This window comes from Klebsiella grimontii (genome assembly GCF_900200035.1).
Lineage (GTDB): Bacteria > Pseudomonadota > Gammaproteobacteria > Enterobacterales > Enterobacteriaceae > Klebsiella > Klebsiella grimontii.
Genome location: NZ_FZTC01000019.1, coordinates 397,849 through 510,526, shown reverse-complemented (window position 1 = coordinate 510,526; position 112,678 = coordinate 397,849). Strand labels below are relative to the sequence as shown.

Here is a 112,678-nt window from a genome sequence, read left to right as displayed (position 1 = left end):
CGTACTTTATAACGAGCAGTTGCAACGACTTTCAATGCTCTTCTCTCTTGTTCCGGAAGAAATGCGGCATAAACTTGAGTGGGATGGGCCAGTAATAAGATAGGATTCATATATACCGTAATGATAACAATTAAGTTAGTACCCAACGCTGATGGAAAGATCGTCTTGAGTCAGGGTCTACAGGAAAAGGACGGATATGAGTTTCGTAGAGAAATAACGACGCAAGCCAAAAAAGGAACGCCCCCAGGTGCATCAGCAGCAGGGGGCGTTTACGGGTGGGGATTATCGTCGTTCATCAGTCATCCCATTTGTGGCTTAGATACGCGGCAAGAAATCCAAAGAACAGAATGATTCCCAGAACTGCCATAAATACATGCATATTTCCCAGCATGATTAACCTCCATAAGCTTTGCTATGCGCTATATTGTCCTCATTGAACAGGTTTACGGTTGTTGGATACATCTTAGCCCGACTAGTCTAAACAAATGCTTAACAAATTGCCCGGCGTGACTATTCTGGCGATAAATCACATTACGTTTTTGTCCACCATTATCTTCTTTCTGTACTGCAACGGGCTAAGATCAAACTGCTGGCGAAAGTGGTGGCGCAGGGTGCTGGTGTTAGAAAAACCGCAAAGCTCGGCAATCTGTTCAACGCTCAGCCGGCTGTGGGTTAAATGCTGCGTGGCGCGCTGCAGGCGCTCGTCAAGCAGCCAGCGGGCAGGGGTTTTGCCGGTGGCGTCTTCGAAACGGCGCAAAAACGTCCTGGGGCCCATGCCGGCTCTTGCCGCCAGAGATGCCACGGTGTGGCTAGCGGCGAGATTCTGATGTAGAAAATCAAATAATTGCCCCAGCCGCAGACTCTCCCGCGCTTTAGCCACCGGGCGAACAATCTGCTGCGCCTGCCCGCCGTCGCGATGGGGGGAAACCACCAGGCGTCGGGCGACAAGATTCGCCGCGTCGAGGCCAAAGTCCTCGCGCACCAGGTGCAAACATAAATCGATACCCGCGGCGCTGCCTGCCGAGGTCATTACGCCTTCTGCGCCGACGTACAGCACGTCATCGACCACTTCAATCTGCGGAAACCGCGCCCGCAGCTGGTCGGTATAGCGCCAGTGGGTGGTCGCCTGGCGGCCGTTCAGCAACCCGGCGGCGGCCAGAACGAAAACCCCGGAACAGATAGAAATGATCCGGCAGCCTCGCGCATGGGCGGCGACCAGCGCTTCGCACAGCCGCGGCGGCACGGGGGAGTCGATACCGCGCCAGCCCGGCACCACGATGGTGTCCGCTTCGCCTAACAGCGCCATACCGCCGTCGGTCATCAGCCGAATCCCGCCGGTCGCCCGCAGCTCGCCTTCGTCGACGGCGGCCACAGCAAAACGATACCAGCGCTCACCCATCTCAGGGCGCGGCAGGCCAAAGATCTCGACGGCGACGCCAAATTCAAAGGTACACAGGCCATCGTAGGCCAGAGCAACAACCCGATGATGTGACAACGTCATGGATGTAATTGTCATGATTTCAGCGTTTTCAGTCATGGTTCTCGGCAGATGTCGCGCAGGCGGTTAATTAAAGTAGTGGTATCACAGACAAGGAGAAGATGCCATGAGTGTTGTAACCGCGATTGCCCCCGCCAGTTCTACCGACGCTGCCGCCTGGTTTCGTCATAAGCTAAGCCTCGAGACCGACTGCGCCGATGTCTACAGCGCGATGCGCGAAGGAGACGTAGATTTTGTTCTGCTACATGTCGTCGGCAGTGAGGAAACCTTTGCCCGTCGGCACCTCCCGGGCGCCCTGCATTTACCGCACCGCCAGATAGATGAAGCCAGAATGGCGCAATGGCCTCAGGAGACGCTGTTTGTGGTCTACTGCGCCGGGCCGCACTGCAACGGGGCGGACGTCGCCGCCATGAAGCTGGCGCTACTGGGGCGTCCGGTCAAAATGATGCTCGGCGGCCTGACCGGCTGGGAAGATGAAGGCTTGCCCTTCGCAAAATGAATTTATTTCATGTGCCATGAAATATTGTCGTTTGCCGATGAATCCTCAGCATGCCAGTATCTGGACATATAGCCATCCAGAAGTCTAAAAATTCAAATAATGAACTATCACGGTGGGCAACTAACCTTGCCCGCCGCTAAGGAGACACCATGCAACGTCATCAGGCCCCGTTCCGCGCAGATATCGTCGGCAGCTTTTTACGTCCGGACGCCATCAAACAGGCCCGCCAGCAGCTGGCCGCAGGCGCTATTGACGCGCAGCAGCTGCGGCAGATAGAAAATGAGGCGATTCGCCATCTGGTGCAGCAGCAGTGCGAGTGCGGGCTGCACGTGGTGACCGACGGTGAGTTTCGCCGCGCGTGGTGGCACTTTGATTTCTTTGACGGTTTACAGGGCGTTGAGCGCTACGATTCAGAAAAAGGTATCCAGTTCAACGGGGTACAGACCAAAGCGCACGGGGTTCGCGTCACCGGTAAACTGGCCTTCGGCGATCACCCGATGCTGGAAGATTTTCGCTATCTGAAGAGCGTCAGCGGCAGCGCGCAGCCGAAAATGACCATTCCCAGCCCGAGCGTGCTTCACTTCCGCGGCGGGCGCAAAGATATCGACGCGACGGTATATCCGGACCTCGCCGACTATTTCGATGACCTGGCGACCACCTGGCGCGACGCCATTCGCGCCTTCTACGATGCGGGCTGCCGGTATTTACAGCTCGATGACACCGTCTGGGCCTACCTGTGCTCTGATGAACAGCGTCAGCAGGTTCGCGATCGCGGCGAAGATCCGGATGAACTGGCGCGCATTTATGCCCGCGTCCTGAATAAGGCACTGGAAGGGAAGCCGGAGGATCTGACCGTTGGCCTGCACGTGTGTCGCGGTAACTTCCGCTCGACCTGGATCTCCGAGGGCGGCTACGAGCCGGTAGCCGAAGTGCTGTTCGGCGGCGTTAACATCGACGCGTTTTTCCTCGAATATGATAACGACCGCTCCGGCGACTTCGCGCCGCTGCGCTATATTCGTCCCGGCCATCAGCAGGTGGTGCTGGGGCTGATCACCACTAAAAACGGCGAGCTGGAAAACCCGGAAGGCGTGAAGGCTCGCCTGCGGGAAGCGGCGCAGTACGTCCCGCTGGCGCAGATCTGCCTCAGCCCGCAGTGCGGCTTTGCCTCCACCGAAGAGGGGAATTCCCTGACGGAAGCCCAGCAGTGGGACAAAGTCCGCCTGGTTACCGGCATCGCCGCACAGGTCTGGTAATCTCTTCATAGCGCAGCGTTGCACTATTTTAAGGCAACGCGGCGCACTCCCTTTTATTTCCCCCATATTCCGCCGCGCTTTCAGGCTATTTCGCAACCTGGCATTGTTTTTGCCTTATCACTTCCGGTTAGTCGTTAATTCATTTTTTGTCTTTGCGCTATTCAGGAGTGACACACATGCAGCGTCGTACATTATTAAAAGCTTTTGCTCTCTCCGCCTCTGTTATCAGCATGGGCTTCTCCCTGCAGGTTTATGCCGCCGACACCATTAAAGTCGGCATTATGCACTCGCTTTCCGGGACGATGGCGATTTCTGAAACCCCGCTGAAAGATGTTGCCCTGATGGCTATCGACGACATCAACGCCAAAGGCGGCGTGCTGGGTAAAAAACTGGAACCTGTCGTGGTGGACCCGGCGTCAAACTGGCCGCTGTTCGCCGAAAAAGCGCGGCAGCTGCTGACCCAGGATAAGGTGGCGGCGGTGTTCGGCTGCTGGACCTCCGTATCGCGTAAATCGGTTCTGCCGGTGTTTGAAGAGCTGAACGGTCTGCTCTTCTACCCGGTACAGTACGAAGGCGAAGAGATGTCGCCGAACGTGTTCTACACCGGCGCGGCGCCAAACCAGCAGGCAATTCCGGCGGTGGAATACCTGCTGAGCGAAGACGGCGGCGGGGCGAAACGCTTCTTCCTGCTGGGTACCGACTACGTCTATCCGCGCACCACCAACAAAATTCTCCGCGCTTTCCTGCATGCCAAAGGGATTCAGGATAAAGATATCGAAGAAGTCTATACCCCGTTCGGCTACAGCGACTATCAGACTATCGTCGCCAACATCAAGAAATTTTCCGCCGGCGGCAAAACGGCGGTGGTTTCTACCATCAACGGCGATTCCAACGTCCCGTTCTATAAAGAGCTGGCCAACCAGGGCCTGAAAGCGACAGACGTGCCGGTGGTGGCTTTTTCCGTGGGGGAGGAGGAGCTACGCGGCATTGATACCAAACCGCTGGTGGGCAACCTCGCGGCGTGGAACTACTTTGAATCCGTTGATAACCCAACCAACAAACAGTTTGTCGCCGATTATCGCGCGTACGCCAAAGCCCACAAGCTGCCGAACGCCGATACCGTCGTAACCAATGATCCGATGGAAGCGACGTGGGTTGGCCTGCACATGTGGGCGCAGGCGGTGACCAAAGCGGGCACCACCGATGTGGACAAAGTGCGCGAAGCGATGGCCGGGCAAACCTTTAAGGCGCCGTCAGGCTTTACCCTGACCATGGATGCCACCAACCACCATCTGCATAAACCGGTGATGATCGGCGAAATCGAAAGCAACGGCCAGTTTAACGTGGTCTGGCAGACCGAAGAACCGGTACGCGCCCAGCCGTGGAGCCCGTGGATTGCCGGTAATGACAAAAAGCCGGATCACCCGGTGAAAACCGCCAGCAACTAAGCGCCAGACCCCGGCGCTGCGCCGGGATGATTGACTCAGTCCTCCGGGCCCAAAGCCCGGATTTCCCCGAAAAGGAGAACGACCATGAACGCATTGCGCCTCATGTGTTACTTCGCGCTGCTCATGGTATTGCTACCGTGGCGGGCGCAGGCAGCGGACGCCGACGATTTTGTGGCGGCCAATCGCAGCCAGCAGGCTCAGCTGCTTGAACGGTGGGCCGCCGCGCCCGAAGCCTCGCGTTTACCGCTGCTGCGGGCGCTGAAGAGCGAAACATTACAATCGGACAGCGGCGGTCATGCGTTCAGCAAGCAGGGGGAAACGCTGCTGGCGCTGGGCGCGGTTGCGGCGCCCGAGGGGGCGACAAAACCGGTACGCCTGACCAACCGCCTGCGTAACCTGGCGGCAGGCGCGCTGGCGACGCATTTACTGGTAAGTGACAACGTCACTGAAAGGGCGGCGGCGGTGAAAACCCTTCAGCGCGAAGCGACGCCCGAGATGGCGGGTCTTCTTCAGCAGCGTCTGACGGCGGAAAGCGACGGCGCGGTGAAATCGCAGCTGGAAATTGCGCTGGCCCGTTTACAGCTTGCCAGCCCGCAGCCCGCGCAGAGGCTGGCGGCCATCGCGCTGCTCGGCCACTCCGGCGACCCGGAAACCCAGGCGCTGTTGACGCCGTATACCGATGCGCAACATGAGCCAGACCCGGCGATTCGCGCGGCGGCCCAGGAGAGCCTGAGCAAAATCCAGCATCGCCTGCTGTTGGGCGATCTTCTCGGCCAGGCTTTTATGGGCCTGTCCCTCGGCTCGGTCCTGCTGCTCGCTGCGCTCGGCCTGGCCATCACCTACGGTCTGCTGGGGGTGATCAATATGGCCCACGGTGAGATGCTGATGATTGGCGCCTACAGCTGCTGGCTGGTGCAGCAGGCGCTGGCGCAGCTGGCTCCGCAGTGGCTGGCCTTCTATCCGCTGATTGCGCTGCCGGTGGCATTCCTGATCACCGGCGGTATTGGTATGGCGCTGGAACGCACCGTGATCCGCCATCTCTACGGGCGCCCGCTGGAGACGCTACTCGCCACGTGGGGCATCAGCCTGATGCTCATCCAACTGGTGCGAATGCTGTTCGGCGCGCAGAACGTTGAAGTCGCCAATCCGGCGTGGCTCTCCGGCGGCGTGCAGGTTCTGCCGAATCTCATCCTGCCGTGGAACCGTCTGGCGGTGCTGGCCTTTGTGCTACTGGTGCTGCTCTTCACCTGGCTGACGCTGAACAAGACCCGGCTGGGGATGAACGTGCGGGCGGTGACGCAAAACCGCGCGATGGCGGCCTGCTGCGGCGTGCCGACCGGGCGCGTCGATATGCTGGCGTTTGGCCTCGGCTCGGGGATTGCCGGGCTGGGCGGCGTCGCGCTGTCGCAGCTCGGCAACGTCGGGCCGGAGCTGGGCCAGGGCTATATTATCGACTCCTTCCTCGTGGTGGTGCTCGGCGGCGTTGGGCAGCTAGCCGGCAGCGTGGCGGCGGCGTTCGGTCTTGGCATCTTTAACAAAATCCTTGAACCGCAGATGGGGGCAGTGCTGGGCAAAATCCTGATCCTGGTCTTGATTATCCTGTTTATCCAGAAACGTCCCCAGGGACTGTTCGCCCTCAAAGGGAGGGTTATTGACTGATGAGCCAACCTATTACCTTAACGCTGGCGCGTAAAGCGCCGCGCCCGCTACGCTGGCTCGGCGTCGTGCTGCTGCTGGGGCTGTTGAGTATGCCGTTTCTGGCGCTGCTGCCGGCCACGCATCCGCTGGCGGTCTCCACCTGGCTGCTGACGCTGACCGGCAAGATCCTCTGCTACGCCATTGTCGCCGTGGCGCTGGATTTGGTCTGGGGCTATGCCGGGATGCTCTCGCTCGGCCACGGGATCTTTTTTGCCCTCGGCGGCTACGCCATGGGCATGTACCTGATGCGCCAGGCGGCGGGCGACGGATTACCGGCCTTTATGTCGTTTTTATCGTGGAGCGAACTGCCGTGGTTCTGGTGGGGCACCCAGCATTTCGCCTGGGCCATGCTGCTGGTGGTGCTGGTGCCCGGTCTGCTGGCCCTGGTGTTCGGCTGGTTTGCCTTTCGCTCAAAAATCAAAGGCGTCTATTTTTCGATCATGACCCAGGCGCTGACCTACGCCGGGATGCTGCTGTTTTTCCGTAACGAAACCGGCTTTGGCGGGAACAACGGTTTTACCGGCTTTACCACGCTGCTCGGTTTCTCCGTCACCGCCATCAGCACCCGGGCGACGCTGTTTATGGCGACGGTGTTGCTGCTGCTGCTCACCCTGTGGATTGGCTATCTGCTGGCGCAGAGTAAATTTGGCCGCGTGCTGACGGCGGTGCGGGATGCGGAAAACCGCCTGATGTTCTGCGGTTACGATCCGCGCGGCTTTAAGCTGCTGGTATGGACGCTTTCAGCCGTACTGTGCGGCCTGGCGGGGGCGCTGTACGTGCCGCAGGTCGGGATCATCAACCCCAGCGAAATGTCGCCAACTAACTCTATTGAAGCGGCAATCTGGGTGGCGCTCGGCGGGCGCGGAACCTTAATCGGTCCGGTGCTCGGCGCAGGTCTGGTCAACGGCGCGAAAAGCTACTTTACCGTGGCGATGCCGGAGTACTGGCAGCTCTTTCTCGGGCTGATTTTTATTATCGTGACGCTATTTTTACCGCGTGGGGTCATTGGCCTGCTGCGTAGAGGAGATCGCTGATGCAACCGGATGAGGAGCTCTTCACCCGCCAGCTTCCGACGGACCGTTTTCGCGAGCAGACCGATCCGGTGCTGCAGCTGGAAGAGATTAACGTCAACTTTGACGGTTTTCAGGCGCTGACCAACCTGTCGCTGCAGATTGGCGTCGGCGAGCTACGCTGCGTGATCGGGCCGAACGGCGCCGGGAAAACTACTCTGATGGACGTAATCACCGGTAAAACCCGGCCGCAGAGCGGCAGGGCGCTTTACGATCAGTCGGTGGACTTAACGACCCTCGATCCCATCGCGATCGCTCGCCAGGGCATCGGGCGCAAGTTTCAGAAACCGACGGTTTTTGAGGCGCTGACGGTGGCAGAGAATCTCGAACTGGCAATGAAAGGCGATAAGTCGGTGTGGGCCAGCCTGCGGGCGCGTCTGAACAGCGAGCAGGCTGACCGAATCAGCGAAACCCTGCGCCTGCTGCGGCTGGAGGGCGAACGCTATCGACCGGCGGGCTTGTTGTCGCACGGGCAAAAGCAGTTCCTTGAAATCGGCATGCTGCTGGTGCAGGAGCCGCATCTGCTGCTGCTGGACGAACCCGCCGCCGGGATGACCGATGCGGAGACAGAATATACCGCCGAGCTGTTCCGCACCCTGGCCGGGCAGCATTCGCTGATGGTGGTTGAGCATGATATGGGCTTTGTCGAGACTATCGCCGACCGGGTGACGGTGCTGCATCAGGGGCAGGTGCTGGCGGAAGGATCGCTGCGGGAAGTGAAGGCCAACGAACAGGTGATTGAAGTTTATCTCGGACGCTAAGGAGCGCGGATGCTACAGGTTAATCAACTACACCAATACTATGGCGGCAGCCACATTCTGCGCGGGGTGGATTTTGCCGCCCGCCAGGGCGAGATCACCTGTCTGCTCGGGCGCAACGGGGTGGGGAAAACCACTTTGCTGAAGTGTCTGATGGGGCTGATCCCGGCGCGCAGCGGGGAGGTGCTGTGGCAGGAGAAGAATATCACCCACCGTAAACCGCACCAGCGGGTACAGTCAGGAATCGCCTACGTGCCCCAGGGGCGGGAGATTTTTCCGCGCCTGACGGTCGAGGAGAATCTGCTGATGGGGCTGTCCCGCTTTCCCGCCCGCGACGCGCGCGCGGTGCCGGAAGAGATTTATCAGCTGTTTCCGGTGCTCAAAACCATGAAGCAGCGGCGCGGGGGCGACCTCTCCGGCGGCCAACAGCAGCAGCTGGCGATTGGCCGGGCGCTGGCCAGCCGTCCGCAGCTGTTGATTCTTGATGAACCGACGGAGGGTATTCAGCCGTCGGTGATTAAGGAGATTGGCGAGGTTATTCGCCAGCTGGCGAACCGCGGGGATATGGCGATTCTGCTGGTGGAGCAGTTCTATGATTTCGCCGCTGGTTTAGCGGATCGCTATCTGGTGATGTCGCGCGGCGCGATTATTCAACAGGGCAACGGCGGCGATATGGAAGCCGAAGGGGTCCGCGGGATGGTCACCATTTAACCCTTCCCGGATGGCGGCTGGCGCCTTATCCGGGCTACGGGTCCCCAGCAGTCTGCGGTCCTGTAGCCCGGGCGACGCGCCCTCAGCGGTCTGCAGTCCTGTAGCCCGGGCAAGGCGCGTTAAGCGCCGCCCCCGGGAAAAACGCTCAGAGGGCTATTTGCGCAGCAGCCGCTGCAGACGCGCCTGACGCCAGCTGTTGATCCATTCGCCAAAAACAAACAGGCGCAACCCTTTAACCGCCAGCAGCGTCCCCCAGATGATGGCCACCCATGCGGACCAGTAGCTGTCTGCGTCGGTCAGCCAGTTCAGCAGCGCCAGCAGAACGCACACGACTACGGCTACCGTCAGAGAACGGAAAAAACGGCTCTCACGTTCGACGCGGGCTTTAGCTTCCTCAATGCGCAAATCCAGCGACTCCTCATGACCCTCCGGCGACTCGCCGCTAATCTCGGCGACGTTGACTTCAAACACCGCCGCAAGCGCGCTGAGCGTCTCAAGGCCGGGGCGGTCGCCGTTCTCGATGCGCTGAATGGTGCGCACGCTCAGGCCGGCCAGTTCGGCAAGCTGCTCCTGAGACCAGGCGCGCTGCAAACGTAATTGTTTAACCTGATTGCTGTTGTTCATTGTTTCTATCTCCGGGTGAAAACCTGAGATGGAGTATTATCGAGTGGGCTGTCGGGCACCACGATCGGAACCCGACAGGAACCCGACAGCAACCTGACAGCCGCACGGCGCCTGACCTCAGGCGCTGGCGACCGCGTTGCCGTTCCACGGACGAACGTTCATCCCACGGAAAATCATCAGCCATGCGGCGATAATAGCCAGCATCAATATCGCAAACAGCGACCAGTGCGGTAAATGAGTCAAAATCGTCCCGGTTAACATCGGGTTAAAGGCCGCTCCCAGCCAGCCCAGCGACTGGGCGGAAAAGTAGCTGGCTTTCATGCCCGGCGGCGCAATGTTATCGATCAGCATATATTCACCCGGCGCGTAGATAACCTCCCCGAGGGTAAAAATGGCGGCGGAGACGCCCCACAGCAGCAGGCTATTATCGGAAATGACAAAACCGCCCAGTCCGATCACAAAACAGACCGTCCCAAAGGTCATCAGCGGGCGAATATTGCGAGCGGTCAGGCGACGGCCGACGGCATACTGCAGCGCCACCACCACGGCGGCGTTGACCGGCAGCACCACGGCAACCACTTTTTCGGCAAAGTCGCTATCGGCAACCACCAGCACATACTGGGAAATACAGGAGGCGAACGAACCGCCGACAAAAGAGGCCAGCAGGCCGGAGAGGGTAAACCATAGCAGAGCGCGATCGCGCAGCAGCACCGACGGCGACCACTGGACCGCGTTATCCTGAGCAACCGCGGCGCTGGTGCGCTGAACAAACAGCTGAATAAATACCAGCGGTAGGGCGGCGCAGCCGGCGGCCAGCCAGAACGGCAGGTTAATGCTGTGCATCACCAGCAGGGTGCCGATCGGCGGCCCGACGGTCCAGCCAATATTGAGGAAGGTGTAGTTGAGGGAAAATATTTGTGCTTTCTTCTCCGGCGAGAGTACGTCGGCGAACCACGCTTTCAGCACGGTTGAGAATACGGAGTAGGCGCAGTTAATCAGCGCGAAGAAAAAGACCACCAGCGCGACGCTGTTAACCAGCGGAATCGCGATAAAACCGCCAATAAACGCCAGCACGGCCAGGGTCATATAGCGCTTTTTATCGAACTTATCGGCGAGAATGCCAAAACCCATGCTGAACAGCACCCCAACGATCAGCGCACTCGACAGCGCATAGCCGATTTTATCCACCTCCAGCTGATATTGACGGGTGAGGTAGATCGTCATAAAAGGCAACGTTGCGCCACGGCCAATGGTTAACAGCAACGACGAAGCCAGCAGCGCTGCGGTTGAGCGCCTGAGTGTCGGTATCATTTTTTCCTTGCCTGATGTGATGTTATTTTTGTTGTCACGATCACAAATAGCATGCTAACCGAGGCTTGTATAGTTCCCATCGGTAATGAAAAGCATGCCAGCGCCCTACCGAAAATAATGATCTATGCGGCGGGCGAATTATTCGTTACTTTGATTTTGTTCACAAAAATTCCAATAACAACCGAGGCGGGTATGACGCGTAAAGACGGGCTGCTGGCATTGCTGGTGGTGGTGGTATGGGGGCTGAATTTCGTGGTGATCAAGATGGGGCTGCATAATATGCCGCCGCTGATGCTTGCCGGACTGCGCTTTTTACTGGTGGCTTTCCCGGCGCTGTTCTTCGTCGCGCGGCCAAAAATTCCGCTAACCCTGCTGCTGGGCTACGGCCTGACGATTAGCTTCGGTCAGTTTGCGTTTCTGTTCTGCGCAATTAGTCTCGGCATGCCAGCCGGGCTGGCATCGCTGGTGCTGCAGGCCCAGGCCTTTTTCACCATCATTCTCGGGGCGTTTATTTTCGGCGAACGTTTGCAGGGGAAACAGCTGGCGGGGATCGCGCTGGCGATTTTCGGCGTGCTGGTGCTGGTCGAAGCCAGCCTCGGCGGCCAGCACGTGCCGCTGGTGGGCTTTATGCTAACGCTGGCCGCGGCGCTGAGCTGGGCCTGCGGCAATATCTTCAACAAGAAAATTATGTCGCATGCGAGCCGGCCGCCAATTATGTCTTTGGTGGTATGGAGCGCGCTGATCCCGGTGCTGCCGTTTATGCTGGCGTCGTGGATCCTCGACGGTCCGCAGGTCATGGCGGCAAGTCTGCTGGATATCGACCTGCTGACGATCCTATCGCTGCTGTATCTGGCGTTTATCGCCACGATTGTCGGCTACGGGATCTGGGGAGCGCTGCTCGGCCGCTATGAAACCTGGCGCGTGGCGCCGCTGTCGCTGCTGGTGCCGGTGGTCGGGATGGCCAGCGCCGCCTTATTGCTCGGCGAGACGCTGAATAGCCTGCAGCTGCTGGGGGCGGTACTGATTCTGGCCGGGCTATATATCAACGTGTTTGGCCTGCGGATCGCGCGTCCGGGCGCGGCGCGGGGGTAAAAAAAAGCCCCGGTAACGGGGCTAAAGGGATTTTACAGGCCTTGCTGGTTGTAATACGGTACGCCCAGTTCATCTGATTTATCACTGCCCGAAGCCATGTGATTAAAATCAAAAGGCGAATCATTATGTTCGGAAGGAATAATCATCGCATCCCGGTTGTTGTGACGAACAGGAGTGCTGGTTTGCTCCGCGTAACTTTGGCCTGAGGCCAGCGCCAATAGCACGATGGCGGCGGAAGCGAATAGTTTCATGATTTCCTCAATACGTCTTTTTGCAGGCGGTTAACAACAGTTGTTTAGTGGGAGCAGGTAGCGCGACTCGCCCGGTACGTTGGTAATACGGTACTGGTGCGGCGGAACATCGAAATAGTTTTTGAAAGTTCGCGTCAGCGTTTGCTGCGATTCAAAACCGTAGCGCTCGGCCAGGTATAAGATAGGCTCGTTGCTCTGCTTCAGCTTCTGCGCGATCTCGGTCAGCTTACGGCTGCGGATGTACTGTCCCAGCGAGTGACCGGTCTCTTTCTTAAACATTCTTTGCAGGTGCCACTTGGAGTAACCTGAGCGCTCTGAAACCTTCTCCAGCGACAGGGGCGATTCCAGGTTATCCTCGATCCACGACAAAATACTATGGATAGTGATGGCGTCGTTATTGCGTCTGGACATCATCTTACCTCTTCTTATTACGACAGAACTTTTTTGAGTAAACACTCAAGAGTGGCCACTTCATCCGTCGACAGATTTTTTGTTAGTTCCTGGTGCAATTTCTGACCCACAACCTGATGACATTGCTCACAAAGGGCTGCGCCGTCTGGTGTCAACTGCACCAGCACCCCGCGCTTGTCAGTCGGGTTGGGTAACCGTTCAATCCAGCCTTTACAGACCAGGCGGTCGAGCATGCGCGTCATCGCGCCTGGATCGACCGAAAGCACGGTTTTCAGCTCAACGGGGGTAATACACACTTCGCAACGAATGGAACAGAGCACCCGGAACTGGGTGGAAGTAATATCCATCGGCGAGAGATAGTCGTTGAGCAGGCGATCTTTTTTCTGGTTAACCATCTGGATCAAGCGACCAAGGGGGATCATTTCGTTAAACAGGTCGCTTGTACTTTTCACAATGGTTGCCCAGGCAATGACTTAGTTGCGGGAGATATTATTGCCTAGGCAAATATAAGTCAACCTGATGAATTGCCCGATGCCACGATTTGCTAAAACGAAATGATGTGATGCAGGTCACTCTATTTCGCGTTGTTGTCTTATGATTTGACTGAATGATGAATGCGTACTGCGGAGAACGGGTACAATCTGGCCGCAAACGATATACTCAGCGCGCGTTATTTTTTGCTAATCCAAATATTTACAGGACCTTAATTCTCTATGATGGATCTTTTTAAAGCGATAGGCCTGGGGCTGGTAGTGATTCTACCGCTGGCGAACCCGCTGACTACCGTGGCGCTGTTCCTGGGCCTGGCCGGGAATATGAACAACGCCGAGCGTAACCGTCAGTCGCTGATGGCCTCGGTTTATGTGTTCGCCATCCTGATGGTCGCCTGGTATGCCGGCCAGGTGGTGATGAACACCTTCGGCATATCGATTCCCGGTCTGCGTATTGCCGGCGGCCTGATTGTCGCCTTTATCGGCTTCCGCATGCTGTTTCCGCAGCAAAAAGCCCACGATACGATGGAAGCCAAGCTGAAATCGGAAGAGCTTGAGGATGAACCGACCGCCAATATCGCGTTCGTTCCGCTGGCGATGCCGAGCACCGCCGGGCCAGGGACTATCGCGATGATCATCAGCTCGGCGTCGACGGTAAAGCACGGCGCCAGCTTCCCGGAGTGGGTGGTGCTGGTGGCGCCGCCGATTACTTTTGCTCTGGTCGGGATTATCCTCTGGGGCTGCCTGCGCAGTTCCGGCGCGATTATGCGTCTGGTCGGGAAGGGCGGCATTGAGGCGATTTCGCGCCTGATGGGCTTCCTGCTGGTCTGTATGGGCGTGCAGTTTATTATCAACGGCGTGCTGGAGATTATTTCGACTTATCACGCCTGATGACTTTGCGTCGCCAGAAAAATAAAAAAGCCTGCCGATTTTGCAACCGGCAGGCTTTTTTTACGCCGAACTATCAGGAGTGATGCGGCTGGTGGTCTTCCAGCGACACCGGCCAGCGGCGGAAAATCATCACCGCCCAGATTAACGCGACGACGGCAGGGATCGCGCCGACGTAGCCAATAGAGGCCATCGACAGATGGCTGCTGACCTGGCTGCCGACCAGCGCGCCCGCGCCGATGCCGATATTAAATATCCCCGAGAACAACGACATCGCCACGTCGGTGGCGTCCGGCGCCAGCGCCAGCACTTTCACCTGCATACCGAGCCCGATAATCATGATCGCCACGCCCCAGAAGACGCTCAGCAGCATCAGGTGATTGGCGTTGTGCGAAGCGGGCAGCAGCAGCAGCAAACACGCCAGCAGCAGGCCGATCGCGGCGTTAATCAACCCTGAAGCGTGCAGGTTGCCGAGTTTACCAAACAGGATGCTGCCGACGATCCCCGCGCCGCCCAGGGTCAGCAGCAGCAGAGTGGCGAAGTTGCCGCTCAGCCCGGCCACCGTCTGAACGAACGGTTCAATATAGCTGTAGGCGGTATAGTGTGCGGTCACCACGATGACCGTCAGCAAATAGATGCTCAGCAGCGCAGGGCGGCGGAACAGCACCGGCAGGCTTTTCAGCGATCCTGAGTGTTCGCTCGGTAGCTTAGGCAGCAGCTTGATCAGGCAAACCATGGTGACCAGCGCACCCAGGCCGATGACCAGGAAGGTGGTGCGCCAGCCAAAATACTGCCCGACGATACGGCCGATTGGGATGCCGAAGACCATCGCCAGCGCGGTACCGGTGGCAATCAGGCTCAGCGCCTGCGCCCGTTTACCGGCAGGCGCCATACGAATCGCCAGCGCTGAAGTAATCGACCAGAACACCGCGTGGGCAAAAGCGATACCGATACGGCTGATCACCAGCACGTTAAAGTTCCAGGCCAGGAACGACAGCACGTGGCTGGCGATAAACAGGATAAACAGGCCAACCAGCAGGCGACGGCGCTCCATCTTACTGGTCAGCAGCATAAAGGGCAGCGACATCAGGGCGACAACCCAGGCGTAGATCGTCAGCATGATCCCTACCTGCGCCGTTTCCATGCCAAAGCTGTCGGCGATGTCCGACAGCAGGCCCACGGGCGCAAATTCGGTGGTATTAAAGATAAATGCCGCAATCGCAAGCGTGACTACGCGAAGCCACGCGACCTTGCGTGAAACCGTATTTGTCATCATAAGTTCAGGGCTGGTTACAAAGAGGAAAGAAGTGGGACGATCTTAAAACGATTGCTGCTGAAAATACAATCATTTTGTGATCTGTGTCTCATTTTTGTTGAGGGGAGGTTTTTGCGAGTAACGGATTAATTTTTCTATTAAACGTGTGGATTTCTCGCGTTTATGTCATGTTATCGATAAGTAAAAAAACAGAGGGACAGAACAATGCAGGAAATTAGCTTTTATCTGGTTGATGCCTTCAGCGATCGCAACTTTGGCGGTAACGCGGCGGCGGTTTGCCCGCTCACCGAATGGCTGCCGGACGAAACGCTGCTGAAAATGGCCCAGCAGCATAATCAGTCGGAGACCGCGTTTTTCGTCCGTACGGATGAGGGGTATGAGCTACGTTGGTTTACGACGCTGGACGAAATCAACCTTTGCGGCCACGCGACCCTGGCGGCCTCGCACGTCATTTTTGAATATTTCGACCACCCCTCGTCGACAATCGTGTTTAGCACCCGCTTTGTCGGCGAGCTTCGCGTAACGCGCAGCGGCGACTGGCTGACGCTGGATTTCCCGGCCTGGGCGACGACGGTCGTTGAACAGCCGCCAGCTGAACTTTTGGCGGGGCTCGGGCTGAGCGACGCGGTGGACGTTCGCGTGGCGCGCGATTATCTGGTGATTTTAGCCGACCGCCAGCAGGTGGAGGCTGTGCGTCCGGACATGCCTATGCTCCAGCGCCTCGGCAAAATGATCTGTGTCAGCGCCGCGGATGAAGAGTATGACTTTGTTAGCCGTTTCTTCTGCCCGGACGAGTCGGTGGCGGAAGACCCGGTCACCGGGTCCGCGCACAGCATGCTGATTCCATACTGGGGTGAGAAGCTCGGCAAAACGGAGATGCAGGCGCGGCAGGGGGCGGCCCGCGGCGGCGACCTGCGCTGTCAATGGCGGGGCGATCGGGTCCTGATCGGAGGTCAGGCAACGACCTACCTCATCGGCACCATAACATTACGCTAAGGAGACCCGGTGACTGACGTTCCTGTCTATCTGGTGGCGGCTTTCAGCGAGCAGCCTTTTGCCGGTAATCCGGCGGCGGTATGTCTGCTCAGGGAGTGGCTGCCGGATGAGCTGCTGCTCAAAATGGCCCAACAGCACAACCAGTCGGAAACCGCGTTTGTGGTCCCTGAGAGCGATGGTTTTGCGCTGCGCTGGTTTACCACCCGTAACGAGGTCAATCTCTGCGGCCACGCCACGCTTGCCAGCGCGCACGTGATTTTTCATCACCTGGATTTTCCGGATGCGGTGATTCACTTCGCGACCGCTTCCGGTCGGCTGACCGTAAGCCGTGAAGGCGACTGGCTGACCCTGGATTTTCCTGCGGGTGAAAGCGAAGAGCGAGAACCGCCTGCGGTGATGCTCTCCGCGCTGGGGATCGACAGCTACCTCCACGCCCGCAAGGGGCGCGCGTGGATTATCGAACTCGCCTCTCGTGACCAGGTCGAAGCCCTGCGGCCCAATATTGCGGCGATGACGCCTGGCGAACATAAAGTGACCGTGACTGCGGCAGGCAGCGGCGAATATGACTTCGTCAGTCGCTTTTTCTCCCCCGGCGAAGCGGTGTGGGAAGATCCGGTAACCGGTTCGGCGCATACCATGCTGATCCCTTACTGGAGCGCGAAGCTGGGCAAAACCCAGCTGCTGTCGCGTCAGGTTTCCGCGCGCGGCGGCGATATTCGCTGCCAGCTGAAGGGAGAAAGAGTCTTGATGAGCGGCCAGGCGGTGACCTATTTAAACGGCGTCATCACGCTGCGCTAACCAGGCCGTAATAATAAGACGGGATCGGCGACAGGCCAGCCGATCCCGAGCCTGAGTGGGTGACCAGGCGGAAGTATCCTGCGTACGCGACGAAAAGCCAGCGCCGCGAGCGGGTAAAACGACGATGGGGCTTATCCGTTAATTACATTGGGAATATAACGATCGCGCCGACGCACAATGCCAGAATACGAATTAAGTACATCGGTACCGAGAATAGCCAGAATTCCGGCAGTTTATATTTACCCATTCCCAGAATCATTGCCGGCATGCCGTCAATTGGCATATAGCCGCCGTTCCAGCCTGAAATCACTACGGCAATAGCGGCCGCGGTTGGGTTAAGGCCGAGGCTGGTGCAGGCGGCGATCGCAATCGGCGCGAAGATATAGACCGAACCCATGTTCGAGCCGGTAAAGGTGGCGCAGGTACTGGTCAGCAGCGCAAAGATAAAAATAAACACGAACGGCGAGACGCTGGAGCCGAGCACGCCCGCAACCGCATCGCCCACCATTGCCGTAAACCCGGTGCCCGCCAGCGCGTCGGCGACGCCGATAACCCCGGCCATCATCAGGATAACCGGCGCGCCCATATGATCGCGCACCTCTTTGAAGTCGACGACATTAATCATCATGACGAACGCGGCGGCAAGACCCGGTACCACATAGGCGATATTGCCTAACTGATTCATCAGCATCATGCCGACCACGCTTACGGCAAACGCCCCGACGGTGCAGTACTCTTTCCACGCGGGCAGAGTGACGGTTTCCTCTTCGCGTACCGCCATTGCTTCCTCGGAGGCGTCGGCGATCGGGTGATCGGGTAAAAAGCGATACGAAATCAGGCACCAGGCCAAAAACGCCAGCGACATCACCAGATTGACCAGCGCAAATTTCACCATCGAAATTTCTTCGTTGAAACCGGCGGTTTGCAGCACCGTTGCGGTGACGCCGAACAGCAGCGCAACGTTAACCGGCAACAGCGGATGGTTGGTGGCGAATCCCAGCGGCATCATCAGCTTTGAGGTCGGCAGCTTCTTGCTGTAGGGAATGGTCGAAACCAGCGACAGAATCAGCACGTAGTAGCCGGTTGAACCGGTACCCGCCAGGCTGGCGCCGAGCATCACAATCAACAGCAGCAAAGCATAGCTTTTGTAGCTGCCTCTGTTCACCAGACTCACCATCGCGGACTTGACGTTGCCTATCAGCCGCGTTTTCTGCAGCGCCGCCATCACCACCATAAACCCGGCGATCATGATGACGCTGGAGTTGACAAACCCGGCGAAAGCCTGTTGAACGTTGGCGAGCCCTGTCACAACCAATAGCAGACAGGCGAGCAGCGGCGGTGCGCCAAAGGCCATTTTGTCTGACATAATAAGAACTATCATTAGCACCAGAATGCCCAGCGCCAGAATCATTTCCATTGTCATTGTTATTGCTCCTTCTTATTTACCCTTCCAGCATGTCGCCCGGCACTTTAAATACGGCTTTGCGTACCGTTGCCGGCGCGTCTACCGCGCAAAGCGCCTGGTGGGGTTCGCCGGGCAGAAATATCGCAAAATCACCGGCATGCAGGGTGATGGCCACCGGCAGTCGGCAATCGCGGGCGATAAACAGATCCGGTTTGCGCTCTTCATCGTCATCCTGCGCGACGCAGAGCATACCGGCGTTAATCACCTCGCAGCCCGCCAGCATCACCTGAATATCGGCCCACTGCTGGTGATATTCGGCGTGGCGCTGGGCGGTCGGCTGGGTATGCGCTTCGCCAATATTGCAAAACCAGCGGCAGCCCTCCGGCTGCCAGCGCCCGTCCTGCCTGGCGCTCAGCGCCTGCAGCGTGGCCTGCGGAAGGGCGAGAATTTGCCGCAGCGCTGGGGGAAGCCCTGCCAGCGGCAGAGCGTTAAGGTTGCCGACGATCATCGCGCGGACTCCTTCACCCATTCGGGCGTGATATGCACGTATTTAATCGCCTGACGGAACCAGGTGTAGGCAATGTGCAGCGTGCCGTCCGCCCCTTGTTTGATGCTCGGATAGGAGAATTCGCGGTTGCGCTTATCCAGCGAGTTGTTGGTCATGCAGTAGCCATCGCCTTCGTCGAGATTGCGCTGCCACGGCCAGGTTTTGCCGCCATCCGCAGAGATGGCTACGGTCATCGGCGCGCGCGGCGCGCCCCAGAACGCCGAGCGGCCGCTGGTGACTTCCGGCTCTTTACGGCTGTTATCGCCATCGTCGATTTCATCATAAAGCGACGCGCGGCGTTCCAGCGCGCCGGCGGCGCTCATGTGGTTAAATACCAGCGCCAGTTCGCCGCTGACGAGGGTGGTGACCTGAATGGATGAGTTGTTATTGGGCAGCTCGGTCGGTTCCGGCACTGACCAGCTTTCGCCGTTATCTACGGACTGGCTGTAGTAGATGTTGTCGGCCCAGCGGCTGCGGAACAGCGCGACCAGCGTGCCGCCTGGCAGGGCGGTGATATTCATATGCACGCAGCCGAGGCTTTGCGGTACTTCAACGTCGCGCCAGGTTTTGCCCTTATCGGCGGAGATTTTGACGGCGCTGATATCGTCGTTGCCGACCCACTTTTCGCCCGGCTGCGTGCGGCAGTAGAAGACCGGCAGCAGCCAGTTGCCGTTGTCCAGAACGGTCACCGGTTGGCGAATAAAGGTACCCGGTTTATCGAGCAGGGTAGCAATGTCGCCCCAGCTCTGGCCCAGATCCGTTGACTGGCGATAGCGCACGATGGCGGTATCCTGGTTGCCGGAGATCTGCGCGGTCCACAGCAGCCACAGCACATTATCCGGCGCCAGAAACAGCACCGGGTTTTGCTCGGAGCGGCTGGCGTCGTTGGACAATTTGACCGCCTCGCTCCACTGGCGACTCCCGGGCAGCAGGCGCGATCCCCAAACGGAGATATCGGCCACGCCTTCCTGGGTACCGCCGAACCACACGCACATCAGCGAGCCGTCCGGCAGCGGCAGCAGGTTCGCCGCGTGATTTTGCGGACAAGATGAGGGGAGCATGGCGGTTTCCACGCGCTCATCCCGCGGGTGCTGAGATATAATTCCGTCACGAACTGCGGTTACAGACATATTCACTCTCCGTTATTTCAGTAGGGTTCTATTTATTGATCGGTAATGAGGCGTAAGCGTCTTGCTGTTGTGAAACTTTAATGATTTTTCTGCTGCGAATAATATTGAGCGTTTCTACCGCCAGCGAAAAGAAAATGGCAAAATAGAGATAACCTTTCGCAATATGTATTTCCAGGCTGTCGGCCACCAGTAATAACCCGACTAATAGCAGGAAAGTTAAAGCGAGCATTTTCATCGTTGGCGTGTTATTGACAAAATCGCCGATGGTTTTTGCCGCGAACATCATAATGCCAACAGCGATAATGACTGCCGTAATCATAATGAAAATATGTTGCGACAAACCGACTGCGGTAATAACAGAATCAAGGCTGAAGACGATATCCAGCAACATAATCTGGATGATGGCTCCGGCCAGCGAAAGCTGACGCTGGCCGCCGCCGTGCGACTCTTCTGCCAGCTGGAGTTCACCGCGTATCTCCTGCAGTGACTTGTAAATAAGGAAACAACCACCGACAAATAAAATGATGGTGCGCACCGATACGACAAAATGCGCAATAGTAAACAGCGGCAACGTTATATGCGCCAGCCAGGCAATAGATACCAGCAATAGCACGCGCATAACCATGGCGCCGCTTAATCCCAACTTACGTGCAACATTTTGCTGATGCGGCGGGAGCTTGGCCACCACCAGCGAGAGAAAGATAATATTATCGACCCCGAGAATAATCTCCAGAAAGGTGAGCGTTACCAGCGTCAACCATATTTCAGGATCAAGCATCCATATAAACATTGAAACATCCCTTACGCTACGTAAGACGTTATATACAAAACATTAAATATTGCCGGCACTGATTTTTGTTTAAACCAGCGCCGGGAATTTAATTAAATATTTCCGCTATCTTCAGGAAATATATTTGGCAATAATATGATTAATTTCCTCGCACTGCGCCGAGGTGAAGCTCACCGCATAGCGGCTGTCGCCAACATCGTGGCCCATTAGCTGCATCGCCTTTTTTACCGCCGCCGGCGAGAACGCAACTTTATAAAGATCGGTGCGCAGGCCGGTGACGCTCTCCTGAGCCTGGCGGGAGCCCTCAACATTGCCCGCTTTAAAATTTGCCCAGATGGCGTTGATCTCTTTTGGCGCGACGTTGGCCAGCCCGGAAATACAGGCGGAGCAGCCATCAACAAAACCCTGGTGTATCAGCGAATCAGGGCCGTTCAGCACGTCAAAATCGGCGATATCCCGGACCGCATCGAGGAAACCCTTCAGGCTTTCGTAGCTGCCGGCGCTGTCTTTGACGCCGATAATGTTCGGATGCTGCGCCAGCGCACGCGCGGTTTGCGGTTCAATGGTGTTGCCGGTACGCGCCGGGATGTTGTAGAGAAATACTGGTACGCTCAGGGCGTCAGCAATGGCGGTATAGTGGGCGATCAGCTCATCCTGTTTTAGCGGCACAAACCAGGGGGTGATGACCGAGACCGCGTCAACGCCCAGTTGTTCGATCTGTTTACCCAGGCGGATCGTTTCGCGAGTCGACACTTCACCGATATGCGCCACCACCGGCGCGCGACCGGCGACTTCTTCCACGCAGGCTTTAGCGACAGCGACTTTTTCCGCTTCATTGAGCACAAAAAACTCGCCGTTGGTCCCGCCGCAGAAAATACCGTTGCCCGCGGCGAGCTGGCGCTGCACCTGCTGCTTCAGCGCCGGAATATTTACGGCTCCCTCGGCGGTAAAAGGCGTGACGATGGCGGTCAGAACGCCGGTAATTGAATTGCTCATTTCATCTCTTCCCTGGTGTTATTGTGCTGGGAACAGGGTGCGGTAAACCGCCTCAACCTGCTCCTGGTTAACGCTGCATGGCGCATTATTCAGTAAACGTTTGACGTTCAGCGCCGCTTCGCTCAGTTCGCCGATACTCTCCTGCGGCACGCCCAGCGCGGCGAGGTTGTCGGGCAGCTGCAGGCGTTTCACCAGCGCGGCCAGCCAGGCGACCAGCGCATGAGATTTTTGTTCTTCGCTAAGCGTCAGATCGGCGTCAGGGATCAAATCCCATACTTGCGCGAATTTCGCCACCGCGTGCGGGCGCACCACCTTCATACAAGGCGCCAGCAGGATGGCGTTAGCCACGCCGTGCGGCAGGTGATATTTGCCGCCTAACGGATAGGAAAGGGCATGAACCAGATGAGTGCCCGCATGGTTAATGGCCACTCCGCCATAATAAGAGGCCCACAGCATCTCCAGCTTCGCCGCCAGATTGTGCGGCTCGCTCACCGACAGCTCGATGTTGCGCACCAGCTTGCGCAGGCCAATCAGCGCCGCGTTATCGCTAACCGGATTGGCAACGGTCGAAGTAAAGCACTCAATCAGGTGGCACAGCGCGTCGATGCCGGTAGAGGAGGCGATGTGCGCGGGCATGCTGGTGGTCAATTCCGGCAGCAGGGCAACGTAGTCCGGCAGCAGAACCGGGGAGATAATCCCCACCTTCGTATTCTGTTCCGGGATCGCCAGGATCGCGTTCGGCGTGGCTTCGGAACCGGTGCCGGCGGTGGCGGGAATTAATAACGAGGTCACCTTTTGCTGCGGCTTTTCGCCGGCCAGCAGCGCATCCAGCCCCGGCGAGCGGGGATGCAGCAGAACGGAGAGCAGCTTGGTCACATCCAGAACGCTACCGCCGCCGATCCCGACAATAAGCTCCGCTTGGTTAGCGCTGACGAGGCGCAGAATTTGCGCCATATCATGCTGGCTCGGCTCAGCCGGTACGGAATCCATCACCTGCAGCTGACGCCCCTCATCTTCCAGAAGCGCGCGGATCTGCTGCGCGGCATCGAGTTTGCCCACGTTGGCGTCGGTGACCAGCAAAATGCGCCTTTTGCCCGCTAGCAGCGGCAGCAGGGCGGTAAAGGCGCCCGCGCCGCTAATCAGAGTGCTGTTAATGGTTGCCACTTTTTTCTCCTCTGTAATGAATGATTAAATTTAATCATCTTTTCTGCGTGCCACTCACATTGTGGGATGAAGTTATAATTTATAGCGAGATTTAATAACTTGAGCTTGCTCACATTTAATCAATTGTGATTGAATATAATCATTATCAATGTCGAACAGCTTGAAAAGGGAAAACGATGGGCAGCGGCGATAACAAGGTGCTGGTTCTGGCTGATGACTTTACCGGCGCAAATGACGCGGGAGTCAGCCTGGCGGAGACGGGGATGCGGGCGGAAGTGGCGTTTACCGCCAGCTATCAGGGGGAGGCGCAGGCGCTGATCCTCAATAGCGACAGCCGCGCGCAGCCCGCCGCAGAGGCGGCACGGCGCATCACGCATCTTTTACAGGCGGTGTTGCCGCGTTTTCAGCCGCGCTGGACGGTGAAAAAAATCGACTCCACGCTGCGTGGCAATCTCGGCGCCGAGCTGGAAGCAACGATGCGCGCGCTGAACTGCGCCGTAGCGGTTCTGGCGCCCGCCTTTCCGGCAGCAGGCCGGGTGACGCGCCGGGGCCTGTGCTATGTGCACGGCGTGCCGGTGAATGAAACCGAGTTCGCGACCGACCCGAAAACGCCGGTCAGCAGCGCGGATATCGCCGTCGTGGTCGCTCAACAAAGCGATGTGCTGTGCCACGGGACAACGGTCGCCGGGCTGGCGGCAGAGCTGGAACAAACGGTTGAGACGCCGCGGGTGCTGATCGTGGATGCCGAAGAAAACCAGCAGCTGGACGCCATTATCGCCACGGTCGCTGTGTGCGAGCAGCGGGTGCTGCTGGTGGGGGCTGCGGGGCTATGTGACGCCCTGGCGCGTCGGCTGGCCGCCGTACCGCGCGGACCGCTGCTGGCGATTGTCGGTTCAATGAGCGAGATTGCGCAACAGCAGGTCGCCCGGCTTGAGGCGCATTCGCGCGTTGTTCGCGTAGAAATTGATGTCGCGAGGGCGTTTGGCGGCGATGCCAACGCTGACGCCCGATGCATCGCCGCGGTATTGAGTGAAAATAATCATTGCGTCGTCACCACGCGTCCCGATAGCGAGGCGCGAAAGGGTATTGAAGCCCTGTGCCGGCAGCACGGGGTCGATCGAACCGCGCTTGGCGAGCGGATCTGCGCGTATCTGGCGCGCGTGAGCGAGCTGGCCATCGCGCAAAGCCAGCCGGGGGCGCTCTATTTATCCGGCGGCGACGTGGCTATCGCCGTGGCGCAGGCGCTGGGCGCCAGCGGATTTCATATTACAGGCCGGGTGGCGCAATGCGTGCCGTACGGCAATTTTCTGGGTAGTAGCTGGCAGCGGCCGGTAATGACCAAGGCAGGCGGATTCGGAACGGAAACCACCCTGCTGGAGGTCGTGAACTTTATTGAGGAGAAAATGAGTGACTAACATCATAGCGGTAACGATGGGAGATCCGGCAGGCATTGGCCCGGAAATTATTATTAAATCGCTGGTTGAGGGGAAACTCAACGGCGCGCCGGTAGTCGTGGTGGGCTGCGCGCAGACGCTGCGGCGGATCCTGGCGCTGGGGATCACCCCGCGCGCCGAACTGCGAATCATTGAGAACCCGGGGCAGGCGCAGTTCAGCGCGGGCACGATTAACGTGATCGACGAACCGCTGGCCGATCCGCAGGGGCTGCGCCCGGGCGAAGTACAGGCACAGGCGGGGGATTTAGCATACCGCTGCATCAAGCGGGCGACCGACCTGGCGATGGCCGGAGAGGTGTTCGCGCTCGCCACCGCGCCGTTAAATAAAGAAGCGCTGCATCTGGCCGGGCACAACTTCCCGGGGCATACCGAAATGCTCGCCCATCTGACGCAGACCAAAGATTTCGCGATGGTGCTGTATACCGATAAGCTCAAGGTTATCCATATCTCCACCCACGTGGCGCTGCGTAACTTCCTCGATAACCTGAACCAGCCGCGGGTGGAGACGGTGATTGGTATTGCCGATAGCTTCCTGCGCCGTGTGGGTTATAGCCAGCCGCGTATTGCCGTCGCCGGGGTTAATCCTCACGCCGGTGAAAACGGCCTGTTTGGCGATGAAGAGATCCGTATCGTCGGGCCGGCGGTAGAAGCGATGAAAGCCAAAGGTCTTAACGTCACCGGACCGTGCCCGCCGGATACGGTGTTTATGCAGTGCCACGAAGGCCTGTTTGATATGGTCGTGGCGATGTATCACGATCAGGGACATATTCCGCTAAAATTGCTTGGGTTTTATGATGGGGTGAATATTACCGCCGGACTGCCGTTTATTCGCACTTCCGCCGACCACGGCACGGCGTTTGATATTGCCTGGACAGGTAAAGCTAAGTCTGACAGCATGACTACCTCTATTGAGCTCGCCATGCAAATCGCACAGGAATAACATGAAGGGATATAACCGGTTAGAGCAGATTATGGATTATCTCAAGAGCCATAATCTGGTGACAGTGGACCAGTTGGTGGCGGTGACCGACGCCTCGCCCGCGACCATTCGCCGCGACCTGATTAAGCTCGATCAGGAAGGGGTGATCAGCCGAACGCACGGCGGCGTGACCCTCAACCGGTTTATTCCAGCACAACCGACCACGCAGGAGAAATCCCAGCGTAGCCAGCAGGAAAAATACGCCATCGCCAGCGCGGCGGCGGCGTTGGTCAAGGCCGGGGACGCCATTGTCCTCGATGCCGGGACCACCATGATTGAACTGGCCCGGCAAATTACCCATCTGCCGCTGCGGGTGATCACCAGCGACCTGCATATCGCCCTGTTCCTGTCGGAGTTTAAGCAAATTGAAGTGACGATCATCGGCGGGCGCATCGACGACAGCAGCCAGTCCTGCATCGGCGATCACGGGCGCCGCCTGCTGCAGAATATCTGGCCCGATCTGGCATTTGTCAGCTGCAACGGCTGGGACCTGGAGAAGGGCGTCACCTCGCCAACGGAAGAAAAAGCGGCGCTGAAGCGCGACTTAATCGCCAACGCCCGGCGGCGCATACTGCTGGCGGACAGCTCTAAATACGGCGCCTGGTCGCTGTTTAATATCACGCATCTCGACTCACTCACCGATATCATTACCGACAGTCATCTGCCGGAAGCGACGCGCGAAGCGTTAACGCATATTCATCCCCGGCTGATCGTGGCCGGCTAACCGGGAAGCGGCTTACGGCAGACGGGCGATACTGGCTTTAATCACCTCGATAGCGTGGCGAAACTTCTCCGCTTCATCATCGGCCAGCTGCAGCTCAATAATTTGCTGCACGCCGCTTTGCGTGAGCACCGCCGGAACGCCGGCCGCCGCGCCGGTTACCCCGTACTCGCCATCAAGAATGCACGATACCGCCAGCGCACGATGGCTGCCGGTGAAAATATTGCGACAGATTTCGGCGATGGTCCCAGCGACGCCGTACTCCGTGCAGCCTTTGCCGGCGTAAATCTCAAACCCCAGCTTACGCACCTTGTCGGCAATCAGATCCCGGTCGAGGGCTTTACCGGTATGTTTCTGGTAAACATCGGCGATGGCGGAGCCGTAAACCGCCGAGTGCGACCATACCGGAAACTGGGCATCGCCATGCTCGCCCAGAATAAAGGCGTCGATGCTTTGCGCGCCGATATCCAGCGCCTGGGCCAGCACCCTGCGTAAGCGGGTGGTATCTAACCAGACGCCGGTTCCCAGCACCTGGCCGCGCGGCAGGCCAGAAAGCTGCCACACCTGCCAGGTGATGATGTCGCAGGGATTGGTGGCAACCAAAAAGATGCCGTTGAAGCCGCCGTTCATCATCTGCGGGACAAGGCTTTTGACGATTTTCGCCGTGTTGGTCAATTCATCCAATCGGGTCTGGCCCGGCTTGAGCGCGCCGCCGGAAACGGTGATCACCGCGATATCGACATCGGCGCAGTCGCTGGCTTCGCGGGTGGAAATGGTCATCATTCCCGGCATATAGGCGGCCGCGTCGCTCAGGTCCTGAGCGTGCGCTTCGGCGCGTGGTTTATTGAGATCGACAAGGATCAACTCCTCGCAAACCGACTGGTTTAACAGGGCGTAGGCCGCAGAGGCGCCGACGTTTCCGGCCCCGATAATCATCACCTTGCGCGCTTTGGTATTCATCGTTTTATCCTGATAAAAGACATCATGCCGCAAAATTACTGCCTCCCAAGGGGTTAGCGCAAGCGGGGCCGGAAGCTATAAGTTAATGCTATGGCGGCGCTGCGGACGCTGCGCGCTACAGTACGCTCAAAAAAGGAGCTTATTTATGTACACCATCGCCGCGACCCCGCTAAACCACCCGGACCTCACCGCTTTAATTGCCGAACTGGACGCCTACCAGCAGACGCTCTATCCGGCGGAAAGCAACCATCTGATCGACCTGAGCGCGCTTCCGGCGGAGTCGGTTATCGCGCTAATTATCCGCGATACCCGGCAGCAGGCCGTTGGCTGCGGGGCGATCGTGCTCGGCGAAGAGGGGTTTGGCGAGATGAAACGGGTGTTCATTAACCCGGCCCATCGCGGCCAGCAGCTGGGAGAAAAACTGCTGGCGGCGCTGGAGAAAGAGGCGATAAATCGTGAATGCCATACCCTGCGCCTGGAAACCGGCATCCATCAGCACGCCGCCGTTGCGCTATATACGCGCAATGGGTATCAGACCCGCAGCGCCTTCGCGCCGTATCAGCCGGATCCGTTAAGCATCTTTATGGAGAAACTGCTGCTTGTCGATCTTCGTTCAGCAGCGCTATAAACGCTTCGAGCTGGCGAGTTTTCGCCCCGCGCCGCCAGACCAGCCAGGTCGTTAACCAGCGCCACTCTTCGGCCAGCGGCCAGGCGGAAACCTGCTGGTGGCCCGGCATGCTCTCGAGCATGCTGCGCGGGATCAGCGCCAGCCCGGCGCCGGCAATGACGCAGGCCAGCATTCCGTGGTAGGACTCCATCTCATGGATCCGCCCCGGGGTGGCGCGATCGGCGTGGAACCAGCTCTCAAAATGACGGCGGTAGGAGCAGTTGGCGCGAAACGCGTAGACGCTGGCACCGTTCACTTCGCTGGCCCGGGTGATGGGCGGATGGCCAAATGGCGCGACGATCATCATCTCTTCCGGGAACACCGGTAACCCTTCAAGCCCCGGATGCACCAGCGGGCCGTCGACGAACGCCGCGCTCAGGTTGCCCTCGAGTACGCCGTCGATCATGGTGCCGGACGGGCCGGTGGAGAGGGCCAGATGGATCTTCGGATAGCGCTGATTAAAGTGCGCCAGGGTCGGGGAAATACGCACGGCGGCGGTACTCTCCAGCGAGCCGAGCGAAAACAGTCCCTGAGGCTCGTCCCCCGCGACCACCATCCGCGCCTCATCAACCAGCGCCAGGATCTGCTGGCTATAGCGTAAAAAGCTGTGTCCGGCGGGCGACAGGCGCAGGCGCTGGTTTTCGCGAATAAACAGTTCGACGCCGAGATCTGCCTCCAGCTGGCGAATGCGCGTGGTCAGGTTCGACGGCACGCGATGCACCTTCTGCGCGGCCTGGGTAATGCTGCCTGTGCTGGCGACGGCGTTAAACATCTCAAGCTGGGTCAGATCCATAGCGTTCTTCTTTTGTGAAAGGGTTGCTCAATATTATTCATTTTTAATGAAGGGAAGGGTAAGCCAGAATAAGGTCACTTCGCAATCAACACAGAGAGAAAAACGATGAATTTATCTGCCACTCATGCGGTTTCCGTGAACCCAACGACAGGTGAAACGCTGTCGTCTCTGCCATGGGCCAGCGAACAACAGGTTGATTCAGCCATTGCCCTTGCGGAACGGGGTTATCGCCAATGGCGCAAGGTCAGCGTGGCGCAGCGCGCGACGACGCTGCGTAACGTCGGCGCCGCGATGCGCGCCCGGAGCGAAGCGCTGGCGCAAATGATTAGCCTTGAGATGGGCAAACCGATTGCCCAGGCGCGCGGCGAAGTCGCTAAATCCGCCAATCTTTGTGACTGGTATGCCGAACACGGCCCGGCGATGCTGAATACCGAAGCGACGCTGGTTGAAGACAATAAAGCGGTAATTGAGTACCGTCCGATGGGCGCTATCCTCGCGATCATGCCGTGGAACTTCCCGGTGTGGCAGGTGCTGCGCGGCGCGGTGCCGATTCTGCTGGCGGGCAACAGCTATCTGCTTAAGCATGCGCCAAACGTGCTGGGCAGCGCGGCGATGATTGGCGAAATTTTTGCCGCAGCGGGCGTGCCGGAAGGCGTGTTTGGCTGGGTGAACGCCACCAACGACGGCGTTTCGCAAATGATTAACGACCCGCGCATCGCCGCGGTGACCGTCACCGGCAGCGTGCGCGCCGGGAAGGCGATTGGTGCTCAGGCCGGCGCGGCGTTGAAAAAATGCGTGCTGGAGCTGGGCGGTTCCGATCCTTTTATCGTCCTTAACGACGCCGACCTTGATGAGGCGGTGAAGGCGGCGGTGATTGGCCGCTACCAGAATACCGGGCAGGTCTGCGCAGCCGCGAAGCGTTTCATCGTTGAGGCGGGTATTGCTGAAGCCTTTACGCAGAAATTTGTCGCCGCCGTCGCCGCGCTGAAAATGGGCGATCCGCGCGATGAGCAGAATTATATTGGACCGATGGCGCGTTTCGACCTGCGCGATGAGCTGCACGAGCAGGTGCGGGCAACCCTAAAAGAGGGGGCGACCCTGTTACTGGGCGCGGAAAAAATCGAAGGCGCAGGCAACTACTATGCGCCAACGGTGCTGGGGAACGTCACCGCTGAGATGACCGGCTTTCGCGAGGAACTGTTTGGGCCGGTGGCGACGATTACCGAAGCCCGCGATGCCGATCATGCGCTGGCGCTGGCTAACGAGAGCGAATTTGGCCTTTCAGCAACGGTTTATACCACCAGTGAAACGCAGGCCCGGCGCTTTGCCGATGAGCTGGAGTGCGGCGGGGTGTTTATCAACGGCTACTGCGCCAGCGATGCCCGCGTGGCGTTCGGCGGCGTGAAGAAAAGCGGTTTTGGCCGCGAGCTCTCCCATTTTGGCCTGCATGAATTCTGCAACGTGCAGACCGTCTGGAGAGATCGCCACTAACCCTACAAACTGCCCCCGGAGGCGGCGCGATGCCCCTGCCCGGGCTACGGGTCACAGCCATCTGCGATCGCGTAGCCCGGGAAAAAAGCCCCGATATGATTAAGCTATTCACTTAGCGGCACCGAAGCGAGAAAGAGGCTGTTTCTTCGCGCCGCGTGCGCCTATAATTACCGCCCTAATTTTGTTGTTGGCAAGGAGCCGCGCGTGGCGACGGTAATAAATAACGCAATGCTCGATGCCATTTTGGCTGAAGTCAGGCCGCTGATTGGACGCGGTAAAGTGGCGGACTATATTCCGGCGCTGGCCAGCGTCAGCGGCGATAAGCTCGGCGTGGCCATCTGTACGGTCGACGGTCAGCACTACAGCGCCGGCGACGCGCACGAGCGTTTCTCCATTCAATCGATCTCGAAAGTCCTGAGCCTGGTGGTGGCGATGAATCACTATCAGGAAGAGGAGATCTGGCAGCGGGTGGGGAAAGATCCCTCCGGCCAGCCTTTTAACTCGCTGTTGCAGCTGGAAATTGAGCAAGGCAAACCGCGCAACCCGTTTATTAACGCCGGGGCGCTGGTGGTCTGCGATATGCTGCAAAGCCGTCTTAGCGCGCCCCGCCAGCGAATGCTGGAAATCGTTCGTCGTCTGAGCGGGGTGGGCGATATCGCCTATGATCCGGTGGTTGCCCGCTCGGAGTTCGATCATTCGGCGCGCAATGCCGCTATCGCCTGGCTAATGAAATCCTTCGGCAATTTCCATAACGATGTCGCCACGGTACTGCAAAACTATTTCCACTACTGTTCGCTGGAGATGAGCTGCGTGGAGCTGGCGCGCACCTTTCTGTTTCTTGCTGACCGAGGTATCGCCCCGCACCTTGAGACGCCGGTGATTGCGCCGATTCAGTCGCGGCAGGTCAACGCCCTGATGATGACCAGCGGCATGTATCAGAACGCCGGTGAATTTGCGTGGCGCGTCGGTTTGCCGGCGAAATCCGGCGTCGGCGGCGGGATTGTGGCTATTGTCCCGCAGGAGATGGCGATCGCGGTGTGGAGCCCGGAGCTCGATGAGGCGGGGAACTCGCTGGCCGGGATTGCTTTACTGGAAAAACTCACCCAAAAGCTGGGGAGGTCGGTGTTCTGATGGTGCCAATCGAAAGCCTGTTTGCCCGCCTGCAGCGTTCCACTTTTCGCTCCCGTTTTCGCCTCGGCGTGAAAGAACGGCAGTACTGTTATGATAAGGGCGCGGAAGTTATCGACCAGCACGCGGCGGACTTTATCGCCCGGCGGCTGGCGCCCGCGCACATTCCTAACGACGGCAAGCAGACCCCGATGCGCGGACATCCGGTGTTTATCGCCCAGCATGCCACCGCGACCTGCTGTCGCGGCTGTCTGGAGAAGTGGCACGCCATCCCGCGCGGGCGCGGGCTCAGCGATGAAGAGCAGCGCTATGTGGTGCAGGTTATTCACCACTGGCTGGTGATCCAGATGAATTCGCCGGATCGCGGCAGACCGTAATTCATCGGGTGGCGGTATATGCCTGATAATTATTCTCATGATATGATGAACCGCTTACTCATTATTAACATAATAATTGCCTGAAACATTTAGACGGATAATCATGAATGTCTCCACTGTCGATTCGGTCATTCACGCTGTTTCGTGAGGAACAGCCCGTGCGTGATGCGCTGGTGTTGTTCACTTTAACGCTACTGCTGCATTTCTTCGGCGCGATGCTGCGTCTGGTACAAGAATTGTCGTTCTTCTGGCCGCTTAACGCGGTGATGGCGGGGATTTTCGCGCGTTATATCTGGCTAAATCGCAGCTATTTTTACGCCATCTGTTTTGCCGCCATGCTGGTATATGACGGTTTAACTTCGCGTTGGGGGATGGGGCTCGCCTCCTTTCTGATCAATTTCTCCAATATCGTATTTATCGTTACCCTGGCGCAGCTCATTTTGTGGGATAAGCGGCGGGCGGATTCGATGCCGGGACCGATCAACGCGCTAAGCCTGTTTTGCTATTGCCTGCTGGCGGCGCTGCTGTGCGCGGCCGTTGGGGCGCTGGGTTCGGTAGATGTGGAACGCGCCACGTTTATTCCCCAACTGGCGGACTGGTTTAGCGAACAGTTTTCCACTGCCGTACTGATCCTGCCGTTCATTTTAACCCTCACGCTCCCTTCGGCGTTCGGGCGTTTTCGCCTGCGTCAGCTGTTACCGGCGATTGCGCTGGTGCTGTCAATTGTGCTCGGCGTGGCGGTGGGCGGGGCCGGGAGCATCACCTTCCCGCTACCGGCGCTGATCTGGTGCGCGATTCGCTACCCGCTGCCGCTGACCTGCCTGCTGACCTTTATTACCGGGATTAGCGAAATTCTGCTGGTGGCGAACTCGCTGATTCACCTCACGCCCGACACCCGAATGCAGCCGTGGCAGCTGTTTTCGACGCGTCTGGGTATCGCGGCGATGCTGATCAGCCCGATTATCGTCGCTTCCAGCGTCGAGGCGATAAATAATCTTGTCAAACAGCTGGCCCTGCGCGCTGACTTTGACTTTCAGACCCGGGTCTATTCTCGCTCGGGGTTAAGCGAAGCGCTGAAACGCCAGCCGCTGTCGGAAGATAAGCGGTTAACGGTCATGGTGCTGGATATCGACGGCTTCAAGCAGGTCAACGATCGCTGGGGCCATGAGTGCGGCGACTGCGTGCTGGCCCAGTTTGCGCAGCAGGTAAGGCTACTGGTGGGCGAAGAGGGCATGGTGGCGCGCATTGGCGGGGAAGAGTTTGCCGTCGCGGCGCTGACCTCATCAGAACGGGACGGACAGGTGCTGGCGGAAAAAATTCGTCAGGGAATCGAATCGCAGACCTTCACCTGGGGGCAATACAAAATCCAGCTGACCGTCAGCATGGGGCTGGAGAGCCAACCGCTCGCTACCGCCAGGGTTACGGATCTGTTCAACCAGCTGCTGATGGAAGCCGATGATTCGATGATTCGGGCGAAACGTGCCGGGCGCAACCGGATTTTTACGCACGAAATGGCCTGAATAACCCCATAAGAAAACGCGATGATAATTTTGCTTGTGTTAAATATAAGTTAAAAACATAGTGATGTGGTCAATTTCAAGGAGTTACCTATGACCACATCTTTCACTCTGCGTACGCTGTCGCGTGACGATATTCTCGAACACCTTTCTGAATTAACCGATATCCTCGCCAGCTGCGTCAACGGCGGGGCCTCGGTGAGCTTTATGCTACCTTTCGCCCCGGAAACCGCGACGGCGTTCTGGCTGCGAATGGCGCAAAGCGTTGCCGCCGGGGAACGCGTTGTCCTCGCCGCGGCGGATGCAGAGCAGCGGCTCGTTGGTACGGTACAGCTGATTACCGACCAGCCGGAAAACCAACCGCACCGCGCCGATGTTGCCAAGCTCCTGGTTCACCAAAATGCGCGTCGTCAGGGGCTGGCGAATGCGCTGATGACCCGGCTGGAAGCGATCGCGCGCGAGCAGGGCAAAAGCGTTCTGGTGCTGGATACCGCAACCGGCAGTGGGGCAGAAAACTTTTACGTGCAGTGCGGCTGGGAAAAAGCAGGGGAAATCCCCCGCTATGCGCTGATGCCGGACGGCGAGCTGACGGCAACGTCGCTGTTCTATAAATTTCTGTCTTAAATTTGATATTGCATACAGCTTTGATCAAAACGGGGTTTCACTTAGCTAAAAACCTGATAACTTATTGGACCAATTACTCAGGTTGTATGACTACTCTATGAGGGAACCCTTGTGAAAACACTAAACCGTCGCGATTTCCCGGGCGCGCAGTACCCTGAACGTATCATTCAGTTTGGCGAAGGCAACTTCCTGCGCGCGTTTATCGACTGGCAGATCGATCTACTAAACGAGCATACCGACCTGAATGCCGGGGTGGTGATTGTGCGTCCGATTGAGAGTACGTTCCCGCCGTCGCTCAGCGTCCAGAACGGTCTCTACACCACGATAATTCGCGGCCTGAATGAGAAGGGTGAAGCGGTCAGCGATGCGCGCCTGATTCGCTCGGTCAACCGCGAAATTAGCGCCTATGCGGATTACGATGAACTGCTGCGTCTGGCGCATAACCCGGATATGCGCTTTGTGTTTTCCAATACCACCGAAGCGGGAATTAGCTACCATGCGGGCGACCGTTTTGACGATGCGCCCGCGGTAAGCTATCCGGCTAAACTGACCCGTCTGCTGTTTGAACGCTACAGCCATTTCTCCGGCGCGGCGGATAAAGGCTGGGTCATCGTTCCCTGCGAGCTGATTGACTATAATGGCGAAGCGCTGCGTGAACTGGTGCTGCGCTATGCGCAGGAGTGGGCGCTGCCGGAAGCCTTTGTGGCATGGCTGGATGAAGCCAACGCTTTTTGTTCTACGCTGGTAGACCGCATTGTGACCGGCTATCCGCGTGATGAAGCCGCGCAGATTGAAGAGCAGCTGGGATATAAAGACGCTTTCCTCGATACCGCCGAACACTTCTACCTGTTTGTCATTCAGGGGCCGAAATCTCTGGCCGCCGAGCTGCGACTCGATAAACTGCCGCTTAACGTCCTGATCGTGGACGATATTAAGCCGTACAAAGAGCGTAAAGTGGCCATTCTTAACGGCGCGCACACCGCGCTGGTGCCGGTCGCCTTCCAGGCAGGGCTGGATACCGTGGGCGATGCGATGAACGATGCGGAAATTTGCGCTTTCGTCGAGAAGGCGATTTACCAGGAGATCATTCCGGTTCTCGATCTGCCGCGCGATGAGCTGGAGTCTTTTGCCAGCGCGGTAACCGGTCGCTTCCGTAACCCCTATATCAAGCATCAGCTGCTGTCTATCGCGCTTAACGGGATGACTAAATACCGTACCCGTATTCTGCCGCAGCTGCTGGCGGGACAGAAGAAAGCGGGGAAACTCCCGGCGCGTCTGACCTTTGCGCTGGCGGCGCTGATCGCATTTTATCGCGCCGAGCGTCACGGCGAGAACTATCCGGTACAGGACGACGCCGAATGGATAGAGAGCTATCAGGCGCTGTGGGCCCAGCATCGGGATCGTCAAATCAGCACCCGCGAGCTGGTAAACGCGGTGCTTTGCGTTGAGTCCCACTGGGAGCAGGACCTGACGAAAGTTTCCGGCCTGGCCGAGCAGGTGGCGCAGGATCTGGATGCTATTTTGCGCGACGGTATGCGCGCCGCCGTTAAGCCGCTGTGCTGATATCCTGAAACGACCGGATTGCGGCCGGGTAAGGCGCCAGCCGCTACCCGGCAAGAATCCCGGCACCGTGCCGAACGCGATTGGTTATCGAACGCAACCCGGCCGCTGCCGGGTTATTTTTTTCCCTTCATTAGTTACAACATCCTTTTGCTTTTTTGACTGGCGCAGATCTGTAAGAACGCGCCAATTTCGTCCAGCAGCGATCATCAGGGCAAATAAGAGAAAAAGATGAATTGTGTCCCTGACGCTTGATCAAATTATCCGGCAGGAAAATAATGCCTTATCCAAACGAGAGGTTAGACCAATGGTCATCGAAATTCGTGAAGTGGGCCAGCAGGATAAAGCGCAGTGGCTACGGCTATGGGAAGGCTATACCCGTTTCTACGGTAGCCCGCAGCCGCCGGACGTCACGGAATACACCTGGCAGCGCATGCTGGATCCCGCTTCTCCCATGTTGGGGCGCGTGGCCCTGGCGGATGGCAACGTCGCTGGATTTGCGATTTGTGTCCTTCACGAAGGCACCTGGGTAAAGATGCCTGTTTGCTATCTGGAAGATCTGTTCGTTGCCCCGCCGATGCGCGGAAAAGGCATCGCCAGGGCATTGATGCAGGCGCTGCAAGCGGAAGGGAAAGAGAAAGGGTGGTCGCGTCTGTACTGGCACACTCGTACTGATAATCCGGCCCGGCGTCTGTATGATGAATTTACGCCAGCCGATGACTATGTTCGTTACCGCGTGACGCTCTGAAAATCTGAGATTAAGAAGTTATTAAGATTTCCCCTGTAAAACAGGGGAAACGACTCAGGAGTAACAAAATGGAAAAACGCATAGAGACGGTTGTGAATCTCATCATGTTTCTTTCGCTGCTGGCCACCGCGTGGGATCTCTCCCTGGTCCATCACCTGTCCTGGTAAACCTGAACGTACGGCGCCAGAGCCTGGCGCCGCAACGTTAGTTCCTACTTTAACATCAATACGTTATGCCAACCACGCTAGCGGCGCGCGACGATAAACAGGCGCGGAAATAGCAGTAGCACCTTTCCGTTACACTGTAACGGATAGTGCTGTTTCAGACGTGCCAGATAGCGTTCGAGAAAAGCCTGGCGCTGCGGTTCATCAAGAGGCTGTAAAAACGGGCGTAGGCCCGTTGACTGCAGCCATTCAATAATGGCCTGGTGCGATGCCAGCGGGTGAAAGTAGGTGGTGCGCCAGATATCCACCTCGCAGCCGCAGGCGGTCAGCATATCGTAATACTCCGGCACATCCGGCAGCGGCGGCCGCCCGCTGGCTGGATATCCCAGCTCTTCCGCGACCTCACGCATCAGCGCGTGCGAGGGTTCCTGCCAGTTAACCGGCATTTGCACCGCCAGTACGCCGTTTTCCGCAAGATTGCTGACCAGATGGGGAAAAAGCCGCTGATGATCCGTTAGCCATTGCAGCGAAGCATTGGCGTAAATAACGTCCGCCGGGCGCTCGGGGCGAAACCCGGCGATATCTCCTTCGACAAAGCGGCAGTCCGGGAGCCGCTGAGCGGCTTCTTCCAGCATGGCCGGTGAATTATCGACGCCAATAATTGTTGCTTCTGGCCAGGCATGCCGTAGCAGAGCGGTACTGTTGCCTGGCCCGCAGCCCAAATCAACGGCCAGCGCTACGGGATGGTGGGCGATGCGGGCGAGAAGCTCGGCGGCGGGCCGCGTGCGCTCCGCGCCGAATTGCAAATACAATGAAGGATTCCAGTCAGCCATAGCACGCTCCGGTTAAGAGAAACTCGTTCATCAGCATAGACGGCAATGCTTAACTGGCAAATAAACAACAGCTATATGCTAATGAAATGTGACGGTGTCACTTAACTTATGCCGGGTTCGTCACGGTAGACCCGGCGGAGGTTGGCTAGAGTAGGCGTCGCAAAAAAGGGGGGATGGTCATTAAATGGCGTTAATCATTAAGGTGTTACTTGAAAACCGGCTCGGCGAGGGGCAGGACAGCCTGTTGCAGGCGAAACCCGGATTAAGCCTGCTTGTGGAAGATGAAACCAGCCGGGTGCTGTTTGATACCGGGCCAGACGGCAGTTTTCTTCATAATGCGCAGCGGATGGGCGTCTCTTTATCTGACTTGACCGCCACGGTGCTCTCCCACGGTCATTACGACCACTGCGGCGGCGTGCCGTGGCTGCCGGATAACAGCCGTATCATTTGCCATCCGCTGATCGCGCAACAGCGCTACTCGGCGTTATCCCTTGCTGGACGTCACTGGAAAGTCAAAAAACTGTCGCGAGAAATTGACTACTCCCGCCACCGCATGGAGTACAGCCGCGAACCGCTGGCGATCGGCGAACGACTGTTGTGGTCCGGCGAGATTGCGGTCGCGCGTCCGCGAGCCTATGGCGTCCTCGCGGGTCAATCGCCGGGGGAAGATTACCTTGCCGATGAAGGCGTGCTGATCTACCGCTCGACGCGGGGGTTAGTCATTATTTGCGGCTGCGGGCATCGCGGATTGATCGATACGATTCGCCACTGTCAGAAGATCACCGGCGTCCAGCAGATACGCGCCATCATCGGCGGCCTTCACCTGCGCAGCGCGCCGCCGTGGGTGATACGTCGGCTAAAGCAGTTCTTGCGCCAGCAGAAGGTCGAGGAGGTGATGGCCTGCCACTGCACCGGTTCATGGGGGCGCTGGTGGCTTGCCGCGGATAGCGCCCCGGCCACCGGCGATACGTTGGTGCTGGAATAACAATCGCATTCACTTTTGCTAATTACATATAAATAACATTTTTGCTATTTATTAAATACATTAACCGTCGGCTATACACCTTCCCCCAGGGGGAAGGTCAAATACTGATATCCCTTTTTGGTGTAAATATTTATAGAGAAACTTCATTCTATTTAACCTGGGGTTTCTCTTTGAAATATCATTTAATTCTGCCGATGAGTGTGATTTAATTCAGCGGTCTTCTTATTGCGAATATCTCTATGATTGCGTCACTGCAGGCATTATTAAAACAAGCAACCCGGCGTCGGCTTCGTATCCGCGCGGGGCTTGTTATTGCCTGTTGGCTACTGCTCAACCTTCAGCTGACCGTCGCGGCGCACCACGGCGGCCAACAGCAGCCGGTGGCGCCGCAGGTGCAGATTCACCATATTGTCGATGGCGTGATGAGCATGCCCGGCATGGAAAGCGTCGGTCAGAAAGCCATCTGCGAGAAGCACTGCGACCCCGATACCGCGCAGCCAAACTCATTAACCTCTTTACAGCTGAACGCGCTTCCCTCCGAAACCGCGCTATTAGTGGTTTCCCCGCAGCAGGAGACCTGCGCTGAACGTATGGACTGGCGGACGCCGCCGGTCACCGGTCCGCCGGCTGAAATACGCTTCTGCCGTTTCAGGGAATAAAACGCCGTTAAAAACATCCATCAGATCTGCCCGGTCTGCGGGCGACTTTATGTTTTTTTCGGAGACTTTATTATGCGTTCGACCTCTATTTTTCTGCTTATTACCAGCGTTCTGACCTTTTCCCTCACTTCATTTTCCGCCAGTGCGGAAGACGGCGCGATGCATCACCATAATATGTCCGCGATGGCGGAGATGCCGGGGATGAATAAGCCGGATGATTCCGCCCCCCTTTATTCAACGAACGGGGTCATTAAAGCCTGGCGCGACAATGCCGTGGTGATTGCCCACGCTCCGGTTGCCGAGCTGAACTGGCCAGCGATGACCATGAGCTTTGCGCTCGGCGATAACCACGATAAAAAGCTGGCGGTGGGACAAAAGGTTGATTTCACCTTCCGTCAGACGGACTCCGGCTACGCGCTCGTTTCGATGACCGCGCACTAATTCCGGAGTCATTATGTCCATCTTAAATAAGGCGGCCCGCGGGCTGCCGCTTTTACTGTCGCTGATTTCCGCCAACGGCTGGGCGACGACGCTGGCTGAGGCCCTGTCGGCGGCGGAAAGCTACTCCGCCGAGCTCTCCGCCAACGATCATCAGGTGAATGCGTTAAAAAACAGGGCGGATTCCGCCATGCAGCTTCCCGATCCGAAGCTGAAGTTCGGCATTGAAAACGTTCCGCTGGGCGGCAACAACGCCAGCCGACTGACCCGCGAGGGGATGACCATGCAAAGGGTCGGCGTGATGCAGGACTACGTCAGCAGCACCAAGCGCGAACGAAAGGCCGACTCGATAACCGCCGAAGCGCGCCAGGCCGCCGCCAATGCCGATGTGATCCGCGCCCGGCTGCAGCGGGAAACCGCGCAGGCGTGGCTGGCGCTGGCGGTGGCGCAGAAATCACTGCGTTCAGTACAGGCGTTGATCAGCGAAACCTCCCGGCAAATCAACGTACAAAAGGCCGGCGTAAGCAGCGCCAGCGCCAGTCCCGGCAGCGTGCTCGACGTTCAGCTGGCGCTGAATGCCATGAAAAATGAGCAAGATAACGCCCGCCGCGATGTGCAGATTGCCCGGGCGCGCCTGTTGCAGCTTACCGGCAAAGAGGTCCGCGATATCTCCGGCCCGCTGCCGCGCATTGAACGCCTACCGGCCGATGAAGCCGCGTTAATGGCGGGGATTAAGCTACATCCTGAGGTGATTCAGGCCGCGCGCGAGGCCGATTTGGCGAAAGCGAAATCAGGTCAGTCGGAAGTCGCGGCGATCCCTGACGTTGGCGTCGAGGTCTATTACGCCCGGCGCGGGGACGATTACGACGATATGGTGGGCGTCATGTTTACCGTCGATATGCCTATTTTTCAGGGCAAACGCCAGGACAAAGAGCACGCCGCCGACGTCTCCCGTACCTATGAAGCCAACGATCGGCTGACGTTATTGATGCGCGAGCATCAGGCCCAGCAGTATCAGCTGATCTCGCAATATAACGCCGCGAAAGCCATTTACGATCGTCAGCAAAGCGAGGTGCTGCCGCTGCTGCGCAAGAAGGTGAGCCTCGTCAATGCCCAGTATCGGGGCGGCAGCTCGGCGCTGGCGGAACTGCTCGCCGCCCGTCGCGATCTGCTGAGCGGAGAAATTGCCAGCAACGACGCGGAGAAAGCGCTCGCTGATGCGTGGGCCGCCATTCGTTACCTTATTCCTCAGGATGTTAAATAATGAAGCCAAAATCTGTTATTACCCTTGTGGCGCTGGCCATCGCCCTGGCCGCCGCGGGCGGATACTGGCTCGGTTCGCGAAACGCGCCGACGCTTTCCGCGGACGGGGCTCAGACCGAAATGGGCCGCAAAGTGTTGTACTGGTACGATCCGATGGCCCCCGGCACTCGCTTCGATAAACCGGGAAAGTCACCGTTTATGGATATGGATCTGGTGCCGCGCTACGCCGACGAAGGGGCGGGAGAGGAGGCCGGGAGCGTGCAGATTAGCGCCCGCCAGCAGCAAAACCTCGGCGTACGCACGGCTGATGTTGCCCGGCGGACGCTGGCGCAGAAGCTCAGCGCTTTCGGCACCGTCGCGATTGACGAGCGCAGCGTTGAAACGGTTCCGGCGCTGGCCAGCGGCCTGATCGAGAAACTTTACGTCAACGCCTCCCAGCAGTTTGTGAAAAAGAACGAGGCGCTGGCCGAGCTGTGGATCCCGCAGTGGGCGGCGGCGCAGCAGGAGTATCTGGCGGTGAGGCTGCTGGGCGATAGCGGTTTAACCGCCGCCGCGCGCGGCCGTTTGCAGCTGCAGTTTATGCCGGAAGCGATTATCCGCAGCGTTGAGCGCAGCGGTAAACCGCAAACCCGCATAACGGTACGCGCGCCGCACGATGGCTACGTCAGCAAGCTTGACGTGCGTACCGGCGCGCAGGTCACGGCAACCCAGCCGCTGTTCGAGCTGGCCAGCCTCGACCCGGTCTGGATCGTGATTGATTATCCGCAAAGCCAGGCCAGCCTGCTGCGCGTAGGCAGTCAGGTAACGGCCGCCACCAGCAGCTGGCCCGGCACAACGTTTCAGGGAACCGTCAGCGAGCTGCTTCCCGACCTCGAAGCGACCACCCGTACTCTGAAAGCCCGCGTAGTGCTCAATAATCCGCAGCATCAGCTCAAACCGGGCATGTATTTGAACGTTGAGCTGGCTGAGGCGCAGCAGGGGCGCGAGGTGCTGACTATCCCGGAAGAGGCATTAATTGCAACAGGCACCAGCAACCGGGTGCTGATCGCCGACGGCGAGGGGTATTTCCGTCCGGTCGAGGTGACCGCGGGACGAACGCAGGATGGTCTGGTTGAGGTAACTTCCGGCCTTGAAGAGGGGCAAAAGGTGGTCACCTCAGGTCAGTTCCTGATTGACTCCGAAGCCAGCCTGCGCAGCGCGCTGCCGCAAATGGCCGGGCAGAATGAAGAGGTAAAAAGCTACTCGGCGCAGGGCGTCATCAAGGCGGTGAGCGATGAGGCGGTAACGATCGCGCACCAGCCGGTCCCGGCGCTGAAGTGGCCGGCGATGATCATGGACTTTGCCATTACGCCGCCGCTGCGGGAGCAGGTGCGTCCCGGCGAGTCGGTGATGTTTCATTTCGTGCTGACCGATGAAGGGGCGCGGGTGACCTCAGTGATGCCGATGAGCGGCGCTAAGGAGCAGCCATGATTGCCGCCGTTATCCGCTGGTCGTTGCGCAACCGCCTGCTGGTACTGCTGGCGACGCTGATTATGGCCGCCTGGGGCGTCTGGTCGATACAGCAGGCGCCGCTGGACGCGCTGCCGGATCTTTCCGATACCCAGGTGATCATTCGCGTCAGCTATCCGGGCAAAGCGCCGCAAATTGTCGAAGATCAGGTGACCTATCCGCTGACCACTACCATGCTGTCGGTGCCGGGGGCGAAAACCGTGCGCGGTTTTTCCATGTTCGGCGATGCTTACGTTTACGTACTGTTTGAGGACGGTACCGACCCGTACTGGGCGCGCTCCCGCGTGCTGGAGTACCTGAGCCAAATCCAGAGCAGCCTGCCGCCGGAAACCAAAGCGTCGCTGGGGCCGGATGCCACCGGCGTCGGCTGGGTATTTGAATATGTGCTCACCGACAAAAGCGGCCAGCATAGCCTCGGCGACCTGCGGGCGATTCAGGACTGGATCCTTAAATATGAACTGAAAACCGTACCGGATGTTTCGGAGGTGGCCAGCGTCGGCGGGATGGTGAAAGAGTATCAGGTGGTTCTTAACCCAGACCGGCTGCGGGCGCTGAACGTCACTCACCAGCAGGTGATTAGCGCGATCCAGAGCGCCAACCAGGAAGGCGGCGGCTCGGTACTGGAACTGGGTGAAGCGGAATATATGGTACGCACCACCGGCTACCTGAAATCCATCGACGATTTTAACCAGGTCGTTATCGCCGCGCGCGGCGGCGTGCCGGTGCTGCTCTCCGACGTCGCCAGCGTGCGCCGGGGTCCGGCGATTCGGCGCGGCGTCGCCGAGCTCAACGGCGAAGGCGAGGTGGCGGGCGGCATTATCATCATGCGTTCGGGCAAAAACGCGCTGACCACCATTGACGCGGTGAAGGCCAAACTGGCGGAAGTGCAAAAAAGCCTGCCCGCAGGGGTAGAGATTGTCCCGGTGTACGACCGCTCGCAGCTGATTAAAAACTCGGTCGAAACCCTGACCCATAAGCTTATCGAAGAGTTTATCGTCGTGGCGGTGGTCTGCTCGCTGTTTCTGTTCCACTTCCGCAGCGCGCTGGTGGCGATGATCACGCTGCCGCTGGGGATCCTCGGCGCGTTTATCGTGATGCACTATCAGGGCGTCAGCGCCAATATGATGTCGCTCGGGGGGATTGCGATCGCTATCGGGGCCATGGTCGATGCGGCAATCGTGATGATTGAAAATATGCATAAGGTGCTGGAGCAGTGGCGGCACGAGCATCCCGAACGCCAGCCGTCTTCCGCCGACTACTGGCAGATTGCCCAGCACGCGGCGTCGGAAGTGGGGCCTGCGCTATTTTGCAGCCTGCTGATTATCACCCTGTCGTTTATTCCGGTGTTCACCCTCGAGGCGCAGGAGGGCAAGATGTTCTCGCCGCTGGCCTTCACCAAAACCTGGTCGATGGCGGTGGCCGCCGGGTTGGGGATAACTCTGGTGCCGGTGCTGATGGGCTACTTTATTCGCGGCAAAATCCCTGATGAAACCGCCAATCCGCTCAACCGCTGGCTGATCCGCGCCTATGAACCGCTGCTGGATAAAGTTCTGCAGTGGCCGAAGGCGACGCTGGCGGCGGCGGGGCTGCTGCTGGTCGCCACGCTGTGGCCGCTGGCGCAGCTCGGCAGCGAATTCCTGCCGCAGATTGACGAGGGCGACTTGCTGTACATGCCCTCCACGCTGCCGGGGATCTCCAGCCGCGAAGCCGGACGTCTGCTGCAGCAAACCGACCGCCTGATCAAGACCATCCCTGAAGTGCAAAGCGTATTCGGTAAGGCCGGACGGGCGGATAGCGCCACCGACCCGGCGCCGCTGACCATGCTGGAAACCACCATTCAGTTCAAGCCGAAAAGCGAATGGCGGCCCGGCATGACCATGGATAAGCTCATTAGCGAGCTGGACAATACGGTGAAGGTGCCGGGCATCGCCAACGTCTGGGTGCCGCCGATTCGTAACCGCCTGGATATGCTGGCGACCGGTATTAAAAGCCCGGTCGGCATCAAAGTGAACGGCAACAATCTGGCGGAGATCGAAAAAACCGCCGAGGAGATTGAGCGTATCGTACGTAACGTACCGGGGGTGACCTCGGCGCTGGCGGAGCGTCTCGACGGCGGTCGCTATATCGATATCACTATCGACCGGGTGAAAGCCGCCCGCTACGGCGTGTCGGTGAAGGAGCTGCAGTCGATCGTCGCCAGCGTGGTCGGCGGCGATAACATCGGTGAAACCATCGAGGGGCGAGAACGTTACCCGATCAGCGTCCGCTATCCGCGCGACGTGCGCGACTCGCTGCAAAAGCTGCGCGATCTGCCGGTGGTGACCAGCGGCGGGGCGCAGGTGGCGCTTTCCGAACTGGCGGATATCGCCATCACCGACGGCCCGCCGATGCTGAAAAGCGAAAACGCCCGCCTGTCGGACTGGATCTACGTCGATATTCGCGGGCGTGACCTGAAATCCGCCGTGGACCAGATGCAGCGTGAGGTCAGCGAACAGGTCAAGCTGCCGGAAGGCATCTCGCTGACCTGGTCCGGGCAGTATGAGTATCTGGAGCGCGCGACGGCAAAGCTAAAAATCGTGCTGCCGTTTACCCTGATGATTATCTTTATTCTGCTTTACGTCACCTTCGGTCAGGCCAAAGACGCGCTGCTGATTATGGGTACCTTACCGTTTTCGCTGGTAGGCGGCGTCTGGCTGCTTTGGCTGCTGGGCTATAATCTGTCGGTGGCGGCCGCCGTGGGCTTTATCGCGCTGGCCGGCGTGGCGGCGGAGTTCGGGGTGATTATGGTGCTCTATTTAAACCAGGCGATCGCCAAACGCCGCGGACGGCTTGATGACCAGACGCTCAACGAGGCGATTCATGAAGGGGCGGTGCTGCGCGTGCGCCCGAAAGTGATGACCGTGGCGACGATTATGGCCGGGCTGCTGCCGATTATGTGGGGAGGCGGCACCGGATCGGAGGTGATGCAGCGTATCGCCGCGCCGATGATCGGCGGGATGATCACCGCGCCGCTGCTGTCGATGCTGGTGATCCCGGCAGTCTATCACCTGACGCACCGTAACAAACGCTAAAGTACAACGCCCGGGCCAGGCGGCTCGGGCGTGAATCAGTCGGCGTTCTTAAGATCTTCCGCGCGTTTGGCGGTTGCGTAAACAAAGTCCAGCATCGGCTCAAGGTCGGTATCGTAGCCGGCCTGAATGATTTTACCGCGCAGCCATTCGATCTCGCTGGTGATATCCGGGTGGAATATATTGTTGTCCTGCGCTTTGCGCAGCCATTTGAGCAGGAAATTATTTTTCCCGCGAACTCCGCCCGATTTCTTTGATTTTGCGTGCATTTTCAGCGCCACCAGAATGCAGTAATAGAAATGAACGCGCTGATTAAAACTTTGGTGCATGTCTTTATTTCCCGCCAGAATCAGGTTGCGGACGGGCATGGACCTTAAGCATGCGGTCTCTGATATTCACCCGTACCACCTACGCGCCGCTTGCCGGGCGCCGAGGCGATGGTGGCACGGAAGCCGAATTACAGTCAAATATTGATTAGTTTTATAGCAATATTTATTTGCGTCGATCGCCGCCTGACGGTCAGATTTATGCCCCGATGTGCAGCCGTAGTGAACACAGAAGGCTGGGCAAGTCGCGCGCGGCAGAGTATAAAATTTGTTAACGCATCATGGACAACGACGGGAGAGGGTATGGAATACGATTTAGACGGAATGGATGTACTTTTTGTCGCCGGCTTTGGGCCAATAACGCAGTCGGCCGCAGCCAGCCGTGACTTCTATGTCGCCGCGCTGGGGCTACCGCTCAAACCGATGCCCGGTAACGAAGCCTATCTGCTGACCGAACATGATGCCCTCGGCGGGGTAAAACATTTTGCCCTCTGGCCGCTGGCGCAGGCGGCGCGCTCCTGTTTTGACGCCGATAGCTGGCCAGACTATCTGCCGGTGCCTCAGGCGTGGATCGAGTTTGAAGTACGCGATATCGATTCGGCAACCGACGCGCTGAAGGCCAGAGGCTATCGGCTGCTGGTGGACAACCGCATTGAGCCGTGGGGGCAAACCGTCACGCGTCTGCTTAGCCCGGAAGGGCTGCTGGCGGGGATCACCGTGACGCCGTGGCTGCGCGAGGGCAAAGCATGATGGCGGCGGAATTGATGACTGAAAGACTCCTGCTGATCCCCTTAACCGCAGACGATGCGCCGCAAATTCAGGTTCTCTTTCCACAGTGGGAAATCGTGCGTTATCTTGCCGCCGGTTTTCCATGGCCGTTCCCGGAGGATGGCGCGTCGCGCTATGTCAATAATGTGGCTTTACCGGCCGCAGCTAACGGCACCGCCTGGTTTTGGACCATTCGCCTTAAAACGGCGCCGGAGAGGGTAATTGGCCTGATTACGCTCTCTGATGAAGTGGATAACAACCGCGGGTTTTGGCTGGATCCGCGCTGGCACCGCCAGGGATTGATGACCGAAGCCTGCCGCCGGGTGACCGATTTTTGGTTTAACACGCTTAACCGGGAGGTGCTGCGCGCGCCGAAAGCCTGCGACAATAGCGGGTCGAAAAAGATTTCGCACCGTAGCGGTATGCGGCTGATTCGTGTTGAGAAAAAGCAGTTCATCTGCGGTCTGCTGGACGCCGAATTGTGGGAAATAACCAAAGCGGAATGGAATGCATTGGCTGCCCAAGCTCCCGCGTCACATAGGGTGACAGGATGCTGATTTATAACGTATTCGGGCGTCATATTGGCGTCCAGCGTCAGGGCGAACGCTGGCAGCTTTTCCGCGTCGATCTTAACGAGGGGAAATTTTCGCCGCTGGCCGGAGTTATCATCCCGGACGATCTTACGGAGGCGGAAATTCCCGGCTGGCTGGGGGATATTTTTCACGAAGCGGCAAGCCCGCGCCATCCTGACGTCCGTCTTGTGGTTTAGGACTTAGGTCGCTACAAAGTAGCGACTTTTTTATAAATACCTTCTTTAACGAGTTAGATTTGTGTCGAAATTATTCCGGCAAGATATCCGACTCGTTGTTTTAGGATAGTTGAGGAGAGTGATTCAGGAAATTCGATGGTAAATGTTGAAAACAAAGCATCATTATATTCTGCAATATCAAACTCAAGCTTACAGACATATTATTAATGCTTCTTGTATAACATCCCCCGTTTTGAAAGAGCGGATGAATATCCCTGGGAAACATTTTTGTCAAACATTAACATAATGCTGCACCCCTTTAAAAGCGCCTTTTTCTAGTACCCGGGCATAGACTCAATACGCTTCAAGTTGCATGTTCCGGCAACAGTGCAGCCCAAACCTTATGGGCATAAAGCAACACGCGCAACATGCGACGCCTGGTATGGCGAGTATTGGGTTTTCTGGCATAGATTATTGATATTACAACTTTATTTAGGATATCCATGGAAGTGAGTAATCAGTTTTGTAATGCCCTTAAAGAAATTAAAACTCAATAAAATTTTATTCAATCTTTCATATACTATTGATTTTTATTGATTTATTATCTTGTTGTTATTTTAATTGATTTCGTTTTTGCAATTACTTTGGCTGGTGGTATAGTTATTACAGACCACAGAAGGTAAAGGGATTATGCTCATCATGCGACCAAAAGAAGTTCCAGCACCGACAGCCAGTACGATGTACAGAGATGAAAGTAGAGGTTTGCTTTCCCGTAAAGTCGTTATTGTTCTGGGTTTGCTTAGCGCCGTTGCTGCATTATCCACTGATATGTACTTGCCTTTATTTCCAGCTATCGCCAGTGATTTGCATACGACGCCTGACAAAGTTCAGCTTAGTATCACCGCTTTTATGGTGGGTTTAGGAATTGGGCAGTTATTCATTGGCCCATTGTCCGATCATTACGGCAGACGTAAATTATTGCTAGGCGGGATGACTCTATTAACCATCGCTTCATTAGCTGGCGCTATATCTACGAACATTCAGCTGCTTATTGTTACGCGATTCTTTCAGGGATTGGGAGGCGCGGCTGGTATCGTTCTTTCCCGGGCAATTATTTCCGATCTGTGCCCGGGGACTAAAGCCGCTCGATATTTTAATCTGGTGTTAGCGATACAGGGGATTGCTCCTGTTATTGCACCATTACTTGGCGGCGTGGCTGCATGGTTTATCTGGCCGGTGGTTTTTGTTTTTATGGCTGCAATATCATTAGTCTCCACCTTGCTCAGCAGTCATTTTATTAGCGAAACCTTACCCCGCCATCAGCGATTACCTTTCAACCTCAACGAGTTTATCAGTCAGTTTATCGAGCTGCTTAGCCATAAGAAATATATTGGTTATACTTTAATTTTTGCAATCCAGTTCGGGGCGCTATTTGCTTATATATCAGCATCGCCGTTTATCTATCAATCGGCGTTTGATTTATCCTCAGGGGAATTCGCTGTAATATTCTCTATCAACGCCGCAGTGATGATGTTTGGTAGTATTGTCAGCGCTCGCTATGTTACGAAATTTGGCGAAGATAACCTCATAATAGTGGGGGTAATAAGCACGCTGGTGATATCTATATTACTTTGCATTGTTAACTATATTTCTCATTTCCAGTTTGAGATTGCGGCGGTACTACTGTTAATAATGATGTTTACTATGGCTTTGACATTTGGTAATGCCGCGAGTATGGCCATGGCGGCATCTTCACATTTAAAAGGAACGGGTTCTGCTATTTTAGGTGTTTTTCAGTTTGGTATCGCTGCGATAACCCCATTACTGCTTGGATTTGGCGACCCGTTGTCATTACTGCCGATGTCGCTGATTATAGCGGGATGCTGTTTAATAGCCATCATGGCATTATTATTGACAGGTAAAAAAGGATAGTGTGATGAATACACATGACGCTATAAAAATTATTGGCGCAAGACAAAATAATCTGCAGGATATTGATTTAGAGGTGCCTAAAAATAAAATAACAGTTTTCACCGGTGTTTCCGGGTCGGGAAAAAGTTCTTTGGTATTCGGAACTATCGCGGCAGAATCTCAGCGTCAGCTAAATGACACGTTTCCTCCTTTTATTCGACACCGTTTACCGCATTATGGTAATCCTGAAGTTGATGACATTGAAAACCTGTCGGTGGCCATTATTATTGACCAAAAACGTATTGGTGGCAACGCACGTTCAACGGTGGGCACCGCATCAGATATTTATACCCTGCTACGGCTACTCTTTTCTCGTGTCGGCGAACCTTTCGTAGGTTATTCGAATGTTTTTTCATTCAATCATCCTGCGGGGATGTGTGCGACATGCGACGGGTTGGGGATTGCCAGTACCATTGATATCGACCAACTGATTGATTCAAATCTGTCATTAAATGCAGGTGCTATTCGTTATCCTTCTTTTGCACCGGGTTCATGGCGCTGGAAACGTTATGTTTATTCAGGGCTTTTTGATGCTGATAAAAAAATCGCGGATTATTCAAAAGAGGAACGAGAGTTATTACTTTATGCAGATAATCTCACTCCTGAAGCGCCGTTAGCCGGTTGGCCTAAGAGTGCAAAGTTTGAAGGCGTCATTACACGCTTTACGCGAAGTTATTTGAAACAAGAAACTAAAGATACTAAAACTGAGGAATTTCAGCGAGTCGTTAGTTTGCAGGTTTGCCCTTCTTGTCAGGGCATGAGGCTCAACGAGAAAATACTTTCCTGCAGAATTAGAGGGAAAAATATTGGCGAATGCGCAACGCTGCCTGTCACAGAGTTAAAGCTGTTTGTAGAAAAGCTCGATTATCCTGAAGTCAGGCCGCTGCTCGAAGCATTGCTGGAAAGGTTAGATGCAATGTGTGCAGTAGGCTTGGGATATCTGGATTTGAACCGGACGACTCCTAGCTTATCGGGCGGTGAATCCCAGCGATTAAAAATGGTCCGGCATCTGGGAAGTAGTCTGACCGGGATCGTTTATATCATTGATGAACCCAGTACCGGGCTTCATCCAGCAGATATTGTGAAACTGAATGTTTTAATTGGCAAACTACGTGACAAAGGCAATACCATTCTGATGGTGGAGCACGATCCCGACATGATAGCGATAGCCGAGCATGTTATTGATTTAGGGCCGGGAGCGGGTAAGCAAGGCGGGAATATTGTCTTTGAGGGCGACCTGTCGGCACTTAAGCAGTCCCAAACCTTGACGGGAAGATATTTCTCTTCACGGGCAGAGATAAATAACAGACCGAGATGTGCCAAAGGTTATATTTCGGTAAGAAACGCCACATTGCATAATCTACATAACTTATCGGTAGACGTGCCTTTGAGCGTTATGGTCGCTGTGACGGGGGTCGCTGGGTCGGGCAAAAGTTCATTCGTCATGGGAGCCCTGGCGCCACAATGTCCGGACGCGATCGTTATCGATCAAAAACCGATACATACTTCGATTCGATCGCATATTGCTTCCTGGTGCGGTGCATTTGATACGATCCGTTTACTGTTTGCCGAAAAAAACCATGTGTCAGCGTCGTGGTTCAGCGCCAATGCCAAAGGCGCCTGTCCGGAATGTCATGGGCTAGGAGTAATACAAACCGATCTGGCATTTATGGATACGGTTACGTTGCCCTGTGAGGCCTGCCAGGGGCAGCGCTATAGCCCACAGGCGCTAAAATATCGTTATCAGGGGAAAAATATTGCGGAGGTATTATCCCTGTCGATTAACGATGCTGGCGATTTTTTCCTGAATGAGCCACAGCTCAGGCCAATTTTTCGTAGTCTGGTCGAAGTCGGGTTGGGATATTTGCGCTTGGGGGAATCGTTAAATCATCTTTCAGGCGGTGAATGCCAGCGGCTGAAGTTAGCCTCACAATTAAATCATGATAGTGACATGTATATTTTCGATGAGCCAACCACCGGACTTCATCCCAGTGATGTTGCCTCGCTGCTGAAACTCTTTAACCGACTGGTAGATCGCGGAAACACCGTCATTATTATTGAACATAATATGGAGTTGATCGCTCAGGCTGACTGGATTATTGATATTGGACCCTATGCCGGGCAAGAAGGGGGAAAATTACTGTTTAGCGGTACACCTGAATCGATGCTGGCCTGTCGCCATTCTTTAACCGCGGAGTGGTTGCGCAAACATTGCCAGGTGGAGTGAGAAAGGGTGGTCGGGACAGCCAGAAGAGACTGGCAATAATGTGATGCATACCCATTATTATACGGATGTATTGTCCCGATAATCTTATTAGTCTACAGGCCAGTGGTAATCGCGATCCAGCCAGCCATCCAGGTCATAATCCATCATACATTGTTCGGCAAAACCTTTATATTCTTGTACCTGCCCCGACATCTGTGCGGCGAGCAACAGTTCGATACGGACATTTTCATGACTGCCGGTATAATTTCGTTCATAGAGTTCGTGTCTGCTGGCGAATTCTGTTCCTACCGAGTCCCAAATTAGCTTCATGAGCTTGACCCGTTCCACGGCATCCATACCGTTGGAACCGCGCATATATTTTTTCAGATAAGGCTCCAGTTCCGGCGCGGCAAAATCTTTGGCATGCGAATTGATATAAATAAGCGCGCTGCCAAGATCTTGCTCAATAATTTCTCTGATCCGTGGATAGCCGAGACTCATAAACCAACGGTAGGCTAAACCATAATCCAGATTAGGCAGGAGGGCGCCGTTGTGCCAGGGATTCGGCGATTTAGCCATTGCATCGCTTATGGCCCAGAAGAGGTTGCGCCAGGCCAGCATTTCCCCAACGCGGGTCTGTATACCGCGGAAATCGGCTACGCCGGTGGCCTCCACGCCTTTAATGAATAAACCACAGATAAAATCGATTTTTACCGCCAGACGCGTCACACCGTGGAACGTAGAGCGGTGCAGGAAGCCTGAACTGGGTAAAAACGTGGCCGCTTTAGCGGTATCGCCGTAAATAAAAATGTTTTCCCAGGGAATCTTCACCTTATCCAGAATGAAGATCATGTCATTCTCGTCGTAGCGTGAGGAGAGTGGATAGTCAAAAGGACTGCCGATCTTTTCGGCGGTTAAGGAGTAAGAGGGGCGGCAAACCAGCTTCAGCCCTGGGGCATTCATGGGTAATGTGCATACCAGGGCAAATTCTCTTTTTTTGACAGGTAAACCGTAATGCGCGATGAAATTGTAATGCGTCAAGGCAGAGCCGGTAGCAACCACCTTGGCACCGCTAACAATCACGCCATCATCACACTCTTTTTCGACATGAATGCAGATATCTTCAATCTGGTCGGGCGGGAGATTGCGGTCAATAGGCGGGTTAATGATGGCATGATTCCAGTAAAGTAGCTCCTCTTGCGAGCGTTTGTACCAGTGTCTGGCGTTATCCGCATATTCGCCGTAGGCCTCGGGATTGGCGCCGAGAGTCGTAAGAAACGACGCTTTAAAATCAGGGCTTCTTCCCAACCAGCCGTAGCTAAGCCTTGCCCACTGGGCGATTGCGTCGCGATCGCGTATCAGGTCGTCAACAGAATGCGGAACGCGGAAGAACGGATGGGTGACACCACCGCTACCGGTATCACACGGCGTGGTTAAAATAGCCTGATACTTTTCGTCATGGAGCGCGTCGTATAATTTAGCTATCGACAGTGCTGAATTGCGAAACGCTGGATGTGTAATAACATTGTCGACCTTTTCACCATAAGCCCATATTTCTCGTCCATCATTCAGACCCGCCAAAAAGTCATTACCGGTAGGTAACGATACTGATTTATTTCCCATGTCAGCTCTCTCCGAATATCGGTTTTCAACGCTTCCTTTTAAACGGCATCTTGTTGACTAAGAGTTACCGTTGTTGTTAAGGCGTTCTGTATCAGCCATTGATAAATAGAAAATGCGTCTTGCGTCAGGAATGACTCGTTATGAAATTGTATGGAGGCAACGTTACCTGACGATAATGCAACAATTTCACCGGAAGGGAGTCGCTCCAGCTGGACTGTTTTGTCATGCTCCGGGCTGTACCAGCATGGCCGTTGATGTAGCGCGGAGAAACTGTTATAGAAGCCAACGGTATGAGATTTTCCCTGAATGGATATCTGATGTTGGCTACCCTGACGGTTATTGATCAGCCGCTCGATCGGAATGCCTAATTCGGCGCAAATTAACTGATGTCCCAGACAAGTCCCGATTAGCGGACGCTGCTCCCGCAGCCGTTGCGCAATAATTTTTCGGCCCACGCGTATTTTTTCGAGTTGTATATTGGTTGGATCGCCAGGCCCGGGCCCAATGAATACGATGTCGCGATCGGTGAGCTGCGTTAGCTTGCTCAGGCAGTCATACCAGGGAATGAGGGTAACGGCGCAACCTGCGCTGCGTAACTGATAGGCAATCATGGCGGTGAAGTTGTCCTCCATGTCGATCAGTGTGATGGTATGACGAGAGAGTAAAGCGCACGGGCCCAATTGCGAGTTATCCAGCCAAAAGGCGGAGGCGCATGCATTCCGTTTTGCGAGTATCTGGTCAGCCCGATGGCGAAGTTCTGCAGACAATCCTGTTCGGTTTGGCGTCCCGGCGCTTGTGTCAGAGAAGAACGAATGCATTAGCCCTTGCAATTTGGCGCGTGTCTCACCGGCTTCATTTTGCGCGATGGAACTTCTGACGATGGTTGAACCCGCCGTAAGCCGAAAATGTCCCTGAGCGGTAATATCGGCCGTGCGGATCATTATGGCCGAGTCCAGATAACGTTTACCTTCTTGCGCACCCGTTATAGCAACGATGCCGCTGTAATAGCCGCGTCCGCGGCGTTCTCGCCGGGCGATAACTTTACAGGCGCTTTCTATTGGGCTGCCGGTCACTGTTGGCGCAAAGAGCGATTGCCTGATGATCTCTTTCAGACTGCGATCTGAGCTGCCATGGATAAAATATTCGGTATGCGCGATGTGCGACATAGCTTTGAGCTTCGGCCCGGTTACCTGAATATCATGCTGACAGATGCTACTCATCATTTTGAGTTCTTCATCCACCACCATAAATAGTTCGTCGCGCTCTTTTTTATCCTGCAGAAAATCATCCAGCACGTGCGCCATATTCCCGGAGTCGGGGTATTTTAACGTGCCGCTGATAGGATTCATCGCCACGTTCTGCTCATCAACCTGGATATGCTGTTCAGGCGAACTACCTATGAAATAGCGGCTGCCGGTGAAGATCATCCATGTCCAGTAAGACCCGCATTCAGATTGCAGTAACCGTTTGTACAGCGTCAACGCGTGGCGGATGCTGAAGTCGGTTATATCGCCTTCCAGGCTGCGTGAAATCACAAAGTTGCTCCCTTCTCCGGAGCTGATTTCCTGATCAATGACGGTATCAACAATGTCGCCATACGTTTGGTCATCAAGATCGAAGTGCAGGTTTCGCGGCTTGATATCATAGTCATTAATGGCTGCGATAAACGAATCTATAGGGTAATAATCTTGCCGCTCAATGTGCATGACGATCGTCTGTTCACCATCGTCAATGCAGGCATAACCTTTTTCTTTTAGCTGATTAAATGGCAATAAGATCAATTTGTTAAATGAGTTTTTCCCCTTCCCGTCCAGGGGAGGGTCCAGCGCTAATTCTGAAAGGGATTGGTTTAGCTCAATATCCCCTTCAAGAAATAATACTGCCTTGATAGGTTCGCATTGGGGGCGGTAAATACAGGCAAAGGGTCTATCAAGATTGGCCAGATGAGCCGAAAGCTCGTCGGGCTTTGCTGTGCCTTTAGATAACATCATCATCTCCTGGAGTGCCGTGAGGATCTTTAATGTTCCAAAGCGTCGATAGCTTGTCGGGTTGACAGCACGACTGAGCTGGTTTCCGCAGCTATCTCAAGCGCCAGACGATGCTTTTCTTCAGAGAAATCGGCTAGTGCATCGGCAATAAAAAATGTCTCGATATCATTGGAATAGGCCTCTTGCGCTGTGCATAAACAACCGATATGGGCGTAAACGCCGCAGACGATCAGCTGATCGCATTTGAGTTCGTGCAACGTACTCAGAAGGGGGGAGTTAAAGAAGGCGCTGTATCGCCACTTCGTTAATACCCACTCATTTTCCAGAGGCGTCAACGGCGGAACAATCTGTTTATGTTCCTGGCTGCCGTTCATGCCTGAACCCCATAGACTGTGCAGTAAGCCGCGCTGTTGTGGCGTCATGTCGCCGGGTTGGGCAGTATAAAATACGGGTACATGCAGACGTCGGGCGACGCTAAGCAAGCGGTAAATGTTGTCGATAACCTGCGCTATCGGCGGGGCGTCAGCAGTGTAAAAATCGAGAAAATAACGCTGCATATCATGTATGAGTAGCGCCGCTCTTGAACTGTTGGGCCGCCAGTCTGCCATTGATTTGGGTAATTGACGTTCTGTCGGCAACGGATAGGGCTGTATCTTTTCCATGTTATTCTCCTTGTACGGTTAGCAGCTGCCGAGTGCGGCGCCACCGTCGACCAATAACGTTGAAAGCGTGGTTTGCCCTGATTCTTCGCACAGGTAAAAGCAGACCGCGGCAGCAATTTCTTCCGCCGTGGCGACTTTGTTGAGTGGGATACCGATGCGAAATTGTTGTGGATTACCGTTAAGCGTGTTTTGCCTGTCACTTTCGCTATGCCACATGCCGCGCAGCATCGGCGTATCGGTTGAGCCGGGAGCGACAACATTACAACGGATCCCGTACGGAGCGACCTCCAGCCCCAGAGCATAGGTAAATGCCTGGGCAGCGGCTTTTGAGGCGCAGTAGGCGGCCATCGTCGCCCGCGGCACGCGCGCTGCGTTTGAGGCGATAGTTACGATGCTGCCTTTACGCTGAGCCATCATTAGATTGGCTGCATGGCGGCTGGTGTTAAATACGCCAGTCGCGTTGACGGCAAATGTTTTCGTCCAATCTTGCGGCTGTGTTTCGGCCACGCTGGCGTGGCACAGTACGCCGGCGCCGTTGACCAGATAACCCACCGGACCCAGTTGGCGACCGATTGCGGTAAAGGCTTCTGCTACGCTGCGGTCGTCGGCAACGTCCACATTAAAGCCTGCAATGGGCTGCGGATGGTTATTTTGTAGTGTGGCTACAAGGGTTGCCAGCTGAGAGGCGTTATTATCAAGAAGCGCTAGTGAAACCCCTTCTTTCGCCAGCGCGTGGGCAACGGATTCGCCAATGCCACCGCAGGCGCCGGTAATAACGGCAATGTAGTCTTTATCAAAGGTCATTTTGTCTCTCTTTCCAGTGAGTTAATAACATCTGCGTTTGCTCGACGTTCAGGCGCGGGTCGCAGAGAATTTGCTTAAGTTCATGTTCTTCAGGGTGATTATTTTCACAGAAGCATTCGATGACCGGGTTCGGCGTCGCTTCCAGATGGAGTCCAGCGGCGCAGGCGTTATGTGTTTTCACCTGCCTCAGGAAACCGGAGATTTCAGCCATCATGTCGCTAAGCTCGCGGCGTTTATTGCCCGCCTGCGTTTTCCCGGTATTCCCATGCATTGGATCGCACATCCATAACACCGGCGTTTCGGTTGCCTGTGCGGCCTGAATCAACGCGCCCAACCGATGAATATGTGAACGGCCAAAACGCGAAATAAAAGTCAGACGTCCAGGAATACGTTGAGGATTGAGTTGTCGGCAAAGTGTCGCGATGAACGACGGCGTTACGGTGGCGTCAATCTTGCAGGCAACAGGGTTGGCGATATTCGCCAGCATGGCGATATGTGGGCTGTCAGGCGCAAGAGTACGAATGCCGATCCAGGGCCAATGAGTGCTGGCTAAATAGGATTCTCCATGGGGATTAGTGCGGATTTGAGTGGTTTCATAGTCCAGCAACAGCGCTTCATGGCTGGTCCAGATGGGATGAACATCGCGAGGATATTCCCGTTCGTAACGTTTAATTTCGGCCAGCGTTTCCGCTGCAGCATGGTAGCTCAGCAGCATCCGTTGCGGATCGTTACGCCTGGCTTCTGGAGTCGCTTCGGGCCTGTTGACGGAATCACCGCGCCACACGGGAAGTACCCTGTCGCCATCGACTTCGTTGTGTTGTGAGCGTGGTTTAGCATATTGACCGGCAATTCTACCGACCGTCAATATCGGCAGTCCCATCAGGGTTGAGAGTTCGCGGGACATTTGCTCCAGGAAGGTCAATTTTTTCCGTACATGTAACGCGCCAGATTCGCAAATTCTTTCAGCGCAGTCGCCAGCCTGAAATATCATTGCTTTCCCTGCATAAACGGCGGCTAATGCTTTATTGAATTCGCTTATTTCTTCAAAACTTAATAACTCTGGAAGAGTGTCTAATTCACTTATGACCAGGGCAAGCATGTCCTTATCGCTCCAGAACGGCTGTTGCCAGTTGGACTTATTGCCAGGAAATGATGTCATTTCTAATCTCTCACTCGAAATTTAACAGGTTTTCCATTTGTTTTTTAACAAAAAAGCGATGAGAAAGTACTATTCCTTGTCTGTTTACCGGACATGAAAGACGATACGTTTTGCACAAAGATTGCACGCCAATGAGTTCCTTATGTCAATCAAAAAAGTTGATTTTTTATTGTTGTTTTTTTAATTATTTGAATTTATTGATTATTATTTTTGGTTGTTTTTGGATTTTTTCTATATGATTTTTTTTTGGAAATCAAATTGACTGAGGGTCAGGTTCGAAGATAGACTATTGAAAACAACGCTTGGTTATGCTTGTGTTGCTTATATGTTGCTTTCCCTGCTGCGCTTTTTTTGAGGCGTCTCACGGTAAGCTGGCGGCATTTCTTTAGATCTTTAATTTCTTCTTCAAGAGAAGATTTTATGCGTGTGAACGTTCCTAATTCTCCAGGAGAGAGTGATGACGCATTCAGCATATGTCAATCAGCTAAAGGCTGTTCCTGATATATTTGATGAGATTTCGCAACGTTTTTCGGACAGGGTTGCGTTAATTTTCGATCAAAGACAAATAACCTATCGAGAACTTGCTGAGCAATGTTCAGCGCTGGCTGCAGTATTGCAAAATAATTGCCTGATAAAAGGCGATATCGTTGCAATAAAAATAGAACGTAGCCCGGAGTTATATATTTTTATGCTGGCGCTCATGAAAATAGGCGCTGTTATGGTTCCCGTGAACTCGAATAGTCCTGAGCGCTATATTGGTGAGGTTTTAAGTGCGGCGGGAGCCAGATACCTGATTAGCGATGATGTAACAAGCGTGCCCGGCGGGTCATGGCAGGTGTTGTCGAGCAGGACGTTGATACAAAACTGCGCTCAACAAAGAAGCGGGAATTATCCGGTATTAAGCGCTGATGATCCGGCGCTCATCTTGATGACCTCTGGATCAACAGGAAAACCGAAGAGCGTGCTGATCGCTCATCGCGGGATTGCCAGACTGAGTTTGCCGGTACCCGCGTTGGGGAATAGCGAGCGGGACTGCTATTTGCAAATTGCAGATGTTTCTTTCGCCGCCTCAGCGAATGAAATCTGGATGGCTTTATTGACCGGCGCGTGTCTGACGATTGCGCCGCCTGGCTTGCCGGATTTGATGGCCCTGGTACGGCAGATCGAATCGGATAACGTGACGATGCTATTCCTCTCTGGCGGGTTGTTCCGGCTATTTGTCGAGGTTTCGCTCGAAACGCTGCATATACCTGCTTGTGTGGTGGTGTCGGGCGATTTTGTCAACCCTCGTCTATTTAGCGTGGCGGCGCAGGCCGGTAAAGCAAAAATATTTAATGGATTAGGATGCACGGAAAATTCAGCGATCTCGTCTCTCTATCATGTTCAGTCGGAGGGGCAATTATCCAGTGATTCTCCTGTGCCGGTTGGTACTGCGCTCCCTTTGGTTGAGATGGTGGTGTTCAATGAACGGTTGCAACCCTGTGCCTGCGGTGAATATGGGGAATTGTTTATCGCAGGAGCTGGAGTGGCTCTGGGGTATTCCGATCCGCAACTGACGGCGGAAAGGTTTATCTCCATACCGTATCAAGGCACAGACGTGCTTTTTTATCGTACCGACGATCGCGCAACGTGCGACCAGGATAGCAATATCGTCCTGGTCGGAAGAGGCAACCATATTTGTAAAATTCGTGGCTTCCGCGTCAATCTCGCCGGTATTGAGCACCTGTTGCGCTTACATCACGCTGTGGAAGATGTGCTGATTGTGGTAGAGGAGACGCCGGATGAACCACGATTACATGCTTGTTATGTCACGCAGGATGACGCGCTATCCGTAGCGGATTTAAAGAATCACCTCGCTATGCATGCTCCTGCCTGGATGATACCTGAAAAATTTAGCCGTCTGGCGGTACTGCCAATGACCGCTAACGGCAAAAAAGATCGTTTACGGTTAAAAAATATTTTACTGGAGCAGGTGTAAATATGGACAACGTTGAGCAACAGCTACTCTCGATTTGGCAGGAGATTATTCATTCAGAGGCGATTAACCCGCAAGATAATTTATTAGACCAGGGTGGTAACTCATTACATTTCATAAAGTTGGCTTCAATGGTAAGCAAGACATTTCATTTGGCTGTCTCGCCGGCGGACATTTTCACTGCCGGAACTATTGCCGCGCTGGCTCAGACCATTCGGCAACGGCAACAGCTCTAATACCTGGAGTTGGGACTGCCGGCAAACAGGAAGGGTTTTACAGGGAATTTTAAGAGGGGGATAAAATGCCATCATTTAATAGCGGCGAGTCAAATAAGGGCTGTTTGAACAAGGCGTGTGGAGAAAGTGCGGTAACGTATCTGGCAGCGACGCCCGGCCAGCAGGCAATGTGGTGGCTGGATAATACGCTGGATCAGCCCCAATGCTATAACGTGCCGGTGCTGCTGACCGTTAATGCGACACTGGACGCTGAGATTATGCAGCGCGCTGTGGCTGAGCTGACCTTGCGCCATGAAATATTCAGAACGCGTTTTGTTTATCTTGACGGTAAATTACAACAGCGTATCGGCGCTGATGGCTATCTCTCTTTTTCCCATCGACAACCAGAGCAGACGGAAACCCCTGAATCGGTGACTGCACAACTGGCGGCTAGCCGTTTATCATTAGCTGAGGGTCCGTTGAGTATCATTAATATGCTCAGTTCAGACTCGGGTACAACCTGGTTAGCATGCTGTTTCCACCACATCATTATTGATGCCCCCTCAGTACGTATTGTCTTGCATGATTTGCTGCGCATATATTGTGCGCTTGACGAGAAGCGCGCTCTGCCAGCGTTTAACGACACGGGAAGCTATCAGGAATTTACTCGTTGGCAGGCCGCATCCCTTGCGGCGGCGGAGTGCGAAGATATGCGGGATTACTGGCGGCAGGCACTGCATCCGGCTCCGCCACTGTCGGACCTCCCGGTCGATTTTCCCCGTCGTCTTCGGGAAGATACCAAAGCCGCCTATACCATGCTGGCGCTGAACGAACAGGAAGCGGACTCACTGCAGCGGCACGCGAGATCGTTGTCAATGACTCCATTTATGTATATGTCGATGTGCTGGCAATTTTTCCTCAGCCGCATGAGTGGGCAGAACGATATTACCGTTGGCGTACCTTTTACTCTGCGGGATCGCAGCGAGTTTGCCGAAACGCCGGGATATATGATCAATACTCTGCCGGTTCGCGTGCAGGTCAATGAAGATGACACTGTCAGGACGCTGGCTGCAAAGGTGCGTCAATCTTTTATTGGCGCGCATTTCAATAAGCTGCTCCCTTTCAATGAAATTGTCGCACTGTCGCGTGAAAACGCGGGGCAGGACAGTCCACTATTCAGAACGCTGTTGGTTATGCCCGATACCCGGGGCGATATTTTCAACGACTTGCCTTTTAAAGTCATGCTGGATGACTATTTTAGCCAGATGGCAAAATACGATCTGACGCTGTTCTTTGAAGCACAACCGCAGTGGAAGCTGACGCTGGAGTATAAGACGGCGTTGTATCATCCGCAGACCATTGACTACTGGTTGAAAATCTTTCGCCATTTATTGAGCGCGATGGGCGAGGACGGCGAGGTATTACTGTCATCCCTGAAGCTATTGGATGCACCGTTAAGTCGTGAACTGGTTGTTCGATCTAGCCTTAAGCCGTGCGCGGAGGCCTGGCGATTTGACGCTCTGGCGGCTTTCAATCAGCATGCTGTAAACCACTCTGCGGATACTGCGTTAATTACCGCTAATGGCACGCGATCGTATGGTTGGTTAGCGGAACGATCGGGGCAGATTGCCGCTTACCTGCAGCAGCAGTTTAATATCGCTCCTGGCAAACGTGTTGCGTTATTACTGGAAAGGAATGCCGAGGCGATTGCCACTCTGTTTGGCGTATTAAAAACCGGCGCGGCCTACATTCCGGTCGATCCGCAATACCCGCAAGAGCGTATCGGTTACATGTTACAGGACGCCAAGGTGGATTGCATCGCCACGACGCGATCGCTGGTAGCGAGATTTCCAGTGTCTGCCTCCGTACCTCTGTTATTAATCGATGATATTCCCCCGGAGTACCCTGGGGAATGGTCTTATATCAAAAGAATGCCCGACGATGAGCTGTATATCATTTATACATCCGGTTCAACCGGGCAGCCCAAGGGAGTACGGTTATTAAATAAAACGCTCAATAACCTGATTAAGTGGCAACAAGATGTATCTGAGTGCGGTCAGGGAGATTGTACTTTGCATTTTATGTCACTTTCTTTTGATGTATCGGTTCAGGAGATCTTCGGCACGTTAGCCTGCGGTGGGCGCTTATATATCGCCAGTGAAGAAGAGCGGAGAGACCTGGATCATCTGCAAGAGGTTATCCAGGAGCAGGGAATTAATCGGCTCTATTTCCCCTATGTTGCTTTGCAACAGTTCGCGCATTTGAGCGCATTGGCCAACAGGCAATTCCCGAGTTTAAAAGAGGTCTACTCCACTGGGGAACAGCTCGTACTCACTGCGGATATTAAACATTTTTTCAGGCAACCCGTTCGCCTGATTAATCTCTATGGTCCCTCAGAAAGCCATGTCTGTTCCGCATATGTGCTGCCGCCGGAGAGCGATAAATGGGGAGATGCAGCGTCCATTGGTTACCCTCTACCCGGATTCACTCTGCTGGTGGTGGATGAGCATCTGCAGCTGGTTCCCGCCGGCGTCGCCGGTGAACTGCTTATCGTTAGCGATTTTCTCTCTCCCGGCTATCACAATAAAAGTGAAGAAAGCGCTCGACGTTTTATCTCTGCTGAGGGCTTTGCCGCACAAAGTTGCCACGCGTATCGTACCGGTGATCTGGTGAGGCTGGAGCATGACGATCGGTTCAGCTATCTTGGCAGGATAGACAATCAGTTAAAAATACGCGGTTTTAGGATCGAACCGTCTGAAGTCGAGGCGGCCATCAATGCCCTGGAGGGCGTGCAGGTTTCAGCGGTAGTTGGCAGGGCAGATAATTCAGGAAGCAAGCAGCTCATCGCCTTTATTGCTGGCTTATTGGATGATAAAGGTAATCAAAAGGATAAGATCAAACGCGGCCTTCGCCTGGTGCTGCCGGAGTATATGGTTCCCACAGAGTTGGTCTTTGTGGATAAGCTGCCGACCACGCCTAGCGGGAAAATCGATCGTAAGGCATTGCTTAAGGTGGATATTATTATTGAATCATCCACGCAGATGCCGGAGCGGTCTCTGACCAAAACGCAGGAGCAGGTCAAGGCGCTATGGGAAACGCTATTTCCGGGACGTCAGATCGCACTGCACGATGATTTTTTCGCCATTGGTGGACATTCTTTGTTGGCCACACAGCTGGTTTTTCTGCTGCGTAAGGCGTTCGATTGCGATATTCCTCTACGTTTGTTATTTAATCATCCGACCTTGTCGGCTATGGCTGAGTCCATCGACGGCTATATTGCCAGTGAAAAGGGGCCCGTCGATGCCGTTGATCGTTCCTTTGTTCAGGACGGATACGAACGCATACATTGGCAGGGGGGAGTGTGTTCAACCCCTGGGCTGACGCTGCTCACCGGGGCGACAGGATTTTTGGGCATCTACCTGCTGCGTTCATTGCTATTGGCCGGGACCCAATCCGTGCTCTGTATGGTAAGAGCCAGGACAGATGAGCACGCGTTGGCTCGTTTGCGTGAAAATGCGATGCGTTACGGAATCGCCGATGAGATTGATTTTTCCCGGGTTGAAGTTTGCCTCGGCGATATTGGTCAGCGCAATTTAGGGTTAAGCTCTGAAGCGTATAGCCGTTTGGCAGAGCGAGTAGACACGGTATTCCATGCGGCCGCACAGATTAATTTTTTGCTCTCTTATTCTTCGGTAAAACAGTCAAATGTGCAGGGTACGCTGAATATTTTAGCTTTCTGCGGTTGTGGCGGACGTAAAACGCTGCACTATTTATCCACTATCGCGGTATTTTCTCCACGCTATCCGCAATCGCCTATCGTGGAACATTGTGTGCCGGGGCATCCGGAAGCACTGTCGATAGGTTACACGCAAAGTAAGTGGGTGGCTGAACGCTATGTTATACAGGCCAGAGAACAGGGACTTGATGCTAACGTATTTCGCATAGGACGTATTGGCGGAGACAGCAGAAGTGGGGCCTGCCAGAGCGATGATTTTTTATGGCGACAGATAAAAAGTTTTATCCAGATGGGATTGGCACCCGATCCGTCTTCACTATCAACGGACCTGTTACCTGTCGACTTTGTCGCTGAAGCGATAGTTGCATTAGCGCGTTCAGAAGCTACGCGACAGGAAAACTTCCATATTTTCCATCCGCAGAGCACTCGATTTGACCCGGTGTATCGGGCGATTCGTTCTCTGGGCTATCCGTTGGAAACGACTTCTGACGGCGAGTGGTTGCAACAACTTGAGCTGTGTGTCACCCAGGGGCGCGAGGTTGCGCTGGGACCGGTCATTCATCTCTTTAAAGAGAATTTGTTGGATACTGGCGATAACGTCTACGGTAATCCAGAGACGACTAAGCGTATTGCACAACTGGGTTTGCGCTTTCCTGAACTGTCGGAGGAGACGTTCAAACGTATGATTGTTTATTTCCAGCGGCAGAACGAAATTGTCTAACAAGATTTTTATCAATTTCATCAAGAGGATAATAAAATGGTTCCGGCGTTATTTGATAAATATATTTCGGCAGTGATGGAGAAGTCATCGGATAAGCTGGCGTCCCTTTTCTCTGTTAACGGGCGTTTGTCGTTGCCTTTTCGTCGCAACAGGGAGGTGATTGTTGGACGTGAGAATATTCGCTTACACTATGCTAATGGCTTTGGCGTTGCGCCCTTACGCTTTACCTCTATAGAGGATGAACGATTTCATTATACGAATAATCCCGATGTCGTCATTGTTGAATATAAACTACATGGGAATACTCTGCCGGATGGAAAACACTTCTCTTTGTTATATGTTAATGTGATTGAAATAAATAATGGTGAGATAATTGAGTTAATAGATTATGAGGATGTTTTGAACAGAGAATATATCTTTCAGGATTAGCAGGACAGTTCTTATGTTGTTAATGGGGGCAAAAGGTATGATGACTTTTCCTTCCTTGAAGGGATGTGGTAAAATAGTAAGCTTAACTTATTGTAAACGGCATCAGGAGAATGTATGGAAATGAATAAAAAAGTGGCTAGTGGTTCTGAACGCGAAATATCATTGAATCGTCAATTTGAAGATGCCTTAGGAAATTTGCAATGCGTACTTGTTGCTCGTCGCTCGTTGATTAATCCTGATGGTATTAACTGGCCACAATACGATACGTTGTATATTTTACGCCAGTTCCAGCCCATGACTCCAAGCGCAATTGGTGAAAAGCTCGGTTTTGCGCGTAGTAAAATGTCCAAGATCCTGCGGATGTTGAAAGATAAGCACTTTGTTGAACAGGAATCGGCAGAAAGCGACAAACGAGAAATGCTGACGCGGATTACGGAAAAAGGTATTGAGTTCCTGCATTCTGCAGAATCCAGCAGGCGCATAATGGCTGAGCAGGTGGCATCGTGCATGTCGCAGGGTGAAATTGCTATTTTCGCTGAGCTTTGTACAAGGGCTGCAAATATATTACATGAGAATATTAAAGGTAAACTCGAAGACACCAGCGAAAATTAATAAGGATTATGGTGATAAAACGCTAAACTGGTCGCTGGCGTGGAGTTCTCTTTGCCCAATGTCCAACCCAATATATGGCATAAGGATTGTGCTAAAACATTACTATGGGATGATGTTGGACGCCAACTATATATATCAAAAATGGGAAGGTTTTTACCGCAGGACATAAATAAAGTTAGACTAGACTGGTATAGTTAGTGTGTTATTCGCCAAACGTTGCATCATCGTATTGAGATTTTACTTATTTTTGATTAAGCGTCATAACAACCTGTGCTGATAAACGCGTCGTCAAATAACTGTACCGGCTTTGGCGTCAGAGACTTGTCGCGAAGAACTTTTATGCAAAGCGCGACACGCCCGGCGAAGGGTATATCAATGATTGCGTTTTCAACGCGTTTTATCTAGAATCCTCGCTTTCGGAGATAGAAAATGTCCGTCGCAGATTCCCTTCTTGCTTATTCCTTTGCCGCGCTGCTGCTCACGCTGACCCCGGGTCTTGATACCGCGCTCATTTTGCGCACCTCCACCGTTGAAGGCGGAAAAAAGGCCTTTCAGGCGGCATTGGGTATTGATACTGGGTGTTTTATCTGGGGCGCGGTGGTGGCCTTCGGCCTCGGGGCGCTGCTGGCGGCATCGGCCCTGGCGTATGACCTGCTTAAATGGTGTGGGGCCGTCTATTTATGCTGGCTGGGCATTCAGTTAATTCTCAAACCGCGCAGCCACTTTAACAGTCAGGAAATAGCCGCGCCGTCGGCCAGCAACTGGTTTTTAAAAGGGATGCTGGGCAATGTGCTGAATCCGAAAATGGGGATATTTTATGTCTCTTTCCTGCCGCAGTTTATACCGGCGGGCCACTCGCCAACCATCTGGACATTTCTGCTAGTCGCTATTCATGTTGCGATTGGTACGCTCTGGTCGTTAACGCTGATTCTGGCCAGCCGTTACGCCGCCGGTCTTCTGAAAACACCGACCTTCATTCGCTGGATGGATCGCGCAACCGGCGGCGTCTTTATGCTGTTTGCCGCCAAACTGGCACTCAGCCACCGCTAAAACATGCTGGACATGGACGTCCAGCCCTCACGTCATACTTCGTCGCCCGGCGAAGCGTTTCCCGGCATTCCCCGTAAAGTCATCGGCAGACAGGCCCATACGTCGCTTGCGCGTTGGGTTGACCGATATCATAATAAAAAGAGAATTATATAAATTTATAATTCTCTTTTTGAGAATAATCGCGGAGGTAGCGGGTGAACGTTTTTGAACTCAGGCCGGGGTTAAAGGCCTTTCTGCTAGCGCTGGCCGGTTCGGCGGTGCTGATGATTGGCATGGGCTACGGGCGTTTCGCCTATACCGGGATCCTGCCACTGATGCTGAACGAGCAGGTGCTCTCGCTGCGTGAAGGCAACCTTGCCGCTTCGGCCAACTACGCGGGTTACCTGGCCGGTGCGCTGCTGCTGGCGAAAGCCAGGCCCGCGGACGCCAGAGTGTTAAATCTGCTTTCCGTATTGCTCACGCTGCTGTGCCTGGCGTTACTCGGCTGGCTGGTTTCGCCGCTGGCCATTATCGCGGTACGCGGAATAGCCGGACTGTTAAGCGCGGTTACGCTGATTGCCGCCTCCCTGTGGCTGCTGCAGCATATGAAGCACCATAACGGCGCGCCGGTGCTGTATTCTGGCGTCGGCATGGGGATATTTTTGTCGGCGGAATGTATCTCGCTGGGCAAGACCCTGGCGCTCTCCAGCCAGCAAATATGGCTGCTGTGCGCAATAAGCGCCGGCGCGCTTTTCATCCTGGCGCTGCGCCTGTTGCTGAGCCCGGCAGACTATCTTATTGCCTATCAATCGCCTGCTGGCGTACAGGACCAGCAGGCGCAAGGCCGCGTGCGTGAAGCGTGGAAGCTGCTGCTGGTTTACGGCCTGGCCGGCTTTGGCTACATCATCACCGCCACCTACCTGCCGCTGTTTCTCAGCGGCTCGCTGAACGCTATCGATCCGGTGCAGATCTGGGCCATTTTCGGTCTTGCCGCTGTGCCCTCGTGCTTTATCTGGCACCGGCTGGTCATCAGGTTTGGCTACCGTCGCGCGTTCACCCTTAATTTGCTGATTCAGGCCGTCGGCGTCATTCTCCCGGCGTGGAGCCACGCATTGCCGTTTTGTCTGCTGAGCGCGCTACTGGTCGGTTTTACCTTTATGGGAACGGTGACTATTGCGCTGCCGCAGGGAAGGCGGCTGAACCATCTGGTCTCGTTCAATATGATTGCCGCCATGACCGCGACCTATGGCGTCGGGCAGATTGTCGGCCCGCTGGTTGCCGGCGCGCTGTATGAGCGCAGCGGGTCGTTTAATCCTTCGCTCAGCGCGGCGGCAGGGGCGCTGGTGGTGGCCGCCGCGCTGGTTGCCGCCGGAGGGCGGCGAGCGTCAAAGGTCGGAGGCTGATGTGAGAAGCTGGCGCATTTTATCGAGGGCGGGGGACGCGTAGCCTTTACGCCAGATAAGCTGCGTGACCGCCTGACCGACCGGGCGCACCCGGCTGGCTTCAGGCAGCGTCAGCGTATCGAGCACGCTCTGCGGCAGTATGCCGGCGTAGCCGCCGGAGGCGATACAGGCGAGCATCGCGTGATAGGAGCCGACGTCCTGGATCTCGCTCTCCGCCGCCTCGGATTGCGCCAGATACGCTTCACCCATCGCCCGGTAGGTACAGCCCTCCGCGAAGGCGGCAAAGCGAAAGCGTTGGCGATCCGCGGGAAGCACCAGTACCAGCTGTTCTTGAAAGAGCGGCAGATATTCCAGGTCTTCGGCGGAGGAAGCGCCCTGCGGCAGGCATACCAGCGCGCAATCGAGCGCGGCGTCCAGCACCTGCAGGGTCAACTGGCGGCTGGGTTGGGTTTTGAGCGTCAGTATCACCTCCGGGCACTGGGCATGAAACCGGGTAAGCAGCGGCGGCAGGCGGCTGGCGGCGGTGGCGTCCATCGCCCCCATGCGTAAATTACCGCCCGGGGTGGCGGGGTGCAAAGCCTGCCGGGCCTCCTCGGCAAGGCTGAGGATTTTCAGCGCATAGGCCAAAAAACGCTCCCCGGCGGGCGACAGCGGCATCTTCTTGTTACCGCGGGCAAACAGCTCAACGCCCAGCTCTTCTTCCAACTGGTGAATGCGGGTCGTAATGTTGGACTGCGCCCGCCCCAGCAGCTTTGCCGCGCGGGTGACGCTCTGTTCTTCCGCCACCGTTTTGAAAATCTGTAATGTGGTGTGGTTCATACTTTTATTCTTAATTTGAAAATAATGTTGATCTTATCATCTCTAAAAGAGATTTTAATTGCCTCAACGCACAAATTTTATCAGGGCACACCATGAGCAACCGGCTTACGCAGCAGCTTGATATTGATTATCCCATTATTCAGGCGCCGATGGCCGGCGTGTCGACGCCGGAGCTGGCGGCCGCGGTTAGCGACGCCGGCGCGCTCGGCTCGCTGGGGCTGGGATCCTCCACGGTAGAGCAGGCCGAGGCGCTTATCAACCACACCCGGCGCTTAACCACCCGTCCGTTTAACGTCAACGTATTTTGCCACGCCCCGGCAATAAGGGACCCGCAGCGTGAAGTGCAGTGGCTGGCGCGACTGCGCCCTGAGTTTGCGCGCTTTGGCGGCCTGCCACCGGAGACGCTGGCGGAAATCTACCTGAGTTTTCAGCAGCAGCCGCGGATGGCCGAGCTTTTGCTCGATCTTACTCCGGCGGTGGTCAGCTTCCATTTTGGTGTTCCGGAGCGAGGGGTCGTTGACCGGCTGCGTGAAAAAGGCATCGTTACCCTGGCGAGCGCCACCAGCGTGGAGGAGGCGCTGCTGGCCGTAGAGCAGGGCATCGATATGGTGGTGGCGCAGGGCTATGAGGCCGGCGGTCATCGCGGCATCTTCGATCCCCAGGCGCCCGATGGGCAGATGAGTACCTTTACCCTGATTCAGGCGCTTAAGCGGCGCATTGATATTCCGCTTATCGCCGCAGGTGGCATCATGGACGGCGCGGGAGTGAACAGCGTAATGCATCTCGGCGCCGAAGGCGCGCAGCTGGGAACGGCTTTTCTGCTGTGCCCGGAATCGGCAGCGGACGCCGGCTACCGCGAGGCGATTAAAGGCGCGACTGACGGACACACCGTGTTAACGTCGGCGATTTCCGGGCGCCCGGCAAGATGTTTGGTTAACGGCTGGCGCGCAATAAACGATCGCCACCTCGTACCGGATTATCCCGTGGCCTATGACGTCGGGAAAGCGCTGGCATCGGCGGCGAAAGCGCAGGGGGACCGCCAGTACGGCGCGCACTGGGCCGGGCAGGGCGTCAGCCTGATTCGCGAGCTGCCGGCGGCGGAGCTGATTCGGACCCTGGTAAACGAATGCGGGTTTTAAGCGCGGATGGCGCGCAGCCATCCGCTTAGCGTTAACGCCGGTGGGCGAGGCCGCGTACCAGACGGTCGCCGGCCATCTGCACGCCCTGCACCAGCGCGACCAGAATGAGCACCGTGCCGACCATCACCTCGTTATTAAAGCGCTGATAGCCGTAGCGAATGGCCAAATCGCCCAGCCCGCCGCCGCCAATCACGCCCGCCATCGAAGAGAAGCCGATCAGCATGACGATGGTCAGCGTGATGCCTGCCAGCAGGGTCGGCAGCGCTTCCGGCAGCAGCGATTTAAAGATAACGTGCCAGATGTTGCCGCCCATCGATAAAATCGCCTCGATACGCCCGTAATCCACTTCATCCAGCGCATTCTCCGTCAGCCGCGCAAAGAACGGAAAGGCGCCAATGGTGACCGGAACCACCGCGGCGGTACTGCCGAGGGTGGTGCCGATAATCAGCCGGGTAAAAGGGATCAGGGCGATCAGCAGGACGATAAACGGCAGCGAACGACCAAAGTTGATAATCGCGCCCAGCACGGCGTTGAGTTTCGGCATCGGCGCCAGGCCATTGCGGCGCGAAACAAACAGCAGCACGCCGGTCGGCAACCCGAGCAGCACGGTAAACAGCGCCGCCAGGCCGACCATATAAACGGTATCTACCGTGCCCTGAAGCAGCAGCGGCCAGAGATCTTCCCAACTCATGCTACTCCGCATAATGGCCTCCCGTGAAAACCGTGGCGGGCGAGGAAATCCCGCTCCGCCTGAGGATCGTGCAGCAGCGACTGCCGTAGCCGCGACCATGGAGCCACCAGCAAATCGGCGATTCTGCCGCTTTCAATAATCTCCCCGTGCTCCAGCAGCGCCGCGTGGTCGCAGAGGGTTTTCACCACGTCCAGTTCGTGGGTGATCAGCACGATGGTGAGGTTCAGCTGTTGATTGATATCCGCCAGCAGGCTGAGCACCGAGGCCGTGGTCTCGGGGTCGAGGGCGCTGGTGGCCTCATCGCACAGCAGCACGTCCGGCCTCGCGGCCAGCGCGCGGGCGATCCCGACACGCTGTTTTTGCCCGCCGGAAAGCTGTGACGGAAAGGCGGCGGCTTTGTCCGCCAGCCCGACCAGTTCCAGCAGCTCCGCCACCCGCGCCTGCCGCGCCGCTTTCGGCACTTTGGCTATCTCCAGCGGCACCGCGATGTTGTCGGCGACGCTGCGGGCGTGCAGTAAATTAAAGTGCTGGAAGATCATCCCGGTGCGCAGCCGGTACTCGCGCAGCGCGGTTTTATCCATCCGGGTAATATCGTTCCCGTTCACAATAATGCGGCCCGACGTGGGCCGCTCCAGCAAATTCAGGCAGCGTATCAGCGTACTTTTGCCTGCGCCGCTGCGCCCAAGGATGCCGTAAACGGCTCCTTTCGGCACCTGCAGAGAGACATCGTTTAGCGCCGGTCGGCCTGTTCCGGCATAGGTTTTACTCAGCCCGGCAATCTCAATCATGACTGAGGGGCAACCGGGATCACCGAGCCGTTATACTGCTTACGAATAAATTCGGCGACCTGCGGCGAAGTGAGGTCTTTGGCCAGCGCCTTGATGCGCGGATCGTTTGCCAGCGCCGGCGTTGTCACCAGGATATTGGCGTACGGGTTGTTGGTCGCGCTCTCCAGACCCAGCGCATCTTTGGCTGGCACCAGCCCGGCTTCCAGCGCGTAATTGCCATTAATCACCGCCAGGTCGACGTCATCCAGCGACCGCGGGATTTGCGGTGATTCAATCTCAAGGATTTTCAGGTGCTTCGGGTTTTCCACAATATCTTTCGGCGTCGCCAGGGTGGTCGCCGGGTCGGTGAATTTGGCCGCTAGCTTAATCAGCCCCTGATTTTGCAGCAGAAACAGCGCGCGGCTCAGGTTGGTGGTGTTATTCGGTACCGCCACGGTGGCGTTCTCGGGCAGCGATTTAAAATCTTTATGCTTGCGCGAATAGATCCCCAGCGGCTCAATATGCACGGTCGCCGCGACGGCGAAGGTTTTACCCAGCGCTTTCTCCTGATCTTTCAGATAGGGCACGTGCTGGAAATAGTTGGCATCGACGTCGCCGTTGGCCAGCAGTTCGTTGGCGTTAACGCCGCTGGTGAGTTCGACAATTTTCAGGTCGAGGCTGGGATCGATCTTTTTAATGTAGTTAAGGATTTCGGCGTGCGGCACCGGGTCCGCGGCGACGCGCAGCGCGGCGGCCTGGGCGGAAGTCCATGCCAGAGAGAGAGACAGTGCAACCCCTGCCAGTTTAAATGCGGCATATTTCATCATCTTATTCCTTGTGTTTGTTGTTATGTTTAAACGATCAATTGCTCGGCGCGTTCGCGAAAAACATCCTGGTAGTAGCGTTCGGCGACATCAGGATGCGAACGCAGACGCCCTTTCAGGTAATTCCAGCCCACTTCGCGTAGCAGCGGGTTTTGCGGGTCGCTATCCGGTCCGAGGGCTTCGCGGGCCAGCTCGTCAGGTAGGGTGTAGACGGGGACCACGGCATCCAGCTGGGCGCCGAGGAAAAAGGCTATCGACAGCCGCTGCTGGTCGGCGGGCGGCGAAACGACCCGGTGCACCGTTGCGCGCAGATAGCCATTGGTCGCCAGCTCCAGCAGTTCGCCGATATTCACCACAAAGCTGCCCGCCAGCGGGGTGGCGTCAATCCAGCGGTCGGGGGAGACTTCGACCTGCAATCCTTTCTGCTCATCCTGCAACAAGAAGCTGAGGAAACCGGAGTCCTTATGCGCGCCAACGCCCTGGGCGCTCTGGGTTTCCTGCTGGCCGGGATAGCGGATTAGCTTGATATGTTCGTTGGGTTTTTCGCCGTACAGGCCATCAAAGGCATCCAACGGCAGGTGCAGCGCTTCGGCGAAGGCGCGCAGCAGGGTGATCCCAACCTGGGTCATTTCCCGTTGCCAGGTTAACAACGTTGGTCTGAGCGAGGGCAACGCCTCTGGCCAGAGATTCGGCCCCTGCAGGCGCTGCCAGCGCGGAGCGCGTTCGTCAAGCCTGAGCGCCGGACGTTCGGCGCCGATATCGAACTGCTCGCGCCAGTCGGGCTGACCGCGGGTTAATTCCGACGCGGCGCGGTTGTAGCCGCGAAAATGTGGGGAGTGAATCATCGCCACGCTCTGCTTTTGAGCGTCGGGAAGGGCAAAAAAGGCGCGGGATTGCTCCTGTACGGCCTGCTGCAGCGACTCATCAACGCCGTGGTTGATCAGATAAAAGAAGCCGATATCGCGGGCGGCGTGGCGCAGGTCGGCGAGAAACGCCGCTTTTTCAGCGGGATCCGCGTAGCGGGCCAGATCCAGTATCGGTAAAGTTGTCGCGTTCATTGTGTTCTCCGAAGGCGGTATTCAGATGTTTTCGTCGGTACAGGTCCAGGGTTCGGGGACAACAACAGCGCATGATCGATTCCTCAGTCGGGTGGTTGAAGCCAGCTTGCCTTAAGCGAAAATATTCAACCAATAACGTTCTTTTCTAATTTATGACCGAGGAGGGTTCTGTGCTTTTGCGAATTTTGGATAAGGGAGAGGCGGGGCGGTTGCGATTGGCGTCTGGAGCCAGTATGGTGAGCAAAATTTTTAATTCAGGTAAAAGACGCAATGCAGCACCCAAACGATCCTCTGCACGGCATCACGCTGGAGGCGCTATTAAACGCGCTGGTCGCGCAATATGGCTGGGCCGAACTGGCGAAACGCATCAACATTAACTGCTTTAAAAGCGATCCGAGCATTAAATCGAGTCTGAAGTTTTTACGCCGCACGCCGTGGGCGCGTAAAGAGGTGGAAGCGCTGTATATTGATTCGCTGTCCGGTGCAGAGACAGCAAAAGAGGACGCGCCGGCGGATAATCCGTGGGCTCACTGGCAGAAAAAGTAAGGCGCGCAGCGGATAATTCCGCGCGCGCCTTGCGCTGTGTGTTACTGAAGATTGCCTGCGGTCAGGCTCTCTTTATCAAAGGCATGGCTGACATCTATATGATTCTGATGCACAGACGTATCGATATTTGAACCTGCCTCCGGGCGCGCAAAGCTATTCTCTGCGGCCATCGCGCCGGACGAGAGTGTAGCAGCCAGAAGCAGTGCGGTGACTACGCCGATATTTTTCATGTTGTGTTCCTTATTTCATCGTGTTGTCGCTGTCGCCTGTTTCTTGCGGCGGCCCGGCAATGTTGTCGATTTTATTTAGTCAGCTCAGCGGTCATATGTACGCGGTTATTGAACTGTGCGCTGGTGATTTTGTAGGACGCGCCTTGTTCTGCGGCCTGAGCGGCAATTTTGGCTTCTGCGCGGTCCAGAGTGGACGCGCTGGCGCTGATGCTCTGGGCAAAAGAGCCGAAAGAGATCAGGGAGAGAGCGGCAACTGCAACGAAAGTTTTGATGGATTTCATGGTCGTATTCCTTAAGTGTTTTATCAGTGTTGGAGCGTTGTTGCCCCGATGTGATAAATGATAGGCCAACATGGTGATAATGAAAATCGAAACAATTTGCTCTCATCATTCAGTAAATTTGAATGATAAATGACGGTTTCCGCCATCCTGTTTTGCTAAGAAGATCTGATTACAATCCCGCCTCATTGTCATAACAAATATATAAAAAGTTATTTTTTAACTTTCGATAGACTATTTTCTTGTTTGCTATCGTCTGAACCCCGGCAATATAGTTTTTACACAGCAATCAATGCCGATAAGCAGCGGTTTTTTAAATCCTTCACGACTATCTCATTATGATGACTCTCAATAAGATCAGTAAAAGTTTCTCCGGGGAAAGCGTACTAAAAGAGGTATCGCTTAGCGTTAATTCCGGTGAGATTATTTGCATTATTGGCCCCAGCGGCTCAGGAAAAACCACGTTGTTGCGCACGCTTAATTTCTTAGAGCCCGCCGATAGCGGGAAAATAAAAATAGATGATGTGGCGCTGGATTGCGCAACGGCGGGGAAAAAAGAAATTGAAAAACTACGCGGTAAAACCGCCATGGTTTTTCAGTCGTGGAATCTGTTTCACAATCTTACCGCAGTGCAAAATATTACCGAAGGATTGATTTACGCTAAAAAACGTCCGCGTCAGGAGGCGCTCAATATTGCTGAGCGGCTTTTAAAGCAGGTGGGTTTGCTGCATAAAAAAGACCACTATCCCCACAGTCTTTCCGGTGGCCAAAAGCAGCGTATCGGGATTGCGCGCGCGCTGGCGATGAGCCCCGCCGTGCTGCTGCTGGATGAGCCGACCTCCGCGCTGGATCCTGAAAAAGTGGGTGAGGTGCTTGAGCTTATTCAGACCATTGCCGCCGCGGGCCAGACGATGATCATCGTCACCCACGAAATGGCGTTCGCCCGCCAGGTCGCTTCCCGGGTGATATTTATGGAAAACGGCGAGATTGTCGAACAGGGTCCGGCGGAACAGATATTTGGCGCAGCCCAGCAGGGCCGCACCCGGGCTTTCCTTGCGCAACTGCACTATCACGCCTGAGGCTGAAGATGAACAATAACCCGCTGTTTAGCTGGCAGGATATTGCCGGGATACTGCCGAAGCTGCTGGAAAACCTGCCCGTGACCCTCGGGATAGCGCTGGCGTCGCTGCTCCTTGGTTTGACGATCGCGCTGCCGATCGTGGTACTGCAATTTAGCCGCATTAAGCCGCTCAGAGCGGCGGCAAACGGGTATACCGACATTCTGCGCGGCGCGCCCCTGGCGCTGCTGATCCTGCTGTTTTTCTTCGGCGGCAAATTAATCCTCACCGCGCTGTCGCTGCCGCCGCTGCTGATTAGCGATACCACCTTTGCGATTTTGTCTATTTCGGTCAGCATTAGCCCTTATTTTGCTGAAATGATGCGTTCAGCATGGGGCGCGGTGGATAGCGGCCAGAAAGAGGCCATTACCAGCCTGAATATCCCCTGGCATACCGGGCTGCTGCGGATCATATTCCCTCAGGGATTCATTATTGCCGTCCCGGTGTTTGGTAATCTTTTAATTAACCTGGTGAAAATGACCTCACTGGTCAATATTATTGGCATTGTTGATGTTTTTGGTCGCGCGCAAAAGATTTCGCAAAATAGCTATGGAGCTAAACAGGTGGCGGCCTTTATCAGCGTTATTATCGTCTACTGGGTACTGAATAGTTTTATTCTCTATTTGACTACTCGTATTGAAAAGAAATATCAGTTCCTGCTGGAGTGATAGATAAACATGTTTAGCCTGACGTTCATTCGGGATAATTTTACTTTTATATTAAGCGCGTTGCCGGTCACGCTGGCGATAACATTATTATCATTGCTGTTTTCCACGCTGCTGGGCGCGGCGCTGGCGTGGGCGATTATTCGTCAGATTCCGGGCGTTCAGGTTGCGGCGAAGGTATTCCTCTCCTTTGGCCGTTCGGTCCCGGTACTGGTGATGCTGTATTTCTTCTTTTACGTCTGGCCGTGGGTGGCCGTCGGGCTGTTTGGCGGCCCGCAGGACACTATGTTCGGCTATAAACTCTCGCCGCTGGCGGCGGCGGTCACTGCGCTATCGTTGATTTTCAGCGCTTATTTCGCTGAAACCTTTCGCGCCGGGTGGAACGCGGTTGATAAGGGGCAGCGGGAGGCAGCATGGTCAATTGGGCTAAGCGGATTCACGCAGTTCCGACGCATTATTTTGCCGCAGGCGGCGGTATCCGCGTTGCCGAATTTTACCAGCGTGCTGATCGATCTGATTAAAGACACCTCGCTGGTTTACACCATCACCGTTGTTGATCTGATGGCGAAAGCCAATATCGCCGCCGCGCGCGGGTTTCATTTTGTCGAAGCCTATTGCGTGGTGCTGGTGATTTATATCCTGCTGTGCCTGGCGATTGCCAGAGCATTGCGCAGTGCAGAAACGTTTCTGAGCGCCCGCTGGCAAGGAAACGGACAAAAAAGTGGTCCACGGTTATCATTTTGGGGAAAGTATTTTGAAAAATAAAATATTACTGGTGAGTTCGCTCGCGTTGGCAATGGGAATTACCGGCGCACAGGCGGTTGAGAAAAGCGCTAATGCCAAAACGGTTGAGGTGGTCGTCAATGCTAACGGTTTTCCCTTTAGCTTTGTTGACGATAACAACAATATTACCGGTTACGATGGCGACCTGTTAAAGGTGCTGGACCAGCGGTTAACCGACTATACGTTTCATTTTAATGCGGTCTCGCGCGACGCGATGATCGTCGGCCTATCGACCGGCGCCTATACCCTCGCGGCGGATCACTTTTATCTCACCAAAGAGCGGGCGGAAAAATACGACCACTCAGACGAGCCGACCGGGATCAGCGATTTGCGTCTGATTGTGCGTAACGATGAGAACGATATTCATAACCTTGGCGATCTTGCCAGCGGTAAGAAAAAACTGGTGCCGATCCACACCTCCGACGCCCGGTATACGGTGATTGAAAACTACAATAAAAAACATCCGGGCCAACAAATTAACCTCCAGCCCAACGGCGAACAGTCCGCCGCCGATATTTTCAAAGCCGTGGCCTCCGGAGAATACGATGCGGCGATTTATCCCATTGGCGCGCTGCTGGCGCTAAATAAGGCGCTAAATCTAAATCTGAAAGCTTCGGATTCCGTCGGCCTGTTTCCTAACGTCTATTTGTATAAAAAGAATACCGACCCGCAGCTGATCAAAGCGATTGACGCGCAGCTGGTTGCCCTGAAAAAGGACGGCACGCTCGCTGAGCTCTCGCGAAAATGGTACGCCGAAGATGTGTATGCCCTGCCGGGCGCCAGCGACGTGAAAGTGAATACCGACTGGGAATAAGCGCATGACGCCAATAAGTTCCGAAACGGCGCATAACGCCGCCACCTTAAACGATGAGGTGACCCTGGCGCTGCGCGCCATTACTGAAAAACGCGCGGCAACCATCGGTTATTTGTTGGACGAAAGCCGCCAGCGCCAGATCGCCGATGATTTTGCCCGCGAGGCAATACGTCATTATGGCCGCGATCTCGGGTATAAGATCCGCGCGCAAATGGAGGATGAACGGGATTTGCAGGCGTTTGCCGGGCTGTTTACCCGCGGTCTGGAATCTCAGGTTTATGAGATGGAACCCGTCAGCATCGGCCGGGCCGAGTTTATCGTGCTGTTTCACTACTGTCCTTATGTCAACTGCTGGCGGCAGCAGGGGCGAGGCGCCAGCGACATTGCGACGTTGTGCGATATCTGCATGGAAGGCGATCATGCATTAACCGACGCGTTTCCGGGGCTGCATTTAGAGGTGCAGACCGCGCTGGCCCGCGGCGATGCCGCCTGTCGGCTGCGTTTTTATCAGGCAGAGGAGCGGGAGGGAGAATGACAACCTTAACGTGGGACCACGCGGTCCAGTTTGTTAATCAGCCTGAAGCGGCGATAGAGGCGCTGAGCGGGCAAAAGCTCAACGCGGTGGCCGGTGGGCGCCATCCGGGCTGGGGGACCCGGAATGCGCTGAGCTATTTCGGCCTGACCTATATCGAATTTCTGGCGATTGCCGATGGCGCAGAGCTGCTCTGCGCCGCAGAGACGTTTTTACTCTCCCGGGATGCCTCACGGCTGCTGCCGGAAAATGAAGCGCTGTATCGGGTGGCGCTGCGTAGCGACGATATTGCGCGCACGCATGCGGAGCTACATCAACAGGGCCTGCGGGTTTCGCCGATCGTCAACGGCCAGCGCAACGATCCGCAGGGCAACGTTATCAGCTGGCGGATCTTCACCATTGACGGCGACTTTGATGGCCTGGTCTATCCGTTCGTTCTGCAATGGGGCGAAGAGGATGACGCCCGGTTGATCCGCCTGCAGGCCCAGGGTCTCGCTGCGCCGCATCCGCTGGGGGAGATAGAGCTGCAGCGCGCGGTTTTTGCGGTTCACAATCCCCGGGCGGTACGCGACCGCTGGCAGCGGCTGTTTGGTTTTACCCCGCAAGGCGAACTCGGGCTGGAGGTGGGCGGCCGTGAGTTTATCTTCCGCCACGGCGCGGCGAACCAGCTGACTGAACTGGTGTTTCGCGTTGCCGACCCGGCGCTTAAAGGCCGGCGCTTTCGCGTTGGCAACGGCGAATATCTCTTTGAATAAGGAGCAGGAACGATGGCAAAGATCCATTTTATCGGCGCCGGACAGATGGCGGAGGCGATTATTCGCGCGTCATTAAGCAACGGCGCACTGCGGGCGGACGCGATCTCGCTGGAGGATATCGACAGCGCGCGAGCCGAGCATCTGTACGCCCATTATCGGTTGTCGGGCGACGGCGGCGTAAACGAGGCCTCTTTGCTGGTGCTGGGGATCCGTCCGCAGGACGATCTGGCGGGGGTGGCGAACCGCGTGCGCGCGCAGCTTAACGGTTTGACGACGGTGGTTTCTCTGATCGCGGGAGTGACCCTGGAAAAGCTGGCCTCCTTGTTTGGCGAGGCCACGCCGATTGCCAGAGCGATCCCCAATACCCTGACCGATACCGGATTTGGCTATAGCGGCGTGACCTTAAACGCTCACGCCAGCGCGGCGGAAATCGAACCGTTTCTGCGCGGCTTTGGCAAGGTACTGTATCTGCCTGAACGGCTGATCGACATCTTTACCGGCTTTGCTGTCGCGGGCCCCAACTATATCTACTATTTTATCGAGTCCTTTACCGACGCCGGCGTGCTGGCGGGGCTATCGCGACCCCAGGCAACGGAGGTGGTGCTGGAAAATCTGCTCGGCGCGGTCGAGATGCTGCGCCAAAGCCAGAAGCATCCGCGCCAGCTGTTGGATATCAATAATTCCCCGGCGGGAGTCGGGATCCACGGTCTGTACGAGCTGAATAACAGCGATTTTGCCGCCGGGCTTCAGCGTAGCGTACTGGCGGCGGTCAGGCGAACCCGTGAACTGGGACAGCGCTAAGCCTCTTGCTCCCGCGCCGGCTCGCGCAGCGCGCCCGGTGCTTTTCCGATAATGCGTTTAAAGGCGCGGCTGAAGGCGGCATGGGAACTGTAGCCCAGCCGGAAGGCCACTTTTTCCAGCGCCTGACCCTCATGGGAAATGTACTGCACCGCGAGGCGCATACGTAGCTCGGTCAGATAGCGGGCGGGCGTGGTGCCGGTGGCGGAGAGGAAACGTTCAGCAAATACCGAACGCGAGATCCCCGCCTCGCGGGCCAGATCCTCGACTTTCCAGTTAATGCCGGGCTGCTGATGCATCACGTAAATGGCCTTGGCCAGCTTAGGGTCGCGCAGCACCTGCACCCAGCCGGTGGCGTTGCCGCAGCCACACTCCACCCAGCCGCGGACAATCAGCGCGGCGACCACATCGGCCAGCCGCGCCAGTATACCGGCGTAGCCCGCCTGCCGAGTGAGGCTTTCGCGTTCCATCGCCGCCAGCATCGGCGGGATCTCCGGGCGGCTGGTCAGCAGGCTGCTGACCATCATCACTTCGGGCATCGCTTTGACCAGCGGCTGCATGCCGCCCAGCTCAAAGTCCATACAGGCGCTAAAGATAATGGCGCTGTCGTTTTTCGCGTCGTCGCACGCGTTTTTGACGCAGCTTACCGAGTCGCAGACCGGTTCGCTAGGCAGCCTGGACACATTCACCACCGCCGCCTGGTCGTCGGAGAGCAGCACGTGGCCATCGCCGTTGGGAATAAACAGCGCATCGCCGCTCTGCAGCATCAGGCGCTTGCCGCTGACCATGCGCAGCAGTACCGGCCCCCGGCTGATAAAGTGGAACTGCGCTTTACCGGGCACGAAGCCGAACTCGACGCCGAACGGGCGGGAAGTTTCGATGCGCCGGTAGTTGACGCCGGACAGGCGCATGCCGCGCAGGAGTTCGCTGGTGAGATCGAGGGCGTGCTGAGTCATAACATCATTCCCGGACGAATTATCAATAATCAAGGAGTATGCATCATAGATCGTCCGAACAGAAGCGCTTAACCTTAACGAAATGTTAATTGTTCTGGAGAGATGTTTATGAGTTCCTGCATTGCAGCTGAAGAGAGCCAGGCTAACGCCAGGCCCGCGTGGCGCGCCGTCTATGCGCTGGCGCTGGGGGTGTTTGGCCTGATTGTCGCCGAGTTTCTTCCTGCCAGTTTGTTAACGCCGATGGCGGCCAGCCTGGGCGTTAGCGAAGGTATGGCGGGGCAGGCGGTGACCGCGACGGCGCTGGTGGCGTTAGTGACCGGGCTACTGATCACTACCGCGACGCGAAATATTGACCGCCGCTGGGTGCTGATGTTCTTCTCGGTTTTGCAGATTATCTCCAGCATGATGGTGGCCTTCGCCGGTTCGCTGGAGTTTTTGCTGCTGGGTCGTCTGCTGCTGGGGATCGCCATCGGCGGCTTCTGGTCGATGTCGACCGCGACCACCATGCGCCTGGTCCCGGCGGCGATGGTGCCGAAAGCGCTGGCGATTATTTTTTCCGCCGTTTCAATCGCGACGGTGGTTGCCGCGCCGCTAGGCAGCTATTTCGGCGCGCTGATCGGCTGGCGCAACGTGTTTCTTATTTGTGCGCTGCCGAGCGTGGTTGCGCTGCTCTGGCAGCTGTGGGTTCTGCCCTCCATGCGTCCGGAGAGCGCCGGCAGCTTCGCTACGCTGTTTAAGGTACTGCGCCGTCCCGGTATGATTGGCGGGATGCTGGCGACCATCCTGATTTTCAGCGGCCATTTTGCTTTCTTTACCTATCTGCGCCCGTTCCTTGAAACCGTGGCTCAGGCCAGCGTCGAAGGGGTCTCCTTGATCCTGCTCGGTTTTGGGGTAGCGAACTTTATCGGAACCTCGATTGCCGGACATCTGTTAGCCCGAAGCCTGCGCTTGACGCTGGCGCTGGTGCCGCTGGCAATGAGCGTGCTGGCGCTGATGATGGTGGCGTTCGGCCACGTGGCGCTGCTGGATGGTCTGCTGGTGGCGATGTGGGGCTTTGCTTTTGGCCTGGTGCCGGTGGGCTGGTCGACCTGGCTTGCCACCACGGTGCCGGATGAAGCGGAAAGCGCCGGCGGCCTGCTGGTGGCGTCTATTCAGCTGGCGATTAGCGCCGGTGCGGCTGGCGGTGGGGCGGTGTTCGATCTCAACGGCGCGAGCGGCGTTTTTGTCGGCAGCGGCGTGCTGCTGGTCAGCGCCATGGTGATTGTGCTGTTTGCGGTAAGAGTCAAACCGGTTGTGAGCGAGGAGTAGGGCATTTCCCGGGCTACGGATCCTGCTGATTTTGTAGCCCGGACAGGTGCGCGAGCACCGCCTCCGGGAAATTCTGCTACTCCGCGCTCTTCCCCCGGGGGCGGCGCAGAGCGCCTGCCCGGGCTACAGGACCGCAGATTGCGGGTAATCCGTAGCCCGGGTAAGGCGTTTTCGCCGCAACCCGGGATAGTGCGCGAACATCGCCTCCAGGGAGACATTAAATCTCGCCGATATCGTCGAGCAGATGTTGAATCAGCAGCGGAATCGGCCGGCCGGAAGCAACGCTTTTGCCGCCTTCGCGCCACAGCGCCGTGCCGCTGACGTCGAGATGGGCCCAGGGGATCTCCGGTGGGCAGAAATGCTGTAAAAGCCAGGCGGCGGAAGCGCTGATCGCCGCATTATTGCCCGGCGTGTTGCACAGGTCGGCAATGGCGCTTTCGGTCTGTTTCTTCAGCCTGCTATCCAGCGGCAGCGACCAGACTTCGTCTCCGCTCTTCATCCCTGCCTGGGTCAACGCCGCCCGCAGCGTTTCGTTTTGCGTCATCAAACCGCTTAAATCGTAACCCAGCGCTTTAACCACCGCGCCGGTCAGGGTTGCCATATCGATAATATAGCGCGCCTGCGGATGCCGCTGGCTGGCCCAGGCAATGGCGTCGGAAAGCACCAGCCGACCTTCGGCGTCGGTGTTATTGATCTCTACCGTCAGACCGTTACAGGCCCGGGCGACGCTGCCCGGTTGCATAGCGTCGGGACCAATCGCGTTTTCCGCCAGCGCCAGAACGCCCATCGCTCGCACAGGTAGCGCCAGCTCGGCGATGCTCAGCATCAGGCCGAGGACGTTGGCCGCGCCGCACATATCGTACTTCATGGTGTACATCCCGGCGCCTTCCTTCAGCCACAGCCCGCCGGTATCAAAGGTGACGCCTTTACCGACGTAGCAGCGAACCGGGCCATCGCCGCCACCATCATAATGTATCGCCAGCAGGCGCGGCGGACGCGCGGACCCTTTCCCCACCGCATGCAGCAGGCCGAGCCCCTGTTCAACAATCGCGTTTTCATCGAGTACTTCGCAGCGCAGAACAGGGATATCGATGCACAGACGCCGGGCCTCGTCCACCACGTACTGCGGGGTACACTGCTCCGAAGGCAGATCCGCCAGCCGTCGTGCGGCAATCATGCCGTGCGCGATCGCCTGCTGTTGACGCACAAGGGTTTCCAGCGTCGGCCGCTGTTCAGGCAGGGCGTAGAGGGCGAGCTGGCGCAGGCGTGGCCTGACGGCTTTCACCTGATGCAGGCCTAAGTCATCAAGCTGCCAGTCGAGGTTAAACAGTTCGCGCAGCGCTTTGGTTAGCGTGCCGTTGCTCTGTTCCAGCGAACAGTCGAGGATAAGCGCTTCGCTCAGCGGCTTTTTGCATAGCGGCCGCAGCGCCTCGGCCAGGCCGTCGTTCAGCGCATCCTGCCACAGCGGCCGCGGAATAAGGGTGATGCGCGCGAAGGGGGAGCAGCCGAAGCGGGTATCCGCCACCTCGCCGCGGGCGGCCTGTGCCACCATTTCCGCGAGCAGGGGACTTGAGTTGAGGGGGGCCTGGGTTAACAGCGTGCTGCCGGGCCAGGTCACCAGATGCGCGCCATGGCAGGCGCTATCCAGTCGGTTGATAAAGCGGTAATCCAGCATGACTTACTCCTCGATGGGGGCGCGAATACGTGCGGCGTAGGCCTGCATCCATTCGTCGTCCACCGGACGGTAGTGGGTTTTCTCCTGCACGCGCTCGGCGCAAAACACGGTGAGCGGCTGGGTCGCGCTGGCGACGACAAAGGAGAAGGTTTTGATATTGGTGGCGGCGCCGAATTCGCCGCGGCGGTTCATGCACACCACCGAAAGGTCGCCCGCGCGGCCAAAGCGCGACATCAGTTTGTCTTCCAACTCGTAGACTACCGAGTCCGCCGCCTGTTGCGGCGTCATTCCCTGGGCCATGCGCCGGACGATTTCGTAGCTGGCGCAACCCTTCATCAGATCTTCACCGACGCCGGTGGCCGTGGCGGCGCCGGTCTCGCTATCGCAGTAGAAGCCTGAGCCGATAATCGGCGAATCGCCCAGCCGCCCGCGTTTTTTCATAAACAGGCCGCTGGTGGAGGTGGCGACGCTCATGGAACCCTGTTTGTCGAGACCGATAATGCCCACGGTATCGTGGCCGTCGTAGGGGCTGAGGCCTTTATCCAGCGTTTCGCGGCAGCGTTTGCGGTAGTGCTGCATGGCCCGCTCGGTCAGCATTGATTTGGCGGCGAAGCCCTGGCTTATGGCCCACTCTCGGGCGCCCTGGCCAACCAGCAGGCTGTTATAGCGCTGGCGGCTGAGGGCGTGGGCGACTTTCACCGGGTTGGCGATATCCACCAGGTTGCCGACCGCGCCGAAGGCCAGGGTATCGCCATCCATAAAGGCGGCATCCAGTTCGACCTCGCCGTTTTCCGTCGGCAAACCGCCGTAGCCTACCGATTTGTACAGCGGAAAATCTTCTACCGCCGCCACCGCATTGACCACGGCGCTGGCGGTGTCAGCGCCGGAGGCCAGCGCCGTCGCGGCTTCGGTTACGCCTTCCAGCGCCATTCGCCAGGTGGCAATCATTCCCCACATTGGTTTACTCCTGTTTAGCAAGCGTGTTGTCCGTTTCGGCTCGGGCGGTGATTTCCGCGGCGCGATACTGCTTATCGACGATGCGCATGAAGGGCAGGTACAGCATGGCGCCAATCAGCAAATTAAGGATCTGCATCACGCTGCCGCTAAGATGCCCGGTGACGATAAAACCGCTGATCACCGGCGGCAGCGTCCAGGGGATAAAGACCCCGGTGGTGACGGCCACTGCGCCGATTTTCATCGCTGCGTACTGCACGGTGACCAGCACTAGCGGCACGAGGTTAAACGGGATCAGCATGATCGGGTTCATGATCACCGGCAGGCCAAAGAGGATAGGCTCATTGATATTAAAAATGGAGGCGCCGGCGCCGAGGCGGGCGACTTCGCGCATATTTTTGCTGCGGGCGAAAATCAGCATCGCAATGACCAGCGACAGCGTTGCGCCCGCGCCCCCCATCCAGATCATGTCGAAGAACTGCTCGGTAATAATGTGCGGCGGAGTGACGCCAGCCTGAATAGCCGCGATGTTATCGGTCTGATTTTCCATCCACAGCGGACGAATAATGCCGTTAATCATCGAACCGGAGTTGATGCCGACCGACCATAGAATGGTAATGCTGAAAACGGTCATCAGCGCGCCGAAGTAGGAGGTACCGTAATGGCGTACCGGCGAGGCGACGACTTCATAAATAAACTGGTGGATGGTGGCGTAGTGGGTGTGCTCAAACCCGATACGAATCGCCAGGATCAGAATCATTACCAGCAGCGCCGGGATCAGCGCGGCGAACGACTCCTGTACCGCGGGCGGCACCCCGTCCGGCATCTTAATCACCAGCTTCTTGCGCTTAAGCCAGCAGAACAGTTCGGTCCACAGCAGCGAACCGATCATGGCGACGAATAATCCTTTGGTGCCGATCCATTCCACGGGGATCACCGTGATGCCGCCGTTTTCAGCGACTTTAATAAATGGCGTGAGGATCAGAAACCCCACCAGCGAAAGGATGCCGCAGGAGATGCGGTCATCGCCGTAGTGCTCCGCCAGACGATAGGCCACCAGGAAGCTGATAAACAGCGACATCGTCGAAAAGACCGCGTTGAACGGAATTTCGATAATCGCGCTCCAGCTGGCGCCGAAGGTGCTGGCCATAAACTGCTGATAGCTCTGGTTGGGGAACGACGAGATCACCAGCAGAATAGAACCGACAATAATAAAAGGCATAAATGAAACATAGGCGCCGCGAATAGCGCCGAGGTGACGCTGTTGGGCGGTTTTCGCCGCCAGCGGCATCAGTTTGGCTTCAAGAAATCCCAGAACATTGTTCATTGTGAACTCCGTACAAGATCGACAGGGGATGAGTGTGTTATCTATGGCGGATTATGAGAGAAAGCGGTGGGCTTAAAGGTGAAGCGGTTCACATTGTGTTCTCTACAATAATATATATCTCATATGATTGGTTATATTTTCTGTCGAGGATCGTATGGAAATTAAGCTGCACGCCAACGCAACCACCACGCCAAGAACGCGCAAATATCTTCAGGAATCGACCAAAAGCGACCGCGAACTGGCGCAGGAACTGGGGATTTCTATTACTACGGTGCGCCGCTGGCGCAACCGCAGCCAGATTTCCGATAACCACACCACGCCGCATTTGATACACAAAGTATTGAGACAAGAGCAGGAGAACCTGATAAATGCCCTGCGCGATGCGCTGCGCGCGCCGCTGGATGAGCTGCTGTTTATGGTGAATGAGGGGCTGGGCATCGCCATCTCTCGGGCCACCCTGAACCGCTATCTGCGCCCGGCCCATGAGGGGCGGAAAAGCGCCGCGCCGCAGGGAAAGAAAGCGTTAAAGGCAGGGATGCGCGCCGATACCCTGACGCTGCACTACCGCCAGCTTGCGCTGTCGATGGACGACGGTGGTGAACATCATCTGCTCTGGGCGCAGGAGCCGATCAGCGGCTGGTGCTTTGGCCGCATCTATTCGGGGATCTCGCCCGCGCTGGTCGATAGCTGGCTGAGCCAGGCGCTGGACGCCTGTCCGGCGCGGATACAATGTCTTGAGATTTATGCTCATGCCGGCTTTCAGCCCGCGCGCGCGGATCTGTCGTGCGCAACGGTGGCGATGGCGGAGAGCGGGGCGGTGCAGCTTAGCGAGCGATTAGCCGACGTTATTCCGGCGCTGGACGAACCGGATGCGACGCTGCAGCGGCTGTGCGCGCTGTGGAACCAGGGACGGACGCAAAAAAAGCTCGGCAACAACACGCCGCAGGGCTTTCTTGCGTCGCTGAATCACAACTCATGGCGGAGTCAGGGGGACGCGCAGTAGCCGCATTTTTGCCGGGTTACACTGACTCATCGTTGGCACGGTAAGGCGTCGGCCGCCAGCGGGCAACGCCTGCAACCCATGAATGTCTGCGCCAGAAAAACGAACCGCCGCCGGCTCAGCCGTTGTTGCCCGCGCAGGTCAGCTGTTTCGCAGGCCATCAATCGCGCTGTCGCTCAGCTCCATCACCGTTTTTACGCTGACGCTGATTTTATCGATGATGGCCTGTCGCGGGCCTTCGCGCCACGCCGGGCTACGATAGAAGCGCTCCTGCGAGGTATTTAAATGCGTCAGGTCGTCATAGGCCCGTATCAGATAATATGCGTCGTTGTCCTCGACTGAGTTGCCGAAGGCGACGATATCCATGCCGGCTGCACGGTGGCAGGGCGCGCTTTGTTCTTTCATTATCCGGTGAAAATTGTTCCCGGAACCCGGTTTAAGGGTATAAAGCAAAAACTCTACCGTTTTCACCCTGACATTTCCTGTGCAAATCCGTTGAAGGTTGCAGCAATACACCACAGCGCCGCGCTGAGCACAACTCCCCATGTTTCGGCGCTTCGCTTTGGCCAGCCCCGAAGAGCAGTTGCAAATCATCGTTAATAATTGTTATGTTATAATATAACAAATAAAGCATTATAAAATATGTGACTATTCACCTTTCTTTTTAAATGATAATGATTATCATCTATTTTCTGCGGTGAAAATGAACAAGAGAGTGCGTTTCGCTAATCCGCGCTTAAGAGCAAGGGAGAACGGCTAATGGAGGAGAGTTTGACAAAGGGTGGTACGACCAATGTCCCGGTGCTTAGCGTCAGTATCGCATCGTTGCCGCGTCCCGGCGGCGGGGACATTCTCGCCGACATTCATTTTAGTGCCGGTAAAGGGGAGTGCCTGGCGGTCATTGGCCCGAACGGCAGCGGAAAAACCTCTTTATTGCGCGCGATAGATCATGAACTGACGGTGCGGGAGGGCGACGTTCGCTTATATGGCCGCTCCGTCTCCGCATTAACCCGGCAGCACCGGGCCCGGCAGATAGCGGTACTGGCGCAGAACGACGCCCCCGATATGCGTCTGGCGCTTGAGGATTATGTCGCTCTTGGACGTATTCCCCACGCCCGGGATATGTCACGGCGCGAACATGAAAGCATCGTAACCCGGGCGATTAACGATACGGGATTGCAGAAGCTGCGCACGCGCTCGCTCTCCGCGTTATCCGGCGGCGAGCGACAGCGGGCGGCGCTGGCGCGGGTGCTGGCCCAGTCGCCAAAACTGGTGCTGCTGGATGAACCGACCAACCACCTCGATCCGCAGGCCAGGGTGGAACTGCTGGCATTAGTGAAAAGCCTGGGGATCACGGTCGTTGCGGTACTGCACGATCTTTCCCTGATTGAGTCCTTTGCCGACCGGGTTTTGCTTTTATCGCAAGGGCGCGCCCTGGCCTGGGACGTGCCGGAGCGCGTACTGGTTTCAGAACGGCTTTACCCGGTCTTTGGCTTGACCAGCTTTACCGTACCGCATCCCGAAACGGGGAAGGCGCTGCGGATTTTCGAGGTTCCGGGCTATGCGTAATACATTATTGAAGGATAACGAAGCATGAAAAAAGGGTTTGCAGGCATGATGGCGGTTCTTTCCATTTCAGCGGCGAGCGCGGCTGATTTCCCCGTCACTATTGAGAGCTGCGGAACGCCGGTGACCTTCACCCAGGCGCCGAAAAGGGCGGTTATACACGACCTGAATATGTCTGAAATGGCTTTTGCTCTCGGGTTGCAGGACCGCATCGTGGGCTTAACCGGCATTACCGGGTGGTACAAAATGACCCCGGAATTTAAACACCAGATGGGAGCCATTCCCGAGCTGGCGCCAAAATATCCCTCTCTGGAAACGCTGCTGGCGGTGAATCCTGATTTCTTTTTCGCAGGCTGGAATTACGGCATGAAGGTCGGCGGCGAGGTCACGCCTTCCGTGCTCGATAAATACGGCATCAAAACCTTTGTGCTGAGCGAGAGCTGCGTCTTTACCGCGGAGCATAAACGTAAAGCGAGTATGGACCTGCTGTACAACGATGAGCTGACGCTGGGCAAAATTTTTGGCAAGCGGCATGAGGCCCAGACGCTGGTTGACGGCTGGAAGAAAGCGCTGAACGCGTTGCCTAAGCCGCCGCGGGGCGTACAGCCATTGAAAGTGTTTGTCTATGACTCTGGCGAAGATAAGCCCTTTACCAGCGGGCGGTACGCCATGCCGACCGCGATTATTGAAGCGGCCGGAGGGAAAAACGTGATGGACGGCCTGGAGATGAGCTGGGGAACCACCTCCTGGGAGAGCGTGGCGACGGCGGAGCCTGACTTTATTATTCTTCTCGATTATCAGACCGGCAGCGGCGCTGATTCGCTGCGCCGTTTCCTCGAAAATCATCCGTTAATGAAGCAGACACCGGCGGTGAAGCAGCAGCGCTACCTGAAGCTGCAGTATGCTGAATTGACGCCCGGCCCGGCGAATATCAACGCGGCGGAAAAGCTGGCTCATGCGCTGTATCCAGCGGCTAACCAATGAGGGGCACTCAATTTCGTTACTGCTGGGCAATGTGGGGCGCGCTGCCGCTGTTAGCCGGTTTGATGCTGCTCAGCGTTGCCAAAGGGAGCGTACCGCTATCGCTGGCCCAGGTTCTTGGAGCCTTGCGGCTGCTGGATGTGCCGGTATCGGAGATGATCGGGCGTATTGTCATTGATTTACGCGTGCCGAGAACGCTGCTCTCGGTGCTGGCGGGCGCCGTGTTGGCCATCGTGGGCGGCCTTTTACAGACCACCACGCGCAACGATCTGGCCGATCCTTTTTTATTTGGTCTCTCCTCCGGCGCATCGGCGGGCGCGGTGCTGGTGATTACCCGATTCGGCGAGCGGCTTGGCGCGCTGACGCTGCCGGTATCGGCATTCGTTGGCGGACTCTGCTCGGCGGTGGCGGTGATGCTGCTGTTTCATTTTAAAAAGCAGCGCGGCGCCGAACACTTAGTGATTTGCGGGTTGGCGATCTCCTTTTTATTCGGCGCGCTGACCAGCTATCTGATTTTCTCCGGCGATCAGCGGGCCGCCAGTTCGGTACTGTTCTGGTCGTTGGGAGGGCTCGGTCTGGCGCGCTGGGATAATTTACCGTATGCCGTATTCAGTCTGCTGTTTCTCGGCGCGTTCGTACTGTTACGCTGGCGCTCGCTGGATGGCTTACTGGCCGGCGAGCAGACCGCGCAGTCGCTGGGTATTAACGTTGGCCGCCTGAGAATGGAGGTTTTTTTCTGCTGCGCGCTGGCCACCTCGCTGCTGGTGGCTTTAACCGGAGTGATTGGCTTTATCGGCCTGATGGTGCCGCATATGTGCCGCTACTTTTCCGGCGTCAAACATCTGTTGCTGCTTCCTTTATGCGGCCTGTGGGGGGCCGTGCTCCTGTGCGGCGGCGACATTGTCAGCAGGACGCTGTTGGCCCCGCAGGAGCTGCCGATTGGGATCATTACGGCCGGAATCGGCGGATTGTTTATCATTATCCTGCTTGCCAGAAACCGGGCGTAAACTTCTTCGCGCCGGGTCATCACCCGGCGCAGACTTAAACGAATGGCAAATAAACATTGGTAAAATGAATAAACGCTTTACGTTCCTTCGCGGGTAGTCTTGTTAATGTGGAATAATATTTCGATAAATATATTTATTTGATTTAATCAATCGAATTTACATAAAATATCAGTGTATTATTCTGCTTATTGCGCTTATTCCGATGTCTAATGAGAAAATTCTTAAAATAATGATTGATTGAATCGCCGTGCGCGGGCTGACGCAAAATTAATCAGCGCGGTTATTGCGGGATTTTTCTGAAAAGCGCGCGTCTGGACAATAAATATTAAACAAACTTATAATTCACCCACTTCACTCATGGGTAAATCCCCATGGCGCGTATTTTCGCCTTTTTATAAGGATTATTCGGCTTTCGTGAGGGAAAGGAATGGTGACGATTGTCAGCCACAATCATTTTTTTAAAAAAGCCATGCGGCTGAAAATAAATGACGTAAAAGCGGCGAAGCAGGCGAATCTGGTCGATTTGTGCTTAACAAGGTACCCAACCAGCAGGCGCGCGCAGTTTCATTTTCTGATTAACAGCTTTGAAATGAAAAAGAATTTTGTTTGCTTTAAGGTCGAAGATAATATTGTTTGTTTGATAAATAAGAGGCGCACCGCGCATATCGCCAATATCATCGACAGGGTAACTGACGGGATCCCGGTGGGGGAAGATATCACTTTAACAGAGCGAGAGTTTCAGTATATTTTTGTAATGAAGTTTAACGTGCTGGCAAAGGATTATCCGGAACTGCTCGGCATTTCACCGAAGGCTTATAGCTGCAATAAAAGAAAAATAATTGAAAAGTTTGGCTTTCATTCATTTCATGCGCTACTGGCGCTGTCTAATTATTTACACGCTTTTTCGCTGATCGATAAATTCATGCCGGAGTAATTGCCGCACGTTACCGTTATCTGTGCACTTTCATTTTATTTTTCCGCCTGCGGCGCTTTTCAGGATGGACACGTTGAGCCAACGTGTCTCATATCATTACCCGGAACCGGTGAAGAGGGATAACCACTCTCCAGGGCTTCATTTGCTTATCTGACCGATGGTTTGAATCAAACTCAGCCGTTTAGCCGTCTTTTCACCTCTCTGGCGATGTCGGCTGGCGACTCCCGCCCAGCCTTCGTCCCGCCGTCATCGGCCTTAACATATTCGCCTCCATCGCATTCCGATAGGCATAATCCTTTGGACTCTTCCAGAACTATATTTATTCATCACTTCCCCATCCCTTGAAAAAACTGTCGTGACTATCCCTTTCACAAAAAGATTAAACAAACCTTAAACCGCAGTGCTATAATTTCCATGAGTTTTGTCAAGAAATCAAAATAACGTAGAGGGTACCCATAACACCAGGTTTTATTTTAAGAAGAAAAGTCTGAATATACCTTATAGAGGGAGTTATGGAGAATGAATCTGTTTATGGATGAGAATGTTCGCATTGATATTAAAATTATAACTATATGATTTTGCTGTCATTTAACAAAATACAATCTTTAATTTATCTTATCATTAGAATTTACTTATAGAAAATCGCCTCCTTTAGTTAAATCTTCTGGTTTAACCGGTTGCAACGGATCTTATTCAGAATAATTACAGGTCAGCGGTAAGATTAATTGATCAAGGTCAATTAACAACCCCTGACGCCGTCACAATTATCGGAATTGGCATAAAAACCAGGAACTTTTAATTTTAAGTCTCTTTGCGAATTATCGCATAATAGGTTCGCTCAGAAGGCATCTGAGATTTGATATTTTATTAATAGTTAGGGACGAAATAATATGAAATTAAAATTACTTACAGTGGCCGTCTCTACACTTCTTGCTGCAGGAACCGTGCAGGCAGCAGAGGTGTATAACAAGGACGGAAACAAACTCGACCTCTACGGGAAAGTGACCGGCCTGCATTACTTCTCCAGCGATAAGTCTGAAGATGGCGATCAGACCTATGCGCGTCTGGGCTTCAAAGGTGAAACGCAGATCAATGACCAGCTGACCGGCTACGGCCAGTGGGAATATAACTTCAGCGCCAATAACGTTGAAGGCGACAATTCCGGCGACAAAACGCGTCTCGCCTTCGCTGGCCTGAAGTTCGGCGAATATGGTTCACTGGACTACGGGCGTAACTATGGTGTCGCCTATGACATCGGCGCCTGGACCGATATGCTGCCGGAGTTCGGCGGCGATACCTGGACGCAAACTGACGTCTTCGCCACCGCGCGTACCACCGGCGTTGCTACCTACCGTAACAACGGTTTCTTCGGGCTGGTTGATGGTCTGAATATCGCCGTACAGTATCAGGGTAAAGAAGAGGGCAACGGTCGCGATTTGGCGAAACAGCATGGCGATGGCTGGGGTCTGGCCTCTACCTATGAGTACGAAGGTTTTGCCGCAGGTGCAGCCTACGCGGCGTCCGATCGTACCGATGCGCAGGTTAAAGCGGGTCGCGACAATCCGAACGCATACGCCCGCGGCGAGAAAGCGGAAGTATGGGCGGCCGGTCTGAAGTATGACGCCAACAACCTCTACCTGGCGACCACCTATGCTGAAACCCGCAATATGACGAAGTTCGGTAGCGGCTATATCGCCAATACCGCGCAGAACTTTGAAGTCGTGGCCCAGTATCAGTTCGATTTTGGTCTGCGTCCGTCCATCGCCTACCTGAAATCGAAAGGCAAAGATCTGGGCCGCTACGGCGACCAGGATCTGGTTGAATACCTTGATGTCGGCGCGACTTACTACTTCAATAAAAACATGTCTACCTATGTGGACTACAAAATCAACCTGCTGGATGAGACGAAATTCACCAACGATGCCAAAATCAGTACCGACAACATCGTTGCCGTGGGTATGACCTACCAGTTCTAAGCACAGACGTCCATTGTGCCATGCCTGCCAGCTTACCCTCCTGGCAGGCATTTTTAATGGCGGGCGGGGCGAAAAAGCCCGACGCCGTTTTCCGCGCCGGGTAGAGTGAGAAGGGCGATTTATGGCGCGGTACTGAAAAACTCGCCGAATTTTAGCGCCAGCCAGCCAACCGGCGTGGTTGCTCCGCCAACGATATTGGTAATTTCAGACATGCCTTCCGGTACCGGAATATGAGAGTTGACCGCGGCCTGGGTATACTCGTGCGAAATATCCGTCCCAACGTACAAAATACAACTGACCACTAGGGTGCCGGTAATGAACATGCGAAACATGTTGCGCTTGCAAAACGGCGTCACCATTGCCAGCAGGAACATCAGTGAGGCCAGATCGACAAACGGCAGCACGCGGTTGCCTGGAAGAATAATCGCCAGCACCACCGCCATGGGGATCAACAGCAGTCCGGTCGCCAGCACCGAGGGTTCGCCTATAAGCAGCGCGGTATCCATGCCGATATAGAAGTCGCGGTCAGGAAACTTAGCCTTCAGCTTCGCTTCGGCGGCGTCGCGCACGATCAGCAGGCCCTGAACCAAAATTTCGATCATTTTCGGCAGCAGCAGCATGGCGGCGGAAACTTTAATCGCCAGCGAGACCGCAGCGGAAACGTCGTATCCCGCAAGGAAGGCCAGCAGCAGTCCCAGCACGAAGCCCAGAGTCAGCGGTTCACCAAAGACGCCGAATTTTTTATTAATACTTTCCGGGTCGAAATTAATTTTATTGATCAGCGGGATCTTATCAATAATGTAGTTACAGGCAATCCCAAAGGGGACGTAGGTTATACAGGTAAGATGGGGAAACGAAATCCCCTGGAGATTATAGTTTTTTTGTAAATAGGGAGCGGTTAAATCCGCCGCCAGCAGGGTTAAGATAAATATACCGAAGGTGATACCGACGGAGAGCCAGTAGTTACCGGTTCCGGCATACACCACCGAACCCATAATCAGGAAAATCCAGTAGTTAAATATATCAATATTTACCGTTTTGGTTAATTTCAGCAGCAGCATGGCGATATTGATAACGATAAACCCCACCACCACCGGCAGCATCAGCGGCGAACCCCAGCCGATAGTCGAGGCGGTCGGCCAGCCGGTATCCACCACCGTCAGGTGCAAACCGATACGCTCGACCATGGCCTGCGACGCCGGGCCAAGGTTGGTCAACAGCAGACCGATCACCAGACCCACCCCTTCAAAACCGATCCCCACCAGCATCCCGGCTTTAAATGCGGTGCCCACTTTTACGCCAAAGCACAGTGCGATAATAAAGAATATTACTGGCATCATTACTGATGCCCCCAGACTAATAATGCTGTTGATAATATCCATAATATTTCCTTAAAAGGCGGCCGAATTGGGCGCGAGCGAACCCGTGCCCAATGGGCCCGATAAAAGCGTAACTGGCTCTTTTAATCGTTAACCGATTTTTTTCAGCAAGATCTCAGAAAAAAGCTTCGGTGAATTGCTGAAGGCATCAATAGTACTGCCGGCGATATGCGGCGTTATCGTGACGTTATTCAGCGAATAAAACGCGCTATCGTCCGGCAGGGGTTCATCATCAAAAGTGTCGAGGGCGGCGCCCATGATTTTACCCGCCCGAAGCGCGGCAATCAGATCGGCTTCGTTAATGAGGCCGGAGCGAGCCGTGTTGACGATAATGGCGCTCTCCTTCATCAAGTCGAAATGATGCGCGTTGATCAGGTTTTCGGTTTCCGCCGTCAAGCGGGCGTGCAGCGAAATCACATCCGCACGTCGAACCAGCTCATCAAGAGAATCCACCTTTTCATAGCTGTCATGGCCAGCGACGTACTTATCGTAAAAGATAATCTCGCTGCCAAAACCGCGCAGGAAGCCAGCCACCAGCTGAGCGATATGCCCCAGCCCGACCAGACCTACCACTTTGCCGCCCAGTTCAGGAATGGCCCGGTGGTTAGGGCTCTCTTTGCGCCAGAACTTATTGCGCAGCGCATCGTGCGAGCGGGCGATGTTGCGCATCTCCGCCAGAATCATGCCGACGGTAAACTCAGCCACGCTGCGGGCATTACGCCCCGGCGTGTTCATCACTTCAATCCCGCGCGCTTTGGCCTCCGCCTGATTAACGTTTTCAATGCCGCCGCGCAGCACGCCGACGTATTTAAGCTTTGGCAGCTTGTCGAATACCGCCGCGTTAACCGGGGCGAACTGGACTATCAGGATCTCCGTCTCCTCAGCGCCCTGAAGCAGGGCGGCAGGCAGCGCCAGCGCCTCTGAACCTTGCTGTTCCACCAGCAAATTATCCTCCTGCAGTTTTTCAATCGACTCGTGCGACCATTCGCGCACTTCCACTGCAATACCTTTATCTTTCAGCGCGTTCAGACCCGCGTCCATCATCGCTGCATTGATAAAAAGATCGGCAATTGCCAGACATTTCATAGACATTCTCCATAAGTTAACGCATCAACATACCGCCGGTGACATCCAGAGTCGCTCCCGTCATATAGCTGGTTTTCGGAGAGACCATGAAGACGCCGATATCGGCAATTTCGTGCGGCTGGGCCACCCGGCCTACCGGAATACGGCTGACGTAATAGTCAGGATTCTGTTCAATGTTTTTACGGATCATCGCGGTATCCATAATGCCGACGGCGATGTTGTTGACATTGATTTTCTGTTTCGCCACTTCGCGCGCCAGCGAAATGGCGAATGCCACCAGGCCCGCTTTACTGGCCGCGTAATGAGCATGACCGGTGGTCGAACCGTGAAAGGCCGCCTGAGAGGTGATATTCAGAATGCTGCCGGCCCGATCTTTCGCCAGGCAGTGGTTTACAAACAGCTGGCTCAGGTGGAATACCGCCTTCAGGTTGATGTTCATCACCTTATCCCAGTCCTGTGGGGTAATTTCAGTAACGTAGCCGCTCAGCCAGATCCCGGCGTTATTGACCAGAATATCGGCATTTCCCAGGCGGTCGATACAGGTGGCGAACAGATTCTCACGGCTTTGCTCGTCGGAAAGATCGGTTTTCACCGCAACGATCTCGACGTTGGTAGTGCTTTTCACCGTTTCGACCAGCAGTTCAGGGTGCTCGTCTTCATGCATATAGGTGAAGCAGATATTGACTCCTTCTCTGGCGAGGGAAAGGACAAACTCTTTGCCGAGGCCCGTAGCGCCTCCGGTAACGATAGCCGTGCGGTGGTGTAAATTCAGATCCATACTTTCCTCGCTTAATGCGTGATGTAGTTGCTGCAGCTTTTCCACGGAGACTGCATTTCCGCTAACAGATTTTTGTAGAGCTGATACTTATCCTGATAGACCTTGTTGTTGTCGGGGTTCGGCGTGACGGTTCGCGAGACGCGCACCATTGCATTTGAGGCGTCGAAAACGTCATCAAACCAGCCAACCATCACCGCCGCGGTCATCGCGGTGCCGAGCGTGCCGTGCTCTTTCACGTCGACAATTTCCAGCGTGGACTGAAAAATGTCGGCAAATACCTGTAACCAAACCGGAGAGTGGGTGACGCCGCCTGCAATCCGAATGGTGCGGCTTAACTGTGGGTTGATGTTGCGTAAACGTTCGGTGTGATAAAGGTGGCTGAAGGCGACGCCTTCATAGATAGCGCGCAGAAAATGCGCTTTTTTATGGAAACTATTCAGGCCGATAAACCCCGCAGAAGCATCCGGGATGGTGTTAGAGCCGAAGACAAACGGGAAGAACAGCAGGTGGCTCTCAGCGGGCGTCGTTGTGGAAACCAGCTCATTGCACAGATCGTAGACGGACATACCTTGCGCGGAAGCGGCCGCGCGATCGCCCTCCATAAAGTTATTGATAAACCACTCCAGATTGCTGGCGGAAGTGGGGCTGGCCTCGGTGATTAGCCATTTACCCTCAATCGGATAGATCGAGGTCATAAACAGATCCTGGTCAATAACCGGATGGTCGGTCACGTATTCGTTAATGCTCCAGGTCCCGGTAATAATAGCCAGCTTATCCAACGTATTGATCCCGGAAGCCACGGAAGAAGCCGAGATATCAAAAACGCCGCCGGAAACCGGCGTCCCGGCGCACAAACCGGTCAGCTGCGCCACCTCGTCGGTTATGTAGCCGCAGCAATCGGTGGAGCGTTTAATCGGCGGAAGCTTGTCGCGCAGATCGCCGAGCCCCCACCAGGCCAGCAGCGAGGCGTCATAGTCGCGGTCGCGAACGTTAATCAGGTTGGTTCCTGAGATATCGGTAAGTTCGAGAAAGGCTTCACCGGTCAGGTAAAAACGAATCAGATCTTTGACCATGAAAATGTAGCGCGCTTTGTTCAGCGTTTCCGGCTCGTACTCTTTTAGCCAGGCGAGGAGGGCGACGGGCTGCCCGGCCCAGATGGACTGCATGGTTTTGGGCAAAATATCGCTAACGAACGTCGGCTCGCGGTACCACTTTTCAACCCAGGCCTTAGCCCGGCTGTCGGTGGAGATAATTCCGTTGCGCACCGGGGCACCGGTTTCATCCACCATATACAGCCCGTTGCCGTGGCCGGTTACCGCCACGCCTTTGATTTGGCTGGCGTCGATACCCGACTGCGCGATGGCTTTTTTAATGACTTCAACGTTAGCCGCCCAGAGTTCGTTGATATCGCGCTCGGTATGAAATTCTTTTGGCGTCAGCATTTGCGTTGACTGCGACGCGATAGCGACCACGTTGCCGCTTCGATCGTAAATCGCCGCTTTTGTAACGGTTCCGCCATTATCAATGCCCATGACATAGTGTTCTTTCATTCGCGTGGACTCCTTATGAGTTACCATAATCCGGGTTCGCTGCTGGTAATTCCTTTAAATCCGGCATGGAATATTTTATCTACAAGGTATTTCCGCTTAACAAAGCCTCCGGCGATGAATATCACGTCAAAGCCTTTTAAATTCCGGCTAATCAATTCCAGACACTGGCAGGCATATTCAGCAGGTAAGATCTCAATGGCATCCGGCGGGTTATGCTTAACAATATCGATGGACTGATCCAGCGAACGTGAGTCGATCAGCAGTACCCGAAAGATAGTTAACAATCCCTCTTTTTTTGCATGGCGTAGGGCCGAGAGATTGGAAGAAATAACACCATCAACCTTGTAGTAATTTTTGAGCAGACTAATCCCCGCCTGGTCGGGTTTAAAACCGCCCAATAGCTCCAGGTGAATAAGTACTTTTTTGCCGCTTTGATGACATTTACCAATCAGCGACTGTAAGTTGCCGATATTCGCTTCGGATAACAGTACGTATTCTGATGAACAAGACAGCGCCTGCTCAAAATGTTTATATTTTCTGACGGAAGGAATGATGGTGTTATTTAAGTGCATATTAATACCCGTATGTTTAAACCATGTAGAGGCTGTAAGCATCTTCCGCTGTGGCATTTTCATGGATGATGGCATTCAGACCTGCTACTACTTTTTCTGGCCGTGGGTCCTGCGTAATATTGCGACCCACCGCCACGCCTTTTGCTCCCACCTGCATACAGTGATGAACAAATTTAAAATAGCCGTCGATGCCGGTTTTAGGGCCGCCGAGCGCGAGCACCGGCACTCCGGCGGCTTCGACGATGAGTCTATCGTCTTCGGTACCGGTAAAGCGGGTTTTGATGACATCCGCGCCGAGCTCAACGGCGACGCGGGCCGAGGCGGCGATGATAGCCGGATTATTGGAGTCGTCGCTGGTGACGGGATAGCCATAGGGCAGAGATTCCACTATCAGCGGCATGCTCCAGCGATCGGCCGCCTGCGCCAGCTGCATGGCCATGATATGCGTTTTCTCTTCATTGAACGCGCCGGGGAAGGTCATGCACACCACGCCATCAGCAGCCACTTTCAGCGCATCTTCGATAGAAAAAACAGGGGTGGTATCGGGAACGGTATTATCAAAAATACTCACTGTGCTATCGACGCGTAATACAACGGGAACGCTGTTGAAAATTTCGCGAAAATTTTTCAACATACCCCAGGTCACCAGCGCGCAATCCAGGCCATTTTCGACCAGTACCGGGAGCTGCTTTATCGTATTATCAATACCATTTGTGTTGCTGGAAAAATAGTAGCCATCCAGCGCCAGAGTGACTGATTTACCATCTTTTGCGAAAATTCGGGAGAGACGACGTTCTTTAGACATTGATTAACTCCTGTGAGAGAAAAAAACAAAAAGGCCCTCAGAAACTTTCGTCTCTGAGGGCCTTCGATTCACTTACCCTTTTGATAATCGTTCAGTAAGCCAAACCATTATCAATTAATTTTTCAGCCTTATGGGTAGGGTTTAAATGGCGTTTAATTTAAATCCGTTCCCTTGCTTGAATTAATTACTAGCATGCCTGAGTTCTTTCTGTCTAGCCGTTGTTGATAAACTGAGATGCTTATCACGAATTAGATTTGAGTTTAATCTTATTAGTGCTGGCGCGCTTTGACACTAAAGCCCATTTTTATTGTGCTTATACCGAGAGCAAAGACTCTACCGCCAGCTGCGCCAGCAGCAGCAGAAAGGCGATCAGCGTCAGCCATTTCGCCGGATGCAGCTTGCGCTGCGGAATGGGAGTATTACGCAAACGTACAAACCATTGATTCATTTTCATTATTGACCTCCTGTCCCTGATGTCCATTAGCGAGAAGGGCAAAAATTGAATGCCGATCTAATTGCCTGATATTAATGGATTAGTCGGCAATAACCCATGAATAAATGAAGCTGGTTTAGCTTTCATTCAATAATTGGGACCTAAATCATATCCATAAAAACTAATGATAAGGGTCTGTCGATACGCGCGGTTGCAGACCCTCATCCGGTTTTCCGTTGTTTACAGGCAAGGTCTCTGCTGACTTCGGAGTTCATGGTCCCAGGGCGGGTTAGCTCCTGGCCTGGAAACCGTCACCGCGGCGGCGCGCATCCCCAGATCGACCGCGCGGCAAACCTGCTCACGTGACAGTGTCACTAGCTTCTCTTTTTCAAGAAGCCCGGCCTGCGAAAGGCTGGCGAGAATACCGGCATTCACCGTATCTCCCGCGCCGACGGTATCGGCCACCGCGACGCGAATCGCGGGCACGTGAAGATGAAAATCTGCGGTCCAGGCATCGGCGCCGTCTGCCCCGCGGGTAACCACAATAAGCTTTGGTCCCAGCGTCAGCCAGCGGCGGATGACCTCATGCTCTTCGCCGGGTTCGGCAAACCACGCGAGGTCTTCATCGGAAAGCTTGACGATATCCGCCAGCGCAATCATGCGCCTCATGCGCGCCAGGTGCTTCTGCCGATCCGCGATGAAAATTTCACGGATATTGGGGTCGAGGTACATCACCCGGCGCGGCGCCTCTCGCGCCATCAGCGTTTCATAAACGCTGCCGCACGGCTCCGCGATGAGGCTGATGCAGCCGAACAACACGGCGGCGACATCATCTCCGAGTTCCGGCAGGTCGCTTTCCCTCAGCATTCTGCCGGCGCTATTTTCATCGTAAAAGGTATAGCGGGCCTGACCGCCTACCAGCCTGACGAAGGCCAGCGTGGTTGGCAGCGGCGCGCGGGTTGAGGGCGAATAATCCACGCCGGATGCGTCAAGCGTGTGGCGCAGCATATCGCCCATAAAGTCATCCGATAAACCGGAAAACAGACTGACCGCCATCCCCTGACGGCCCAGGGCGACGGCGGTATTAAATGCCGCTCCGCCGACGCAGGGAGTAAAAGCGGGGTCATTTTCGCGGCTCTGGCAGGGCAGCATGTCGATGAGGGCTTCTCCGCAGCAGAGGATCATCAGTTATCTCCTTTACGTACCGTGACCACCGGCGGGGTTTCCAGCCGATCGGCGATCTGCATCCAGTTTTCGGCGAAGATCCCGCAGGCGGTCTTGATCTCGACGCCGACGGGGAGCTCCGGACACTCATTTTCGCCGTTGCTGCCCCAGTTAACCCATCCGGACTGGCGGCGCTGGACTATCTGAAACGCGCCGGAGGGGCGGGAGGTCCACCAGATCATCGCCCGGCCGCTAGCCGAATCATACTCGACGGTTTTACTGGCCGGCCCGGGGAAGATGGTTTCATCCGCGACGGCGGAAACGTTAACCGGCGAATCGGTCAACAGCCATTCCCGCTCGGTCAGATCGGCCCGAAGATGCGCTCGGGCGCGCACCTGACTCAGCCGTTCGCGAATCTCCGCTTCATCCAGCACGTGCTCCCAGCGACAGAACATCCGCCAGTAGAGATCCCAGTGGGCAGAAGCCATATCGGTGAGCTGTTCGCGGAATTCGGCAAATTTCGGGCTTTGATTTTCCGATGTGGCGACGGTATTGGCCACCATCGCCGCCAGCTCTTCGGCGTAGGGGTCGCCCGCGCGGTAGCGGGTGCCGCCGTAGGCCGCGAAGCGGTCGAACAGCAGGTTTCCCGGACCGCTCTCAAATTCGTCGCCGACGGTGATCTTGTTGGTCACCGAACGGCCGTTGATCACCGTCGAAAAGTCATCCACCCAGTAGCGCCGCTGAAACCACGGCGTGTTCCAGCTAAATTTCCAGTCGATGGCGAAGCGCTTACCGCGCAGCTCCGGTAATAACCCGTCGGGGATCGCGCCGCGCATGCGGTAGTGATGATAGACCGGACCCTGTTCAACGACCTCAATATCAACGACGGTATGCTCCGGCGGGTTAATCAGTCCGTTCTCCGGGGTAAAGAACGGACCGTAAAAACCGCCGATGGCGTTATTCCCCGAAGGAAGCAGTTCGACGCCGTCCTGCAGAGCGCGGAAATGGCGCAGCCCCCATTTTGATGAACCGACGCCCTGAGCGGTTCCCCGACACATTTCCAAATCGAAACAGCCGGTATTGAGGCGCGCAAAACAGTCGCTCTCCCGGCCGGGCAGCGTCTGGATACCGGATATGTCATCGACTTCAGCCGCCGTGAGCGGCCGGTCAAGCCGCATCTTAAGGGTGCCGCTGAAGCTGACCGTCGCGATAAAAGCGGTACTGCTTACCGACGATTCATGCTCGAGGCGCTGGCAAAGGATCCGCTCGTCCTCGTCGGTAATGGCCCACCACAGAGGTTCCGCCAGCCTCTCCGGGAGGGTAAACGTAATCGGTTCGCGATCCCGGGGGCCATTCATCGGGTCCGTCAGGGTAATGTGGTATGTCATGGGCGTGTACTCCATCAGATTTTAAGCAAACGAAAACCCGCCGCCGATGCGGCGGATAAACAACGCGTCAGGGAAAGCTAGCGGGGACGGGCGATCTCTTTTTTCCGCCAGAAGGTAAACAGTTCCGGATGCTGCTTCAGTCCGTCAATCGCCACGGCGAGGATGATGACGATGCCTTTGATTAAGAGTTGGGTGAAAAAGGGCACGCTGAGCAGAATCAGACCGGTACTGAGTACGCCAAGTATTATCGAGCCAATCAGGGTGCCGATAATTCGCCCGCGGCCACCGGCGAGGCTGGTGCCTCCCAGGACAACGGCCGCAATGGCGTCCAGCTCATATCCCGTTCCGGCAGTAGGCTGGGCGGAAATCACCCTGGCGGCGAAGATAATGCCCGCCAGACCCGCGCAGACGCCGGCAATCATATACACCGCCGCCAGCACGCGTTTGACCCGTACGCCGGCCAGGCGTGCGGCCTGGGCGTTGCCGCCGACGGCGTAAATGTGACGGCCAAAGCGGGTGCGTTCGAGAATGAACCACGCCAGCAGGTAAACCACCAGCATGATAATGACCGGGATGGGGATCCCGATAAGATAGCCGTTGCCCAGCTCGCGGAAGCTAAGGCTACTCGAAACAATAGGCTGCCCTTCGGTAATGGTGTAGGCCATACCGCGCAGGAAGGTCATTGTCCCGAGGGTGACGATAAACGGCGCGAGGGCGAGATAGGCGGTGAGAACGCCGTTAAGCAGACCGCAGAGCGCGCCAACGCCAACCCCGGCCAGAATCGCCAGCGGCGCGGGGATCCCGGCCATCGCCGCCACCACCGAGACCACGCCGGATACGGCGACGATCGACCCGACGGATAAATCGATACCGCTGGTTAAAATGACGAACGTCATACCCGCCGCCAGAATGGCGTTGACGGAAATCGAACGGGCGATATTCAGCAGATTATCGACGCGGTTAAAGTTTGGCGCGAAGGTCGACATGAGGATCAGCAAAACCAGCAGGACGATTAAGATCCCCACCCGGTCCCACCATTTGGCAAAATCAAACGGCGCTTTGACCGGCAGTTCCGTCACAGGTTTATTGTTGTCCATGGCATTCTCCGGATTGACTGGTAAAGGTTCCTGTTGCGTGCAGCATCACTTCTTCTTCCGTGGCTGAACATGAGGGGAACTGGTGGACGATTCGCCCGCCGCGCATGACCAGCACGCGGTCGCTGATGCCGATGGCCTCCGGCAAATCGGAAGAGATCACCAGGATGGCTTTGCCGGCGCGAGCGAGCCTGTCTATCAGCTCGTAAATTTCCCTTTTGGCGCCAATATCTACGCCGCGGGTCGGTTCATCGAGGATAAGCAGCCTCGAATCGCGCAGCAGCCAGCGCGCCAGCGCCGCTTTCTGCTGATTTCCGCCGGACAGGGCGCTGACGGGCAGTTCAACCGCGTTTTCCCGCAGCCGCAGCCTGCGCATCTGCTCAAGGACGGCGGCGCGGATGGTTTTGCGTTTAACCACGCCGCCGGCGACAAAGTTATCCAGCGAACTGATATCAATGTTGTGCTCAACCGAATGACCGAGAAACAGTCCCTGGGTTTTACGGTCTTCGGTCACCATTCCAATACCGTCGGCAATAGCGGCGGTGGGGTCTGACGGCTGGCTCTCCCTGCCGGCAAGGCGCACGCTTCCCTGGCTGCGCGGATCGGCGCCGAAGAGCAGGCGGGCAACTTCGGTTCGCCCGGAGCCCACCAGACCGGACATGCTCACCACTTCGCCCGCGCTGACCTCAAAGGAGACCGGGCCGGTCGCACTGCCTGCCAGATCCCGCACTTCCAGCAGGACGTCGCCGGGCGTACGCGGCTCGTGCTGATAGAGATCGACGATTTGCCGGCCGACCATCATGCGCACGATATCGGTGGTTGAGACGTTGCCGAGGTTTTCCGTGCCGATCCACGTGCCGTCGCGGAACACCGTGACCCGGTTTGCCAACTGCCACACCTCTTCCATGCGGTGCGAGATGTAGACCATGCCGACGCCGTCCTGGCGCATCTGCGCGATCAGCCGGTATAGCTGGAGAGTCTCCGCCCGCGACAGGGCGGCGGTCGGCTCATCAAGCACCAGTACTTTCGCGTTTTCACTGACGGCGCGGGCGATCTCCACCATTTGCTGACGCCCGATGCTCAATGACCCGAGCGGCGCCTGCGGGTCGATATCCGCGTTAATTCGATTCAGCTTCTCTTTGGCCTCCCGGTGCATCCGTTTGCGATCGAGAATACCGGCGAAAGAGGTGGGCTCCTGGCCGAGAAACAGGTTTTCCGCCACCGTCATATCCGGCACCGTGTTCAGCTCCTGGTGGATAATGGCGATACCATATTTGCGCGCGTCCCGGGGCGTGCGAATATCAATCGCTTGTCCATCGATAAAAATAACGCCGCTATCGCGCTGCTCGTTGCCGGAGAGGATTTTCATCAGCGTGGATTTACCCGCGCCGTTTTCCCCCATCAGGGCATGGACCTCTCCGGCGAATAAATCAAAGCGTACGTTGTTCAGCGCGAGCGTCGCGCCGTAGCGTTTTGAAATCCCTTCCAGCCTGAGTAAGGGAGGTGATGATATGTCGGCCATTGTCTTTGCCCTCAGGGATGAGCCTGAGGGTCATCCCGTTTGTTGCTGCTTAGAGTGACGATGTGATTACCAGCCTGGATAGCTACCCACGTTATCGCGGGTGACCAGTACGCTCGGGATCAAAACGGTACGGGAGGCGATCGGCTTACCGTCGACCATATCCTGAGCAAGCGATATGGCCTGGCGAACCATTTCTCCCGGGTTTTGCGTCGCGGTGCCGATAAAAGGCGAGCCGCCGCGCTTGAGTTCTTCAACCGCCTCCGGGCTACCGTCGACGCCGGTAACGTTGATCGCGCCCGCTTTGCCCGCCTGTTCAACCGCCAGCACCGCGCCAAGGGCCGAAGGATCGTTCATGCCGAAAATACCGGAGACGTCCGGGTTGGCCGTGAGCATATCGGTGGTGACCATCAGGCCCGATGCGCGGTCGTTGCGCGATGCCTGCTGGCCGACAATTTTGATATCCGGGTATTTTTGCGCGACGTTTTTACAGCCTTTAATGCGGTCGATAATGGTCTGAATTGGGGTCCCATCGACCAGCAGCACTTTGCCTTTGCCGCCCATCTGGCTGAACAAGTACTCGCAGGAGGTCTCCCCGGCCTGAATGGCGTTGGTCATGATCGCCGCGTCAGCGCCTTTAGCGGGGGTATCGACTGCGATAACGATAATGCCGGCGGCTTTTGCCCGCTGTATCGCCGGTTCGATCCCGGACTCATCGACGGCGGAAATAATAATGAGATCCACTTTCTGCTGAATAAAAGCGTCAATCTGCGTGTTCTGGTTTGCCAGATCGACCTGCGCATCCTGGACATTAAGGGTTGCGCCGATTTTAGCCGCAGCCTGCTTAGCGTTTCTCTCCATCGCGGAGAAGAACGGGTTGGACATGTCCTGCACCATTAATCCGATACGGGCGATTTTTTTGCTTTCCTGCGGCGCGGCGCTGGCTGCGGGAGCCAAGCCTGTCATGGTGGTGATTACCGCGGCAACCGCGACAGCCAGCCATGCTTTACGAAGTTTGGTCATATTCTGCTCCTTTCATTTTCTTGTGGTACGAGGTACGGCCAGGTGTGGGGATGCCTCAGAAATAATCCCCTGATGTTGTTTTTTAATCGCGACTGAATAATTCAGCCGTTATTTAAATCGCTAAAATGATGAAAGAGTGGCGGCAAAATTGTTTCGCTCGGGTTAGCCGCTTGTTGGCTGGAAGGACAGAACCGCAAGAGCAATGTCTGTCGGCCCGTACAATGCCGTCTGGGCAGCCATCTCAATCGTGTCTTTTTAAGTGTTATGGGCTTTTCTACAGCCGCAGGACTGGCGAATCACCAGCGCGGCGGGAACTTTAAGTTGGGTCTCTATTTCGCCTTTTCCTTCCTGATTAATTAAGCGAATCAGCATCTCTGCCGCCTGCCTGCCGATCTCTTCACTGTTTTCATTGAGCACCGTGAGCGGTGGATTTAACAGCGGCGCCCAGTCGAATTCGTCATAGGCAATAAGGGCCATATCGCCGGGAATGGCTATCTGGCGCTGCTGGAGCTGGTTGAGCGAACCCAGCAGAATAGGGTTGTTCCCGGCAATAAGCACGTCCGGCAGCGCTTCCCCGCGCGCCAGATATTGGCTCAGTTTTTCAGAGGCCGACTGTGCGTCGTTCTCCGTTTCCAGGACTTCAAGCGTGGCGCCGCACTGCTCAGCGGCTTCGCGGATCCCGCGCTCGCGTTCAAAACGCGTGGTCCAGCGGTCCGGGTAGATCAGCAGCAGCCAGTTTTTATAGCCGTGCTGCGCCAGATGGTTCCCCACCAGCAGGCTGGCATGGTAATTGTCGGTGGTGACGCTGGGAAAATTGTGCTCGCCGCGGGGAGGAGAGTCGACAAAGACCACCGGGATATCCCATTTCGCAAGCAGGCTCAGGCTCTCCGGCTGGAGCGTCACCGTCGAAATGATCCCGGCCATCCGCGATTCGATCAGGCGGTTAATCATGCGATCTTCCTGCGCCCGGTCGTAGATCCCGTTTACCGCGATATCGCCAAGCACCACGGTCCACTGCGAAGGCTGCAGCATCTGCTGAATCCCGGACATCAGGTTGAGGTAGTAAGAGTTCGACGCATGAGCCGTAATCACCGCCACCGAGTCTCTGCTCGAACGGCGTAGCGCCTGTGCCGCACGGTTAGGGACGTAGCCGAGCTCGCGCGCCACTTTTAAAATCAGCTCCCGGCTATCATCAGCTACGCCATCGCCACCGTTAAGCGCGCGTGAGACGGTGAACATTGAAAATCCCGTCGCCTCACTCACGTCCCGCATCGTCGCTTTTCGCATTTTTCGCTCTCTGCATTTATGAAAATTACCCGTGATATAAACGGTTATTTCCTTAACCTAAACGTTTATGAGACAAAACATAAACGTTTAGGTTTGTTTGATCAGTGAGCCGCTTCTCGTTTTGTGAACAGAAGGTAAACAATGCTGTTTATGAATGAATTCTCTGTATTTATTGATTTAATGCATGCCTTTACCCTTAGCCGCTTTGTTACGCTTAGGCCCATTCATTGGCGGTCAGACAGGGTAGTCGTGTTGGAAATCTTTTTTTAACCCACTGAAAAGTATCCTCTAAATATTTTTCACATCGCAAAAATCACGGTCCGTTATCGACGGATCCGCTTTTGTATAGGTTAAAAAAGGTTCACCATGAAAGTCACATGGAACGTCAGCCCCGTGGGCTACCAGCTGATTAGCAAACGCTGCCCCGCCTGTCATGGGCAGCAGGATTTCACCCCATCCGGCGCCTTCCGGGTCAATTCACAAAAAAAGATGCTCGATGTCTGGAGTATCTATCAGTGCGTCCGCTGCGCGTATACCTGGAACATCAGCCTGTTCTCTCGTTTACCGATCAGCAAAATCAATCCGCAGCTCTACGAGCGGCTTATCGCTAACGATAAATCTGCCGTCGAGGCTTATTCTCACGATCTGCTGGTGCTGCGGCGTAATCGCGCGTCGCCGTCAGGATCGCCTGAATTCATGGTCAAGGAGCGCTGGCGAATCAGCCTTGTTCGCGCTTCTCAGGTGAGAGTGGAGGTTACCGTCGCGCGAGCCTTTCAGACCAGCCTGCTATCGGTGCTGCGAAGTCAGCTGTGCCTTAGCGGTAGCGCTGTCCGTAAGCGCCTTGCGTCGGGAGATATCGGCGGCATCACCCTGAAGGCGTTGCGATCGCCCCGGCTGAGGCCGGAGGGATATACGCTTTATATCACCAGGGAGGTTCTCCTCGCCCACAGGCGCATTCCGTTGTCTGCAGGCCCGGATCGCAGAAGACGATAGCCAATGTCCCCGGATAGTGGTTCTATCCGGGGAGCAGGCTCGCAAAAATGAGTGCGGATTGCCATAAGGGGAAAATTAACCTTGCCTTCATTACTGTGTATTTATACAGTTTGTGGCGGCGGCACGACGAGAATATCGATCGCGACAGCGAAGGGCTTGGCGGATGCCGCGACGGCTAATTCCGTTGACCAGGGAGTGAATGAGATTTATGGATACGCGTAAAGAAGTGTTGTTTGTGCTCATCGAGGAGTATGCCGACTGGGAGTTTGCCCTGCTGGCGCCAGGGCTGCGCCGGGGGTTTGGCATATGGGAGCCGCAGTATGATGTCAGGACCGTTGCCGCGGATGCGGGGCCGGTGATGTCCATTGGCGGGGTCCGTTGCCTGCCGGATTATACCTTCGAGATGATACCCGATGATTACGCCGCGCTGGTGTTGGTGGGCGGTATGAACTGGTGGGGAGAAGAGGCCCGGCGGGTGGTGCCGCTGGTAGAGCAAGCGCAGGCCCGGCAGATCGTGGTTGGCGCGATATGCGATGCTTCGGCATTCCTCGGCGCGCACGGCTTTCTCAATGATGTCGACCACACCTCGAACGGGCTGGCCTACCTGCAGAACAGAGCGGGCTCCGCCTACAGCGGCGCTGCGCGCTACCGAAGCGTGCCTTCGGTTCGCGACGGCAATCTGGTGACCGCCAATGGGGTTGGCTTTGTGGATTTTACCTGCAATATGCTGGCGGCATTAAACGCGACGCAGGCGGGCGAAATCGAAGCGATGCGGGCGGCGTTTACGTCGGGAATGTTTACTGAAGGCTGAGTCAGAGACGACCGCTGCTGTACGGCAACGGGCTGAAACAAAATGCCTTTCTCGTGGGCGCGCCGTGAATGACCGGTGAGCGCCGAAGGTGAAACAGGCGGCACGAGCCCGGCGCGATGTTCAGCAACGCGCAGGGTTTCGCCATGCGCGAACCCTGCCTTAACCTCTCGTTCTGCGGGCTTAGCCTGCGCTTGCGTAATACACAAACGCCAGCTTATTGCCGTCCGGATCCCTGACGTAGGCGCTGTGGAAGCCCTCACCGTACTGCGGGCGGTGTCCAGGGGCGCCTTCATCAGTTCCCCCGAGGTTCAGCGCCAGCTGATGCAGCTGCTGAATATGCTCAACTGAACGAGCGTTCAGCGCTACCATCACGCCGTTACCCGTCGTCGCCTGCTGCTGGTTAAACGGTCTGCCAACGCACAGTCCGATGGTGCTGTTTCCGCTGAATGTCCCCCACGATGCGCCTTCATCGCTCCGACCGCTCTGGGGATGCCCCAGCATTGCCATCAGCGGGTCGTAAAAACGCAGCGCGCGCGGCAGATCGTTGGTGCCGAGCATGATGTAAGAAAACATGGCTCCTCCTCATAGTTGGTCTGAAGGTCGATGCCAATCTAGCAGCAAGGAGGAGGCCATGCAGGCCGGGGGGCTAAAAATCATACCTTCATCGCGATTATTCCGCGATTTTGCCCGCGCGCGAGCTGGCGACTCAGCTCAGGTCGTGCAGATCTTTCTCGTTTGGCGGCAGCAGCGCTATATCGTGGAAATTAACCCGTAGTCCGCTACGCTGCGGCGTGCAGCACATGACGCCGATCTTCACCGCTCCGCTGGGAAAAGGGCACAGCCGCAGCAGCGGCCACTGACGGCCATCCGTAGAGTACTGCAGGCGCAGCGCTTCCCCCCGACGGGTCAGACGCAGCCAGAATTCGCCGGGGTCGCCCGGGAAAACACCGGTCGCCCAGTCTGATTTCCCCTGCGTCAATACGCTGCCGATAGCGGGCGCGCCGTCATTGTACTCAATACCGGCCTTGAGCCAGCGTTGCGCGTCCTGCATAAGCAGGATCCCCGCCTGGTCATACAGGGTGCTGAAGTCGGCGCGGACCCGCACCTGAAAGGTGAAATCCGCTGCGGCCTCCGTCGCGTAGATATGGCCGGAGAAGCGCTCAAATCCGTACCAGGTTTCGCGCCAGAAGTCGGTTTGCGCATCGGTGACTACGCGGAGTACGCCGTCCTCTTCCGACCATGTCGCGGGTTCGTTAATCCAGTGAAATACCTGATGCATTAGGCCTCCTGTGTTTGCTGAATAAGCGTTAAAAAGCGCAGCGTGTCCTCGTCTGCCTGCTGAGCGAGGCGCGCGTCCCATGCCGGGCTGTCGGCATCACAAAAACCGTGCTGCGCATTGAACATCCGGCAGGTCACGGAGGGAATTTTCTCCAGCTCGTTTTGCATGACGCGGGGATCGAACGCCGGTTCATTACGGGCGATGATGACAAGCGTCGGGCTGGGGGGCGCAACGTCGCTGTACAGGCGGATCCGCGATCCATAATGGCACACCGCGGCGTCGCAGAGCCCGCTCCTGGCGGCCAGCCAGGCTAAGGTGGCGCCCACGCTGTAGCCGATAAGAATTAGCGTGCCGTATTTCGCTCTAAGCTCGGCCAGCAGCGACACAATGGCGGCGGTATCAAATCCGACGTTATCGGAAAAGTGGCGCCAGGCCTCGTCCTGCTGGTCATAAGCAAAAGGCGCAGAGTGGGGAAAAAGCGCGGGCGTAAAGACAGCGTAACCGCGGCTTCTCCAGGTCGCGGCGGTTCGCTGAATATGCGCGTTGAGGCCATAGATTTCATGCAGCAGGACGATGGCTTTATCGCAATCAGGTAACATAAACGCGCCTCTGGCGGACAAAATAGGGTTTATTACCGGTCGGATGGACAGTTTATCAGGGCTGAAGCCTGTAGTATAAACCTACCGCCCGGCAGGTTGCTCGTGCATTAAGGTCTTTGATTTTCCTTCGCGGACGATCGCCACGATGCGGCATGACATCACGGTACCGTTATTTTTTTAGCTTCTCTTTTACCCCGTTAGCGAGGCCGTATGAATGTGAACCGTGCCGATATGGCCGACCTTATCTATTTTTGCGCCATCGCGCGCCATCATAGTTTTAGTAAGGCTGCCGTCGAACTTGGGGTGAGCGCCTCGACCCTAAGCCACGCCCTGAAGGGGTTTGAGGCGCGGCTGGGCGTACGCCTGCTGAACCGCACGAGCAAAAGCGTCACCCTGACGGCGGCAGGCGAGAGCCTGGCCAGCGCGGTAAGCGAGCCGGTCGCCTCCATCGATGCCGCGATGGAACAGCTCAACCAGTTCCGCGATTCGCCGGCGGGGCATATTCGGCTTAACGTCGCCGTTGAGGCCGCCACGCTGCTGCTGGCTCCGGTACTGCCGGTTTTTGCCGAACGTTATCCCGATATTGAGCTGGATATCGTGGCCAGCAATCGCATTGTCGACGTCACGGAACAGCGCTTCGACGCCGGGATCCGCTATGGCGGAACCGTGCCGGAAGATATGGTGGCGCAGCGCCTGTCCGCCGATGTGCGCTGGGTGGTCGCGGCGTCGCCGGAATATCTTGTCCGCTTTGGCGAACCCCGGCATCCCAACGATCTTCACCAGCACCGCTGCGTCAGCAATCGTCTGGGAAACAACCGGATTTATAAATGGGAGTTTGAACGCGGCGAAGAGCAGCTCACCGTCAAAGTGCCGCCGCTATTAACGGTCGATCTGGCGGAGACGGGCGTAGTGGCCATTCTGCAGGGGTTCGGCCTGATGTACCTGCCGGAACCGCTGATAGCAGAGCACGTCAGCGCCGGGCGCCTGCGTCTGGTGCTGACCGACTGGGCCTCATACGGACCGGGATTCTATATCTATTACTCCAGCCGTCATCAGCTTCCTACTGGGCTGCGCCTGTTAATCTCCCTTGTGCGGGAAATGAAGCCGCTCGGTCTGTAGCCCGATTGATGAAAATAACTCACAGCCCCATTCGATAGCGAGGGCTGGCTCCTTCTTATTCCGCGCCTTAACCTGTGGCAAAAGAGAAGGAGAGCTTGATGAACTATTCGCACCGCTGTATTCCCGGTCTGTTCTGGCTTTTGGCCGTCACCGCGTTTCTGTTTAGCTTTACCCCTACCAGCCGTGCCGCCGAGGCTAACACGCTGGTTATTGTCTCCCATCCTTATCCTGAACAATCGGTCATGACCAACGGTCTGGAGGAGGCTGCGCGAAGCGTGCCCGGCGTGACCGTACGCAATCTCGAGGCGCTTTACGGCTTTGACAGCCGAAACATCAATGCCGATGAAGAGCGACGGCTTATGCGGGAACACGCGCGCGTCGTTTTTATTTTCCCGACCCACTGGTTCAACATCACGCCGATGATGAAGGCCTGGCTGAACGATACCTGGGGTAGCGTGGGGCCGGGGATATGGCAGGGCAAAGAGATGATGATCGTGACGACGGCCGCGGGAGGTGAATCCACCTACGGCGAGTCCGGGCGGATCGGCGTCAGCCTGGCCGACGTCTTTACGCCGATGAAGGCCAGCGCGCTGCATGCGGGCATGACCTGGCTTCCCCCGCTGGTTTTTGAGAATGCCAGCCGCCGCCGGCTTCCTGAGTATCAGCGCCAGCTGGTGGAAAGGCTGACGAATTAATATGCCGATGAGGAATTTATCGTGAAAGCTTTTATTACCGCTGCCGCCATGTCGTTGATGCTGGGCGCTCCCGTCCTGGCTGAAGAAAAAAGAGGTGAAAAAATGGCTCCATTTAGCCCAACCCAGTTGTCCGTTGAAGATGTTCAATCCGTCGCGCCCGCGCTTGCCCGTTTCGGCAGCGAGGT

General features: G+C 55.8%; 113 protein-coding genes (2 of these 113 running past the window's edge). 62 read left to right on the top strand and 51 right to left on the bottom strand.

The window, feature by feature from the left end:
- Positions 1–103, top strand: partial view of a hypothetical protein gene (locus KOSB73_RS17200; RefSeq protein ID WP_004136297.1) — the 3' portion only. The gene continues 233 nt to the left of window position 1, outside the view; only the last 103 of its 336 coding nucleotides appear in the window; the start codon falls outside the window, past its left edge; its stop codon occupies positions 101–103.
- A 192-nt stretch (positions 104–295) separates the two neighbouring features.
- On the opposite strand, the gene mgtS is transcribed toward KOSB73_RS17200, so the two are convergent.
- Complete coding sequence (gene mgtS / locus KOSB73_RS17195; protein WP_004136299.1) at positions 296–391, bottom strand: protein MgtS; 96 nt, start codon at positions 389–391, stop codon at positions 296–298.
- Between the two features lie 135 nt (positions 392–526).
- Entirely contained in the window at positions 527–1,537 is a 1,011-nt protein-coding gene (gene ftrA / locus KOSB73_RS17190) for a transcriptional regulator FtrA (RefSeq protein ID WP_098140734.1), read from the bottom strand.
- A 67-nt stretch (positions 1,538–1,604) separates the two neighbouring features.
- On the opposite strand from ftrA, the gene KOSB73_RS17185 reads away from it, so the two are divergent.
- The 7 genes from KOSB73_RS17185 (at position 1,605) to urtE (ending at position 8,935) form a co-directional block, all read left to right on the top strand.
- The gene (locus tag KOSB73_RS17185) at positions 1,605–1,997 is read left to right on the top strand and encodes a rhodanese-like domain-containing protein (protein WP_004136302.1); all 393 of its coding nucleotides are present in this window, start codon (positions 1,605–1,607) and stop codon (positions 1,995–1,997) included.
- Between the two features lie 149 nt (positions 1,998–2,146).
- A complete protein-coding gene (locus KOSB73_RS17180) occupies positions 2,147–3,250 on the top strand; it encodes a cobalamin-independent methionine synthase II family protein (protein ID WP_004136304.1) in 1,104 nt (367 codons plus the stop codon).
- A gap of 176 nt (positions 3,251–3,426) precedes the next feature.
- On the top strand, positions 3,427–4,698 hold the full coding sequence (urtA, locus tag KOSB73_RS17175; protein ID WP_004136305.1) for an urea ABC transporter substrate-binding protein: 1,272 nt from the start codon (positions 3,427–3,429) through the stop codon (positions 4,696–4,698).
- Between the two features lie 84 nt (positions 4,699–4,782).
- Entirely contained in the window at positions 4,783–6,357 is a 1,575-nt protein-coding gene (urtB, locus tag KOSB73_RS17170; RefSeq protein ID WP_004136307.1) for an urea ABC transporter permease subunit UrtB, read from the top strand.
- The gene (gene urtC / locus KOSB73_RS17165) at positions 6,357–7,430 is read left to right on the top strand and encodes an urea ABC transporter permease subunit UrtC (RefSeq protein WP_024358055.1); all 1,074 of its coding nucleotides are present in this window, start codon (positions 6,357–6,359) and stop codon (positions 7,428–7,430) included. Before urtB ends, urtC begins: the two co-directional genes overlap by 1 nt.
- Positions 7,430–8,227, top strand: a complete 798-nt coding sequence (urtD, locus tag KOSB73_RS17160) for an urea ABC transporter ATP-binding protein UrtD (protein WP_004136315.1) — start codon at positions 7,430–7,432, stop codon at positions 8,225–8,227. Before urtC ends, urtD begins: the two co-directional genes overlap by 1 nt.
- 9 nt (positions 8,228–8,236) lie before the next feature.
- Positions 8,237–8,935, top strand: a complete 699-nt coding sequence (gene urtE / locus KOSB73_RS17155) for an urea ABC transporter ATP-binding subunit UrtE (protein WP_014229495.1) — start codon at positions 8,237–8,239, stop codon at positions 8,933–8,935.
- Between the two features lie 153 nt (positions 8,936–9,088).
- On the opposite strand, the gene KOSB73_RS17150 is transcribed toward urtE, so the two are convergent.
- Both KOSB73_RS17150 and ydeE read right to left on the bottom strand, forming a co-directional pair.
- On the bottom strand, positions 9,089–9,559 hold the full coding sequence (locus KOSB73_RS17150) for a helix-turn-helix domain-containing protein (protein WP_049103191.1): 471 nt from the start codon (positions 9,557–9,559) through the stop codon (positions 9,089–9,091).
- A gap of 117 nt (positions 9,560–9,676) precedes the next feature.
- Positions 9,677–10,870, bottom strand: coding sequence for an efflux MFS transporter YdeE (gene ydeE, locus KOSB73_RS17145; RefSeq protein WP_024358058.1), 1,194 nt, complete (start codon positions 10,868–10,870; stop codon positions 9,677–9,679).
- Positions 10,871–11,062: 192 nt separating this feature from the next.
- On the opposite strand from ydeE, the gene eamA reads away from it, so the two are divergent.
- A complete protein-coding gene (gene eamA, locus KOSB73_RS17140) occupies positions 11,063–11,962 on the top strand; it encodes an O-acetylserine/cysteine exporter (RefSeq protein ID WP_024358059.1) in 900 nt (299 codons plus the stop codon).
- Positions 11,963–11,994: 32 nt separating this feature from the next.
- On the opposite strand, the gene marB is transcribed toward eamA, so the two are convergent.
- From marB to marR, 3 genes are read right to left on the bottom strand one after another with little or no spacing between them, the layout of a single operon-like run.
- On the bottom strand, positions 11,995–12,213 hold the full coding sequence (marB, locus tag KOSB73_RS17135; protein WP_004119836.1) for a multiple antibiotic resistance protein MarB: 219 nt from the start codon (positions 12,211–12,213) through the stop codon (positions 11,995–11,997).
- A gap of 30 nt (positions 12,214–12,243) precedes the next feature.
- Complete coding sequence (marA, locus tag KOSB73_RS17130; RefSeq protein ID WP_004102351.1) at positions 12,244–12,624, bottom strand: MDR efflux pump AcrAB transcriptional activator MarA; 381 nt, start codon at positions 12,622–12,624, stop codon at positions 12,244–12,246.
- A 17-nt stretch (positions 12,625–12,641) separates the two neighbouring features.
- Positions 12,642–13,076: a multiple antibiotic resistance transcriptional regulator MarR gene (gene marR / locus KOSB73_RS17125; RefSeq protein WP_004102349.1), complete on the bottom strand. Its 435-nt coding sequence runs from the start codon at positions 13,074–13,076 to the stop codon at positions 12,642–12,644.
- Between the two features lie 261 nt (positions 13,077–13,337).
- Between marR and KOSB73_RS17120 the strand changes: the two genes are divergently transcribed.
- Positions 13,338–14,006 carry a MarC family NAAT transporter gene (locus KOSB73_RS17120; protein WP_098140733.1) on the top strand — a complete coding sequence of 223 codons (669 nt, stop codon included), beginning with the start codon at positions 13,338–13,340 and terminating at the stop codon, positions 14,004–14,006.
- Positions 14,007–14,079: 73 nt separating this feature from the next.
- Here KOSB73_RS17120 and KOSB73_RS17115 read toward each other — a convergent pair whose 3' ends face one another.
- The gene (locus tag KOSB73_RS17115) at positions 14,080–15,279 is read right to left on the bottom strand and encodes a sugar transporter (RefSeq protein ID WP_024358060.1); all 1,200 of its coding nucleotides are present in this window, start codon (positions 15,277–15,279) and stop codon (positions 14,080–14,082) included.
- A gap of 204 nt (positions 15,280–15,483) precedes the next feature.
- Here KOSB73_RS17115 and KOSB73_RS17110 point away from each other — a divergent pair, with 204 nt between their 5' ends.
- Positions 15,484–16,275 carry a PhzF family phenazine biosynthesis protein gene (locus KOSB73_RS17110; protein WP_098140732.1) on the top strand — a complete coding sequence of 264 codons (792 nt, stop codon included), beginning with the start codon at positions 15,484–15,486 and terminating at the stop codon, positions 16,273–16,275.
- Positions 16,276–16,284: 9 nt separating this feature from the next.
- Positions 16,285–17,073 carry a PhzF family phenazine biosynthesis protein gene (locus KOSB73_RS17105; RefSeq protein ID WP_098140731.1) on the top strand — a complete coding sequence of 263 codons (789 nt, stop codon included), beginning with the start codon at positions 16,285–16,287 and terminating at the stop codon, positions 17,071–17,073.
- Between the two features lie 142 nt (positions 17,074–17,215).
- On the opposite strand, the gene KOSB73_RS17100 is transcribed toward KOSB73_RS17105, so the two are convergent.
- From KOSB73_RS17100 to KOSB73_RS17075, 6 genes are all read right to left on the bottom strand, one after another.
- Positions 17,216–18,496, bottom strand: a complete 1,281-nt coding sequence (locus KOSB73_RS17100) for an SLC13 family permease (RefSeq protein WP_004132757.1) — start codon at positions 18,494–18,496, stop codon at positions 17,216–17,218.
- Positions 18,497–18,515: 19 nt separating this feature from the next.
- Positions 18,516–18,986 carry a NanQ anomerase/TabA/YiaL family protein gene (locus KOSB73_RS17095; protein WP_098140730.1) on the bottom strand — a complete coding sequence of 157 codons (471 nt, stop codon included), beginning with the start codon at positions 18,984–18,986 and terminating at the stop codon, positions 18,516–18,518.
- Positions 18,983–20,155: a sialidase family protein gene (locus KOSB73_RS17090; protein ID WP_098140729.1), complete on the bottom strand. Its 1,173-nt coding sequence runs from the start codon at positions 20,153–20,155 to the stop codon at positions 18,983–18,985. Before KOSB73_RS17090 ends, KOSB73_RS17095 begins: the two co-directional genes overlap by 4 nt.
- A 28-nt stretch (positions 20,156–20,183) precedes the next feature.
- Positions 20,184–20,945, bottom strand: coding sequence for a TerC family protein (locus KOSB73_RS17085; RefSeq protein ID WP_004132752.1), 762 nt, complete (start codon positions 20,943–20,945; stop codon positions 20,184–20,186).
- Between the two features lie 111 nt (positions 20,946–21,056).
- On the bottom strand, positions 21,057–21,941 hold the full coding sequence (locus tag KOSB73_RS17080; RefSeq protein WP_049089027.1) for a dihydrodipicolinate synthase family protein: 885 nt from the start codon (positions 21,939–21,941) through the stop codon (positions 21,057–21,059).
- An 18-nt stretch (positions 21,942–21,959) separates the two neighbouring features.
- Positions 21,960–23,105: an iron-containing alcohol dehydrogenase gene (locus KOSB73_RS17075; protein ID WP_004132747.1), complete on the bottom strand. Its 1,146-nt coding sequence runs from the start codon at positions 23,103–23,105 to the stop codon at positions 21,960–21,962.
- A 176-nt stretch (positions 23,106–23,281) separates the two neighbouring features.
- On the opposite strand from KOSB73_RS17075, the gene dtnK reads away from it, so the two are divergent.
- From dtnK to KOSB73_RS17060, 3 genes are read left to right on the top strand one after another with little or no spacing between them, the layout of a single operon-like run.
- Entirely contained in the window at positions 23,282–24,520 is a 1,239-nt protein-coding gene (gene dtnK, locus KOSB73_RS17070) for a D-threonate kinase (RefSeq protein ID WP_049085181.1), read from the top strand.
- A complete protein-coding gene (locus tag KOSB73_RS17065; RefSeq protein WP_024358065.1) occupies positions 24,513–25,499 on the top strand; it encodes a D-threonate 4-phosphate dehydrogenase in 987 nt (328 codons plus the stop codon). The genes dtnK and KOSB73_RS17065 overlap by 8 nt, the downstream gene beginning before the upstream one ends.
- Before the next feature lies 1 nt (position 25,500).
- The gene (locus tag KOSB73_RS17060; RefSeq protein ID WP_024358066.1) at positions 25,501–26,262 is read left to right on the top strand and encodes a DeoR/GlpR family DNA-binding transcription regulator; all 762 of its coding nucleotides are present in this window, start codon (positions 25,501–25,503) and stop codon (positions 26,260–26,262) included.
- 12 nt (positions 26,263–26,274) lie between these two features.
- Here KOSB73_RS17060 and KOSB73_RS17055 read toward each other — a convergent pair whose 3' ends face one another.
- Positions 26,275–27,219 (bottom strand): L-lactate dehydrogenase, encoded by a 945-nt coding sequence (locus KOSB73_RS17055; protein WP_049085886.1) that lies wholly within the window; start codon positions 27,217–27,219, stop codon positions 26,275–26,277.
- A gap of 145 nt (positions 27,220–27,364) precedes the next feature.
- Between KOSB73_RS17055 and KOSB73_RS17050 the strand changes: the two genes are divergently transcribed.
- Positions 27,365–27,847 carry a GNAT family N-acetyltransferase gene (locus KOSB73_RS17050; RefSeq protein ID WP_049085887.1) on the top strand — a complete coding sequence of 161 codons (483 nt, stop codon included), beginning with the start codon at positions 27,365–27,367 and terminating at the stop codon, positions 27,845–27,847.
- Here KOSB73_RS17050 and ptrR read toward each other — a convergent pair.
- On the bottom strand, positions 27,801–28,679 hold the full coding sequence (ptrR, locus tag KOSB73_RS17045) for a putrescine utilization regulator PtrR (protein WP_049089029.1): 879 nt from the start codon (positions 28,677–28,679) through the stop codon (positions 27,801–27,803). The two genes, KOSB73_RS17050 and ptrR, sit on opposite strands and share 47 nt — an antisense overlap.
- Before the next feature lie 105 nt (positions 28,680–28,784).
- Here ptrR and sad point away from each other — a divergent pair, with 105 nt between their 5' ends.
- From sad to KOSB73_RS17010, 7 genes are all read left to right on the top strand, one after another.
- The gene (gene sad / locus KOSB73_RS17040) at positions 28,785–30,170 is read left to right on the top strand and encodes a succinate-semialdehyde dehydrogenase (RefSeq protein WP_098140728.1); all 1,386 of its coding nucleotides are present in this window, start codon (positions 28,785–28,787) and stop codon (positions 30,168–30,170) included.
- Between the two features lie 204 nt (positions 30,171–30,374).
- Complete coding sequence (glsB, locus tag KOSB73_RS17035; RefSeq protein ID WP_004135510.1) at positions 30,375–31,301, top strand: glutaminase B; 927 nt, start codon at positions 30,375–30,377, stop codon at positions 31,299–31,301.
- Positions 31,301–31,675 (top strand): DUF4186 domain-containing protein, encoded by a 375-nt coding sequence (locus tag KOSB73_RS17030; protein WP_064342739.1) that lies wholly within the window; start codon positions 31,301–31,303, stop codon positions 31,673–31,675. The genes glsB and KOSB73_RS17030 overlap by 1 nt, the downstream gene beginning before the upstream one ends.
- Positions 31,676–31,782: 107 nt before the next feature.
- Positions 31,783–33,195: a GGDEF domain-containing protein gene (locus KOSB73_RS17025; protein ID WP_024358070.1), complete on the top strand. Its 1,413-nt coding sequence runs from the start codon at positions 31,783–31,785 to the stop codon at positions 33,193–33,195.
- Positions 33,196–33,285: 90 nt separating this feature from the next.
- On the top strand, positions 33,286–33,816 hold the full coding sequence (locus KOSB73_RS17020; RefSeq protein WP_098140727.1) for a GNAT family N-acetyltransferase: 531 nt from the start codon (positions 33,286–33,288) through the stop codon (positions 33,814–33,816).
- Positions 33,817–33,927: 111 nt separating this feature from the next.
- The gene (locus tag KOSB73_RS17015; protein WP_098140726.1) at positions 33,928–35,379 is read left to right on the top strand and encodes a tagaturonate reductase; all 1,452 of its coding nucleotides are present in this window, start codon (positions 33,928–33,930) and stop codon (positions 35,377–35,379) included.
- 304 nt (positions 35,380–35,683) lie between these two features.
- Positions 35,684–36,124, top strand: coding sequence for a GNAT family N-acetyltransferase (locus KOSB73_RS17010; RefSeq protein ID WP_024358072.1), 441 nt, complete (start codon positions 35,684–35,686; stop codon positions 36,122–36,124).
- A 244-nt stretch (positions 36,125–36,368) separates the two neighbouring features.
- Here the strand turns inward: KOSB73_RS17010 and tam are convergent, their stop codons facing one another.
- Complete coding sequence (tam, locus tag KOSB73_RS17000) at positions 36,369–37,121, bottom strand: trans-aconitate 2-methyltransferase (protein ID WP_004135522.1); 753 nt, start codon at positions 37,119–37,121, stop codon at positions 36,369–36,371.
- Positions 37,122–37,305: 184 nt separating this feature from the next.
- Between tam and KOSB73_RS16995 the strand changes: the two genes are divergently transcribed.
- From KOSB73_RS16995 to KOSB73_RS16970, 6 genes are all read left to right on the top strand, one after another.
- Entirely contained in the window at positions 37,306–38,106 is an 801-nt protein-coding gene (locus KOSB73_RS16995; protein WP_004135525.1) for an MBL fold metallo-hydrolase, read from the top strand.
- Between the two features lie 239 nt (positions 38,107–38,345).
- Positions 38,346–38,765: a hypothetical protein gene (locus tag KOSB73_RS16990; protein WP_082237005.1), complete on the top strand. Its 420-nt coding sequence runs from the start codon at positions 38,346–38,348 to the stop codon at positions 38,763–38,765.
- 72 nt (positions 38,766–38,837) lie between these two features.
- Positions 38,838–39,206, top strand: a complete 369-nt coding sequence (locus KOSB73_RS16985; protein WP_004135529.1) for a copper-binding protein — start codon at positions 38,838–38,840, stop codon at positions 39,204–39,206.
- Positions 39,207–39,219: 13 nt separating this feature from the next.
- Positions 39,220–40,467 carry a TolC family protein gene (locus tag KOSB73_RS16980; RefSeq protein ID WP_004135531.1) on the top strand — a complete coding sequence of 416 codons (1,248 nt, stop codon included), beginning with the start codon at positions 39,220–39,222 and terminating at the stop codon, positions 40,465–40,467.
- Entirely contained in the window at positions 40,467–41,936 is a 1,470-nt protein-coding gene (locus KOSB73_RS16975) for an efflux RND transporter periplasmic adaptor subunit (protein ID WP_064342737.1), read from the top strand. Before KOSB73_RS16980 ends, KOSB73_RS16975 begins: the two co-directional genes overlap by 1 nt.
- Complete coding sequence (locus KOSB73_RS16970) at positions 41,933–45,046, top strand: efflux RND transporter permease subunit (protein WP_098140725.1); 3,114 nt, start codon at positions 41,933–41,935, stop codon at positions 45,044–45,046. Before KOSB73_RS16975 ends, KOSB73_RS16970 begins: the two co-directional genes overlap by 4 nt.
- A gap of 35 nt (positions 45,047–45,081) precedes the next feature.
- Here KOSB73_RS16970 and KOSB73_RS16965 read toward each other — a convergent pair whose 3' ends face one another.
- Positions 45,082–45,372, bottom strand: coding sequence for a hypothetical protein (locus KOSB73_RS16965; protein ID WP_004119983.1), 291 nt, complete (start codon positions 45,370–45,372; stop codon positions 45,082–45,084).
- A 300-nt stretch (positions 45,373–45,672) separates the two neighbouring features.
- Between KOSB73_RS16965 and KOSB73_RS16960 the strand changes: the two genes are divergently transcribed.
- The 5 genes from KOSB73_RS16960 to KOSB73_RS16940 all read left to right on the top strand — a co-directional run bounded on the left by KOSB73_RS16960 (position 45,673) and on the right by KOSB73_RS16940 (position 51,083).
- The gene (locus KOSB73_RS16960; protein WP_004135534.1) at positions 45,673–46,119 is read left to right on the top strand and encodes a VOC family protein; all 447 of its coding nucleotides are present in this window, start codon (positions 45,673–45,675) and stop codon (positions 46,117–46,119) included.
- The gene (locus tag KOSB73_RS16955) at positions 46,116–46,694 is read left to right on the top strand and encodes a GNAT family N-acetyltransferase (protein WP_024358080.1); all 579 of its coding nucleotides are present in this window, start codon (positions 46,116–46,118) and stop codon (positions 46,692–46,694) included. The genes KOSB73_RS16960 and KOSB73_RS16955 overlap by 4 nt, the downstream gene beginning before the upstream one ends.
- The gene (locus tag KOSB73_RS16950) at positions 46,688–46,906 is read left to right on the top strand and encodes a DUF7661 family protein (RefSeq protein ID WP_004135538.1); all 219 of its coding nucleotides are present in this window, start codon (positions 46,688–46,690) and stop codon (positions 46,904–46,906) included. The genes KOSB73_RS16955 and KOSB73_RS16950 overlap by 7 nt, the downstream gene beginning before the upstream one ends.
- Before the next feature lie 669 nt (positions 46,907–47,575).
- Positions 47,576–48,817, top strand: a complete 1,242-nt coding sequence (locus tag KOSB73_RS16945; protein ID WP_004135540.1) for a multidrug effflux MFS transporter — start codon at positions 47,576–47,578, stop codon at positions 48,815–48,817.
- Positions 48,818–48,821: 4 nt separating this feature from the next.
- Positions 48,822–51,083, top strand: a complete 2,262-nt coding sequence (locus tag KOSB73_RS16940; protein WP_024358082.1) for an ATP-binding cassette domain-containing protein — start codon at positions 48,822–48,824, stop codon at positions 51,081–51,083.
- Between the two features lie 87 nt (positions 51,084–51,170).
- Here the strand turns inward: KOSB73_RS16940 and KOSB73_RS16935 are convergent, their stop codons facing one another.
- The 5 genes from KOSB73_RS16935 to KOSB73_RS16915 are packed head-to-tail and all read right to left on the bottom strand — an operon-like array spanning position 51,171 to position 57,298.
- On the bottom strand, positions 51,171–52,685 hold the full coding sequence (locus KOSB73_RS16935) for a 4-hydroxyphenylacetate 3-hydroxylase family protein (RefSeq protein WP_098140724.1): 1,515 nt from the start codon (positions 52,683–52,685) through the stop codon (positions 51,171–51,173).
- Between the two features lie 38 nt (positions 52,686–52,723).
- Entirely contained in the window at positions 52,724–54,679 is a 1,956-nt protein-coding gene (locus KOSB73_RS16930) for an anthranilate synthase family protein (protein ID WP_224232389.1), read from the bottom strand.
- A 23-nt stretch (positions 54,680–54,702) separates the two neighbouring features.
- A complete protein-coding gene (locus KOSB73_RS16925) occupies positions 54,703–55,335 on the bottom strand; it encodes an isochorismatase family protein (protein ID WP_004135549.1) in 633 nt (210 codons plus the stop codon).
- Between the two features lie 18 nt (positions 55,336–55,353).
- Positions 55,354–56,139 (bottom strand): 2,3-dihydro-2,3-dihydroxybenzoate dehydrogenase, encoded by a 786-nt coding sequence (locus tag KOSB73_RS16920; protein WP_004135551.1) that lies wholly within the window; start codon positions 56,137–56,139, stop codon positions 55,354–55,356.
- Positions 56,129–57,298 (bottom strand): 3-deoxy-7-phosphoheptulonate synthase, encoded by a 1,170-nt coding sequence (locus tag KOSB73_RS16915; protein WP_098140723.1) that lies wholly within the window; start codon positions 57,296–57,298, stop codon positions 56,129–56,131. Before KOSB73_RS16915 ends, KOSB73_RS16920 begins: the two co-directional genes overlap by 11 nt.
- A 457-nt stretch (positions 57,299–57,755) precedes the next feature.
- Here KOSB73_RS16915 and KOSB73_RS16910 point away from each other — a divergent pair, with 457 nt between their 5' ends.
- The 7 genes from KOSB73_RS16910 (at position 57,756) to KOSB73_RS16880 (ending at position 67,418) form a co-directional block, all read left to right on the top strand.
- A complete protein-coding gene (locus KOSB73_RS16910; RefSeq protein WP_098140722.1) occupies positions 57,756–59,276 on the top strand; it encodes an amino acid adenylation domain-containing protein in 1,521 nt (506 codons plus the stop codon).
- Positions 59,277–59,278: 2 nt separating this feature from the next.
- Positions 59,279–59,509 carry an acyl carrier protein gene (locus KOSB73_RS16905; protein ID WP_004135554.1) on the top strand — a complete coding sequence of 77 codons (231 nt, stop codon included), beginning with the start codon at positions 59,279–59,281 and terminating at the stop codon, positions 59,507–59,509.
- A 65-nt stretch (positions 59,510–59,574) separates the two neighbouring features.
- Positions 59,575–63,945 (top strand): non-ribosomal peptide synthetase family protein, encoded by a 4,371-nt coding sequence (locus KOSB73_RS16900; RefSeq protein ID WP_098140721.1) that lies wholly within the window; start codon positions 59,575–59,577, stop codon positions 63,943–63,945.
- Between the two features lie 36 nt (positions 63,946–63,981).
- Positions 63,982–64,374 (top strand): nuclear transport factor 2 family protein, encoded by a 393-nt coding sequence (locus KOSB73_RS16895; RefSeq protein ID WP_024358088.1) that lies wholly within the window; start codon positions 63,982–63,984, stop codon positions 64,372–64,374.
- Positions 64,375–64,488: 114 nt separating this feature from the next.
- Positions 64,489–64,986, top strand: a complete 498-nt coding sequence (locus KOSB73_RS16890; protein ID WP_024358089.1) for a MarR family winged helix-turn-helix transcriptional regulator — start codon at positions 64,489–64,491, stop codon at positions 64,984–64,986.
- Positions 64,987–65,415: 429 nt separating this feature from the next.
- Positions 65,416–66,036, top strand: coding sequence for a LysE family translocator (locus KOSB73_RS16885; RefSeq protein WP_049086540.1), 621 nt, complete (start codon positions 65,416–65,418; stop codon positions 66,034–66,036).
- Positions 66,037–66,230: 194 nt separating this feature from the next.
- The gene (locus tag KOSB73_RS16880; RefSeq protein ID WP_049130281.1) at positions 66,231–67,418 is read left to right on the top strand and encodes a YbfB/YjiJ family MFS transporter; all 1,188 of its coding nucleotides are present in this window, start codon (positions 66,231–66,233) and stop codon (positions 67,416–67,418) included.
- Here KOSB73_RS16880 and KOSB73_RS16875 read toward each other — a convergent pair.
- Entirely contained in the window at positions 67,401–68,237 is an 837-nt protein-coding gene (locus KOSB73_RS16875) for a LysR substrate-binding domain-containing protein (RefSeq protein ID WP_098140720.1), read from the bottom strand. The two genes, KOSB73_RS16880 and KOSB73_RS16875, sit on opposite strands and share 18 nt — an antisense overlap.
- Positions 68,238–68,329: 92 nt before the next feature.
- On the opposite strand from KOSB73_RS16875, the gene KOSB73_RS16870 reads away from it, so the two are divergent.
- Positions 68,330–69,376, top strand: coding sequence for an NAD(P)H-dependent flavin oxidoreductase (locus KOSB73_RS16870; protein WP_098140719.1), 1,047 nt, complete (start codon positions 68,330–68,332; stop codon positions 69,374–69,376).
- A gap of 31 nt (positions 69,377–69,407) precedes the next feature.
- Here KOSB73_RS16870 and KOSB73_RS16865 read toward each other — a convergent pair whose 3' ends face one another.
- The 4 genes from KOSB73_RS16865 to KOSB73_RS16850 are packed head-to-tail and all read right to left on the bottom strand — an operon-like array spanning position 69,408 to position 72,716.
- The gene (locus tag KOSB73_RS16865; protein WP_162685384.1) at positions 69,408–70,067 is read right to left on the bottom strand and encodes a methionine ABC transporter permease; all 660 of its coding nucleotides are present in this window, start codon (positions 70,065–70,067) and stop codon (positions 69,408–69,410) included.
- Positions 70,064–70,855, bottom strand: coding sequence for a methionine ABC transporter ATP-binding protein (locus KOSB73_RS16860; protein ID WP_004134108.1), 792 nt, complete (start codon positions 70,853–70,855; stop codon positions 70,064–70,066). Before KOSB73_RS16860 ends, KOSB73_RS16865 begins: the two co-directional genes overlap by 4 nt.
- Entirely contained in the window at positions 70,852–71,658 is an 807-nt protein-coding gene (locus KOSB73_RS16855) for a MetQ/NlpA family ABC transporter substrate-binding protein (protein ID WP_004134110.1), read from the bottom strand. The genes KOSB73_RS16860 and KOSB73_RS16855 overlap by 4 nt, the downstream gene beginning before the upstream one ends.
- A gap of 29 nt (positions 71,659–71,687) precedes the next feature.
- Positions 71,688–72,716: an isopenicillin N synthase family dioxygenase gene (locus tag KOSB73_RS16850; RefSeq protein ID WP_049130283.1), complete on the bottom strand. Its 1,029-nt coding sequence runs from the start codon at positions 72,714–72,716 to the stop codon at positions 71,688–71,690.
- A gap of 270 nt (positions 72,717–72,986) precedes the next feature.
- On the opposite strand from KOSB73_RS16850, the gene KOSB73_RS16845 reads away from it, so the two are divergent.
- A complete protein-coding gene (locus tag KOSB73_RS16845) occupies positions 72,987–73,262 on the top strand; it encodes a VF530 family protein (protein WP_049130285.1) in 276 nt (91 codons plus the stop codon).
- 41 nt (positions 73,263–73,303) lie between these two features.
- Here the strand turns inward: KOSB73_RS16845 and KOSB73_RS16840 are convergent, their stop codons facing one another.
- Both KOSB73_RS16840 and KOSB73_RS16835 read right to left on the bottom strand, forming a co-directional pair.
- Positions 73,304–73,492, bottom strand: coding sequence for a hypothetical protein (locus tag KOSB73_RS16840; RefSeq protein WP_004134116.1), 189 nt, complete (start codon positions 73,490–73,492; stop codon positions 73,304–73,306).
- Positions 73,493–73,563: 71 nt separating this feature from the next.
- Entirely contained in the window at positions 73,564–73,773 is a 210-nt protein-coding gene (locus tag KOSB73_RS16835; RefSeq protein ID WP_004120044.1) for a YdgH/BhsA/McbA-like domain containing protein, read from the bottom strand.
- 335 nt (positions 73,774–74,108) lie between these two features.
- Here KOSB73_RS16835 and KOSB73_RS16830 point away from each other — a divergent pair, with 335 nt between their 5' ends.
- The 7 genes from KOSB73_RS16830 to KOSB73_RS16800 are packed head-to-tail and all read left to right on the top strand — an operon-like array spanning position 74,109 to position 79,238.
- Positions 74,109–74,849, top strand: coding sequence for an amino acid ABC transporter ATP-binding protein (locus tag KOSB73_RS16830; RefSeq protein ID WP_024358097.1), 741 nt, complete (start codon positions 74,109–74,111; stop codon positions 74,847–74,849).
- A gap of 8 nt (positions 74,850–74,857) precedes the next feature.
- Entirely contained in the window at positions 74,858–75,556 is a 699-nt protein-coding gene (locus tag KOSB73_RS16825; RefSeq protein ID WP_024358098.1) for an amino acid ABC transporter permease, read from the top strand.
- 9 nt (positions 75,557–75,565) lie between these two features.
- On the top strand, positions 75,566–76,318 hold the full coding sequence (locus tag KOSB73_RS16820; protein ID WP_024358099.1) for an amino acid ABC transporter permease: 753 nt from the start codon (positions 75,566–75,568) through the stop codon (positions 76,316–76,318).
- On the top strand, positions 76,308–77,150 hold the full coding sequence (locus tag KOSB73_RS16815; protein WP_004134123.1) for a transporter substrate-binding domain-containing protein: 843 nt from the start codon (positions 76,308–76,310) through the stop codon (positions 77,148–77,150). The genes KOSB73_RS16820 and KOSB73_RS16815 overlap by 11 nt, the downstream gene beginning before the upstream one ends.
- 4 nt (positions 77,151–77,154) lie before the next feature.
- Positions 77,155–77,685: an L-2-amino-thiazoline-4-carboxylic acid hydrolase gene (locus KOSB73_RS16810; protein WP_024358100.1), complete on the top strand. Its 531-nt coding sequence runs from the start codon at positions 77,155–77,157 to the stop codon at positions 77,683–77,685.
- The gene (locus KOSB73_RS16805; protein ID WP_024358101.1) at positions 77,682–78,437 is read left to right on the top strand and encodes a VOC family protein; all 756 of its coding nucleotides are present in this window, start codon (positions 77,682–77,684) and stop codon (positions 78,435–78,437) included. Before KOSB73_RS16810 ends, KOSB73_RS16805 begins: the two co-directional genes overlap by 4 nt.
- A gap of 12 nt (positions 78,438–78,449) precedes the next feature.
- Positions 78,450–79,238, top strand: a complete 789-nt coding sequence (locus KOSB73_RS16800; RefSeq protein WP_024358102.1) for a pyrroline-5-carboxylate reductase family protein — start codon at positions 78,450–78,452, stop codon at positions 79,236–79,238.
- On the opposite strand, the gene KOSB73_RS16795 is transcribed toward KOSB73_RS16800, so the two are convergent.
- Positions 79,235–80,191: an AraC family transcriptional regulator gene (locus KOSB73_RS16795; RefSeq protein ID WP_004134130.1), complete on the bottom strand. Its 957-nt coding sequence runs from the start codon at positions 80,189–80,191 to the stop codon at positions 79,235–79,237. The two genes, KOSB73_RS16800 and KOSB73_RS16795, sit on opposite strands and share 4 nt — an antisense overlap.
- A gap of 108 nt (positions 80,192–80,299) precedes the next feature.
- Here KOSB73_RS16795 and KOSB73_RS16790 point away from each other — a divergent pair, with 108 nt between their 5' ends.
- On the top strand, positions 80,300–81,499 hold the full coding sequence (locus KOSB73_RS16790) for an MFS transporter (protein WP_004120066.1): 1,200 nt from the start codon (positions 80,300–80,302) through the stop codon (positions 81,497–81,499).
- Positions 81,500–81,716: 217 nt separating this feature from the next.
- Here KOSB73_RS16790 and KOSB73_RS16785 read toward each other — a convergent pair whose 3' ends face one another.
- Genes KOSB73_RS16785 through celB form a run of 3 tightly spaced genes read right to left on the bottom strand, consistent with a single transcriptional unit; the run spans position 81,717 to position 85,455 of the window.
- The gene (locus tag KOSB73_RS16785; protein WP_024358103.1) at positions 81,717–83,174 is read right to left on the bottom strand and encodes a leucyl aminopeptidase family protein; all 1,458 of its coding nucleotides are present in this window, start codon (positions 83,172–83,174) and stop codon (positions 81,717–81,719) included.
- Between the two features lie 3 nt (positions 83,175–83,177).
- The gene (locus tag KOSB73_RS16780; RefSeq protein ID WP_004134354.1) at positions 83,178–84,131 is read right to left on the bottom strand and encodes a glycosylasparaginase; all 954 of its coding nucleotides are present in this window, start codon (positions 84,129–84,131) and stop codon (positions 83,178–83,180) included.
- A 4-nt stretch (positions 84,132–84,135) separates the two neighbouring features.
- The gene (gene celB / locus KOSB73_RS16775; RefSeq protein ID WP_004120071.1) at positions 84,136–85,455 is read right to left on the bottom strand and encodes a PTS cellobiose transporter subunit IIC; all 1,320 of its coding nucleotides are present in this window, start codon (positions 85,453–85,455) and stop codon (positions 84,136–84,138) included.
- Between the two features lie 154 nt (positions 85,456–85,609).
- On the opposite strand from celB, the gene KOSB73_RS16770 reads away from it, so the two are divergent.
- Positions 85,610–86,458, top strand: a complete 849-nt coding sequence (locus tag KOSB73_RS16770) for a hypothetical protein (RefSeq protein WP_024358104.1) — start codon at positions 85,610–85,612, stop codon at positions 86,456–86,458.
- Between the two features lie 138 nt (positions 86,459–86,596).
- On the opposite strand, the gene KOSB73_RS16765 is transcribed toward KOSB73_RS16770, so the two are convergent.
- Positions 86,597–86,926, bottom strand: a complete 330-nt coding sequence (locus KOSB73_RS16765; protein ID WP_064411273.1) for an NIPSNAP family protein — start codon at positions 86,924–86,926, stop codon at positions 86,597–86,599.
- Positions 86,927–87,214: 288 nt separating this feature from the next.
- On the opposite strand from KOSB73_RS16765, the gene KOSB73_RS16760 reads away from it, so the two are divergent.
- The 5 genes from KOSB73_RS16760 (at position 87,215) to ompC (ending at position 92,919) form a co-directional block, all read left to right on the top strand.
- Entirely contained in the window at positions 87,215–88,024 is an 810-nt protein-coding gene (locus tag KOSB73_RS16760; RefSeq protein ID WP_098140718.1) for an ABC transporter ATP-binding protein, read from the top strand.
- Between the two features lie 24 nt (positions 88,025–88,048).
- Positions 88,049–89,005, top strand: coding sequence for an ABC transporter substrate-binding protein (locus KOSB73_RS16755; RefSeq protein WP_024358106.1), 957 nt, complete (start codon positions 88,049–88,051; stop codon positions 89,003–89,005).
- Positions 89,002–90,009 carry a FecCD family ABC transporter permease gene (locus tag KOSB73_RS16750; protein WP_024358107.1) on the top strand — a complete coding sequence of 336 codons (1,008 nt, stop codon included), beginning with the start codon at positions 89,002–89,004 and terminating at the stop codon, positions 90,007–90,009. The genes KOSB73_RS16755 and KOSB73_RS16750 overlap by 4 nt, the downstream gene beginning before the upstream one ends.
- A gap of 427 nt (positions 90,010–90,436) precedes the next feature.
- A complete protein-coding gene (locus KOSB73_RS16745; protein WP_004136330.1) occupies positions 90,437–90,943 on the top strand; it encodes a hypothetical protein in 507 nt (168 codons plus the stop codon).
- A gap of 890 nt (positions 90,944–91,833) precedes the next feature.
- A complete protein-coding gene (gene ompC, locus KOSB73_RS16740; RefSeq protein ID WP_004136332.1) occupies positions 91,834–92,919 on the top strand; it encodes a porin OmpC in 1,086 nt (361 codons plus the stop codon).
- A 119-nt stretch (positions 92,920–93,038) separates the two neighbouring features.
- On the opposite strand, the gene KOSB73_RS16735 is transcribed toward ompC, so the two are convergent.
- From KOSB73_RS16735 to KOSB73_RS16680, 13 genes are all read right to left on the bottom strand, one after another.
- Complete coding sequence (locus KOSB73_RS16735; protein WP_004136334.1) at positions 93,039–94,301, bottom strand: PTS galactitol transporter subunit IIC; 1,263 nt, start codon at positions 94,299–94,301, stop codon at positions 93,039–93,041.
- 87 nt (positions 94,302–94,388) lie between these two features.
- Positions 94,389–95,384, bottom strand: a complete 996-nt coding sequence (locus tag KOSB73_RS16730) for a 2-hydroxyacid dehydrogenase (protein WP_098140717.1) — start codon at positions 95,382–95,384, stop codon at positions 94,389–94,391.
- Between the two features lie 16 nt (positions 95,385–95,400).
- Entirely contained in the window at positions 95,401–96,162 is a 762-nt protein-coding gene (locus KOSB73_RS16725) for an SDR family NAD(P)-dependent oxidoreductase (protein WP_024358109.1), read from the bottom strand.
- Positions 96,163–96,173: 11 nt separating this feature from the next.
- Positions 96,174–97,712, bottom strand: a complete 1,539-nt coding sequence (locus tag KOSB73_RS16720) for an FGGY-family carbohydrate kinase (RefSeq protein ID WP_004136338.1) — start codon at positions 97,710–97,712, stop codon at positions 96,174–96,176.
- Positions 97,713–97,732: 20 nt separating this feature from the next.
- Complete coding sequence (locus tag KOSB73_RS16715) at positions 97,733–98,284, bottom strand: glycerol-3-phosphate responsive antiterminator (protein ID WP_004136340.1); 552 nt, start codon at positions 98,282–98,284, stop codon at positions 97,733–97,735.
- 16 nt (positions 98,285–98,300) lie between these two features.
- Positions 98,301–99,089, bottom strand: coding sequence for a class I fructose-bisphosphate aldolase (locus KOSB73_RS16710; RefSeq protein ID WP_004136342.1), 789 nt, complete (start codon positions 99,087–99,089; stop codon positions 98,301–98,303).
- A 313-nt stretch (positions 99,090–99,402) separates the two neighbouring features.
- A complete protein-coding gene (locus KOSB73_RS30870; protein ID WP_165775014.1) occupies positions 99,403–99,543 on the bottom strand; it encodes a hypothetical protein in 141 nt (46 codons plus the stop codon).
- A gap of 219 nt (positions 99,544–99,762) precedes the next feature.
- A complete protein-coding gene (locus KOSB73_RS16705) occupies positions 99,763–100,707 on the bottom strand; it encodes a carbohydrate kinase family protein (RefSeq protein WP_098140716.1) in 945 nt (314 codons plus the stop codon).
- On the bottom strand, positions 100,707–102,074 hold the full coding sequence (locus tag KOSB73_RS16700) for a hypothetical protein (protein WP_024358113.1): 1,368 nt from the start codon (positions 102,072–102,074) through the stop codon (positions 100,707–100,709). The genes KOSB73_RS16705 and KOSB73_RS16700 overlap by 1 nt, the downstream gene beginning before the upstream one ends.
- 77 nt (positions 102,075–102,151) lie before the next feature.
- Entirely contained in the window at positions 102,152–103,171 is a 1,020-nt protein-coding gene (locus tag KOSB73_RS16695; protein WP_004120114.1) for an ABC transporter permease subunit, read from the bottom strand.
- A complete protein-coding gene (locus tag KOSB73_RS16690) occupies positions 103,158–104,690 on the bottom strand; it encodes a sugar ABC transporter ATP-binding protein (protein ID WP_098140715.1) in 1,533 nt (510 codons plus the stop codon). Before KOSB73_RS16690 ends, KOSB73_RS16695 begins: the two co-directional genes overlap by 14 nt.
- 66 nt (positions 104,691–104,756) lie before the next feature.
- Entirely contained in the window at positions 104,757–105,710 is a 954-nt protein-coding gene (locus tag KOSB73_RS16685; RefSeq protein WP_064362154.1) for an ABC transporter substrate-binding protein, read from the bottom strand.
- 255 nt (positions 105,711–105,965) lie between these two features.
- Positions 105,966–106,997, bottom strand: coding sequence for a LacI family DNA-binding transcriptional regulator (locus KOSB73_RS16680; protein ID WP_024358115.1), 1,032 nt, complete (start codon positions 106,995–106,997; stop codon positions 105,966–105,968).
- Between the two features lie 366 nt (positions 106,998–107,363).
- Here KOSB73_RS16680 and KOSB73_RS16675 point away from each other — a divergent pair, with 366 nt between their 5' ends.
- Positions 107,364–107,990, top strand: a complete 627-nt coding sequence (locus KOSB73_RS16675; RefSeq protein ID WP_024358116.1) for a DUF1062 domain-containing protein — start codon at positions 107,364–107,366, stop codon at positions 107,988–107,990.
- A 208-nt stretch (positions 107,991–108,198) separates the two neighbouring features.
- Positions 108,199–108,801: a DJ-1/PfpI family protein gene (locus KOSB73_RS16670; RefSeq protein ID WP_098140811.1), complete on the top strand. Its 603-nt coding sequence runs from the start codon at positions 108,199–108,201 to the stop codon at positions 108,799–108,801.
- 180 nt (positions 108,802–108,981) lie between these two features.
- Here the strand turns inward: KOSB73_RS16670 and KOSB73_RS16665 are convergent, their stop codons facing one another.
- The 3 genes from KOSB73_RS16665 to KOSB73_RS16655 form a co-directional block, all read right to left on the bottom strand.
- Positions 108,982–109,374 carry a VOC family protein gene (locus KOSB73_RS16665; RefSeq protein ID WP_024358118.1) on the bottom strand — a complete coding sequence of 131 codons (393 nt, stop codon included), beginning with the start codon at positions 109,372–109,374 and terminating at the stop codon, positions 108,982–108,984.
- A gap of 133 nt (positions 109,375–109,507) precedes the next feature.
- Complete coding sequence (locus tag KOSB73_RS16660; protein WP_004136360.1) at positions 109,508–110,080, bottom strand: DUF1349 domain-containing protein; 573 nt, start codon at positions 110,078–110,080, stop codon at positions 109,508–109,510.
- Positions 110,080–110,679, bottom strand: coding sequence for a dienelactone hydrolase family protein (locus tag KOSB73_RS16655; RefSeq protein WP_024358119.1), 600 nt, complete (start codon positions 110,677–110,679; stop codon positions 110,080–110,082). Before KOSB73_RS16655 ends, KOSB73_RS16660 begins: the two co-directional genes overlap by 1 nt.
- 210 nt (positions 110,680–110,889) lie before the next feature.
- Here KOSB73_RS16655 and KOSB73_RS16650 point away from each other — a divergent pair, with 210 nt between their 5' ends.
- The 3 genes from KOSB73_RS16650 to KOSB73_RS16640 all read left to right on the top strand — a co-directional run.
- Positions 110,890–111,798: a LysR family transcriptional regulator gene (locus tag KOSB73_RS16650; RefSeq protein ID WP_049085632.1), complete on the top strand. Its 909-nt coding sequence runs from the start codon at positions 110,890–110,892 to the stop codon at positions 111,796–111,798.
- Positions 111,799–111,896: 98 nt separating this feature from the next.
- On the top strand, positions 111,897–112,493 hold the full coding sequence (locus KOSB73_RS16645; RefSeq protein ID WP_049130295.1) for an NAD(P)H-dependent oxidoreductase: 597 nt from the start codon (positions 111,897–111,899) through the stop codon (positions 112,491–112,493).
- A gap of 21 nt (positions 112,494–112,514) precedes the next feature.
- A protein-coding gene (locus KOSB73_RS16640; RefSeq protein WP_049130296.1) for a carboxymuconolactone decarboxylase family protein crosses the window boundary here: on the top strand, positions 112,515–112,678 show its start. The gene runs 637 nt beyond the window's last position; only the first 164 of its 801 coding nucleotides appear in the window; it begins with the start codon at positions 112,515–112,517; its stop codon lies beyond the right edge, outside the window.

Coding starts and splice junctions, on each gene's coding strand:
- mgtS (WP_004136299.1), bottom strand. CDS start 391: ATGCTGGGAAATATGCATGTATTTATGGCAGTTCTGGGAATCATTCTG.
- ftrA (WP_098140734.1), bottom strand. CDS start 1,537: ATGACTGAAAACGCTGAAATCATGACAATTACATCCATGACGTTGTCA.
- KOSB73_RS17185 (WP_004136302.1), top strand. CDS start 1,605: ATGAGTGTTGTAACCGCGATTGCCCCCGCCAGTTCTACCGACGCTGCC.
- KOSB73_RS17180 (WP_004136304.1), top strand. CDS start 2,147: ATGCAACGTCATCAGGCCCCGTTCCGCGCAGATATCGTCGGCAGCTTT.
- urtA (WP_004136305.1), top strand. CDS start 3,427: ATGCAGCGTCGTACATTATTAAAAGCTTTTGCTCTCTCCGCCTCTGTT.
- urtB (WP_004136307.1), top strand. CDS start 4,783: ATGAACGCATTGCGCCTCATGTGTTACTTCGCGCTGCTCATGGTATTG.
- urtC (WP_024358055.1), top strand. CDS start 6,357: ATGAGCCAACCTATTACCTTAACGCTGGCGCGTAAAGCGCCGCGCCCG.
- urtD (WP_004136315.1), top strand. CDS start 7,430: ATGCAACCGGATGAGGAGCTCTTCACCCGCCAGCTTCCGACGGACCGT.
- urtE (WP_014229495.1), top strand. CDS start 8,237: ATGCTACAGGTTAATCAACTACACCAATACTATGGCGGCAGCCACATT.
- KOSB73_RS17150 (WP_049103191.1), bottom strand. CDS start 9,559: ATGAACAACAGCAATCAGGTTAAACAATTACGTTTGCAGCGCGCCTGG.
- ydeE (WP_024358058.1), bottom strand. CDS start 10,870: ATGATACCGACACTCAGGCGCTCAACCGCAGCGCTGCTGGCTTCGTCG.
- eamA (WP_024358059.1), top strand. CDS start 11,063: ATGACGCGTAAAGACGGGCTGCTGGCATTGCTGGTGGTGGTGGTATGG.
- marB (WP_004119836.1), bottom strand. CDS start 12,213: ATGAAACTATTCGCTTCCGCCGCCATCGTGCTATTGGCGCTGGCCTCA.
- marA (WP_004102351.1), bottom strand. CDS start 12,624: ATGTCCAGACGCAATAACGACGCCATCACTATCCATAGTATTTTGTCG.
- KOSB73_RS17120 (WP_098140733.1), top strand. CDS start 13,338: ATGATGGATCTTTTTAAAGCGATAGGCCTGGGGCTGGTAGTGATTCTA.
- KOSB73_RS17115 (WP_024358060.1), bottom strand. CDS start 15,279: ATGATGACAAATACGGTTTCACGCAAGGTCGCGTGGCTTCGCGTAGTC.
- KOSB73_RS17110 (WP_098140732.1), top strand. CDS start 15,484: ATGCAGGAAATTAGCTTTTATCTGGTTGATGCCTTCAGCGATCGCAAC.
- KOSB73_RS17100 (WP_004132757.1), bottom strand. CDS start 18,496: ATGACAATGGAAATGATTCTGGCGCTGGGCATTCTGGTGCTAATGATA.
- KOSB73_RS17095 (WP_098140730.1), bottom strand. CDS start 18,986: ATGATCGTCGGCAACCTTAACGCTCTGCCGCTGGCAGGGCTTCCCCCA.
- KOSB73_RS17090 (WP_098140729.1), bottom strand. CDS start 20,155: ATGTCTGTAACCGCAGTTCGTGACGGAATTATATCTCAGCACCCGCGG.
- KOSB73_RS17085 (WP_004132752.1), bottom strand. CDS start 20,945: ATGTTTATATGGATGCTTGATCCTGAAATATGGTTGACGCTGGTAACG.
- KOSB73_RS17080 (WP_049089027.1), bottom strand. CDS start 21,941: ATGAGCAATTCAATTACCGGCGTTCTGACCGCCATCGTCACGCCTTTT.
- dtnK (WP_049085181.1), top strand. CDS start 23,282: ATGGGCAGCGGCGATAACAAGGTGCTGGTTCTGGCTGATGACTTTACC.
- KOSB73_RS17060 (WP_024358066.1), top strand. CDS start 25,501: ATGAAGGGATATAACCGGTTAGAGCAGATTATGGATTATCTCAAGAGC.
- KOSB73_RS17055 (WP_049085886.1), bottom strand. CDS start 27,219: ATGAATACCAAAGCGCGCAAGGTGATGATTATCGGGGCCGGAAACGTC.
- KOSB73_RS17050 (WP_049085887.1), top strand. CDS start 27,365: ATGTACACCATCGCCGCGACCCCGCTAAACCACCCGGACCTCACCGCT.
- ptrR (WP_049089029.1), bottom strand. CDS start 28,679: ATGGATCTGACCCAGCTTGAGATGTTTAACGCCGTCGCCAGCACAGGC.
- sad (WP_098140728.1), top strand. CDS start 28,785: ATGAATTTATCTGCCACTCATGCGGTTTCCGTGAACCCAACGACAGGT.
- KOSB73_RS17030 (WP_064342739.1), top strand. CDS start 31,301: ATGGTGCCAATCGAAAGCCTGTTTGCCCGCCTGCAGCGTTCCACTTTT.
- KOSB73_RS17025 (WP_024358070.1), top strand. CDS start 31,783: ATGTCTCCACTGTCGATTCGGTCATTCACGCTGTTTCGTGAGGAACAG.
- KOSB73_RS17020 (WP_098140727.1), top strand. CDS start 33,286: ATGACCACATCTTTCACTCTGCGTACGCTGTCGCGTGACGATATTCTC.
- KOSB73_RS17010 (WP_024358072.1), top strand. CDS start 35,684: ATGGTCATCGAAATTCGTGAAGTGGGCCAGCAGGATAAAGCGCAGTGG.
- tam (WP_004135522.1), bottom strand. CDS start 37,121: ATGGCTGACTGGAATCCTTCATTGTATTTGCAATTCGGCGCGGAGCGC.
- KOSB73_RS16995 (WP_004135525.1), top strand. CDS start 37,306: ATGGCGTTAATCATTAAGGTGTTACTTGAAAACCGGCTCGGCGAGGGG.
- KOSB73_RS16990 (WP_082237005.1), top strand. CDS start 38,346: ATGATTGCGTCACTGCAGGCATTATTAAAACAAGCAACCCGGCGTCGG.
- KOSB73_RS16985 (WP_004135529.1), top strand. CDS start 38,838: ATGCGTTCGACCTCTATTTTTCTGCTTATTACCAGCGTTCTGACCTTT.
- KOSB73_RS16980 (WP_004135531.1), top strand. CDS start 39,220: ATGTCCATCTTAAATAAGGCGGCCCGCGGGCTGCCGCTTTTACTGTCG.
- KOSB73_RS16975 (WP_064342737.1), top strand. CDS start 40,467: ATGAAGCCAAAATCTGTTATTACCCTTGTGGCGCTGGCCATCGCCCTG.
- KOSB73_RS16970 (WP_098140725.1), top strand. CDS start 41,933: ATGATTGCCGCCGTTATCCGCTGGTCGTTGCGCAACCGCCTGCTGGTA.
- KOSB73_RS16965 (WP_004119983.1), bottom strand. CDS start 45,372: ATGCACCAAAGTTTTAATCAGCGCGTTCATTTCTATTACTGCATTCTG.
- KOSB73_RS16960 (WP_004135534.1), top strand. CDS start 45,673: ATGGAATACGATTTAGACGGAATGGATGTACTTTTTGTCGCCGGCTTT.
- KOSB73_RS16955 (WP_024358080.1), top strand. CDS start 46,116: ATGATGGCGGCGGAATTGATGACTGAAAGACTCCTGCTGATCCCCTTA.
- KOSB73_RS16950 (WP_004135538.1), top strand. CDS start 46,688: ATGCTGATTTATAACGTATTCGGGCGTCATATTGGCGTCCAGCGTCAG.
- KOSB73_RS16945 (WP_004135540.1), top strand. CDS start 47,576: ATGCTCATCATGCGACCAAAAGAAGTTCCAGCACCGACAGCCAGTACG.
- KOSB73_RS16940 (WP_024358082.1), top strand. CDS start 48,822: ATGAATACACATGACGCTATAAAAATTATTGGCGCAAGACAAAATAAT.
- KOSB73_RS16935 (WP_098140724.1), bottom strand. CDS start 52,685: ATGGGAAATAAATCAGTATCGTTACCTACCGGTAATGACTTTTTGGCG.
- KOSB73_RS16930 (WP_224232389.1), bottom strand. CDS start 54,679: ATGATGATGTTATCTAAAGGCACAGCAAAGCCCGACGAGCTTTCGGCT.
- KOSB73_RS16925 (WP_004135549.1), bottom strand. CDS start 55,335: ATGGAAAAGATACAGCCCTATCCGTTGCCGACAGAACGTCAATTACCC.
- KOSB73_RS16920 (WP_004135551.1), bottom strand. CDS start 56,139: ATGACCTTTGATAAAGACTACATTGCCGTTATTACCGGCGCCTGCGGT.
- KOSB73_RS16915 (WP_098140723.1), bottom strand. CDS start 57,298: ATGACATCATTTCCTGGCAATAAGTCCAACTGGCAACAGCCGTTCTGG.
- KOSB73_RS16910 (WP_098140722.1), top strand. CDS start 57,756: ATGACGCATTCAGCATATGTCAATCAGCTAAAGGCTGTTCCTGATATA.
- KOSB73_RS16905 (WP_004135554.1), top strand. CDS start 59,279: ATGGACAACGTTGAGCAACAGCTACTCTCGATTTGGCAGGAGATTATT.
- KOSB73_RS16900 (WP_098140721.1), top strand. CDS start 59,575: ATGCCATCATTTAATAGCGGCGAGTCAAATAAGGGCTGTTTGAACAAG.
- KOSB73_RS16895 (WP_024358088.1), top strand. CDS start 63,982: ATGGTTCCGGCGTTATTTGATAAATATATTTCGGCAGTGATGGAGAAG.
- KOSB73_RS16890 (WP_024358089.1), top strand. CDS start 64,489: ATGGAAATGAATAAAAAAGTGGCTAGTGGTTCTGAACGCGAAATATCA.
- KOSB73_RS16885 (WP_049086540.1), top strand. CDS start 65,416: ATGTCCGTCGCAGATTCCCTTCTTGCTTATTCCTTTGCCGCGCTGCTG.
- KOSB73_RS16875 (WP_098140720.1), bottom strand. CDS start 68,237: ATGAACCACACCACATTACAGATTTTCAAAACGGTGGCGGAAGAACAG.
- KOSB73_RS16870 (WP_098140719.1), top strand. CDS start 68,330: ATGAGCAACCGGCTTACGCAGCAGCTTGATATTGATTATCCCATTATT.
- KOSB73_RS16865 (WP_162685384.1), bottom strand. CDS start 70,067: ATGAGTTGGGAAGATCTCTGGCCGCTGCTGCTTCAGGGCACGGTAGAT.
- KOSB73_RS16860 (WP_004134108.1), bottom strand. CDS start 70,855: ATGATTGAGATTGCCGGGCTGAGTAAAACCTATGCCGGAACAGGCCGA.
- KOSB73_RS16855 (WP_004134110.1), bottom strand. CDS start 71,658: ATGAAATATGCCGCATTTAAACTGGCAGGGGTTGCACTGTCTCTCTCT.
- KOSB73_RS16850 (WP_049130283.1), bottom strand. CDS start 72,716: ATGAACGCGACAACTTTACCGATACTGGATCTGGCCCGCTACGCGGAT.
- KOSB73_RS16845 (WP_049130285.1), top strand. CDS start 72,987: ATGCAGCACCCAAACGATCCTCTGCACGGCATCACGCTGGAGGCGCTA.
- KOSB73_RS16840 (WP_004134116.1), bottom strand. CDS start 73,492: ATGAAAAATATCGGCGTAGTCACCGCACTGCTTCTGGCTGCTACACTC.
- KOSB73_RS16835 (WP_004120044.1), bottom strand. CDS start 73,773: ATGAAATCCATCAAAACTTTCGTTGCAGTTGCCGCTCTCTCCCTGATC.
- KOSB73_RS16830 (WP_024358097.1), top strand. CDS start 74,109: ATGATGACTCTCAATAAGATCAGTAAAAGTTTCTCCGGGGAAAGCGTA.
- KOSB73_RS16825 (WP_024358098.1), top strand. CDS start 74,858: ATGAACAATAACCCGCTGTTTAGCTGGCAGGATATTGCCGGGATACTG.
- KOSB73_RS16820 (WP_024358099.1), top strand. CDS start 75,566: ATGTTTAGCCTGACGTTCATTCGGGATAATTTTACTTTTATATTAAGC.
- KOSB73_RS16810 (WP_024358100.1), top strand. CDS start 77,155: ATGACGCCAATAAGTTCCGAAACGGCGCATAACGCCGCCACCTTAAAC.
- KOSB73_RS16805 (WP_024358101.1), top strand. CDS start 77,682: ATGACAACCTTAACGTGGGACCACGCGGTCCAGTTTGTTAATCAGCCT.
- KOSB73_RS16800 (WP_024358102.1), top strand. CDS start 78,450: ATGGCAAAGATCCATTTTATCGGCGCCGGACAGATGGCGGAGGCGATT.
- KOSB73_RS16795 (WP_004134130.1), bottom strand. CDS start 80,191: ATGACTCAGCACGCCCTCGATCTCACCAGCGAACTCCTGCGCGGCATG.
- KOSB73_RS16790 (WP_004120066.1), top strand. CDS start 80,300: ATGAGTTCCTGCATTGCAGCTGAAGAGAGCCAGGCTAACGCCAGGCCC.
- KOSB73_RS16785 (WP_024358103.1), bottom strand. CDS start 83,174: ATGCTGGATTACCGCTTTATCAACCGACTGGATAGCGCCTGCCATGGC.
- KOSB73_RS16780 (WP_004134354.1), bottom strand. CDS start 84,131: ATGTGGGGAATGATTGCCACCTGGCGAATGGCGCTGGAAGGCGTAACC.
- celB (WP_004120071.1), bottom strand. CDS start 85,455: ATGAACAATGTTCTGGGATTTCTTGAAGCCAAACTGATGCCGCTGGCG.
- KOSB73_RS16770 (WP_024358104.1), top strand. CDS start 85,610: ATGGAAATTAAGCTGCACGCCAACGCAACCACCACGCCAAGAACGCGC.
- KOSB73_RS16760 (WP_098140718.1), top strand. CDS start 87,215: ATGGAGGAGAGTTTGACAAAGGGTGGTACGACCAATGTCCCGGTGCTT.
- KOSB73_RS16755 (WP_024358106.1), top strand. CDS start 88,049: ATGAAAAAAGGGTTTGCAGGCATGATGGCGGTTCTTTCCATTTCAGCG.
- KOSB73_RS16750 (WP_024358107.1), top strand. CDS start 89,002: ATGAGGGGCACTCAATTTCGTTACTGCTGGGCAATGTGGGGCGCGCTG.
- KOSB73_RS16745 (WP_004136330.1), top strand. CDS start 90,437: ATGGTGACGATTGTCAGCCACAATCATTTTTTTAAAAAAGCCATGCGG.
- ompC (WP_004136332.1), top strand. CDS start 91,834: ATGAAATTAAAATTACTTACAGTGGCCGTCTCTACACTTCTTGCTGCA.
- KOSB73_RS16735 (WP_004136334.1), bottom strand. CDS start 94,301: ATGGATATTATCAACAGCATTATTAGTCTGGGGGCATCAGTAATGATG.
- KOSB73_RS16730 (WP_098140717.1), bottom strand. CDS start 95,384: ATGAAATGTCTGGCAATTGCCGATCTTTTTATCAATGCAGCGATGATG.
- KOSB73_RS16725 (WP_024358109.1), bottom strand. CDS start 96,162: ATGGATCTGAATTTACACCACCGCACGGCTATCGTTACCGGAGGCGCT.
- KOSB73_RS16720 (WP_004136338.1), bottom strand. CDS start 97,712: ATGAAAGAACACTATGTCATGGGCATTGATAATGGCGGAACCGTTACA.
- KOSB73_RS16715 (WP_004136340.1), bottom strand. CDS start 98,284: ATGCACTTAAATAACACCATCATTCCTTCCGTCAGAAAATATAAACAT.
- KOSB73_RS16710 (WP_004136342.1), bottom strand. CDS start 99,089: ATGTCTAAAGAACGTCGTCTCTCCCGAATTTTCGCAAAAGATGGTAAA.
- KOSB73_RS30870 (WP_165775014.1), bottom strand. CDS start 99,543: ATGAAAATGAATCAATGGTTTGTACGTTTGCGTAATACTCCCATTCCG.
- KOSB73_RS16705 (WP_098140716.1), bottom strand. CDS start 100,707: ATGATCCTCTGCTGCGGAGAAGCCCTCATCGACATGCTGCCCTGCCAG.
- KOSB73_RS16700 (WP_024358113.1), bottom strand. CDS start 102,074: ATGACATACCACATTACCCTGACGGACCCGATGAATGGCCCCCGGGAT.
- KOSB73_RS16695 (WP_004120114.1), bottom strand. CDS start 103,171: ATGGACAACAATAAACCTGTGACGGAACTGCCGGTCAAAGCGCCGTTT.
- KOSB73_RS16690 (WP_098140715.1), bottom strand. CDS start 104,690: ATGGCCGACATATCATCACCTCCCTTACTCAGGCTGGAAGGGATTTCA.
- KOSB73_RS16685 (WP_064362154.1), bottom strand. CDS start 105,710: ATGACCAAACTTCGTAAAGCATGGCTGGCTGTCGCGGTTGCCGCGGTA.
- KOSB73_RS16680 (WP_024358115.1), bottom strand. CDS start 106,997: ATGCGAAAAGCGACGATGCGGGACGTGAGTGAGGCGACGGGATTTTCA.
- KOSB73_RS16675 (WP_024358116.1), top strand. CDS start 107,364: ATGAAAGTCACATGGAACGTCAGCCCCGTGGGCTACCAGCTGATTAGC.
- KOSB73_RS16670 (WP_098140811.1), top strand. CDS start 108,199: ATGGATACGCGTAAAGAAGTGTTGTTTGTGCTCATCGAGGAGTATGCC.
- KOSB73_RS16665 (WP_024358118.1), bottom strand. CDS start 109,374: ATGTTTTCTTACATCATGCTCGGCACCAACGATCTGCCGCGCGCGCTG.
- KOSB73_RS16660 (WP_004136360.1), bottom strand. CDS start 110,080: ATGCATCAGGTATTTCACTGGATTAACGAACCCGCGACATGGTCGGAA.
- KOSB73_RS16655 (WP_024358119.1), bottom strand. CDS start 110,679: ATGTTACCTGATTGCGATAAAGCCATCGTCCTGCTGCATGAAATCTAT.
- KOSB73_RS16650 (WP_049085632.1), top strand. CDS start 110,890: ATGAATGTGAACCGTGCCGATATGGCCGACCTTATCTATTTTTGCGCC.
- KOSB73_RS16645 (WP_049130295.1), top strand. CDS start 111,897: ATGAACTATTCGCACCGCTGTATTCCCGGTCTGTTCTGGCTTTTGGCC.